Origin of the sequence: Streptomyces sp. NPDC088194 (assembly GCF_040702025.1) — a bacterium.
Classification (GTDB): domain Bacteria; phylum Actinomycetota; class Actinomycetes; order Streptomycetales; family Streptomycetaceae; genus Actinacidiphila.
The window spans coordinates 1-114,550 of the sequence record NZ_JBFBIV010000014.1 but is presented as its reverse complement, the minus strand read 5'-3'; the positions used below and the strand labels follow the sequence as shown (position 1 = coordinate 114,550).

Below are 114,550 nucleotides of genomic sequence, written 5' to 3'. Positions count from 1 at the left end.
TCGACCACGAGGAGCGTCTGCTCCGGCAGCAGCGCACCGGCCCCCTTGGCCAACGCGTGCGGCACCACGGCGAGATCCGGGACATACCAGTTGCTGCTCCCCGGCAGGTCCAGATTCCCCGACCCCGCCACACAGCCCAACTCACGCAACGCGCCGGCGATCTGCTCCCTGATGGACGAGGCCACGAACTCGTGGTCCCAGCTCGGCGCCACCGGATCGATCACGCCGTCGACGATCTGCACCCGGTCCCCCCGGATGTGCTGGATCGCGTACTTCAACGCGGTCTCAGGATCACCGACGGCATACGGCTCCGGCTCTGCGGTCAACGGTCCTCCTCACACCCCCGACGTACGACGAGACTTTCCCACCCGGTCTACCGCACCCCGCATCCCCGAACGCCCGTGCCCGCGAACTGAATCACCCGTTCGAGTGGGCGGTAGGGGGAGGCGTGCCGCAGGCGCTCCTCCCCCGTCGAACCGACCGCGCGGCCACCCGGCCCGGAGGGCTCAGCGCCTGGCCACGCCCTCCGCCCGGGCCGCCGCCGCGACCGCCGCGGTGACCGCCGGGGTCACCCGCGGGTCGAACGGGGAGGGGATGACCCGGTCCGCGGACAGTTCGCCGGCGACCACCGCGGCCAGCGCCTCCGCGGCCGCGAGCTTCATCGTCTCGGTGATGGCCGACGCCCGCACCTGGAGGGCACCCGCGAAGATGCCGGGGAAGGCGAGCACGTTGTTGATCTGGTTGGGGAAGTCGCTGCGCCCGGTGGCCACCACCGCCGCGTACTTGTGCGCCACGTCCGGGTGAACCTCGGGCGTGGGGTTGGCCATCGCGAAGACGAAGCAGCCCTCCGCCATCCGCGCCACCGCCTCCTCCGGCACGGTGCCCCCCGAGACGCCGATGAAGACGTCCGCACCGACCAGCGCGTCCTGGAGCGAACCGGTCAGCCCCGCCTTGTTCGTATACGAAGCCACCTCGCGCTTCACCGCGTTGAGGTCGTCCCGGCCGGCGTGCACCACGCCCTTGCGGTCGGTGACCGCGACATCGCCGACCCCGGCCTCCAGCAGGATCTTCGCGATCGCGACGCCGGCCGCCCCCGCGCCGGAGATCACCGCCCGCAGGTCGCCGAGCGAACGGCCGGTGAGCGTGGCCGCGTTGCGCAGCGCCGCGAGGGTGACCACCGCGGTGCCGTGCTGGTCGTCGTGGAAGACGGGGATGTCCAGCGCGTCCTTCAGCCGCCGCTCGATCTCGAAGCAGCGCGGCGCGGAGATGTCCTCCAGGTTGATCCCGCCGAAGGACGGCGCGAGCCGCACCACGGTCTCCACGATCTCGTCGACGTCGGTGCAGGCCAGCGCGATCGGCACCGCGTCCACGCCGCCGAACTGCTTGAAGAGGATCGCCTTGCCCTCCATCACCGGCAGCGACGCCTCAGGCCCGATGTCGCCCAGCCCGAGCACCGCGGTGCCGTCCGTGACCACCGCGACGACCTGCGACTTCCAGGTGTAGTCGTGCACGAGTTCCGGCCGTTCGGCGATCGCCGTGCAGACCTCGGCGACGCCGGGCGTGTAGGCGAGCGACAGGTCGTCGGCGTCGCGGACCGGGACGGTGGCGACCACCTCCATCTTGCCGCCGCGGTGCAGCGCGAACACCGGGTCGATCGGGAAGTCTTCGTCCGCTTCGGCGGTGTCCGTACCGTTTCGGGGATTGACGATCTCCGCTGCCACTGTGTGACCCCTTGGTCGAGAAGGTGAGGGTGAGTGCTCGCCCCGGTGTGGGGAGAGGTGGGCTCGGCGCCGCTGCCACCGGGTACGAGTAGCCGGGGTGACAGGGCAGCACCAGGCGCGCCGCACGCACGCCATAGGCCCCGGATGAGGGGTGAAGGACCCGTTCTACCGGAAGCAGGTTTCCGATGACGAGTGCAAAACGATCGACACGGCCCCCATCGCGGTCCGGCCTTGGTGTGCCGGCCCGATGGCAGCCCGGGGATGGCCCGTTATCCGATTTTGACACAACGAGAACCCTGCCTGGCGCTGTCCGGATGGCAAGATGCACAGATCACACTGGGTGGCGGCACTCGAAGATGCGTGCCCCTGGCGCCCAAGGACCGACCGCAGGTAACACGCTCGTTTCGTTGGAGGACACAGCGATGACCGCAGGCTCCCCTCGGTGTTCGACCCCCCTCACTCGCCTCACCGCGGTCGCCGCCCTCGCGGTCGCCGGCGCCCTGGTGCTCACCGGGTGCGGCGACCAGACCAAGAAGGACGACTCCGGTAGCTCGTCGGGAGGTTCGTCCGGTGGTGCGTCCTCGACCAGCACGTCTGCGGCGCCGTTCTTCGCGAAGCTGCCGAAGAAGTTCCAGGACGCCGGCGTGATCAAGGTCGGCACCGACGCCTCGTACGCGCCGATGGAGCAGACCTCCAACGGCAAGATCATCGGGATAGACCCCGACATCGGCGCCGCGCTGGCCAAGCAGCTGGGCGTGAAGCTCGAGTTCACCAACGGCCAGTTCGACGGTCTGATCACCTCGCTCTACACCGGCCGCGAGGACATCGTGATGTCCGCTATGAGCGACACCAAGGACCGCCAGCAGGGACTGGACGACAAGGGCAAGAAGACCGGCAAGGGCGTCGACTTCGTCGACTACTACATGTCCGGCTCCTCGCTGCTCGTGCAGAAGGGCAACCCGAAGAACATCAGCTCGCTCGCCGACGTGTGCGGCAAGACCGTCGCCGTCCAGCGCGGCACGATCTACGAGGACGCGTTCAAGAAGCAGAAGACGGCCTGCGGTTCGAAGGGCCTGAACATCCAGGCGTTCGACACCGACGCCGAGGCGCAGACCCGGGTCAAGGCCGGCGGCGCGGTCGCCGACCTCAACGACACCCCGGTGGCCGCGTACATCGCGCAGAAGTCCGGCAACGGCAAGGACTTCCAGATCGCCGGCTCGCCGGCCGACGCCGGCCCGTTCGGCATCGCGCTCGACAAGAGCAACAGCCAGCTGCGGGACGTCCTCCAGCAGGCGATGAACGCGATCATCCAGGACGGCAGTTACGCCCAGGTGCTGCACAAGTGGAACGCCGACAGCGGCGCGATCAAGACCGCCGCGATCAACGGCGGCTCCTGACATGACCGGTGCAGTGGCCGGCCCCGAACCGGCCGACACCCCGGCGAACCCCCCGTCCGACACGTCGCAGAAGACCCCGCCGCAGAAGTCCCCGCCGCAGACCCCGCCCGGCGAACCGGCCGGCGCGCCGCCGGCCGGAGTGCCGTACGAGCCGATCCGCGCCATCCCGGTGCGCCACTACGGGCGCTGGGTGGCCGGGCTGGTCGTGCTCGCCCTGCTGGGCTGGCTCGCCTACGCCTTCTCCCAGGGCGACATCCTGTGGGGCACCGTCCGCGGCCGGCTCTTCGACCACACCATCCTCCAGGGCGTGTGGCACACCATCCTCATCTCGGTGTGCTCCATGGCCATGGGCCTGGTGCTCGGCGTGCTCTTCGCGGTGATGCGGCTGTCGAAGAACCCGGTGACCGGCGCCGTCGCGTGGCTGTACATCTGGTTCTTCCGCGGCACTCCGGTGTACGTGCAGCTGCTGATGTGGTTCAACCTCGCGTTGATCTTCCACACCATCAACCTGATGCCGGTGTACAAGAACGACACCACCGCCGTGATGACCCCGTTCGTGGCCGCCCTGCTGGGCCTGGGCCTCAACGAGGGCGCGTACATGGCCGAGATCGTCCGGGCCGGCATCCAGTCGGTGGACGTGGGGCAGTCGGAGGCGTCGCAGGCGCTCGGCATGACCGGCGCGAAGACGATGCGCCGGATCATCCTGCCGCAGGCGATGCGGGTGATCATCCCGCCGTCCGGCAACGAGTTCATCAACATGCTGAAGACCTCGTCGCTGGTGTCGGTGGTGCAGTACACCGAACTGCTGCGCGCCGCCACCAACATCGGCAGCGACACCACCGCGATCATGGAGATGTACTTCGTCGCCTCGATCTGGTACCTGGTGCTGACCAGCGTCTTCAGCGTCGGCCAGTACTACATGGAGCGGCGGTACGCGCGCGGTTCGCAGCGCTCGCTGCCGCCGACCCCGTGGCAGAAGGTCATGAGCAACCTGACCACCGTGCGCCGACCGAAGGTGGCCTGAGATGAGCACCCCCAGCAAGGGCGCCGGCCTGGTGAAGTCCGGCGTCGAACCGATGGTGCGGGCCGAGGCGGTGCACAAGTCCTTCGGGGCCGCGCACATCCTCAAGGGCATCGACCTGGAGGTGGCGCCGCGCGAGGTGTTCTGCCTGATCGGGCCGTCCGGCTCGGGCAAGTCCACGTTCCTGCGGTGCGTCAACCACCTGGAGCAGATCAGCGCCGGCCGGCTGTGGGTCGACGGCGAGCTGATGGGCTACCGCGAACACGGCGGCAAGCTCTACGAGTTGCGGGACCGCGAGGTGGCCGCCAAGCGGCGCGACATCGGGATGGTCTTCCAGCGTTTCAACCTCTTCCCGCACCTCACGGCGATCGAGAACGTCATGGAGGGCCCGGTGCAGGTCCGCCGGGAGACCAGGGCGGTGGCCCGGGAGCGGGCCCAGCGCCTGCTGGACCGGGTGGGGTTGGCGGACAAGGCGGCCAGCTACCCGTCCCAGCTGTCCGGCGGGCAGCAGCAGCGGGTGGCGATCGCCCGGGCGCTCGCCATGGAGCCCAAGTTGATGCTCTTCGACGAGCCGACCTCCGCGCTCGACCCCGAACTCGTCGGCGACGTGCTCGACGTGATGCGCGGACTCGCGGAGGACGGCATGACGATGATCGTCGTCACCCACGAGATGGGCTTCGCCCGTGAGGTCGGCGACGCGCTGGTCTTCATGGACGACGGCCAGGTCGTGGAGTCCGGCCACCCCCGTGACGTGCTGGGCAACCCCCAGCACGAACGCACGAAGGCCTTCCTCTCCAAGGTGCTGTGACGCACCCCTGCGGTGCCCCCGCGCGCCCCTTGGGGGTCGCCCTCCTTCCGCGGAAGGAGGGTGCGCCCCGAAGGGCCGCTGGGGGCACTCCCCCTGGCGCCGCCGGGGGCACGCGCCGCCCCGGGGGGACCGCCCTACCGCAGCGCCAGCGTCATCGCGTCGGAGGGCGAAGCCCACACCGCACGCGCCTCCCGGAACCCGGCGGAGCGCAACGCCTCCGCGTGCCAACCCGCGGACGGCGTATCGCCGTCGGCGTGCTCCCCGTAGATGCGGAACCGCTCCGCCGTGGCCTCGGCGAGCGCCGGCTCGGCCGCGGCGAGCTCCCACCACTCGGCCCAGCCGAGCACACCCTCCGCGCGCGCCCGCTCCATGCGGGCGTGCCGCAGCGCGGACTCCGCCGCGTTGATCAGGGGCGTGCCGGGGTCGGGCATGTGATCGGCGTTGAGGAACACCCCACCGGCCCGGACCAGCCCCGCCAACTGCCCGTAGAGCACGCTCAGCTCGTCGGAGTGCAGCCAGTGCAGCGCGGTCGCGGTGAGCACCGCGTCGTAGGAGTCGTACGGGAGGGCGTCCGGCCAGTGCGGGTCCTTGAGGTCGGCGGTGACGAAGGAGGTCCGGTCGTCCTGCGCGAAGGACCCGCGGGCGATGATGAGCAGCGCCGGGTCGAGGTCGACCCCGGTGCTGCGCGCCTGCGGGAACCTCCGCAGCAGCCGGTCCGTGATACTTCCGGTACCGCAGGCGAGATCCAGCACCCTGGGCGCGTCGCCGACCGTCGCCTCGACCATGTCGAGCATCACCCGAAAGCGTTCCTCCCGGTCGGGCAGATACCACTCCTGCTGGCGATCCCAGCTCCGCTGCCAGGCGGCCCAGTCCGTGCCGTGCCGATCGCTCCTGGCGCTCTCGGATGTGATGGACACTCCGAACCCCTCCTTGCATGTAATACCCTGGTAGCCCAAGCGGCTATTACAGAGCCTAGACCGTGACCAGTAAGGACCACAAGTGGAACTGGCTTATTACTCGGACTACGCCGTGCGCCTGGTGAACACCGAGGAGCCGCGGCGCGGCACCGACACCCTGACCTCGACGGACACCGTCCGGGAACTGTGCGGGAACAGCACCCAGCTCGCCGCGCGGGTGGTGGAGAGCGACGTCGCACGGCTGCGCGCGGTGCGGACCCGGCTGCGCGGGATCTTCGAGGCGGCCGACGAGCAGGACGAGGTCCGTGCGGTGGACCTGCTCAACGCGCTGATGCTGGAGTTCCCGGTCAGCCCGCAGATCTCCGGGCACACAACCGTCAACGAGGAGACCGGCCGGCCCGACTGGCATATGCACCTGGCAGATCACGCGGTGAACACCGCGGCCGCCTACTCGGCAAGCGCCTGCATGGGGTTGGCGGTCCAGGTCACCTCGTTGGGCGTGGACCGGCTGGGAATCTGCGAAGCAGCCCCCTGCCGCAACGCATACGTCGACACATCGACAAACCGTTCGCGCCGGTACTGCTCCGACCGCTGTGCCACCCGCGCGAACGTGGCGGCTTACCGGGCCCGCAAGCGCCTGGAGAACGACCGGTCGGCGCGCAGCGGGCGCACGCACGACGCCGCCCAGGACGCGACCCCCGCCACCGAGCGCTGAAGCTCACCCGGCGGCCGGAACCGGCCTCTGGCCCGGGCCAGCACCAGCTCGTCCGGCACGGTGCCGAACTCCCGGCTGTCGTTGGCGACGAAGGCGTTGTCCCCCATCACCCACCAGCCGCTCTCGCGGCGCTCGACCGCTCGCTTGACGATGAGCAGGTCCTGCTGGAGGGGATGCCGCATCACCACGACGTCCCCCTCGCGTACCTGCTCGGCTCCGCTGCTCACCTTCTGGATCAGCAGCCAGTCGCCGTGCAGCAGTGTCGGTGCCATCGACGGACCGGTGACCTCGACGAGCTGCCATGACAGCCTCGCCCCCTGCTCCCGCATCCTCCGCCTCCAGGTTCGTTTCTTCCCCCAGGGTGACACCAGACTTTTGTCCTAAGCCACCTGGGGCAGCCGGGAAAACGACTACCCCAGGGAGTAATGTCGCACCTGAAAGACGATCACGAGGAAGGACGGCCATGTTCACTCGCCTGTTCGCGCCCAAGGTGAAGGTAAGCGCACACTGCGACCTGCCGTGCGGCGTGTACGACCCGGCTCAGGCCCGCATCGAGGCCGAGTCCGTGAAGGCGGTGCAGGAGAAGTACCAGGCCAACGAGGACGCTGACTTCCGCACCCGCGCTGTCCTGATCAAGGAGCAGCGTGCGGAACTCGCCAAGCACCACGTCTCGGTGCTGTGGAGCGACTACTTCAAGGCCCCGCACTTCGAGAAGTACCCGCAGCTTCACCAGCTCGTCAATGACACCCTGAAGGCGCTCAGCGCCGCCAAGGCGTCGAACGACCCGGCGACCGGCCAGAAGGCCCTCGACCTGATCGCCCAGATCGACAAGATCTTCTGGGAGACCAAGCAGGCCTGACCGCCCGCCGCGCCACACGCAGACGACCGACGGTCCCGTCTGTGTGACGTTCCTCACGTTTACGTGGGTGTCACACGATCGGGGCCGTCGTCGTCTGTGGCGGCGCTCAGATCTCGTCGGCCAGCTCCTGGAGCAGCCGCCGCTTCGGCCGCGCGCCCACCAGGACCTTGACCGGCTCGCCGGCCCGGAAGAGCATCAGCGTCGGCATGGACAGCACGCCGTACGCGGCCTGGGTGGCCGGATTGGCGTCCACGTCGAGCTGGACGATCCGCAGCCGCTCGGCCTCCTCGACGGCGATCTCCGCGAGCACCGGGGCGATCATGCGGCACGGCGGGCACCAGGACGCGGTGAAGTCGACCAGCACGGGCAGGTCGGCGGCGAGCACGTCGGCGGCGAAGGTCGCGTCGGTGGTGACGGGCACGCCCGGGTGCGGATGACCGGCGGTCGTGCCGGCACTCCCGGTGGCGTGCGTGCCGGCGTGCGTGCTGCCGGTGCCGTGCGTACTGCCGGTGGCGTGCGTGCTGCCGGTGGCGATGGTCATGGCGACGTGGTCCTCTCGGTCGGTGGGCCCAGCTCGCACATCGGTTCCTCGCCGGCCCCCGCGGCCAGTTCCGCCCGGGCGAGCTGCGCGGCGACCTGGTCGCGTACGGACCGCAACCGCTCGACGCACGCGTCCAGTTCGGCGAGCTTGCGCCGGTAGACCGCCAGCGAGTCCGCACAGGTGTCGCCGGACTCGTGGCCGGCCCGCAGGCACTCGACGAAGGGGCGGGTCTCCTCCAGGCCGAAGCCGAAGTCCTGGAGGGTGCGGATCTGCGCCAGCAGCCGCACGTGCTCGTCGCCGTAGGAGCGGTAGCCGTTGGCGGCCCGCCCGGCGGGCGGCAGCAGCCCGAGGGATTCGTAGTAGCGGAGGGTACGGGTCGTGGTGCCCGCCCGGTCCGCGAGTTCACCGATGCGCATGCGAACGACCGTAGACCTTGACGTATGCGTCAAGGCCAGCCCCGGCGGGCGGCGGCGCGCGGCCCGGAATCACCCGACTCGCACCGACCCGCACCCCCGGCTCTGAAGAAAACTTTCAGGATTTACGTCGAGGAGGTTGCTTACTGCCAGCCGACCTCGCCAGGCTGCGGCCCAGCACTTCTCTCCATGCACGCCCATCCGGAACGCGAGGAGCCTGGATGCACCACCCCCTCAACCTCCCCCGCAGGCGCAGAGCGGCCACGCTGGTCGCGGCGATGTCGCTGCTGGCCGGCCTGTCGGTGACCGCGGTCACCACGACCACCGCGCGCGCCGCCGACCCGCAGTCCACGCGGCAGGCCGAATTCACCGCGGCCGCCGCCGAGTTCGGCGTCCCGGCGCCGGTGCTCGAAGCGGTGTCGTTCTACGAGACCCGGTGGGAGGACCACGCCGGGCAGGAGAACGCCGAGGCGGGCTACGGCCCGATGAACCTCACCGACCTCACCGCCAAGGAACTCGACGCCGACGGCCTGACCACCCAGTCCCCGCGCTACGCCGACCTGCTCAAGGCGCCCGCCGAGCACACCGCGGCCGCCGCGGCCGCCCTGCTGGGCACCGACACCGCGACCGTGCAGAGCGACGAGACGCAGAACATCCGCGGCGGCGCCGCGCTGCTCGCCTCGTACGCCAGGAGCTACGGCCACGGCAAGCTGCCGCGGACCGTCGACGGCTGGTACGCCGCCGCGGCGCGCTACGGCCAGTCCACCGAGGACAAGGTCGCGCAGGCGTTCGCCGACGGCGCCTGGAGCGCCATGCGCACCGGCGAGACCCGGACCACCGAGGACGGCCAGCAGATCACGCTGGCCCCGGTGCGCGGGCTGCACCCGAACCGGAACGACGTGCGCAAGCTGGGCCTGAAGGACGTCACCCCGCCGGTGAGCGACCAGAAGCCCGAATGCCCCAAGTCCGTGACGTGCAACTCCATCCCGGGCGCCTACACCCTGCTGGACCCCAGCGACCTCGGGGACTACGGCAGCCACGACATCGCCGACCGCCCCAACGGCGGCCTGGACATCCGCTACATCACGCTGCACACCACCGACGAGACCTACGACGGCACCCTCGACCTGTTCCGCGACCCGACCTACGCGGCCGGCGCGAACTACGTGGTGCGCTCCTCCGACGGCCTGGTCACCCAGATGACGCCGGACAAGGACATCGCCTGGGACAGCGCCAACCGCTCCTTCTACCAGCACTCGATCGGCATCGAGCAGGAGGCGTGGGCCACCCACGGCGCCGCCTGGTTCAGCGAGGACCTCTACCGGTCGACGGCCAACCTGGTGAAGTACCTCGCGGCGAAGTACGACATCCCGCTGGACCGCGCGCACATCCTCGGCCACGACAACATCCCCGGCGGCACCGAGACCGGCATCGCCACCCAGCACTGGGACCCGGGACCGGGCTGGGACTGGGAGCACTTCTTCGACCTGCTCGGCGCGCCGATCCACGCCACCGCGAAGAAGGGCAGCGACATCGTCGCGATCAAGCCCGGCTACCAGAACAACAAGCAGACCACCACGTACTGCGACGACGTGCAGGGCTACAAGCAGTTCCCCGGCCCGTACCGCAGCTTCGACTGCCCGGTGACCTCCAGCGACACGCCGTCCAGCTTCGTGCCGCTGTACACCGCGCCGAGCACGAGCGCGCCGCTGCTCGCCGACCCCTACCTGCATCCGACCGGCGCGGGCACCAACGCGATGAACGACTGGGGCGACAAGGCGCCCGCCGGTGAGCAGTACGTGGTCGCCGAGCGCCGGCCCGGCTGGACCGCCATCTGGTACGGCGGGCAGGAGGCGTGGCTCCAGGACACCGCCCAGCACCCGACCACCGTGCCGGTGAAGGCCGAGCGGATCGTGCCCAAGGCCGGGCGCACCACGATCCCCGTCTACACCACGGCGTACCCGGAGGCGTCGGTCTACCCGGCGGACTTCGTGGCCTTCGAGGGCGGCACCGCGCCGCGCCCGCAGACCCCCGCGAAGAAGTACTCGATCGCGGCCGGCCAGTCGTACGTCGCGTCGGGCCCGGCGGTGAACACCGACTCGTACTTCGCGATCTACTACGACGGGTCCGCGCCGCACGACCGCACCGACTTCATCGGCAAGACCAAGGTGTACGAGATCGTCTACAACCACCGGATGGCGTTCGTGAGCGCGGACGACGTGGACGTGGTGCCGGCGAAGTGACGTCAGGACCGCGGTGAACCGGCGGCCGGCGGCGGCCGAGCGGCGGCGAGGCCGACGGCCGGACGTCGGTTCACCGTGACGTCACGACGTCGAAGGACCGGAACGACGGGAGCGGCCGGGTGCGCGGGAGGTCAGCGCGCCCGGTCGCTCTCCAGCGCCTGGTGGGTGATCCGCAGCGCACGGCTGGACAGGTCGAAGGTGCGCTGTGCCACGCAGACGAACAGGCAGTCCACCACCACGAGTTGGCTGATCCGGCTGGCCATCGCGCCCGGCCGGAAGGTGGTCTCCCGGCCCGCCGACACCAGGACGAAGTCGGCGAGCCGGGCGGCCGAGGACATCGGGTGGTTGGTGATCACCACGGTGGTGGCGCCCAACGCGGAGGCGCGGCGCAGCGGTTCGAGCACGTCGCGGCTCTCGCCGGAGTGCGAGACGGCCAGGAACACGTCGCCCTCGCCGAGCAGCACCGCGCTGGTGAGCGCGGACTGCGAGTCGCCGTGCGCGTGGCAGGGCCGGCCGACCCGGGCCAGCTTCTGCTGGAGGTCCTGGGCGACGAGCCCGGAGGCGCCGACCCCGGCGATGTGCAACTGCCCTCCCCCGCATACCGCCTTGACCGCGCCGGTGAGCTGCTCGGGGTCGAGCTGGGTGGCGGTCTCCAGCACCGCCTGGGACTCGGTGTGCACCAGCTTGGCGATCACCTCGCCGGCCGAGTCGTCCGGGGTGATGCCCGCCGAGAGCGTCGAGCGCGGGCTCTGCCGGGCCGCCGACGCGGCGAGCGCGAGCCGCAGTTCGGGGTAGCCGGCGAAACCGAGCGCGCGGGCGGTACGCACGATCGAGGACTCGCTGGTGCCCGCCAGCGCGCTCAACTCCGAGATGGTGCTGCGGGCCACCTGGGCGGGGTCGCGCACGATGAGCGCCGCGATCCGCGCGGCGGCCGGGGTGAGCGAGGGCAGCAGCCCGCGCACGGTCGCGGTGAGCGCGTCTCCCGCGTCACTGGCCGCAGTGGCTCCCTCCGCTGCGGACCTCACGGGTCTCGGGTCCTTTTCCGGCACGGGAGTAAGGATGCACCGTGAATCCCGCTTGTGGGAGCAGGTGCGCCAAGAAAACTCCGGTTCTTGCGACGGCTGCCGCGCGCCGTCAGGTGTCACCCATGCGGGTGACACTTCCACCTGACACTCCGGGGCGAGCACGGTGGGAGCCGCACCTGCTCGGAGGGGCGCCCGGGAGAATGGGTGGGTGAACGTATCCGTACCGCTGCCCCCGGGGCACCCTGGAGGGCGGCTGCCGACTCCGTTGGTGGAGGTCGCCGACGAGCGGCTGGCCCGGCACGGAGTGCACCTGCTGCTCAAGCGGGACGACCTGGCCCACCCCCTGCTCCCGGGCAACAAGTTCCGCAAGCTCGCCCCGAATCTGGCCGCCGCCGTCGAGGCCGGCCACGACACCCTGCTGACCTTCGGCGGCGCCTACTCCAACCACCTGCGCGCCACCGCCGCCGCAGGCAGACTGCTGGGCCTGCGCACCGTCGGCGTGGTGCGCGGCGACGAACTGGCCGGCCGCCCGCTCAACGACTCGCTCGCCGGCGCCGCCGCCGACGGCATGCGGCTGCACTTCCTCGACCGCGCCGCCTACCGCCGCAAGACCGAGCCGGACGTCCTGGCCCCGCTGCTGGAGCGGTACGGCCCCGCCCATGTGCTCCCCGAGGGCGGCTCCAACTCCCCTGCGGTGCGGGGCTGTACGGAGCTCGGCCGGGAGATCGGCGCGGCCGCCGACGTGGTGGCGGTCGCCTGCGGCACCGGCGGCACCCTGGCCGGACTGGCCGCCGGACTGCCGGCGCCGGCCCGCGCGGTCGGCGTCGCGGTGCTGCGTGGCGGCTTCCTCACCGAGGAGGTGCTGCGGCTCCAGCAGGAGGCGTTCGGCGGGCGGCGCGGCGACTGGAGCGTGGCGGACCGCTTCCACTGCGGCGGCTTCGCCCGTACCAACCCGGCGCTGGACGCCTTCGCCGCCGGCTTCGCGGCCCGGCACCGCGACGCCCTGGACGGCAGGGACCTGGAACGCGTCTACGTCGCCAAGACGCTGTACGCCGTCTTCCACCTCGCCGAGGAGGGCGCTTTCCCGCCCGGCACCCGGGTCGCCGCCGTGATCACCGGATGAGCGAACCGGACGCTCCTGCACCGCTCACACCGTACGGTCGTAATCTGGTGGCATGATCCGCGCCGCGACCCCCGAAGACGTCCCCGCCATCCAGGCGATGATCCGCGAACTGGCCGCGTACGAGCGGGCACCGCAGGAGGCGCGGGCGACCGTGGCGCAACTGCGGGACGCCCTGTTCGGCCCCGACGCGGTGGCCTCCGCGCTCATGGCGGAGCCCGACGGCGAGGGCGACGGCGGCGGACCGGCCGGGTTCGCGCTGTGGTTCCGGAACTTCTCCACCTGGACCGGGAAGCCGGGTATGTACCTGGAGGACCTGTACGTCCGCCCGGAGATGCGCGGCGGCGGCCACGGAAAGGCGCTGCTGGCCGCGCTGGCGGCGATCTGCGTCGAGCGCGACTACGAGCGCTTCGAGTGGACGGTGCTCGACTGGAACGAGCAGGCGCTCGGGGTCTACCGGTCGATCGGCGCGCTGCCGCAGGACGAGTGGACGGTCCAGCGCCTGTCAGGACCCGCCCTGCACGCGCTGGCGGCCCGGGCCGGCACGCGCGCCGAAGCGGAGATCACCGGATCAGCGATCACTGCAACCGGTGCGACCATCCCATCGTCCAATCAGACGCCGACTCATGCGCGTTGAGTCGGCAGCGCGCACTCCACGTTCCGTACCCGTACGCTTACGATCGGTGACAGAATGGGAAGGGGCCGTGCGCCGTCCGGGCGACAGCCGGGTACGGATCGCGGTAGCGTCGCTGCGAACCAGAGCAATCACTGTGTGCCACCTTGGAGGTGTGGGTGTCCCAGATCGCAGGCGAGCCCGGGTCGAAGGACTTCGTCGAGGTCCGGCTGCCCGCGGCGGGAGCGTATCTGTCGGTACTGCGGACGGCCACGGCCGGACTCGCGGCCCGGCTGGACTTCACCCTCGACGAGATCGAGGATCTGCGGATCGCCGTCGACGAGGCGTGCGCGATCCTCTTGCAACAGGCCGTCCCCGGTTCGGTGCTGAGCTGCGTGTTCCGGCTGGTCGGGGACTCGTTGTGGGTCACCGTGTCGGCGCCGACCACCGACGGCCGCGCACCGGAACGCGACACCTTCGCCTGGACGGTGCTCTCCGCGCTGGCCGGCGAGGTGGACTCCACCGTCGCGGAGGACCGGACGGTCAGCATCAGTCTGCACAAGAAGCGCGGCGCCGTACCCGGGCTGTCGTGAGGCATGTGAGGCGGCCGTCGTGAGCCCAGCAGACACCCCCGGCCCACCTGCGGAGCACGACGTGCCCGCGGCGCGCGGGCATGCCTCCGTGCCGCCCCAGCAGCCGGACCCCGTGGGCGCCGGGCCGGGTGGGCCGCCGCGGCCGTCGGCAAGACCGCACCCCGATCCCGGGGCGGCGGACCCCGACCCCGGCCTGGCCCGGGGCCGGACGGACCGTAGGGAAGTGATGGACGCGTCGGAGCAGGCGGAGCAGGCGGACCGGATGGATCAGCACGAGCACGCGGCATCGGCGGAGCAGCCCGACCAGCCGGCCCGGCCCGAGCAACCGGGACGACCGGACCAGCCGGGACAGCCCGAGCAGGCGGAGCAAGCGGACCAGCCGGAGCGGCCGGAGCAGTCCGAGCGGCCCGAACAGGAGCCCGCCGCGGGCGAGTCCGCCGAGCAGCACGACCCGCACGACCGCTCGGGGGCCCGCGCGCTCTTCGTCGAGCTGGGCAAGCTGCCCGAGGGCTCGCCGGAGCGGGCCGAGTTGCGCAACCAGCTGGTGCGGATGCACCTCCCGCTGGTCGAGCACCTCGCCCGTCGCTTCCGGAACCGCGGCGAGCCGCTGGACGACCTCACCCAGGTCGCCACGATCGGGTTGATCAAGTCCGTCGACCGGTTCGACGTCGACCGCGGGGTGGAGTTCTCCACGTACGCCACGCCCACGGTCGTCGGCGAGATCAAGCGGCACTTCCGGGACAAGGGCTGGGCGGTCCGCGTCCCGCGCCGGCTCCAGGAGCTGCGGCTGGCGCTCACCAGCGCCACCGGGGAGCTGTCCCAGCGGCATGGGCGCGCGCCCACCGTGCACGAACTCGCCGAGCACCTCAAGATCTCCGAGGAGGAGGTCCTGGAGGGGCTGGAGTCCGCGAACGCGTACAGCACGCTCTCGCTCGACGTGCCCGACACCGACGACGAGTCGCCGGCCGTCGCCGACACGCTCGGCTCCGAGGACGAGGCCCTGGAGGGGGTCGAGTACCGCGAGTCCCTCAAGCCGCTCCTGGAGCAACTCCCGCCGCGTGAAAAGACGATCCTGCTGCTGCGGTTCTTCGGGAACATGACGCAGTCGCAGATCGCGCAGGAGGTCGGCATCTCCCAGATGCACGTCAGCCGGCTCCTCGCCCGCACCCTCGCGCAGCTCCGTGACAAGCTCCTCATCGACGAGTAGCCCTTGCCGGGCGGGCCGAGCGGACCCCCCCAGGGTGGTGTGTGCCGTCGGTCCAGGGACCACCTGCCGGCGGGTGGCTGCGCGCTGGGGGTGCCCCCTTTGGGGGGAGTTCCCCGCGCCCCTGGACACGCCCGGGTCCCTCCGGGGCAAGCACGCTGGGAGCCGCGCATGCACAGGGGCGCGTGGGGGGCACCCCCACCCAGGCGAAGCTCCGGGGGAGAACCGCCCCGCGCCCCTGGATACGCCCGGGTCCCTCCGGGGCAAGCACGCTGGGAGCCGCGCATGCACAGGGGCGCGTGGGGGGCACCCCACCCAGGCGAAGCTCCGGGGGAGAACCGCGCGACAGGCCCGTCGCCGGCAGGTGGTCCCTCGGCCGACAGCACCCACCACGCCGGAGGGTCCGCTCGGCCGGGCCGGCAAGGCCCTAGGCGGCGGTCCTGTTGATTCCGAGTGCGTCGGTGGTGGCGGGGTGGACGAGGAGGACGAGGCCCGCGAGCGCGAGCACCCCGAGCACCGCGCCGGAGGCGACGAACCCGGCGCCGTCGCTGCGCACCATGTTCCAGCTGATCGGGAGCGCGACGAGCTGCACGATGAGCGCGGGCCCGCGGCTCCACCGACGGGCCCGGCGCAGCCCGTACGCCGCGAGGAGCGGAAGCGCGGCGAGGGCGAGCACGAGAAACCCGGGCAGCACGTCACTGCTGCCGCCGAAGAACATCGTCACGCCCCACGCGGCGATGGAGAGCCCTTCCAGCCCCGCCACCGCGGCCGCGGCGGTCAGCCGCAGGGGCGGCGGCCCGGTCGGCTGCCCGGCCGGCGGCACCTGTGCCGTGGGGCCGGCAGCCACGCCGTCTGCCCCGCCCGCGCCGGACTCCTTGCGCTTCGTCGTCTTCTGGCTCACACGTGCCAGCGTAGCCCGGCGTGAAAATCCGTAGGTACGCTGTCGAGCATGCGTGCTCTTCTCGTGGTCAACCCCGCCGCCACCACCACCAGCGCGCGGGTCCGCGACGTGATCAGTACCGCGCTGTCCAGCGATCTGAAGCTGGAGGTGGCCACCACCGAGTACCGCGGGCACGCGCGGGACCTGGGCCGGAGAGCCGCGGAGGGGGGCGAGGTCGAGCTCGTGGTGGCCCTCGGCGGCGACGGCACCGTCAACGAGGTGGTCAACGGCCTGCTGCACCACGGCCCCGACCCGGAGACCCTGCCGCAGCTCGCGGTGGTCCCCGGCGGCTCGACCAACGTCTTCGCCCGCGCCCTGGGCCTGCCCAACGACGCGGTGGAGGCCACCGGAGCCCTGCTGGACGCGCTGCGCGCGGGCTCCTCCCGGACCGTGGGCCTGGGCCTGGTGAGCGGCACCCGGGGCAGCGAGGACGAGGGCGTACCGCCGCGCTGGTTCACCTTCTGCGCGGGCCTGGGCTTCGACGCGGGCGTGGTCGGACGGGTCGAGCAGCAGCGGGAGTTGGGCAAACGCTCCACGCATGCGCTGTACCTGCGGCAGGTGGCCCGCCAGTTCATGGCCGACCCGCACCGCCGGCACGGCACGATCACGCTGGAGCAGCCCGACCAGGAGCCGATCGACGAGCTGTCCACCGCCATAATCTGCAACACCGCCCCGTGGACGTACCTCGGCAACAAACCGGTGTACGCCTCCCCCGGGGCGTCCTTCGACACCGCGCTCGACCTGCTGGGCGTCACCAAGATGTCCACGGTCGCGGGTGCCCGTTACGCGGCGCAATTGCTCCGTTCCACCCCGGAGCGCGGGCCCCGGGGCAAGTACGCGGTGGCGCTGCACGATCTGACGGACTTCACCTTGCATTCGCAGGCGCCGCTGCCCTTCCAGGTCGACGGTGACCACCTGGGACTGCGTACGAACGCAACCTTCACAGGCGTACGCCGTGCACTGCGTGTGATTGTGTAAGTCGAAGAGCCTAAAGTCCTTTTACTCGAACGTTTAGGCTGCCCCGCACCCCATGGAAGTACGGCTGTGACCGAGGCGACACCGAGGAATCCAAAAAAACTTCCCTGAAGGGGTTGTATCTCCAGCCGAGGTTTGCGAGTCTCTTACTGGCGATCGGGACGGCCGACAAACGGCCCCCATGAGAGCCCGAATCTCCTACCTCACACCAAGCGGGACCGCACCAGCCAGCGAAGGCTGGGTGGCGTCCCGTTCCCTGTGGGGGGATTCGTGAAAGCGTTCACATTCACAAGCAACCTGTTTGTCACACAAGGAGTTGGAGCAGCCATGGACTGGCGTCACCGCGCCGTTTGCCGCGAGGAAGACCCCGAGCTCTTCTTCCCCATCGGCAACACCGGTCCTGCGCTGCTGCAGATCGAGGAAGCCAAGGCCGTCTGCCGCCGCTGCCCTGTCATGGACCAGTGCCTTCAGTGGGCGCTGGAGAGCGGTCAGGACGCCGGTGTCTGGGGTGGCCTCAGCGAGGATGAGCGTCGTGCGATGAAGCGCCGCGCCGCCCGCAACCGGGCCCGTAACGCCAGCGCCTGAGAGACCGGACGACCCAGAAGCCTTAGCCCCGAGCCGCAGCGCGCAGCACCTGCCAATACGCGCAGCACGCAGTATCGCGAGAAGCCCCGTACCGGATGGGTACGGGGCTTCCGCGTGTTGTCCTGCCGGCCGTGCGGCGGGCCGGCGGCGCTCTCAACCGTCAGGCGTCCAACGGCAGTTCGAGGGTCACTCGGGTGCCGGGGCCGGCCGGGGCCGGGAGCATGTCGAAGGTGCCGCCCAACTCGCCCACCACCAGGGTGCGGACGATCTGGAGGCCGAGGTTGCCCGCCCGCTGGGCGTCGAACTCCGGGGGCAGGCCGCGCCCGTCGTCCTGGACGGTGACGGTGATGCGGTCCCGGCCGCGGGTCGCGGTGACCTCCACGGTGCCCGACTCCCCCGGCCCGAAGCCGTGTTCGAGGGCGTTCTGGACGAGTTCGGTCAGCACCATGGACAGCGGGGTGGCGGTCTCCGCGGTGAGGATGCCGAACTTGCCGCCGCGCCGGGTGGTGACCCGTCCGGGTGAGATCTCCGCCACCATCGCCAGCACCCGGTCGGCGATCTCGTCGAACTCCACCTTCTCGTCCAGGTTCTGCGACAGCGTCTCGTGCACGATCGCGATCGACCCGACCCGCCGCACCGCCTCGTCCAGCGCCTCACGGGCCCGCTCGGAGTCCATCCGGCGGGCCTGCAGCCGCAGGAGCGCGGCGACCGTCTGGAGGTTGTTCTTCACCCGGTGGTGGATCTCCCGGATGGTGGCGTCCTTGGTGATCAGCTCCCGCTCGCGGCGGCGCAGTTCGGTGACGTCGCGCAGCAGCACCAGCGAACCGGTGTGCACGCCCTTGGGTTTGAGCGGGATCGAGCGCAACTGGATCACCCCGTCGCCCGCCTCGACCTCGAACTCCCGGGGCGCCCAGCCGCTGGCGAGCTTCACCAGCGCCTCCTCCACCGGGCCGCGGTCCGGGGCGAGTTCGGCGGTGGCCCGGCCCAGGTGGTGGCCGACCAGGTCGGCGGCCAGGCCGAGCCGGTGGTAGGCGGACAGCGCGTTCGGGCTGGCGTACTGCACGAGGCCGTCGGCGTCCAGCCGGATCAGCCCGTCGCCGGCCCGCGGCGAGGCGTCCATGTCCACCTGCTCGGCCGGGAACGGGAAGGACCCCGCGGCGATCATCTGCGCCAGGTCGGAGGCGCTCTGCAGATAGGTCAGCTCCAGCCGGCTCGGGGTGCGCACGGTCAGCAGGTTGGTGTTGCGGGCGATCACCCCCAGCACCCGGCCGTCGCGCCGGACCGGGATCGACTCCACCCGCACCGGCACCTCCTCCCGCCACTCCGGGTCGCCCTCGCGGACGATCCGCCCCTCGTCCAGCGCCGCGTCCAGCAGCGGGCGCCGGCCGCGGGGCACCAGGTGGCCGACCATGTCGTCCTGGTAGGAGGTGGGGCCGGTGTTGGGGCGCATCTGGGCGACCGAGACGTACCGGGTGCCGTCCCGGGTGGGAACCCACAGCACCAGGTCGGCGAAGGACAGGTCGGAGAGCAACTGCCACTCCGAGACGAGCAGATGCAGCCATTCGAGATCGGATGAGTCGAGGCCGGTGTGCTCGCGGACGAGGTCGTTCATGGAGGGCACGCCTGTGAGCGTACCTCCCTGCGAAAGCTGTGAGGTTCGGCGCGTTTCACGGCGCGTCCGACCGGGAATTCACGGACGGAATCGGTGGCACACCCATGGACAAGGCCGACTGGTCTAGTCCACAATACCGATAAGTAGACCTCCGCCCTCCCCGCACAGGAGGACGGATCGAGGCCACGGCGTTCTCTGCCCTGACTACGCCTGACGCCTCACTGGTCGGCCCTATCGGGTCGGAAGGGCACCGCACACCCGTCCGACCACGGTGCCGACGGCAGCTCCGGGCTGCGGTGCTGGAGAGGTTGAGGGTCCTCTCCCGGCACCGCGGCCCGAAGTGTTCTCACGGCCAGGCGCGCAGGGCCAACTCGGCTATGGCGGACAGCTCTTCACGGGTGGCGCCGTCACGGGACTGCTGGGACATGCCCTGGATGACGGCGCCGACGTAGCGTGCGAGGGCGTTGGCGTCGGTGTCCGGGGGAAGCTCGCCGGCGTCGACGGAGGCCGCGATCCGGACCCGGATCGCCTCGACGTTGGCCTCGCGGCGGGCCCGGAGCGCGTCGCGCACCTCCGGGGTCGTGCAGTTCGCGGCCGCGCTGATCATGAGGCAGCCGCGCGGATGGGCCTCGTCCGCGTACTCGACCGCCGCCTCCCTCAGCAGGCGGGCCACGGCGGCAGCGGCGGTCGGCTCCTCCGCGAGCGCGCGTTCGCCGAAGGCTCCGTAGCGGGCGGCGTAGACGTCCACGACCTCCGCGAAGAGGGCCCGCTTGTCGCCGAACGCGGCGTAGAGGCTGGGCGCGCCGATCCCCATCACCCGGGTCAGGTCCGCGACGGACGTGGCCTCGTAGCCGTGCTCCCAGAAGGCGCGCACCGCCTGGTCGAGGGCGGCCTCTCGGTCGAAGGCGCGGGGGCGGCCGCGGGGCCGGGTGGAAACCATGCCCCACATTCTATAGCGACCGCTAGACAATGTGGTACGGTCCCATCGCGGGTCATTCTGTAGCGATCGATAGAGAAATCGGGTGCGGGCAATGACGAACACGGGTACGGCGGCGGTCACGGGCGCAGGCACGGGTACAGGCACGGGTACGGCCGTGCGCTCCGGCACAGCCACGGCGGCGGGCCCCGGACCGCTCACCGGCAGGACCGCCCTGGTCACCGGCGGCAGCCGCGGCATCGGCCGGGGCATAGCCCTGCGGCTGGCCCGCGACGGCGCCAGGGTGGGCGTGCACTACGGCACGAACAAGGCCGCCGCCGACGCCACGGTCGCCGCGATCCAGGCGGCCGGCGGCACCGCCTTCCCGCTCGGCGCGGACCTGGCCGACCCCGACGCCCCGGAAGCGCTGTGGGCAGCCTTCGACCGGGCCGCGGACGGGCTGGACATCCTCGTCAACAACGCCGGCATCGGCGTGGCGAGCCCCTACGCCCGCATCGACCGGGCCGAGTTCGACCGGGTCTTCGCGGTCAACACCCGCGCGCCCTTCTTCCTCACCCGCGGCGCGCTGTCCCGGCTGCGCGACGGCGGCCGCGTCGTCAACGTCTCCACCGGTCTGACCCACAACGCGGTGATGCCCGAACTGATGGCCTACACCATGTCCAAGGCCGCGCTCGACGTCTTCACCCGCGACCTGTCCAAGGAGCTCGGGCCGCGCGGCATCACCGTCAACGCGATCGCGCCCGGGATCATCGACACCGACAACACCGCGCCGGTCATCCGTACCTCCGACGCCGCCTGGGAACAGGCCGCCGGCTACTCCGTCTTCAAGCGGGTCGGCGCCCCCGAGGACGTCGCCGACGCCGTCGCGTTCCTCGCCTCCGACGCCGCCCGCTGGATCACCGGGCACTGGCTCGACGCGACCGGCGGCTCCCTGCTCTGACCGGCGGAACGCGCCTGCGCCGGGCGCGCGTCCACCCCCAGGCGCACGTCCACCGGGGGCCGCCCCGCTACCGGGTCTCGGTCACCTTCGCCAACGCCCGTGGCGCGTCCGGGTCCTGGCCGCGCGCGACTGCCACCTCGTAGGCGAGCCGCTGCAACGGGACGATCTCCAGCACGGGTTGGAGCGCTTCCGGCAGCCTGCCGGTGGGCAGCCCGAAGCCGCCCGTGGCGGCCTTGACCTGGACTCGGGGGCCGATCACCACGAGGTCCGCGCCCCGCCCGCGCAGCCGGTCCAGCACCGGCTGCAGCGCCTCGCCGCCCCGGCCCTCGGTGACGATCGCGATGACCGGGGAGATGTTGTCGACCATCGCCAGCGGCCCGTGCAGCAGGTCGGCGCCGGAGTAGGCGAGCGCGGGGATGTAGCTGGTCTCCATCAGCTTCAGCGCGGCCTCCTTCGCGGTCGGGTAGCCGTATCCGCGCGAGGTGATCACCATCCGCTCGGCGAAGCGGTACCGCCCGGCCAGCGCGCGCACCTCGGCGGAGCGGTCCAGCACCTCCTGCACGAGGTCGGGCAGCACGGCGGCGGCCGCCCCGTCGTCGTCGCGCAGGCCCATGACGAACAGGTAGAGCACCAGGAGTTCCGCGGTGTACGTCTTCGTCGCGGGCAGCGCCTTCTCCGGCCCGGCCAGCATGTCGAGGTGGAACTCCGCGACCTCCGCCAGCGGCGAGTCCGGGTTGTTGGTGACCGCGAGGGTGATCGCGCCGGCCCGGCGGGCGGCCCGCGTGGTGGCGACCAGGTCGGGCGAGCCGCCGGACTGGCTGACGCTGACCAGCAGCACGTCCTCCAGGTGCGGGGTGGCCCCGTACGCGGTGACGGTGGACATTGAGGTCAACCCGCAGGGCAGGCCCAGTTCCACCTCGATCAGGTACTTCGCGTACAGCGCCGCGTGGTCGGAGGTGCCGCGGGCGCTGAGCAGCACGAACCGGGGCCGCCGGGCCGCGATCCGGTGGGCGGTCCGGCGCACCTGGGGCGCGGCCTCGGCCAGGACCCGGCGCAGCACCTCCGGCTGCTCGGCGATCTCGCCGAACATGATCCAGCCCGGCTCACCCGCGCGCGGGGCCGGGGACGACGCAGAAGCCGACATCCCACCGCCTCCATCCCACCCGTCCGACCTCCACCAGTCGAACACAGGACGCCCCCCGCCGCACCACCGGAGTGGCCCAATCTGATAGATTGGTCTATACCACATGTATCCTTCTTGAGAACGGCAGGCCCAGCGTGGAAGTTGTCATCGTGCCGGACGCCGCCGCGGGCGGCGAACTCATCGCGGAGGCCATGGCCGCCCTGCTGCGCCGCAAGCCCGACGCACTGCTCGGCGTGGCGACCGGTTCCACCCCGCTGCCGGTCTACCAGGCGCTCGCCGCCAAGGTGCGCTCCGGCGCCGTGGACGCCTCCAGGGCCCGGGTCTGCCAGCTCGACGAGTACGTGGGCCTGCCGGCCGGCCACCCGGAGTCGTACCGCTCGGTGGTGCTGCGGGAGGTGGTGGACCCGCTCGGCCTGTCCTCGAAGTCGTTCATGGGTCCCGACGGCGCCGCCACCGACGTACGGGCGGCCTGCGCGGCGTACGACGAGGCGCTCGCGGCGGCCGGCGGGGTCGACCTCCAGCTGCTCGGCATCGGCACCGACGGGCACATAGGGTTCAACGAGCCCTGCTCCTCGCTCGCCTCCCGCACCCGGATCAAGACCCTCACCGAGCAGACCCGGGTGGACAACGCCCGCTTCTTCGACGGCGACATCGCGCAGGTGCCGCAGCATGTGATCACCCAGGGCATCGGCACCATCCTGGAGGCGCGGCACCTGGTGCTGCTGGCCACCGGTGAGGGCAAGGCCGAGGCCGTCGCGCAGACCGTGGAGGGCCCGGTCGCCGCCGTGGTGCCCGCCTCCGCGCTGCAGTTGCACCCGCACGCGACGGTGGTGGTCGACGAGGCCGCCGCGTCCAAGCTGAAGCTGGCGCCGTACTTCCGCGCCACCTTCGCCGCGAAGCCGGACTGGCAGGGGCTGTAACCGGCGGCACCCCGCGCCCGGCCCGGCCGCCTCGGGCCGTCCGTGACGACCGGACGCCGCGGGCTCCTTCCCGGAGCCCGCGGCGTCTGCCGTATCCGGCGCCTTCCCGGCCGCCGCCTGCCCGCGCTACGCCTCGCGGCCGACGATCGCCTCCGCCGCGGCCTCGCCGCAGACCCGGGCGGCGCCGTGCGTGGCGATGTGCAGCGAGCCGACCGGCGGGGCCTGGGGCACGCCCATCTCCACCACGATCGTGTCCGGGCGGGCGGCCAGCAGCCCGTCCAGCGCCCGCGCCATCCACGCGTGCCGGTGCGCGTCGCGGACCACGGCCACCACCCTGCGGTCGCCGGCCGCGGCGAGCAGTTCGGTGACGTCGTCGGTGCGGTAGGTGCCGGTGCGGGTGCCGGGCAGCAGCCGCTCCAGTTCCGCGGCGACTCCCCACGGGGTCACGTCGCCTACCGCGATGTTCGCCATCGGGGTGAACGCCGCCACGTAGGGCGGGTTGTCCAGCGGGGTGAAGCCCTCGGCGCGGGTGATCCGCAAGGCCCGGCGGGCCGCCTCCAGGCCGATGTCGGAGTCGGGTGCGCTCCCCTCCGCCGCACCCGACCGCTGTGCGACCGCCCAGGCGGCCAATTCCCTCACCCGGCGCGCCGCGTCGGCCAGCCGCTCGGCCGGCAGCGAGCCGTCCCGTACCGCCGCCACGATCGCGTCGCGCAGGTCCAGCGCGGTCTGCTCGTCGCACAGCCCGCCGCCCACGCAGATCGCGTCGCACCCCGCGGCCAGCGCCATCACGGTGCCGCGCTCGATCCCGTACGTGGCCGCTATCGCCTGCATCTCGATGCCGTCGGTGACCACCAGCCCGTCGTAGCCGAGGCCGCCCTCCTCGCGGGGGGCGCGCAGCAGGCCGCCCAGGACGGCCGGGCTGAGCGTGCCGGGCAGGTCCGGGTCGAGCGCGGGCACCAGGATGTGCGCGCTCATCACGACCTTGGCGCCGGCCGCGATCGCCGCCCGGAAGGGCACCAGTTCGCGGGCCCGCAGGGTGTCGAGGTCCACGTCGATCCGCGGCATCGCGTGGTGCGAGTCCACCGCGGTGTCGCCGTGGCCGGGGAAGTGCTTGACCGACGCGGCGACGCCCGCGGACTGCAGGCCCTCCACGTAGGCCGCGGTGTTGCGGGCCACCAGTTCGGGGTCGGCGCCGAAGGAGCGCACCCCGATCACCGGGTTGCCCGGGTCGGAGTTGACGTCGGCGGACGGCGCCCAGTTGAAGTTCACGCCGCAGGCAGCCAGCCGGCGGCCGAGTTCGGCGGCGACCGCGCGGGTCAGCTTCAGGTCGTCGACCGCGCCGAGCGCGAGGTTGCCGGGGAACGACGAACCGCCGCGCGCCTCCAGCCGGGTGACGTCGCCGCCCTCCTCGTCGGCGGCGACCAGCACGTCGGGGCGTACCTCCCGCAACTGCGCGGTGAGCGCGGCCACCTGCTCCGGTGACTCGACATTGCGGGCGAACAGGCCGACCGAGCCGAGCCCTTCGCCGAGCAGCCGCAGCACCCACGCGGGCGCGGTGGTGCCGGCGAAGCCGGGCTGGAGGACGGCGAGCGCGTCCGCGGTGACGGTGTCCGGGTGCGGGCCGGTGGCGCCGCCGAGGTCGTCGGTGTGGGCGATGGGGCTCATCCCTTCACCGCCCCGGCTGTCAGACCGGCGACGGCCCTGCGCTGGAGGAACAGGAAGACGATCACCACGGGGATGGTGAACAGGCTGGACGCGGCCATGGTAGCGCCCCAGTCGTCACCGAAGTTGGTCTGGAACTGGGTGATCCACAGCGGCAGGGTCTGGCCGCTCTCCTTGTTGAGGATGAGCACCAGGGGGAACTCGTTCCACGCCGTGATGAAGCCGAACAGCGAGGTGGACATCAACCCCGGCGCCAGCAGCGGCAGCACCACCCGGACGAACGCCTGGAACCGGGTGCAGCCGTCCATCAGTGCCGACTCCTCCAGTTCCTTGGGCACCGCGGCGATGAACCCGCGCAGCGTCCAGATGGAGAACGGCAGCACCATCATCATGTAGAAGAAGGTCAGCGGGACCAGGCTGTTGAGCATGTCCTGGTCGCGGACGATCAGGTAGACGGAGATCGTCATGACCTCCCACGGCGCCATCTGGGCCATCATCACGATGAGGATGAACGCCTTGCGGCCGCGGAAGCGCATCCGCGCCACCGCGAACGCCGCCGCGGTCGCCACCACCAGCGACAGCAGCACCGAACCGATGGTGACGGTGAGGCTGTTGCGCACCAGGGTCCAGAAGCCCGCCGCGTGCACGGCCTTGTCGAAGTGCGACATGGTGCCGTGGACGGGCACGAAGACCGGGGTGGTGGAGATGATGTCGAGGTCCGGCTTGAAGGCCGTCGTCAGCATCCAGTAGACGGGGAAGACGAAGAAGACGAAGAGGATGACCGCGACGACGTTGGGCCACAGCCGTCCGAACGTGGAGCGCCTCACAGCTCGTCCTCCTGCTTCAACATGATCCGGAAGTAGTAGGACATCAGCACCAGCAGGATGAGGATGGTCAGCACGGAGATCGCCGCGCCGGTCCCGTAGTGCTGGCCGCTGACGCCCTGGACGTAGGCGTAGACCGGCAGCGTCTCGGTCAGGCCCTCGGGGCCGCCGGAGTTGAGGGCGTAGACCTGGGTGAACGCCTTGAACACCCAGATGACCTCGAGGAACGCGGTGCTCAGGAAGAACGGCTTGAGCATCGGGAAGAGCACCGAGCTGAAGGAGCGCCAGGCGCCCGCGCCGTCCATCCGGGCCGCCTCGAAGATCTCCCCGGAGATGGTGGTCAGGCCCGCGTAGAGGTTGAGCGCGACGAACGGGAGCGACTGCCAGACGATCATCAGGGTGATGACCGCGAAGGTGGACAGCTGGTGGCCGAACCAGTTGTAGCCCTGCATCGAGTGCCAGCCGAGCTTGTTCAGGGACCAGTTGACCACGCCGTAGCGGGTGTCGAAGAGCCACTGGTAGACGGTGGTGCCGGCCACGATCGGCATCGCCCAGGCGAGCACCATCCCGATCGACAGCAGCAGCCGCATCCGCTTGCCGAGCCGGTACAGCAGCAGTCCGATCAGGGTGCCGCCGACCATGATCAGCGCGACGTTGGCGAGGGTGAAGAAGACCGACCGCTCGGTGGTGTGCCAGAAGTCGGCGCTGGTCAGCTGGGCCTTGTAGTTGCCGAACCCGGTCCACTGGGTGGTGTGCTGGATCAGCTGGAAGGCGTTGAGGGTCTGGAACGAGATGATCACGTTCCGCACCAGCGGGTAGCCCAGCAGCAGCACGGTGGCCGCCAGCGCGGGCAGGATCAGCAGGTACGGCACCGAGCGGCCGACGACCGCGCCCCCGACGGACCGCGTCTTGGCACGACCGGCCGGCGGCTGTCCCGCGGTGCGCGCGCCGGAGGGCCCGGGTATGGCCGCTCCCTCGTCGGGGCCCCGTACTTGCGTCCCTTTGTACTGCGCGGCCATGCTTCCCTCTTCCTCGTACCGTCCGCTGCAAGGCGCTGTGCCGGGCCCGGGCGCCCGCCGCTCAGGACGGCGGGCGCCGGGACCCGGACCGGGTGGCTACTGCTGGCTGAGCCGCTTGTCGATCTCGGTGTCCGCCTTCTTGGCGGCCGCGCTCGGGGACTGGCCCTGGAGCACGCCGGTCATGAAGAGGGTGGTGATCGGGTTGGGCGCGTTCTCGACGTTGCCCCACGCCGGGATCAGCGGGGTGGTGCCGCCGTTGGCCGCGGCGGCCGCGGAGACGGTGCCGAACTCGTTGCCGGTCAGGTTGGAGTCGAGGCTCGCCTTGTTCGGGACGACGCCGCCCTCCTTGGCCAGCTCGCCCTCGAACTGGTCGGACATCGCCATCTTCAGGAAGTCCTGGGCCAGCTCGGGGTTCTTGCTCGCCTGGGAGATCGCCAGGTTGGAGCCGCCGACGAAGACGCTGGCGGTCTTGTCCGCCGTCTTGCCCGGGAAGGCGAAGAAGCCGACCTGGTCCTTCAGCGCCGGGTTCTTGGTGATGGCGCCGGCCGCCTCCCAGCCCAGGCCGAGGAACGCGCCGACGTCGCCCTTGGCGAACACGTCGGACTGCTGCGGGGTGGCCTCGTCCTTGTCCTTCGGCGCGGTGCCGTAGGAGTTCACCTTCTTGTACAGGTTGATCGCCGCGGCGGCCTGGGGGGTGTCCAGGTTGCCGGTGTACTTGTCGCCGTCCTTCTTGACCAGGTCGGCGCCGGCGTCCAGCAGGAAGCCGTCGAAGCCGTACCAGTCCTGGCCGGGCAGGTAGAAGGCGTCCTTGGTGCCCTTGGCCTTGATCTTGTCCAGGTCGGAGAAGAGCTCGTCCTGGGTCTTCGGCGGCGTGGTGATGCCGGCCCCGGACCAGATCTTCTTGTTGTAGACGACGACCCGGCTGGCGAAGTACCACGGGGCGGCGAACTGCTTGCCGTTGTAGACCGCGGAGCCGTTCAGCGCCGGCACCCAGTCGCTGCCGCCGATGTCGGCCTTGACGCTGGTGAGGTCCTTGAGGCCGCCGGTCGCCGCGTAGTACGGGGTCTGGGTGTTGCCGACCTCGATGACGTCCGGCGGGGTGCTCTCCGACAGCGCGGTGGTGAGCTTCTGCTGGATGCCGTCCCACTGCTGGACGGTGATCTTCAGCTTCGCACCGGGGTACTGCTTCTCGAACGCGGCGGTGATGTCCTTGGTCCACCCGGGCGGGTTGGAGCCGCTCATCAGCCACACGTTGAGCGTCTTGCCCTTGAAATCGGCCGGCCCGGCCGAACTCCCCTTGCCCGAATCGGACTTGTCGCTGCTGCCACCACAGGCCGCGACTCCGGTCAGCACTGCCGCGACACCGATCGCAGCGATGAGCTTGCGCCTCATGCCACCCTCCTCAAGGATGCCCGAAACTCCCCCCACCGCCCGAAATGTCGGCTGCCGCACGCGCATTGCAGCCGCGTCCTGCTCGTGGGTCTGGGATTGGTCGTTAATGGTTTAGACCAGTACCCGGAGCTTGGCCTAGACCTTTAGGGGTGTCAAGGGTGTATAAGAACACCCGTCGGACCTGTTATCGGACCGACACCTGAAGGGCATCAGCCACCCACCGCCTCCCTCCGGCAGGGGAGCCCGTGCCACCATGTGACCGCGATCAACGGAGGAGCCGGTGACGGCAGTACGACGGCAGTCGGGAGTACACGGCATGGACAGCGACACGGGCAGCAGCGCGGAGCCCACGGGGAACGGCACCGCCGGCCGCACCGCCCGCGTGCCGAAGTACTACCGGCTCAAGCGCCATCTCCTGGACATCACCCAGACCATGCCGCCCGGCACCCCGGTGCCCCCGGAGCGCACCCTGGCCACCGAGTTCGACACCTCCCGCACCACCGTGCGGCAGGCGCTGCAGGAGCTGGTGGTCGAGGGCCGGCTGGAGCGCATCCAGGGCAAGGGCACCTTCGTGGCGAAGCCGAAGGTCTCCCAGGCGCTGCAACTCACCTCCTACACCGAGGACATGCGCGCGCAGGGCCTGGAGCCCACCTCGCAGCTGCTGGACATCGGCTACATCACCGCCGACGACCGGCTGGCCGGGCTGCTGGACATGAAGGCCGGCGGCCGGGTGCTGCGGATCGAGCGGCTGCGGCTGGCCAACAGCGAGCCGATGGCGATCGAGACCACCCACCTGTCCGCGAAGCGCTTCCCCGCGCTGCGCCGCAGCCTGGCGAAGTACACCTCGCTCTACACCGCGCTCGCCGAGGTCTACGACGTGCGGCTGGCCGAGGCCGAGGAAACCATCGAGACCTCGCTGGCCACCCCGCGCGAGGCCGGGCTGCTGAGCACCGACGTCGGGCTGCCGATGCTGATGCTCTCCCGGCACTCCGTGGACACCACGGGGGAACCGGTGGAGTGGGTGCGGTCGGTCTACCGCGGCGACCGGTACAAGTTCGTCGCGCGGCTCAACCGCCCGACGGACTGAGCCCCACCGATCCGAATGCTGTCGTACGAAGGCCCGCCGGACCCGCCGGCGGGCCGCTTCGGCGTTCCCTCGTACGGCTGATATCCGCACAGGTAGTGACGCCTGTCACTCCCCTCCCCTAGATTCCTGCGCACCACATTGATCGCTCTAGGGGACGGGAGCACCAGCTGTGCCGACCGCGCCGACACAAGTACCCCAGCCGCGCCGACCGGCGGACGGACCACGACCGGCGGTCACGCCCGCGCGGGTCGTCGCCGGAATCTGCCTGCTCATTCCGCTCGTCAGCACGCTCTGGGTCAGCTCCTATTCGCGGCTGACCCCCACCTTCATCGGCATCCCGTTCTTCTACTGGTACCAGCTCGCCTGGGTGCCGGTCTCGGCGGTGCTCACCTACTCCGCCTACGTGCTGGTCCGGCGTGACGCACGCAGCCGCAAGGGAGGTGCGGCCAAGTGAAGAACCACGTCGACGGGGTCGCGCTCGGCATCCTCATCTTCTTCTTCGTCGCCGTCACGGCGATGGGCTTCATGGCCGCGCGCTGGCGGCGCGCGGACAACGCGCTGCACCTGGACGAATGGGGGCTGGGCGGCCGAAGTTTCGGCACCTGGGTGACCTGGTTCCTGCTCGGCGGCGACCTGTACACCGCGTACACCTTCATCGCCGTGCCGGCCGCGATCTACGGCGCCGGAGCATCGGGCTTCTTCGCGGTGCCCTACACGATCATCGCCTACCCGCTGGTCTTCCTCTTCCTGCCGCGGCTGTGGTCGGTCTCGCGCAAGCACGGCTACGTGACCTCCTCGGACTTCATCCGCGGCCGGTTCGGCTCCAAGAGCCTGTCGGTGGCCGTCGCGCTCACCGGCATCGTGGCCACCATGCCGTACATCGCGCTCCAACTCGTCGGCATCCAGGCGGTGCTGGACGTGGTCGGGGTCGGCGGCAGCGACTCGACCAACTGGTTCGTCAAGGACCTGCCGCTGCTGATCGCCTTCGGCGTGCTCGCCGCGTACACCTACTCCTCCGGGCTGCGGGCACCCGCGCTGATCGCGTTCGTCAAGGACGCGCTGATCTACATCGTGATCGCAGTGGCGATCATCTACATCCCGTACAAGCTCGGCGGGTTCGGCGACATCTTCCACAAGGCGGGCGCCGCGTACGCGGTGAAGAACCCCGCCACCGGCAAGCCGCACGGCTCGCTGACCGTCGCGCCGCAGGCCCAATGGGCCTACGCCACGCTCGCGTTGGGCTCCGCGATGGCGCTGTTCCTCTACCCGCACTCGGTGACCGCGGTGCTCTCCGGCAAGAGCCGCACCGTCATCCAGCGCAACACCGCGATCCTGCCGCTGTACTCGCTGATGCTCGGGCTGCTGGCGATGCTCGGCTTCATGGCGGTCGCCGACGGCGTCGGCAAGAACGTCAAGGGCTACAACGCCCAACTCGCCATCCCCCAGCTCTTCGAGAACGTCTTCCCGAGCTGGTTCGCCGGGGTCGCCTTCGCCGCGATCGCGATCGGCGCGCTGGTACCCGCCGCGATCATGTCCATCGCCGCCGCGAACCTCTTCACCCGCAACATCTACAAGGACCTGATCCGCCCGAACGCCACGCCCGCGGAGGAGACCCGCGTCTCCAAGCTCGCCTCGCTGGTGGTGAAGGTCGGCGCGCTCGTCTTCGTGCTGTCGATGGACAAGACCGTGGCGATCAACTTCCAGCTGCTGGGCGGGATCTGGATTCTGCAGACGGTGCCCGCGATCGTCGGCGGGCTCTTCACCCGCTGGTTCCACCGCTGGGCGCTGCTGGCCGGCTGGGCCGCGGGCATGGCCTACGGCACCTGGAAGGCGTACGACCAGTCCAGCCCGAGCCAGTCGCACTTCGGCGGGAACTCCGACACGATCCCGTGGATCGGCAAGATCGGGTACATCGGGCTCACCGCGTTCGTGCTCAACGTGGTCATCGCGGTGGTGCTCACGCTGGTGTTGCGGGCGGTGAAGGCACCCGCGGGCACCGATGAGACGGTCCTGTCGGACTACACCGCCGAACCGGGCGAGCCCGGCGCTCCGGGGGTGCCCCTGACCCCCGAGCCCGCCCCGTCCGCGTAGTCGCGGTCCCCTTGTGCGGCTCCTTCCGCGGAAGGAGCCGCACATACACAGGGGCGCGGGGAACTCCCCCGGAATGGGCACCCCCAGCGACCAGCCACCCACCGGCGGACGGTCCGGCGACCTACGCCAAGGGGCTCGGTGTGCGGAAGGTGCGCCGGTACGCCTGCGGCGTCGTCCCGGTCCACCGGACGAAGTGGTGCCGCATGGTGGCCGCGTTGCCGAACCCCGCCCGGACCGCGACGGAGTCGACGGTCGCGTCGGTCCCCTCCAGCAACTCCCGGGCGAGCAGCACACGTTGCCCCAGCAACCAGCGGTACGGCGTGGTCCCGGTCTCCTGCTGGAAGCGCCTCGCGAAGGTCCGCGGTGACATGTGGGCGCGCAGCGCCAGTTCCTCGACGGTCACCTCGCGGTCGAGGTGCCGCTCCATCCAGGAGAGCACCCCGGTGACAGTGTCGCTCTGCGCCCGGGGCAGCGGCCGGTCCACGTACTGCGCCTGGCCGCCCTCGCGGTGCGGGGGGACCACCATGCGCCGGGCGATACCGTTCGCCACCGCGCTGCCCTGCTCCTTGCGGACGAGGTGCAGGCAGGCGTCGATGCCCGCCGCCGTGCCGGCCGAGGTGACCACGCCGGCGTCGTCGACGTAGAGCATGTCCGCCTCGACCTCGGCCTTCGGATGGCGCCGCGCGAGCCGTTCCGCGTGCCGCCAGTGAGCCGCGCACCGCCGCCCGTCGAGCAGCCCGGCCGCGCCGAGCACGAACACCCCCGAGCACACGCTCAGTACGGTCGCGCCGCGCTCGACCGCGCGGTTCAACGCGTCGAGCATCGGCTGCGGGAAGGTGCGGATGTTGTACGAGTCGCCGGCCGGCACCGCGATCAGGTCGGCCTCGTCCAGCCGGTCCAGGCCCTCCGCCACCACCAGTTCGAACCCGGCGTGCGTCCCCACCCGCGGCCCCTCCGCCGAGACCACCGAGAAGTCGTAGACCGGCAGCCCCTCCTCGCTGCGGTCCAGCCCGAAGACCTCGCAGACCACGCCGAGTTCAAAGGGGTGAACCCCGTCCAGGACCACGGTCGCCACGTTGCGCAACATGTCGTCCAGCCTGCCACGTGGCAGCATGTTGCGGTAGTACGGCAGTGCTGCCACTGTTCGACCGTAAGCGGCGCGAGCACGATTGACCCATGACCGTACTCCTGGACATCGCCGCTCTCCTCGGCCTTCTGCTGGCCCTCACCTTCGTCCCCGTCCTCGGTCTGCGCCACGAGGCGAAGATCACTCGCGAACTGCGGGAGGCGGACCGCAAGCGCGCCGAACTCTGAGACCCCTCCCGCGCCCGCCCGACCGGGGCCCGCCCAGGCCCTTCCGCGGCCCCGCCAGACGGCGGGGCCGCGGCCGCATGCGGCCCGACAACGCGCGCGGGCCACCATGAGATTGACAGCGCGACACAACATGTGGGGGTGCCTGCGGTGGGCGCCACTACATGTATGCTCAACCCCGTTGCCGCAGGGGAAGCCGGTGAAAATCCGGCGCTGCCCCGCAACGGTGAACGGTCGCGCGCCCAGCGCCCCGTACAGCCCGATCGCCTGCCGGCCGACACGCTCCCGCGTGCCTTGTGCGCGGGGGTGCCTCCCGAGCCGCCGGGCTCAACGGGAGGAATCCGTCCGGGCCTCGTGGACTGGGTCGACGGGCGCACGGCGGCGTGCCGGAAAACGGCCCCGCCATGCCTCTCGTCGCTCTCCGCGCGGCCGCCGCCGCGTATGAGGGAGAGCACCACCGTGACCACCGCGCCCACCGCCCCCGCGCCCACCGCCGCCACCTCCTCGGCGGCCCCCGCCACCGCTCCCCCCGGCCGGCCGCGGGTGCCGGAGCCCGCGGACGGCGCCGGCGCCGAACTCCTTCGCATGCTCGTCGAACTGACCGCCGACCTGCCCGACGCCGACCCGGGCCGGGTCACCGCCGCCGCCCTGCGCGGCCGCAGCACCGGCGCCGACCGCGCCGAACTGCGCACCCTCGCCATCGACGCAGCCGCCGGTCTGATCTCCGACGACCCGGTGTACTCCCGGCTCGCCGCCCGCCTGCTGAGCGAGGCGATCACCGAGGAGGCGGCCGGCCAGGGCGCGGTCTCCTTCACCACCTCCATCGCGGTCGGCCACCGCGAGGGCCTGGTCGGCGACCGCACCGCCGCCTTCGTCGCCGCCCACGCGGCCCGGCTGGACGCGCTGGTCGACCAGGCGCTCGCCGACCGCGCCGACGACCGCTTCGGCTACTTCGGCCTGCGCACCCTGCACAGCCGCTACCTGCTGCGGCACCCGATCACCCGCCAGGTGATCGAGACCCCGCAGCACTTCATGCTGCGGGTCGCCGCGGGCCTCGCCGAGGACGACGGCGTCACCGCGCCCGGCGGCCCGGCCACGGCAGGCGGCGGGCCCGAGGTGGGCGGCGGCCGCGCGCTGGAGGAAGTCGCCGACCTGTACCGGCTGATGAGCGCGCTGGACTACCTGCCCAGCTCCCCCACCCTCTTCAACTCCGGCACCCGCCACCCGCAGATGTCCTCCTGCTACCTGCTGGACTCCCCGCTCGACCAGCTGGACTCGATCTACGGCCGCTACCACGAGGTGGCCCGCCTGTCGAAGCACGCCGGCGGCATCGGCATCCCCTACTCCCGGGTGCGCGCCCGCGGTTCGCTGATCCGCGGCACCAACGGCCACTCCAACGGCATCGTGCCGTTCCTGAAGACCCTCGACGCCTCGGTGGCCGCGGTGAACCAGGGCGGCCGCCGCAAGGGAGCCGCCGCGGTCTACCTGGAGACCTGGCACGCCGACATCGAGGAGTTCCTCGAACTGCGGGACAACACCGGCGAGGACGCCCGCCGCACCCACAACCTCAACCTCGCGCACTGGGTCCCGGACGAGTTCATGCGCCGGGTCGACGCCGACGCGGACTGGTCGCTCTTCTCCCCCGTCGACGTCCCCGAGCTGGTCGACCTGTGGGGCGCCGACTTCGACGCCGCCTACCGCCGCGCCGAGGCGGCCGGCCTGGCCCGCCGTACCCTCCCGGCCCGCGAGCTGTACGGGCGGATGATGCGCACCCTCGCGCAGACCGGCAACGGCTGGATGACGTTCAAGGACGCCGCCAACCGCACCGCGAACCAGACCGCCCGCCCCGGCCGGACCGTGCACTCCTCGAACCTGTGCACGGAGATCCTGGAGGTCTCGGACGACTCCGAGACGGCCGTGTGCAACCTGGGTTCGGTGAACCTGGGCGCGTTCGTGATCGCACCGCGGGACGGTACCGCGGGCGGCGCGGACGGCATCGACGACGCGATCGACTGGGAGCGGCTGGACCGTACCGTGCACACCGCGGTCACCTTCCTGGACCGGGTGGTCGACATCAACTACTACCCGACCGAGCAGGCCGGGCGCTCCAACTCCCGCTGGCGGCCGGTGGGTCTGGGCATCATGGGGCTGCAGGACGTCTTCTTCCGGCTCCGGCTGCCCTTCGGCTCCGAGGCGGCCCGCGCGCTGTCCACGAAGATCTCCGAGCGGATCATGCTCGCCGCCTACGAGGCGTCCTGCGACCTCGCCGAGCGCAACGGCCCGCTGCCCGCGTGGGACCAGACCCGTACCTCCGACGGCGTGCTGCACCCCGACCACTTCGGCGCCGCCCCGCACTGGCCGGAGCGCTGGACCGCGCTGCGCGCCCGTATCGCCACCACCGGCCTGCGCAACTCGCTGCTGCTCGCGATCGCCCCCACCGCGACGATCGCCTCCATCGCCGGCGTCTACGAGTGCATCGAGCCGCAGGTGTCCAACCTCTTCAAGCGCGAGACGCTCTCCGGCGAGTTCCTCCAGGTCAACTCCTACCTGGTGGCCGACCTCAAGCGGCTGGGCCTGTGGGACCCGCGGACCCGGGAGGCGCTGCGGGAGGCCAACGGCTCGGTCCAGGGCTTCGACTGGATTCCGGCGGAGGTGCGGGAGCTGTACCGCACCGCCTGGGAGCTGCCGCAGCGCGCGCTGATCGACCTGGCCGCGGACCGTACGCCGTACCTCGACCAGAGCCAGTCGCTGAACCTGTTCCTGGAGACGCCGACGATCGGGAAGCTCAGCTCGATGTACGCGTACGCGTGGAAGCGGGGGCTGAAGACCACGTACTACCTGCGGTCGCGGCCGGCCACCCGGATCGCCCGCGCGGCTTCTTCCGCGGCTTCCGGGGCTTCCGGGGCTTCCGCTTCTTCCGCGGCTTCCGCTTCTTCCGCCGCGTCCGCGTCCGTCCCCGCGCCCGCCGCCGTACCCGTGATCGCCGACGCCGACGCGATCGCCTGCTCCCTTGAGAACCCCGAGTCCTGCGAGGCATGCCAGTAATGACCACCGACACCACCGCGAACGGGACCACGAGCGGAACCACGAGCGGGACCGTGGACGGGACCTCCCCCGCCGTGAAGAACCTGCTCGACCCGGGCTTCGAACTGACCCTGCGCCCGATGCGCTACCCCGACTTCTACGAGCGCTACCGCGACGCCATCAAGAACACCTGGACCGTCGAGGAGGTCGACCTCCACTCCGACGTCACCGACCTCGCCAAGCTCTCCCCGGCCGAACAGCACCTGATCGGACGGCTCGTGGCGTTCTTCGCCACCGGGGACTCCATCGTCTCCAACAACCTCGTGCTCACCCTCTACCGGCACATCAACTCCCCCGAGGCGCGGCTGTACCTGTCCCGCCAGCTCTTCGAGGAAGCCGTCCACGTCCAGTTCTATCTGACCCTGCTGGACACCTACCTGCCCGACCCCGACGACCGCGCCGCCGCGTTCGCCGCCGTCGAGAACATCCCGTCCATCCGTGAGAAGGCGCAGTTCTGCTTCCGCTGGATGGACTCCGTGGAGACCGTCGACCGCCTCGACAACCGCGACGACCGCCGCCGTTTCCTGCTCAACCTGATCTGCTTCGCGGCCTGCATCGAGGGCCTGTTCTTCTACGGCGCCTTCGCCTACGTCTACTGGTTCCGCTCCCGCGGCCTCCTGCACGGCCTGGCCACCGGCACCAACTGGGTGTTCCGTGACGAGACCATGCACATGTCCTTCGCGTTCGACGTCGTCGACACCGTACGCAAGGAGGAGCCCGAACTCTTCGACGCCCAACTGCGCGACCAGGTCACCGACATGATGCGTGAGGCGGTCGAGGCGGAACTCCTCTTCGCGCACGACCTGTGCGGTGACGGACTGCCCGGCATGAACACCGCCTCCATGCGCGAGTACCTCCAGTGCGTCGCCGACCAGCGCCTGTCCCGCCTCGGCTTCCCCCCGGTCTACGGCTCGGAGAACCCCTTCTCCTTCATGGAGCTCCAGGGGGTCCAGGAACTCACCAACTTCTTCGAACGCCGCCCCTCCGCCTACCAGGTCGCCGTCGAGGGCACCGTCTCCCTGGACGAGGACTTCTGACCCCGCACCTGCCGTGACGGCCCCGCCCTGCTGGGCGGGGCCGTCGTCCTGGGCGGGGCCGTCGTCCTGGGCGGGGCGTCCTCCTTTCTCCTCCCATCACCCGTCCCATCGCCTCCCATCAGCCACCTTGGACACTCTCCGTACCCGTGTTCTAACCTCCTGCGTACGAGACCGAACAATGGCAACCAATGGCAACCCGGGGGGGCTCGCCATGTCACGGCGCGCAGACGACGGCAGCACGTTCAGCGGAATCGATCCGAAGCAACTGCACACGTTCATCACCACGATCAACAGCCACACCGGCCACGACGGCACCACGAGCGCCCAACCCGTGGTGCGCGACTGGATGAGCCGGGCCACCTACCTCGGACTGGACACCTCCACCCTCGCCGCGGTGACCAGGCACCTGTCGTGGGCGCAGGACCAACTCCCCATGCTGCGGCAGCGGCTCTTCCTGGCCCAGCAGACGGAACAGCCGTATCCCGGCTCGAAGCACATGGTCGAAATCGACGACGGCATGGTGGACACCTCCTCGCCCGCTCAGGTGCGCCGCGACTCCGCGCAGGCCGTCAAGCTCGCCAAACTCGCCACATCCGACCCGAGCAAGCTCAGCAACGCACAGTTGGAGCAGCTCGACGACCTCCTGGCACTGCACGAGAACAACCCTGACTTCGCCGAGCGGTTCGCCACCGGACTCGGCCCGGCCGGCACCCTGAGGTTCTACGCGGCCGTCACCGACCCACGGCAGTTCACGACCAACCCGCGGAGCAACGTCGGCCTGTCGGCCGACCAGAAGGAGCGGGAAAAGCTCCTGGGCGGCCTGGAGAAGTCGATGGGCACCACCCTGGCCACCGCGACCCGCAACGACGACGCGGCCATGCGGCAGTGGAAGAAGACCATGATCTCCCTCGGCGGCACGGACGTCGGTGACGGACCGGACCAGCACGTCTACGGCTTCCAGGTGATGAGCGACCTGATGCGCAACGGCACCTACGACACGACGTTCCTCGACAGCTACGGGACGTCCTTGATCGCCTTCGAGAAGGCGAACACCAGCGATGTCACCAGCGGCCTGCAAAAGCAGGTCCTCGAGAAGGACGTCCTTCCCTGGGACCAGCCGGACATGATCTACGACCGGATGCACTACGGCGCCGCCAACGACGGCGGCACGGACCCCATGACGGGATTCATGGAAGCGCTCGGCCACAACCCCGCGGCCTCCACCACCTTCTTCGAGAACAGCAAGAACTTCGACTACCTCACCGAGACCCGCAACTGGCCCGGTGACTCCACCACCAGCCACTCCGCGAAGACCATCGCCGGTTACAAGTCCCTCGGCCACGCACTGGAGTCGGCGACCATGGGCTCCTCCTATGACGCCAACCCACCCCAACTCCACCGCACCAAGGACACCGCCAAGGTGATGACCGAAGTCGTCAACCGCTACGGCCAGCAGGCGACCGGCACGGACAAGGTCAAGACGCGTGACAGCGGCGCCGACCTCCTCGCCCGCCAGTCCGGCATCGGCCCGAGCCTCGGCCGCATCACGGCGGCGTACATCGACGACGTGGACTGGGGACTGGACGACGACAACGACCTTTCGGTCTACAGCGGAACGAGCAGCGGCAGGCCGCCGAAGGACCGGGCGCACTTCGACGGAGCCCACCTGGAGACGTTCCTGGGGACTCTCGCCCACGACGACGACGCCTACACCTCGGTGACCAACGCTCAGCAGGCGTACACCACCTCGGTGCTGAACGCCCACCCTCCCGTCATCGACAAGAACGGCCAGGTGCAAAGCACCGACAGCCAGAACGCCATCCGCATAGGCGCCCAACTCCAAGGCATCATGGACCGCGGCTGGATCGACGAGTACAAGGCCAAGGGCGACAAGCAGGACGCCGACTTCAACGAGAGCGTCGACAAGCGCTCCGAGCGACAGCAGATGGTCGCGGGCCTCATCACCGGCGGCGTCTTCGCCTTCGCACCCGAACCCGAGTCCGGCATCGGCGCCACGATCGTCCCGCTCGTCACCGACGACGTCCACGACCAGATCGACGACCAGATCAGCAAGAACATCGGCGACTACTCGGACTCCCAGCACCGCAACCTGGCCGATGTGCGGCAGGGCAAGGCAGCCGGCGTCTACAACGCCGGCAGACGGGGGTCCTGGGTTCCCGCCAAGAACCTCGTCGACAACAGCCCACAGGGATGGAGCCGCGCTCAGGTGAAAGCGTTGAACGACGCGCTGACTCAGGCACAGCAAGTCGGCTACAACACGGGCAGCCTCGACCAGGAGCAGGGCGGCAACCTGCCCGTGACCGGAACATGAGACAGGAGCCGACGATGATCGGTACCCGCACATCCCGCCGCCACAGTGTCCTTGCTGCGGCAGCCCTCGGTGCGCTCGGCGTTTCCCTGCTGTCCGGATGCAGCTCCAAAAAGCCCGCGCCGACCAACTCCTACGGGTCTCCGATCAGCATCCAGAGTGCGTGTGACCGCTCCTTCGACACGCAAGGCGCCGCGGCGTTGCGAGAAATCACCGGCAAGAACCAGCTGTACGCCGCGCTCGCCGCAGAGCAGCACACCGCACAGCAAGTGGCGAACGCACTCCGCGCGGATCTGGACGACACCGACAACATGAACGAACACGACCTATGCTTCCTCGGCGTGGTCGGCGGACTGATGACGTCGGGACTGGAAATCCAGTTCCAGTGGTCGTCGCGCAAGCCGAGCGACAAGGACTTGAAGAGCGGAGACGACTTCACCGCATTTGGCATCGCCTACGGCGCCCTATCGTTCGACAACGGAACCTATCTGGATTTCACCTGCTCTCTCCCCGGAGCATTGGCCGGTGAAAGCCGGACCCGGTACGTCGAGGCATACGCAAACACCAGCGGCCTCAGCGCCGTCGGCAGCGCCGAAAAGCGCGAGGCCGGCGTCCGCCTGCTGTACTCCCCCGCGGTGAAGGTCGCCGCCGCGCTGGGCTGCCAGGGCAGCGATCTCCCGCCCACGCTGGGCACCTTGAAACCCCTCCCGATGAAGAAGAAGTGACCGAGAGCGGACGGACGAACTCCATGAGCGACAAGGTCCCCAGCCCCATGTGGCAAGCCCTCAACACCCTCTACACGGTCGTGGAACGCGACCTCGACTCCGTGGCGAACGCCCTGCACGCGGCCGACCAGCAGATGGCCGGCGGCAAGGGCGACGTGTGGGTCGGTGCCGCCGCCGTCACCTGGGCCACCGACCTCTCCGGCAACGCCCGTGGCACCAGCACGAAGACGCGGGCCTTCGCCGCATACGTCAAGAAGGAACGCGACGGCCACCCCAAGGAGGTCACCCAGGCCGAGGCCGACGCGGAACGGCGTCAACTCGCCCTGCCGGCCTGACCGTCGTGGACGCACTACGTGACGACAGCTAACGTAGGGCACCGAACGTTGCAGAATGTGGCCACCGTGAAGGGGGGCCGGCCCGGGGGGGCTCTGCACACACCAACTCCTCGGCGCGGCCACGCCCGTCACTCCCGTCACGTCTGCGCACACTGACCACGGGAGACTGGCAACACAATGGCACCCCGAACCAAGTTCAGCGCGGCCGCGGGCACCCTCACGGCAGCAGCCCTCCTCCTCACGGCGTGCGGCGGCGGCCACGACAAGAAGATCGCGTCGAGCCCGACCCCCAGTGATACGACTGCGTCGCAGACCACGGCCCCACCGACGACGCCCGCGGCGGACCCCAGCGCGCCGACGTTCGACTTCCCGAGCGATTTCAAGATCGTAGTGGCCCCGGACAAGACCGGTGACCCGACCAAAGACGCGGTGCTACGGGACCAGGGGTACGCGGTGCAAGCGATCTACCTCGCAATCACCAAGCTCGACAAAACGCTTCCGGTCTTCACGAAGTACGTCACCCAGGATGCCTCCGAGGGCTGGAGCGCTTCCATCGATGCGGGCAAGAAGGATGACCGCTCGATCACCGGCACGCTCCAGATCTACAACCGCAAGGTAACGGTGAGTAGTTCCACCGTTGCCGCGGTGAGTTTCTGTGAGGACCAGTCCGCCGCCTACGACAAGAATCTCAAAACCGGGAAGGCTGTGATGACCACTCCGAGCATCACCGACTTCGTCTTCCACACCTCGCGCATGCTCAAGGGAACGGATGGCATCTGGCACACCACGACATACAACAACCAGAAGGGGGCGACACAGTGCAAGCGCTGAGCAAGCGAGCGCTTCGGGCAGCGACCGTAGTGCTCTCCGCCGCCTGCGGAGTTGTGCTGCTCGGGGCGCCAAGTCAGGCAGGCACTGGGTGGTCGTCGGACCCACCTCCGAAGTCGGACGATCCGAAGCCGCCTTCGGCACCCACCACGATCCAGTCCAAGGTCAGCTACAAGAAGAGCTACCACGGAGCCGGCGTACCGATGACCGCGCCCGCCACCTCCAACTGGTCCCCCCCGCCGTGCTGGTACGAGCCCGAGTTCACTCCGAAGCAGTTCTCGGACTACATCAACAGCCACTACACGTCGGCGCAATCAGCCTGGGCGCAGATGGCGAGCGACTACGGCGCGAACGACTACCACAAGGGTGACAAGGGCGGCTGGTATCAACTGGTCACTCCCGACATCTCAAAGGCCGACGCCTGCGCCGCCCTCGACCCGTGGAAGTGGATCGCCCCCGACCAGCCGTCCACGCCGGACATTCCGACCGTCGACCCCAAGACGCTTGCCGGGCTCGCGTTCAATCGGACGATTCTGCCGAAGCCGGATATCACGCTGCGACCCATCGCCCAGAACCAACTCGTGAACCTGGATACGGAGATCGCGTTCGACAAGGCGCTGCCGAAGGTGTGGGTGACCGCGAGTCTGGACAACCCGGCCTTCGGTATTCACGTGGCGGCGACCACCACGGCCGTGCCCGTGCGGCTGACGGTGGACGCGGGGACGCAGTACGCGGACCCGCAGAGCTGCACGTACGACCTGAAGGCGTCGGGCGGGAAGTACAGCGTGAACACCAAGGACGCGGGGTGCAACGTCACCTACGACAAGGCGTCGCCGAACGGCGGTTACCCGTTGAAGGCGAGCGTCGTGTGGGAGGTCACCTGGACCCCGTCCGCCGATCCCGACGGCCCGCCGAGCGCCCCGGGGCTGCCCAACGGCCAGTCCAGCAAGCAGTTCCAGGTCACCGTGCGCGAAGACCAGACCGTCAACCGCTGACGCGAGGAGGACGCGAAGGGGCCACGGGGGGCGGGTCAGTCGTTGGGGACCGTCTCGAACTTCGGGGTGGCCTCGGCCATTTGGCGCATGACGTCCTTGCGGTCGCGCTTGGAGAGGCGGTCGATGTAGAGGCGGCCGTAGAGGTGGTCGGTCTCGTGCTGGAGGCAGCGCGCGAAGTAGCCGGTGCCCTGGAGGACGACCGGGTTGCCCTGGAGGTCCTGGCCGCGGACGACGGCGTAGTCGGGGCGGGCGAGTTCCATGTAGGCGCCGGGGACGGACAGGCAGCCCTCGTTGGAGTCGTCGAGGCGGCGCCGGTCCGCGGGGAGTTCGACCAGGACGGGGTTGCAGAGCGCACCGACGTGGCGGACGTCGTCGTCATCGGCGCAGTCGTAGACGAAGACTTTGAGGTCGACGCCGATCTGGTTGGCGGCGAGGCCGACCCCCTCGGCGGCGCGCTGCGAGGCGAACATGTCGTCCACGAGGGCGAGGAGGCTGTCGTCGAAGGCGGTGACGTCCTTGCACTCGCGGTGCAGCACCGGGTTGCCGACCACCGTGATGGGACGAGCGGTGCCGCGCTCGCGGTGGGCCGACTCGCGGTCCGCCGCGTCGGTCACGTCGTCGACGAAGTCGACTTGCTGCTCGGTGTGCTGCTGGGACATCTCCGCCGTACGCCTTCCCGGAACCTGTAAGTGATCCTTCCCAGGGTACGGGACCGCGCAAGGGCGCGATGCCGCCGTCGTGATGCTCGGCACACCACTTCGACGCCCACCGCTTCGACGGTCAGCACACCTCTTCGAGGTCCCGCCAGTCCCGGGTGTCGGGGCTGTCGGCCACCCACCCTTCGAGCAGCCCGCGGACCAGGCCGGCCGGCGCGGCGATGCCGCACTCCCGCTCGGGCGTCCAGCCCGGCTCCTCCCCGGCGGGGCTGAGGTGGCTGAGGTGACCGGGATGCCCGGGCTCGCCGTGGTCGTGCGGGTCACGCGTCGCGGAGGAGCCGTCGTCGGTGGGCATCCGGCTCTCGGAACAGGTGCGGCACAGCAGCCGGACCGAGGACGACCAGTCCTCGGCGGCGTATCCGGCCTCGGCGGCCAGCCGCTCCAGGGCGTCGCGGTCCGCCTGGGTGCCGGCTTCGAGCAGCACCAGCCAGGTCGGCACGGGCGAAGGCGCCCACAGCTCGATCTCGTCGAAGACCGGGTAGACCGAGGAGCCGGAGCCGCGCTCGGTGGCACGCTCGCCGTGCGGCACGCCGTCGTGGAGCACCACCTCGCCCCACCGGCGGCCGGAGGACGGCAGCGGGATGGAGAGCACCTCGATCCGGGCCGGGTCGAGCCGGCGGCCCCAGACCACCTCGGCCTCGCCCTCCGGGGACAGCCGCACCGCGGCGCTGCCGAGCGGCAGCCGCACGGACTCCTCGCCGGTGCGCTCGGCGGTCCCGGCCGGCATCCGCAGCCCGTACGCCTGCCAGGCGCGGCGGGCCAGCGGCCAGTCCTGGAGCGCGGTGGCGGCGATGCCGAGGTTCCACCAGTCCGGGGCGCCGACCGGGCGGTCCAGCAGCGCGACCGCGCGCAGCCCGGCGATCCGGGCCTGCGCCCAGTCGTGCCGGAACTTGTGCAGCAGCGCGAGGTTGTACCAGGACTCGGAGAGCCAGGGCTCCAGATCGGCGGCACGGGTGAGCAGCGCGCCGGCGTCCTCGTAGCGACCGTCGTCGATCAGCGTGAACGCCCGGTCGGTGGCCTGGCGCCACGTGGGCGACGGCCGGTGCCGCACTCTTCCGAAGATCTTCAACGTCGTATCCCGCCTGCCCGCTCAGCCGGTCGGCCCGATGCGGCCCGTACCACCCTGTACGACACCAACCTTGCACATTCTGGCCGTTGTCTCAGCCCGAGCCCGCCGCTTGCGGAACGCGGGCCTCACCCGACTCCCTTGCCCTTCGCACCGGCATCCAACCATGCCCAGGTCGGAGGGTGCGCGGGCACCCTGGCCAGCAGGGGTCCCTCGACCGCCGCGGTCGCCCCGCACAGCGCCGGCAGCGGCCGGAGCCGGGCCGGTGCGTCTGGTTCGACCGGTGCGGCTGGTGCGGTCGGTTCGGCCGGTGCACCGGATACGCCGGATACGTCGCGCCCGTCGCGTACGGCCACCGGGTCGGGAACGACGGGCGCCGCCGGCACCGCGGGCACCGCGAACCGCGGCCGCGCCGCCAGCGCACCCGCCAGCGCCTCCACCATCATCGGGTCGAACTGCGTGCCGGCGCACCGCCGCAACTCGGCCATCGCGGGCGCGTGCGGCCGGGCCGAACGGTAGGTGCGCGTGGACGTCATCGCGTCGAACGCGTCGGCCACCGCCACGATCCTGGCCGCCTCCGGAATCCGCCCGTCCGCGAGGCCGTACGGGTACCCGGTGCCGTCGATCCGCTCGTGGTGGTGCAGAACCGCGGGGCGGGCCTCTCCGAGCACGGAGATGCCGCGCAGCACCCCGTCGCCGTCGACCGGGTGGAGTTGGACCACGCGTCGCTCCTCGTCCGTCAGCGGACCGTTTTTGCGCAGCAGCCCGGTGGGCACCGCGAGCTTGCCGATGTCGTGCAGGGTGCCGCCGAGCCGGACCGCCTCCACCCGGGCCGCGGGCGCGCCGAGTTCGCGGGCGATGAGCGCGGCCAGCCTGCCGACCCGCTCGCTGTGGCCCCTGGTGTAGGGGTCCTTGAGTTCCAGGGCCTGCAGCAGGGCCTGTACGGTCGCCTGCTGCGCCTCCTGCCGGACCCGGCGGGAACAGGCGGAACCCCAGCAGACCGCGGGCGGCTGCGAGCGGCGGTGCGCGGGTGACACGGCGACAGCCTCCTGTCCGTACGAAGATGTACGAGACTCAGGAGGATAGGGCCGTAGCGGGCGGCTATGAGGGTTTTGCCGCCATTACGCCGGAAGGGGGGACCACCGCTCACCCGTAGGAGTGATGTACGGCCGAGCGGCTTGACGGCGTCCAGGCGGTCGCGTGGTAGGGCGTAAAGCCCTCAGGCGGCCGCGAGTTCGGGCGGTGGCGGCAGGTTCGGGGCGGGTGCGGAGCGGTGCGCGGGCCGGGCTGCCAGACCGGCCCGGCGGTCACGCGGAGGGTGCCTCGGTCGTGGTGATCTCGGCGCTGAGCGCGTCCTGTTCGGGCACGGCCTCGCCGCGCCGGACCAGCTCGATCCGCATCATCACCTTGGAGCGCAGGTCGCTCGGTACGTCGTCGGAGCCGCAGCAGCGCTTCACCAGCTTCTTGACCGCGACTTCCAGGCCGTACTTCTCCAGGCACGGGTGGCACTCGTCGAAGTGCTCCCGGAACTTGGTGCAGGCATCGTCGGACATCTCCTCGTCGAGGTACTCGTAGAGGTGGTCGAGCACCTCGGAGCAGTCCGTCTCATGTGCGTCTCCGCAGCTCATGAATCCGCGCCCTTCTCATCTGCCACGCCCGCGGGGACGAGTCCGCGGTCCCGGGCGTAGTCCTCCAGCAGTTCGCGAAGCTGGCGACGCCCGCGGTGCAGCCGCGACATCACGGTGCCGATGGGAGTACCCATGATGTCCGCGATCTCCTTGTAGGCAAAGCCCTCGACATCGGCGAGGTACACCGCGATGCGGAACTCCTCGGGGATGGTCTGGAGCGCCGTCTTCACGTCGGAGTCCGGCAGATGGTCCAGCGCCTGGGACTCCGCGGAGCGCAGGCCGGTCGACATGTGCGACTCGGCGCGCGCCAACTGCCAGTCCTCGATCTCCTCCGAGCCGCTGCGCAGCGGCTCGCGCTGCTTCTTGCGGTAGGAGTTGATGAAGCTGTTGGTGAGGATGCGGTACAGCCACGCCTTGAGGTTGGTGCCCTCGCGGAACTGGTGGAAGGACGCGTACGCCTTCGCGTAGGTCTCCTGCACCAGGTCCTCAGCGTCGGCCGGATTGCGGGTCATCCGCAGTGCGGCCGAGTACATCTGGTCGAGGAACTCCAGCGCGTCCCGCTCGAAACGCCGGCTGCGCTGCGCTTCGGTCTCCTGTGCCGCCCCCGTGGCCGTAGGCACGGGTGGCACCCCCGAACCGGACGCACCCGCGGTGCTCGCCGTGCTGTCGTCGGTGCCGGTGACCGGACCCACCTCCTCGATAACGCCGGCGCGCCCAGAAGTGGACCCGCCCGCTTGGGAGGATATTGCACGGGTGGTGGACGTGCTGGTCGTGCCCTTGCCTCGGTCCTGCTCCGGCCACCGGGTCCAGTCCAGGTACGGCGCGGCGGCGGCCTGACCGGCGCTGAGTGGCGCGGACTGCGCGCTCACCTGTGCGGCGGCCTCCTCGCGTGACCGGCATGCGGCTGAAACCATGCGGCTGCCTCTCTCACCCTGTGTGGTACCGCCGGCGCGGTCCCTGTCGACACGCACAACAGCGCGCGCGCTGTCGTCATTCCCGGGAAGGAGAACTGCGCCCGCACGGCCTACCACGCCGGGTGGAGAGCGTTCACGCCGGGGCGGCGAACCCCAGCCCGGTGAGCCATTCCGCGACGGTTCCGGTCAGCAGGGCGAGTGCCGCCTCCTGGGTGACCGGCGCCCGCTTGGGCACCACGAAGCCGTGGTCGCCGTAGGGCACCTCCACCGGCCGGCGGTCCGCCGGGAACTCCTCGGGCCGCCCGAACGTGTCCGCGCCGCCCTGCACCCCGAGCAGCGGCAGTACGGCGGCGGCGCCGGCCAGCTCCTCGTAGCGGGACTTCTCCGGCTTGCCCGGCGGGTGCAGCGGGTACGCCAGCGCGAGGACGGCGGCCGCGCCCAGCGGGTGGGCGGTGCGGCAGGCCACCCGGGCCCCCGCGCTGCGCCCGCCGGCCACCACCGGCAGCCCGGGCGCGGCCAGCCGCGGCCACACCGCGGTCCATCCGACGTCCAGGGTCCTGGGCGCCGGGGCGATCTTCTTCCCGGCGACCCTCCAGGGTTGCTCGACCAGCGCGACGTTCACCTCGCGCTCGGGCAGCGCGGCGGCCAGCGCGGCCAGGTCGCGGGCCGTGATGCCGCCGCCCGCGCCGTGCCCGAGGGCCAGCACGCAGCGCGCCCGGCCCTCGGGGCGGTGCCAGGTGATCCGGGCCGGGCCCGCTGGGGTGTCGACGAGTTCGGCGTCAGGGGTGTCCACCCGCCAAGCCTGCCAGAGCCCCGGGGCGGTGCGGGGGAGCGGCGCCCGCCCCGGCCGGGAGCGGCGCGGACCAGACCCGGAGCGCCGCCGATCAGAAGAGCATCTCCTCCTCCGGCGCCGGCAGTTCCACCACCAACTCCGGTCCGTTGTTCCGCACGTTGCTGACGGCGGTGCCGACCGGGTGGGCCCGCAGCAGCCCGGCGGGCGGGGCGGAGAGCAGGTCCTGCAGCACGTCGGGGTCGGTGGTGCCCGGGTCCAGCCAGGCGTTCCAGCGGTCCGGGGTCATCATCAGCGGCATCCGCGGGTGGATGTCGTGGAGCGCGCGCGGACCGGTGCCGTCGTATCCCGCCAGGTCGGTGCTCTCGGCCTCGGTGGTGAGCACGGTGCACGTGGCCCACCAGGCGCGCGGGTGGCCGTCGGGCAGGGTGCCGTCGCGCCAGAACTCGTAGAGCCCGGCCATCGCGAAGACCGAGCCGTCGGCGGGGGTGACGAAGTACGGCTGCTTGCGGGAGCGCTTCTTGCGGCCCTCCTCCTCCAGCTGCCGCTCCTGGACGCCGGTCACCCACTCGAAGTACCCGTCGGCGGGTACCAGGCAGCGGCGGGCGGCGAGCGCGCGGCGGAAGGACGGCTTCTCGGCGGCGGTCTCGGCGCGGGCGTTGATGAGCCGCACCCCGACATCGGGGGTCTTCGCCCAGGACGGCACCAGGCCCCAGCGCAGCGGCCGTAGCTGTCGTACCGGATCGGGGGAACCGGAGTCCCGCACAGGTCGGTCGAGTATGACGTAGACGTCCTTGGTCGGAGCGACGTTCCAGTCGGGCGCGAGGCTCTCGGTGGGGTCCCACCGCTGGACCTCGAAGAGGTCGACGAGATCTTCGGGTTTCCGGCTCGCCGCATATCGACCGCACATGACTGCCACACTGCCACGACCGCGGGCCCGACTGACAGCCCGGCCGCACGATCCGGCCGGGACGATCCCGCCGACGACCCGACCGACCGTCCGACCCGACCACCCGACCGGCGACCCGACCCCCAACCCGGCCCGACCGCCCGGCCCTTACCGAACCGGCACCGCCGGGGCCGCGGGAGAAGCGAGAGGAACGAGCACCGCATGAACGTCGCGAGCATCACCGAGATGTGGGACCGGCTGACCGGTACGCAGCCCGACCCCTCGCACTGGCTGGTGGGGGCGACCGCGCTGATCGCGCTCGCCGCCGTGGTGGTGCGCGGCGCCTGGCACGTCACCCGCAACGCGGTGACGATCGCGCACGAGGGCGGCCACGGCCTGATCGCGCTGCTGACCGGCCGCCGGCTACAGGGCATACGCCTGCACTCCGACACCTCGGGCCTGACCGTCTCCAAGGGCAAGCCGCACGGCCCGGGCATGGTGCTGACCGCCGCCGCCGGGTACACCGCTCCCCCGCTGCTCGGCCTGGCCGGGGCGGGGCTGCTGACCGCCGGGCACATCACCGCGCTGCTGTGGGGGGCGACCGCGCTGCTCCTGGTGATGCTGGTGATGATCCGCAACGCGTACGGGGTGCTGACCGTCGTCGTCACCGGCGCGCTGTTCCTGCTGGTGTCCTGGCTGACCGACGCGCAGGTGCAGGCCGCGTTCGCGTACCTGGTGGTGTGGTTCCTGCTGCTGGGCGGGGCGCGGCCGGTCGCTGAGCTCCAGGGCTCCCGGCGCAGGGACCGCAGCGGCTCCTCCGACGCCGACCAGCTCGCCCGGCTGACGCACACCCCGGCGGCCCTGTGGCTGCTGCTGTTCTACGTCGTCGCGCTGTGCTCGCTGTTCGCGGGCGGCCGCTGGCTGCTGATCCGGTAGGAACGGGTCCGGGCCGGGCCGGCGCGGGCCGGGCCGATCCGACGGTGGCCGCTGATCAGGTCATCAGCCCGGGGCCGTATCCGGGACCGTCCCGGGCGCCGGTGCCCGGATCGGCGGTCCCGGGGCGCGCCTCCTCACCGCGGGCCACATGGCGGAGACCAGGCGGGGCCGAGGGTAGCCGCACCCTGTTTCCAGCGGATTTCGCCGCTTTCGCCGACTTATCTCCCCGTACCCGAGCCACTAGGCTTGCTGCCCATGACCGACAGCACCGCGCAGACCGACCTGTGGCCGGCCCCGACCGCGCCCGCTGCCGTGGACGCGACCGTCCAGGTACCGGGCTCGAAGTCGGTGACCAATCGCGCCCTGGTGCTCGCCGCGCTGTCCGCGGAACCCGGATGGCTGCGCCGCCCACTGCGCAGCCGCGACACCATGCTGATGGCTGACGCGCTGCGGGCCATGGGCGTGCAGATCGACGAAACGGTCAACCCCGACGGCGGCGAGGCGTGGCGGATCATCCCGGCCGGGCTGCACGGCCCGGCCACCGTCGACGTCGGCAACGCCGGCACCGTGATGCGCTTCCTGCCCCCGGTGGCCGCGCTCGTCGACGGCCCGGTCCGCTTCCAGGGCGACGCGCGGTCGTACGAGCGCCCGCTGCACGGCGTCATCGACGCCCTGCGCGCGCTCGGCGCCCGGGTCGACGACGAGGGCCGCGGCTCGCTGCCGCTGACCGTGCACGGCGTCGGGTCGCTGTCCGGCGGCGCGGTGGACGTCGACGCGTCGTCGTCCTCCCAGTTCGTCAGCGCCCTGCTGCTGTCGGGCCCGCGCTTCAACAAGGGCCTGGAGCTGCGGCACACCGGCCACCGGCTGCCGTCGCTGCCGCACATCCGGATGACCGTCGACATGCTGCGCAAGGCCGGCGCCAAGGTCGACGCCCCGCAGGACGGCGGCACCGCCAACGTGTGGCGGGTCGCCGCGGGCGCGCTGCTGGGCCGCGACCTGACCGTGGAGCCCGACCTGTCGAACGCGGCGCCGTTCCTGGCCGCGGCCCTGGTCACCGGCGGCCGGGTCACCGTGCCCGGCTGGCCGCGCCTGACCTCGCAGGCCGGCGACGCGCTGCGCGACATCTTCACCCGGATGGGCGGCTCCTGCGAGCTGACCGACCACGGCCTGACCTTCGCCGGCAGCGGCCGGCTGCGCCCGCTCGTCGCCGACCTGAGCGACGTCGGCGAGCTGACTCCGGTGATCGCGGCGGTCGCCGCGCTCGCCGACGGCGACTCGGAGCTGTCCGGCATCGCCCACCTGCGGCTGCACGAGACGGACCGGCTGGCCGCGCTCGCCACCGAGCTCAACGGCCTCGGCGGCGACGTCACCGAGACCGAGGACGGCCTGCTGATCCGCCCCCGCCCGCTGCACGGCGGGGTCTTCCGCACCTACGACGACCACCGGCTGGCCACGGCGGCCGCGGTGCTCGGTCTGGCGGTGCCCGGCATCGAGGTGGAGAACATCGCGACGACCGCGAAGACGCTGCCGGACTTCGCCGAACTGTGGACGGGCATGCTGGCCCGGCCCGGGGCCGCGCCCGGGCCCGCCGGCACCGGGCCGGGGCGGGGCTGACGGCCGCCATGCGCCGCTACGGCAAGAACCCCGACGAGGACGACATCCGGGTCCGCCCCAACAGCAGGGGCACCCGCCCGCGCACCTCGATCCGCCCCAAGCACAAGGACGCCGCCGAGGGCATGGTGCTCACCGTCGACCGCGGACGGCTCACCGTCCTGGTCGACGACCGCGAGGTCACCGCGATGAAGGCGCGCGAGCTGGGCCGCAAGTCCGCGGTGGTCGGCGACCGGGTGGCCGTGGTGGGCGACCTGTCGGGCGTCAAGGACACCCTGGCCCGGATAGTGCGGGTGGAGAAGCGCACCTCGGTGCTGCGCCGCACCGCCGACGACACCGACCCGTACGAACGGGTGGTGGTCGCCAACGCCGACCAGCTCGCCATCGTCACCGCGCTCGCCGACCCCGAGCCGCGCCCCCGGATGATCGACCGCTGCCTGGTCGCGGCCTACGACGCGGGGCTGACCCCGCTGCTGGTGCTCACCAAGTCCGACCTCGCGCCGGCCGAGCCGCTGCTGGAGACGTACGGCGCGCTCGACGTGCCGTACGTGGTCACCAACCGGGAGGACTTCCTGAGCGGCGGGGTGGACCAGATCCGCCGGCGGCTGGCCGGACATGTCACCGCGCTCGTCGGACACAGCGGCGTCGGCAAGACCACGCTCGTCAACGCGCTGGTGGAGCGGCAGCGGACCACCGGCGTGGTCAACGCGGTCACCGGCCGCGGCCGGCACACCACCACCTCGGCGCTCGCGCTGCCGCTGCCGGGCGACTCCGGTTGGGTGATCGACACTCCCGGGGTGCGTTCCTTCGGCCTGGCGCACATCGATCCGTCCCGGGTGGTGCTGGCCTTCCCCGACCTGGTGCCGGGCACGGAGGGCTGCCCGCGCGGCTGTTCGCACGACGAGCCGGACTGCGCGCTGGACGCGTGGGTAGCCGCAGGTCATGCCGAGCCCGCCCGACTGGACTCGCTGCGGCGGTTGCTGGCGACACGTGAGCCGCACGAAGGAGACTGACGGTACCCCCATCGGTTCCCCGGCCCGGCTGTGTGATGATCGGCTGCGAACACAGGCGTGCGACGCACGGCGGAACGACGGATACGGATACGGAGGCACACCCGATGCCCTGGCTTCTCGTGGTGGTCGCGGGGCTCTTCGAGACAGGATTCGCGGTGAGTCTGAAGCTGTCCCACGGCTTCAGCAGGTTGTGGCCGACGGTGGCCTTCTGCCTGTTCGCCCTCGGCTCGTTCGGCCTGCTGACCCTCTCCCTGAAGAAGCTCGACGTCGGACCGGCGTACGCGGTGTGGACCGGCATCGGCGCGGCCGGCACCGCGATCTACGGCATGGCTTTCCTCGGTGACCTGGTCTCCGCGCTGAAGCTCGTGTCGATCTCGCTGGTGATCCTCGGGGTGATCGGCCTGCAGATCTCCGGCTCCTCCCACTGACCTCGCGCCTGCCGCCGACCTCGCTCCTGCCACTGCTCCGGCGCCGCCCGCGACTCCGGAGCCACCCGCGCACGGCGCCCGGCCGAACCGCTGCCGCGCGCACCTGACGTCACGTCAACGGCCGGTCCCAGGCTTGGCGTCCCGCCAAGGTCCGCCGTCAGCACGTCTCCTGACGTCCCGTCACCTGCGGTGCCGGGCCAGCAGGCTGCGGACCAGCTGGGCGATCCGCACGCAGGCGTCCTCGTCGCTCGGGGCGGGGGCGACGACGTAGGAGACGGTGAGGCGGATGGCGGCGTCGCAGGCCCAGGCGATGTCGTCGGCGGGCAGCCGGGGGAAGGCGCGGGTCAGGGAGAGGGCGGCGCGGGCGCGCAGCGCGTCGGCGAGGTCGGGCAGCGGCGGGTGCGAGGTGCGGTCGCCGGCGAGGGCCGCGCGGACCAGCGGGCTGCGGCGGGCGTGGCGCAGCGTCCAGCCGGCCGCGGCGGCGAACCGTTCGCCGGCGTCGCCGCCGTCCCGCTCGGCGCGGGCGAGCGCCTCGTCGACGCCGGCGAGGTAGGTGTCGGTCTCCCGCCGGGCCAGTGCGCGGGCCAGCCCGTCCTTGCTGTGGAACTCGTTGTAGAGGGTCTGCCGGGAGACTCCTGCCGCCGCGGCGACCTCGACCATCCGGACCTCGGTCCACGACCGGTCGGCGAGCGCGGTGAACGCCGCTTCGAGGAGCGATTCGCGCACGGTAGGCATCGTTGCCTCCCCAATACCGCAAGCGTCGTGGGCCGCGGGCAGCGGGCGTGCCGAAAGAATTGACGCGGGCCGACGCGCTGTCAAGGCTCCGCGACGGTCTGTGTCGGGCCGGGCCCGGCGGTCCCGCCCGCGGGCCCGCGCAGGCGCCGTGGACGTGATGGCCGCGGACCTGGCCGAATCGATACTGTTCGGCACATGCCCGATTACAACGACGACCTGCGGCTGGCCCATGTGCTCGCCGACGCCGCCGACGCCACGACCATGGAGCGGTTCAAGGCGATCGACCTCAAGGTGGAGACGAAGCCGGACCTGACCCCGGTGACCGAGGCCGACCGGGCCGCGGAGGAGCTGATCCGGAGCCAGTTGGGCCGGGCCCGGCCACGGGACGCGGTGCTCGGCGAGGAGTACGGCAGCGAGGGCGGCGGCGCCCGGCGGTGGATCATCGACCCGATCGACGGCACCAAGAACTACGTGCGCGGCGTGCCGGTGTGGGCGACGCTGATCTCGCTCGCGGTGCGCGGCGAGGGCGGCGACGAGGTGGTGGTCGGCGTGGTGTCCGCGCCCGCGCTGGGCCGGCGCTGGTGGGCGGCGAAGGGCGGCGGCGCGTACACCGGGCGCAGCCTGACCTCGGCGACCCGGCTGCACGTCTCACGGGTCGGCCGGCTGGAGGACGCCTCGTTCGCGTACTCCTCGCTGCACGGCTGGGAGGAGGCGGGCCGGATGGAGGGCTTCCTGCACCTGACCCGGAACTGCTGGCGGACCCGCGGTTACGGCGACTTCTGGCCGTACATGATGGTCGCCGAGGGCTCGGTGGACATCTGCGCCGAACCGGAGCTGAGCGTCTGGGACATGGCGGCGAACGACGTGATCGTGCGGGAGGCGGGCGGCCGGTTCACCTCGCTGGAGGGCGAGTCGGGGCCGTTCGGCGGCAACGCGGCAGCGTCGAACGGGCTGTTGCACGAGGAGCTGCTGGGGTACTTGGGACGCTCCTGACCCTTGCCTCACGCGGAACAGCATGTGAACATGAGAATACCCCCGCTTGTGAATATGTGAAACCGTTCACGGAAGGCCACGGCAGGCTTGCGCGGACGGCTCACCCCCTTTCTGGAGGTGCCCCCACATGCTGGTCCGCGACGCGATGAGCACGGTGGTCCTGACCATCGGCCCCGCCCACACCCTCCGCCAGGCCGCCCGCCTGATGTCCGCCCGCCGAGTCGGCGCGGCCATCGTCCTCGACACCGACACCTGCGGCCTCGGCATCCTCACCGAGCGCGACATCCTCGACGCGGTCGGCGCCGGCCTCGATCCCGACGACGAGCACGCCCACGCCCACACCACGACCGACGTCGTCTTCGCCGCACCGGCGTGGACCCTGGAGGAGGCCGCCGCCGCGATGGTGCACGGCGGCTTCCGGCACCTGATCGTGCTGGACGGCCGCGAGCCGGTGGGCGTGGTCTCGGTCCGCGACATCATCCGCCTGTGGGCGCCGGCCCGGTCCGCGGTGCCGGCGTAGGGCCCGAAGGACGCATGGCGCCTGTCGGGCTCGTGGCAGGCGGATACTCCGGAGGGGGCCGGAGCCCCGTGGCGTCCGGCCCCCTCCGGTTTTACGGTCAAGCGCTGGTTCAGCCGCGAAGGGCCTGGACCGCGGCGTCCAGCCGCTTGCCGTAGTCAGCGTCCGCCTGGCGGAAGTTGGCGATCGCCCGCTCGACGATGTCCTCGCGCGAGACCTGGGCGAGGGCGCCCGCGAGGTTGCCGATCAGGCGCGTCCTGGCGTCCTCGTCGAGCAGCCGGTAGAGGTCGCCGGCCTGCACGAAGTCGTTGTCCTCGGCGTGCGAGGGCGCGGCGCCGTACAGGGTGGCGCCGGCGACGGCGGTGGACTCCCACAGCGGGCGGCCGGTCTCGACGGGGCCGCCGAAGCTGTTCGGCTCGTAGTTCTTGGCGCCCTTGTGCCGGCCGTCGTACAGGTGGCCGTCACGGGCGTGGGTGCGTGCCTCGGTGGCGTGCGGGCGGTTCACCGGCAGGTGGTCGGCGTTGGCGCCGACCCGGTAGCGGTGCGCGTCGCCGTAGGCGAACAGCCGGCCCTGGAGCATCTTGTCCGGGGAGGGGCCGATGCCGGGCACGAAGTGCGCCGGGCTGAAGACGGACTGCTCGACCTCGGCGAAGACGTTCTCCGGGTTGCGGTTCAGCTCCAGCCGGCCGATCTCGATCGGCGGGTAGTCCGCGTGCGGCCACACCTTGGTGAGATCGAACGGGTTGAAGCGGTAACCCGGCGCGTCGGCCGCCGGCATCACCTGGACCTGCACGGTCCAGCTCGGGAAGTCGCCGCGCTCGATGGCCTCGCGCAGGTCGCGCTGGTGGGAGTCCGGGTCGGTGCCGGCCAGCCGCGCGGCGTCCTCGGCGCTGAGGTTCCTGATGCCCTGGTCGGTCTTGAAGTGGTACTTCACCCAGAAGACCTCGCCCGCCTCGTTGCTCCACTGGTAGGTGTGCGAGCCGTACCCGTTGAGGTGGCGGTAGGAGGCGGGGATGCCGCGGTCGCTGAAGAGCCAGGTCACCTGGTGGGTGGCCTCCGGGCTCAGCCCCCAGAAGTCCCAGACGTTGTCCGGCTCCTGGGAGCCGGTGTACGGGTCGCGCTTCTGGGTGTGGATGAAGTCGGGGAACTTGAGGGCGTCCTTGATGAAGAACACCGGCGTGTTGTTGCCGACGAGGTCGTAGTTGCCCTCCTCGGTGTAGAACTTCAGCGCGAAGCCGCGCGGGTCGCGTACCGCGTCCGCCGCCCCGAGGTTGCCCGCCACGGTGGAGAAGCGCAGGAACGTCTCGGTCTGCTTGCCCACCTCGGAGAGGAACTTCGCGCGCGTCCACTGCGACACGTCGCGGGTCAGCGTGAAGGTGCCGTACGCCCCCGCGCCGCGGGCGTGCACCACGCGCTCCGGGATGCGCTCGCGGTTGAAGTGGGCGAGCTTCTCCAGCAGGTGCTGGCTCTGCACGAGCACCGGACCGCCGAGGCCGGCCGTCTCGCTGTTCTGGTTGTCCGCAACGGGCGCGCCGGACTCCGTGGTCAGCGGAGCCGTCTCCTGAGCAGTCACGTCATGTCTCCCTGGTGTCGGGCTGTCCCTCGGCCGCCGCCGGGCCTCTCAGCCGGTGTCAGACTCGATCCTACGATAGACATTGTCCAAGTCAAGACGAGAGTCATCTGTGGACCATGTCCTCTTCAGGACCCCGACTGTTAGGCTGGGACACATGAGCGACCTGTTGGAACGACTACGCGAACGCGGCTGGCGGATGACCTCCCAGCGGCGCGTCGTGGCCGAGGTGCTCGACGGCGACCACGTGCACCTCACCGCCGACGAGGTGCACGCCCGCGCCATCGCCCGCCTGCCCGAGATCTCGCGGGCGACGGTCTACAACACGCTCGGCGAGATGGTGAGCATCGGCGAGATCATCGAGGTCACCACCGACGGCCGCGCCAAGCGGTACGACCCGAACGCGCACCACCCGCACCAGCACCTGGTGTGCGCCGACTGCGGCACCGTGCGCGACGTCCACCCCACCGGCGACCCGCTCGCCGCCCTCCCCGTCGACGAGCGCTTCGGCTTCACCGTCTCCGCCGCCGAGGTCACCTACCGCGGGCTCTGCCCGGACTGCGCATAGCCGTACGCCCACCCCGTACGCCGATCCGCTCGGCCAGCCGGCGCACCGCCGGCTCGGTCCGGGTCCGGCCGATCCACAGCGTCTCCGGCGGCACGTCGTGCGGCACCCGCGCCAGCCCTCCGAACACCTCCCTGGCCACGCCCGGGTCCGGGTCGTTGGCCAACGGGGCGAGCAGCGGCACCAGTTCGTACGGCTTGGCCAGCCGTCCCACCGCGCGCGCCGCCGCCCTGCGCACCGCCGCACGCGGGTCGGGCAGCAGCCGGGCCAGCGCCCCCACGTCCGCGGCGTCGCCGCACTCCCCCAGGCCCGCGGCGAGCCCGGCCAGCAGCCCCGGCGCGGCGTCCGCCGCCTTCACCGCCTTCCGCAACTGCTTGCGGTAGACCTCCGCGGGCGGCTCACCGCGCTGGTAGAGCTTCCAACGGGCCTGCGCCCGCACCATCCTGGCCCGATCCGCCAGCGGCGCCACCAGCCGCGTGGCCGGCACGTCCGCGGGCAGCACCGAGACCGCCAGCTCGCGCACTCCCGCGCCACTCGCCCATAACAGCCGCCCGGCCTGCTCCGGGTCCAGCTCCAGCAGCCGCTGCGCGCACAGCCGCCGGCACACCTGGTCGCTGTCGTGCAGCGCGGTGCGCAGCAGGTCGCCGCGGACGTATTCCCCCAGGTCCAGGGCGAGTTCGACACCGAAACGGCGCACCGGCGGATCGGCGTGCCCGGCCAGCACCCGCACCGCCCGGCGCTGCGCCGGCTCGCCCAGCACCGACCGGTACCCGGCGAGCAGGCCCTGCGCCCGCCGCCTCTCCCCGACCCTCAGCAGCACGCCCACCACTGCGGGCGCCTCGTCCGGGGCGGTACGCGCCAGCAGCGCACCGCGCGCCCCCGCCGCGACCTGCGGCACCCAGTCCACCGCCCGCACCGCCAGCGCCGCCGCGGGCAGCGGCCCCCCGAACGCGGCCAGCGCCTCCACCGCCGCCTGCCGCACCCGCCCGTCCGCCTCCAGCGACGCAACGAGCCCGCCGAGCAGATCGGATGACGGTACGACAGCCTCCGCCGCGGCCGGCACCGTACGCACCCGCTCCGGGCACCGCGCGTGCCGGTCCAGCAACGTCAACAGCCCTGCGGGCGCCCGCCCCAGCGCCTCCACGGCCGCACTCCGCGTCTGCGGGGTTCCCCGCTCCACGGCCCCGCGCAGCCGCGCCAGCAGCGCCCTCACGTCCTCGGGGCGCCGCCCCTCCTCCACCCGCCCGCACCACGCGGCCCACCGCGCCGCCTCCGCGGCCCGCTCCGCGGATACGTCAACCGCCTCTGCCCGACGCCGCCTGCGCAGCAACCCGCCTCCCGGCCTTGCGCGACTCTCCACCCCCATCGTCCCGCCCCACCCGGCCCCCACCAAGCAGCTTCACCCGGACTTTGCCCGAACAACACGTAAGCCCGAAAGCAGTTGCTTTCGGGCTTACGTCCTACGTGGTAGCGGGGACAGGATTTGAACCTGCGACCTCTGGGTTATGAGCCCAGCGAGCTACCGAGCTGCTCCACCCCGCGTCGTTGTTCCCTCACCATACCCCGCCCCACCGACCCCACCAAATCCCTCCCCCAATCCCCCTCATTCCGCCCCCACCAAAAGGCAACCCCCAGGGGCACCCACCCAGGGGCGCGAGGAACTGCGCGACCAGCCCCCCACCCACCGCACACCAACAACCCCACCGCAAGGCAACCCACAACCCCCAGGGGCACCCACCCAGGGGCGCGAGGAACTGCGCGACCAGCCCCCCACCCACCGCACGCCAACAACCCCACCCCAACAGGCACCCACCCAAGGGCACGGGAAGCCACCTCCCAAGCGAAGCCCTGGAAAAGAACCGACCACCCCCCACCAAAAGGCAACCCCCAGGGGCAACACCCCAGGGGCGCGGGGAACTGCGCGACCAGCCCCCACCGGCAGGTGGTCCGGGAGCCGACAGCACCAGCCACCCCGGGCGGACCGCCCCAGCGATCACGCAGTGAGTTCGTGGGAAACCGCCGCAGTGAGCCGCGCCGCCCGCTCCGCCACCTCCGGGGGCCCGCAGTCGATCGCACGAGCACACCACGACTGCGCGGCCGGCAGGTCCCCACGCCGCGCCGAAAGCAGCGCCATCCGCAAAGCCGCCCGCCCGTGCCCCGCCTCCGCCGCACGGGTCCACCAGAGCGCGGCCTCCGGCTCGCTCCCCTCCCGCGCGAACAGCAACCCGAGGTTGAACGCCCCGTTGCGCGACCCCGCTTCAGCCGCGAGCCGGTACCAGTGCGCGGCCTCGACCACGTCACCCCGCTTGGCCGCGCCCATGCCGAGCCGCACCTGCGCGCGGCGGTGCCCCTGGCGCGCCGCGCGCTCGTGCCACTCCTCCGCCTCCTCGGCGACCTCCGTACGCCCCTCCTCATGACCGTCGAGGAGCGTGCCGAGGCGGAAGGCCGCCTCGGGGCTGCCGCCGCCGGCCGCGCAGCGCAGATGCCGCTCGGCGGCGTGCTGGTCGCCCTCGCGCTGGAGGGCGATCGCGACCTGGAGCGCGGCCTCGGCGTGTCCGGCCGCGGCGGCGTGCTCGTACCAGCGCCGCGCGGTGGCGTCCTCACCGCGGGAGGCGTGCAGGATGCCGAGGTTGAAGGCCGCGTCGATGCTGCCAGACTCCGCGGCCTTGGAGAACCACGGCTCCGCGCCGGCCGCGTCCCCGCGCTGGAGCAGCAGCACGGCGACCGCGTTGGCGGCCTCGCGGTGCCCGGCGTACGCGGCCTTGCGGTACCACTGCTCGGCTTGCGCGGCCCGGCCGTTGCCCGCGCAGAGCAGACCGAGGTTGTACGCGCCGTTGACGTCGCCCGCCTCCATGGCGGTGCGGTACCAGCGCTCGGCGGTCTGCGTCTCGCCCTCCTGGGCGTGCAGGGCGCCCAGCGCGTTCGCCGCGTTGCCGTCGCCGGCCTGGGCGGCACGCCGCCACCAGGTCGCGGCCAGGTCGATGTCGCCGGCGTCGCGCAGCAGGAAGCCCAGCGCGCACGCGGCGCGGGCCTCGCCGTCACGGGCGGCCGTCAGGTACCAGCGCTCGGCCTCCTTGGTCTCGCCGCGCTCCTCCAGGAGCGTGCCGAGCCGCAGCGCGGCACGGCGGTGCCGCTTGGCGGCGGCCTGGCGGTACCACTGCTCGGCCTCGCGCTCCTGGCCGCGGACCGCGCAGATCCGGGCCAGCCGGTAGGCGGCCTCGCGGTGGCCCTGCTCGGCGGCGCTGCGGAACCAGCGCTCGGCGGCGACGTCCCGCTGGTGGTCGAGCAGGTCGGCGAGGGCGTACGCGCCCAGGGCGTGGCCGGCCTCGGCGGACTGGCGCAGCCAGTACTCGGCGCCGGGCTCGTCGCCACGCTCGCGCAGGTGGCGGCCGAGGGCGTGCGCGGCGGGCGCGGAGCCGGCGACGGCGGCGATCCGCCACCAGCCGGCGGCCTCCTCGGCGCAGCCGCGCTGGTGCAGCAGCAGGGCGAGGTTGTTGGCGGCGGCACGGTCGCCGTCCTGGACGGCGCCCCGCAGGTAGGGCTCCGCGCCGTCGAGGTCGCCACGGCGCAGCAGCAGGGTGCCGAGCGCGCTCATCGCGCCGGGGTCGCCCGCGTCGGCGGCCACCCGGTGCCGGGCCTCGATCTCGGCCTCCTCGCGCATCGCGAGGGTGTCCTCGTCGGGCAGGTCGCCGAGCAGGGCCGGCGCCATGGTCGAGGCGTCGTCGGGGGCGCCCGCGGACTCCTGCGCGGGCTCGGCGCTACGGGGCGCGGGCAGCAACTCGGCCACGGTCACGGCCTTCCGGCCCGTCGGCTCCCGCTCCTCACGGTTCTGACGAGTGTTCAGCAGTCCTGCACCGTCCCCCATAAGCCCCATGGTCGCACCACCTGTCAGCGGCGTACACCTGGTATACCGCACCCCGCTTGGTCACTTCGGCGTTTTATCGACTTCCCGACAAGGCGTCAGGCCAAACACCGTAAACGTGATGTCACACGAACAAGTGAAGTGACCCGAACTCCCTTGACGGTAAGTCTGGTTCTCACCTAAACGGAGCGGCGTCCCGCGACCTGGCGGCGGGCGCGAAAAAACGGCCCGGGGTCCCTTGAGACCCCGAGCCGTCGTGGTAGCGGGGACAGGATTTGAACCTGCGACCTCTGGGTTATGAGCCCAGCGAGCTACCGAGCTGCTCCACCCCGCGTCGTTGTGTGCCAACCGTACCACGGCGCGGGATGTCACCTGATCAGCCCGCGTTCGAAGGCTTGGCGGCCTTCGCCGGGTTGACGGCCTTCGCCGCCTTCTCGGCCCGCTCGGCCTCCCGCAGCGCCTTGCCGAGCCGCCGCTGCGCCTCGCCGTACGCCGTCCAGTCGTTCTTCCGCATGGCCGTCTGCGCGTCGTCGTACGCCTTCTGGGCCTTCGTCAGGGCCGCCTCGACCTGGGGGTCGGCGGAGCTGCCCGGCGGCGAGGCGGTCGGCCCGCCCGGGCTCGCGGGACCGGTCGGGCCGGTGGGGCTCGTCGGGCCGGTGGACGTGCCGCCGCTGCTGCCGAAGAGGGAGTCCAGCGCCTGGTCGAGGGTGTCGTCGAACGCGTTGCGCCCGTTGAAGCTGACGAACACCTTCTTCAGCAGGGGGTAGTCGACGTTCGCGCCGCGCAGGTAGACCGGCTCCACGTACAGCAGCCCGCCGTCCAGCGGGAGGGTGAGCAGGTTGCCGTACTCGATGGTGGAGTCCTTGCCGCGCAGCCGGGAGATCTGCTGGGCGTAGGCGGAGTCGGAGTTGAACTTGCTCTGCACCAGCCGCGGCCCGTCCACGGGGTCGTCGGTGGGCGTCTCCAGCAGGCGTATCTTCCCGTAGTCCGGGCTGGTCGCGTCGGAGTCCACCGCGACGAACGCCGCCAGGTTGCCGCGCCCGTCAGGCGTGAAGGTGGAGGTGAGCGAGAACCTCTGCGCGCTCTGGCCGGGCATCTTCAGGCTCAGGTAGTACGGCGGCACCGCCTTGCCGGACTTGGACGCGGGGTCGTTCGGGACCTGCCAGACCTGGCTGCCGGTGTAGAACTGCGCGGCCTTGGTGACGTGGTACTGGGTGAGCAGCTGGCGCTGCACCTTGAACAGGTCCTCCGGGTAGCGCAGATGCGCCATCAGCGCGGCCGGGATCGCGCTCTTGGGCCGTACCGTGTGCGGGAACGCCTTCATCCAGGTCTTGAGCACCGGGTCCTTGGCGTCCCACTGGTAGAGCGTCACGGCGCCGGTGTAGGAGTCCACGGTGGCCTTCACCGAGTTGCGGATGTAGTTGACCCGGTTCTGCCGGGCCACCACCGACCGCTGGTTGTCGGTGAGGGAGTCCGCGGTGGTGTTGCCCAGCGTCGTACGCGAGGCGTACGGGTAGTTGTCGCTCGTCGTGTAGGCGTCGACTATCCACACCACGTGCTTGCCGACGACGGCCGGATACGGGTCGCCGTCGATCGTCAGCCAGGGCGCGACCGCCTCGACGCGCTGCTTGGGGGTGCGGTGGTACAGGATCTGCGAACCGTGCCCGATGGCCCCCGAGTAGAGGATCTTCGGCTCGCCGAGCGTCACCGCGTACGCGGCCCGGGTGACCGGGTTGTCGAGGCTGACCCCGCCGTTGCCCCGGTAGGTGGTGGTCACCTCGCGCTTCTTCTCCGCGTAGTCCAGCTCCTTGGTGGGGCCGCCCACGATCGAGTACTGCTTGGTCTGCTCGCCGAAGTAGATCTGCTGCGTGTACGGGCCGAGGGCGCCGGCGGTGGGCAGGCCCTGCTCGGTGTAGACCGGCTGGCCGGTGTGGTCGGAGTCGCTCGACGCGCCGGAGCCGGTGTCAGTGCCGTTGCCGGAGCCGGAGCCGGTGCCCGAACCGGCGGTCGAGCCGACCCCGTTGCCGGTCACGGTGGTGCCCTTGGCCGCGACCATCCCGTAGCCGTGGGTGTACTTGAAGTGGTCGTTGATCCAGTTGTTCTCCGGGATGCCCTTCACGTTCAGCTCCCGGACGCCGACCACGGTGTCCTGCTCCTTGCCGTCGACCGTGTAGCGGTCGACGTCCAGGGTGGAGGGGAAGGAGTAGTAGCTCCCGGACTGCTGGGTCTGCTGGAAGGTCGGTGAGACCACGTTGGGGTCGAGCACCCGGATCGAGGCCGCGCTGCCCGCGTCGGCGCGCAGCTTGGCGTTCGACGCCTTGCTGGTGCCCTTGTAGTCGGACTCCACGGTGTCGTCGATGCCGTACGCGGCGCGGGTGGCGTCGATGTTCCGCTGGATGTACGGCGCCTCCTTGGCGGCCTCGTTCGGCTGGACTTGGAACTTCTGCACGATCGCCGGGTACAGGCCGCCGATCAGGATCGCGGACAGCACCATCAGGCCGAAGCCGACGGTCGGCAGCGTCCAGGTGCGGCGCCACAGGGTGGCGAAGAACAGCAGCGCGCAGATCACCGCGATCGAGAACAGGATGGTCTTGGCCGGCAGGTACGCGTTGGCGTCGACGTAGCGCAGGCCGGTCCAGTTGTCGGTGGCCTTGATCCCGCTGGACTTCACCGCGAGCGAGTAGCGGTCCAGCCAGTAGGCGACCGCCTTCAGGGAGACGAACAGGCCGAGCAGCACCGACAGGTGCCCGGTGGCGGCCGTGGTGGCGCGGGCGCCGGGCGAGGTGATGCGCAGCCCCCCGTACAGGTAGTGCACCAGGACGGCGGCCAGCAGGGACAGCAGCACGACGGCGAAGCAGAAGGCCAGCAGGAAGCGGTACCAGGGCAGGTCGAAGGTGTAGAACGACACGTCCTTGTGGAACTGCGGGTCCTTGGTGTGGAACGGCGTCGCGTTGACGAACAGCAGCCACAACCGCCACTGACCGGTGGCCGATCCGCCGGCGACCAGCCCGACCACGGTGCTGACCGCGAGCAGCACCCACTTCTTGTACGGCGCGATGCCCATCCGGTACCGGTCGAGGTTCTGCTGCTCGGGCGACATCGCGCTCAGCGGCGGGCGCAGCCGGTGCGCCAGGAACATGTTCGCGCCGACCGCCAGCCCCATCAGCAGCCCGAAGGCGCAGAACAGCGCGATCTTCGTCCACAACACCGTGCCGAACACCGAGGAGTAGTGCACCGACCGGTACCACAGCAGGTCCGTCCAGAAGCCGGCGAAGATCACGAACGCGATCATCAGCAGGGCCAGCACGGCCACGGTGACGAGCAGCGTACGGGCGCTGCGCGACGGGCGGCCGACGGTGAAGCGAGGTGCGGGCGCCCCTCCGTCTCCGTCGCGTTCCGGCATCTCGAATACCACGGTGCGCACCTCGAAGTGGTCGGCGATCTCGGGGTGCCCCGAGTCGGACTCCCACAGGTGCAACTTATCGACGCATTGGCCGGTTCCCGATTCCGGTCGGAGAAGGGGGAGGATACTGACATGTCCAACACTGCGACCGAAGGTTCGCCGCTCGCGGCGAACCCCCTGACCCGCGCCGTCCTCGAGATCGACACCTATGCGTCGGGCCTCGGCTGGGACCGGCCCGCCCGGCTCTTCGCCCTCGTCGACACCGCGCACCTGCGCACCCGGGAGCCCGCGCTCGCCGACCAACTCGGGCTGGACGCCGCCGACTCGGCGGCCGAGGGCCTGACCCCCATCGAGCAGGACGAGTTGCCGGCCGGCCAGGCGCTCGACGAGTTCCTGGCCACCATCGCCTGGCCCGAGGTGATCGCCGGGTGCGCGCTCACCGTGGAGCGGCTGATGCTGCCGCCGTCCGCCGAGGCGGCCATCCCCGACGACCTGGACGACAAGGCGCTGGCCGCCTGGGTCGCCGCGCACCCGGAACGGCAGGAGGTGCGGATGACGGTCGGCGTGCTGCGCGACGGGACGCGGGAGTCGGCGGTGCGGCTGCGCGCGAAGGACTCGGAGACGGAGGTGCTGACCGGCAAGGACCTGGTGCCGGGGCTGGCGGACGCGCTGAGCGCGACCTTCGAGGAGTGAGGGAGGGCGGCTGAGCGCCTAGGTTGCCGGGGCCGCGGGAAGCGGGACGGGCCGGGCGCGGGAGGGCCGCCCCGGCGGTCAGCTCTTGCAGCTCGGCAGCTTCGAGACGTCGCCGTCGCGGATGTCCTTCAGGGCCGCCATGGCGTCGTCCAGGGTCTTCACCTTGACCAGGGTGAGGCCGCCGGGGATGTCCTTGGCGGCCTCCTCGCAGTTGTCGGCCGGGGTGAGGAAGTACTTCGCGCCCTTGTCGCGCGCACCGATCGTCTTGAGGCTGATACCGCCGATCGGGCCGACGTTGCCGTTGTCGTCGATGGTGCCGGTGCCGGCCACGAACGCGCCGCCGGTGAGGTCCCCCGGGCTGAGCTTGTCGATGATGCCGAGCGCGAACATCATGCCGGCGCTGGGGCCGCCGACGTCCGCGAGCCGGATGTCGATGGTGAACGGGAACAGGTGCTCCACGCCGGCCTGGATGCCGACGACCGCGCGCTTGGCGCCCTCGTCGTCGGAGGTGCGGGTGGTGATCGTCACCTGCTGGGTGGGCGGCGCCTTCTTCTTCACGTCGGCCGCCCTGACCACGGTGAACACGGTCTTCTCACCCGGGGTGTGCTTGGTGACGAAGGTCGCCACCTGGTCGGCCGCGGTGACCTGGTGGCCGTCCACCGCCTTGATCACGTCACCGGCGTGCAGCAGGCCCTCGGCGGCGCCGCCCTTGACCACGGCGGCGACGATCACCCGGGACTGCACGGGGATCTTCAGCTCCTCCAGGGCGGCGACCTTGGCGCTGTCCTGTGACTGGCTGAACTCCTCGGCGTTCTCCTGGTCGGCCTGCTCGGCGGTCTGGCCCTTGGGATAGAGGGTGTCGTGCTCGACGACCTTGTCGTCGTGCCGGGCCCAGCCGAGCACCGCCTCGACCAGGTTCATCCGGTAGTCGGCACCAGTGACGCGAACCGTCGTCATGTTCAGGTTGCCGGTGGTGGGATACGTCTTGTGGCCCGAGATGTCGATGACCTTCTCGCCGCCGTAGCTGCCCAGGGTGTTCACGGTCGGCCCGGGCGACATCTCCGCGTAAGGAGTCGGTGTCACCAGCGCCACGCACAGCAGCGCTATCAGCGTCAGAGTCGAGGCGAGCAGCGTCGCGGTGCGGCGTGACATGCCCTGACCCTACGGGACCGGTCCGACAACCGGCCCGCGGGGTGAATCCTCCTCGTCCTCCGACGGGATGTCCCCGTCGACGGCGGAAACCGGGGGGCCGCCGGCCGCCGCCGGGGTGACCGAGGACGTCTGCATGGCCTGCCGGAACCGCTCGTAACCGGCGAGCGAGGCGCCGTCGCCGAGGCTGCGCCGGCGGGCGACCCAGCGGGCCCAGATGGCGGCGGCGACCGCGGCGGCCACCGGAATGAGCAACCAAGTGAGTGCTCCCACTGCGAACTCCCCGATCCCCTATGACCCAAACGAGATTAATCAGACCTATGAGCAGATTAACCACTCGGTGAGTCAACGTTCGGCCGGGGCGCGGGGTTACGCAACCCGAAGTACCACTAACGGAGGGTGTTCGGCGCCGGCTCGCCGCCTCGCCGAGGGCCGCCCTTCGGCGAGGAAAGCTACGCGCCGACCCAGTCCTGCTCGCCGTCCGCGAAGGTCTGGTGCTTCCAGATCGGCACCTCGCGCTTGAGGTCGTCGATCAGGCGGCGGCTGGCGGCGAACGCCTCGCCGCGGTGCGGGCAGGCCACCGCGACGACCACCGCGATGTCGCCCACCCGCAGGTCACCGACCCGGTGGACGGCGGCGAGCGCCTGTACGGGAAAGTCCGCGGCGACCTTCTCGGCGACCCGGCGCAGCTCGGCCTCGGCGGTGGGGTGCGCGGAGTACGACAGCCCGGTCACCTGGGCGTCGGGGCGGCCGTCGTGGTCGCGGACCGTGCCCACGAACAGCGCGGTGCCACCGGCGGCGTCGTCGCCGACCGCGGCGAAGACCTCGTCCACCGACAGGGGCGTGTCGCGGATCGCGAGCAGGCGGACGACCGGTCCGTCGTCGGCCGCGCCCCCGAAGGACGCGGGCTCACCGGGTGCGCCGGATACGGATGCCATGCCTTCCATCCTGCCTCACTCCCCCGCTCATACCGCGATGCGGAAACAGTATTCCATTACCGTCGATCGTTGGGGGCCGTCAGGGCTCACCAGCCGTCAGAGGTCACAGGCCGCGGCGTCTGCGGGCGCTGCGCACCACGGCCGCCGCGCCGATCAGGGCGACGGTCGCCCCCGCGGCACCCAGCGTGGTGGCGTCCTTGCGTCCCAGGCGGCGCCCGGCGACGGAGTTCCGGCCCTCGACCTCGGCGAGCAGTTCGGCGAGCACCTGCTCGTTGGACCACTGGGGCCGCCAGCCCGCCTCGTACAGCTTGCGCCCGCTGACCACCCAGGGGTGCATGGTGTACGCGAGGTCGCCGGCCGGCGACGGGGTCAGGCCCAGCCGGTGCAGCCGGGAGGCCGCGCCGAAGGCGACCGCGGCCGGAAGCTCCATCCGGCGGACGCCGGACAGCTCCTCGACCTCCTCCTGCTCCAGCCAGCCGTCGCAGCCGACCGCCATCTCGCCGTCGACCTTCTCCAGCACCGCGAACTCCAGCGCCGACACCAGGTCCTCGACATGGCAGAACTGCCAGCACGGCCGGCTGCCCGCCACCACCAGCAGCCGCGGCGACTCGAAGTACCGGGTCAGCGCGGTGTCGGTGTCGCCCACCAGGACCGCGGGCCGCAGGATCGTCACGTTCAGGCCGGGGTGGGCGCGCGGGGCACGGCGGCCGAGCCGCTCGATCTCCAGCAGGTCGTCCACGAAGCTCGCCTCGGACGTCGCCCGCAGTGGCGCGTCCTCGGCGAGCGGCACGTCGTTGTCGGCCTGGGCGCCGTAGACCATCGCCGAGGTGCACAGCACCACGCGGTGCACGCCGGCCGCGGCGGCCGCGGTCAGTACGGTCTGGGTGCCGCGCACGTTGAACGCCGAGCGGGCCTTCGCGTCGGACTCCAGGTCGAGGTCGAGCGCGAGGTGCACCACGACCGACGCGCCGCGCAGCTTCTCGGCGATCGCCGGGTCGCGCACGTCCAGCACCCGCCAGGTCGCCCCGGGCACGTCGCCGCGCCGCTCGTCGATCGCCACGACCTTCCTGACCTGGTCGGACTCGGCGAGCCGCATGGCCAGCGCGCGCCCCACCCCGGAAGCCGCGCCAGTGATCGCGACCACCGGCCCGGCCCCGGCCCGACCGGGGCTCCGCTCTGGGCGAACGTGTGCTTCTGGGGAACTCACCGGGTGTCTCCCACGGTTGTCTCAGATACGTACAGCGCCATCCTGCCGGACGGGTGTCTACGCTGGAGGTAGAGCCCATCACACCGGGCCGGGCCAGCAAGACCTCCCGACAACCGCCGCACCACCGGCAGCCAGAGTTCCAGCCCACCACGAACCGGCCCCCGACACAGCCCATCACGACACAGATCCGAGGAATCCCGTGAGTGACATCCCATTCGGATTCGGCGTCCCTCCCGAGGAGCCCGAGGACGGGGACGAGGGCAAGCAGCCCAAGGGCGGCCAGCCGAACCCGTTCGGGTTCGGCGGCGACAACCCCTTCGGCCCGGGCGGCGGCGACAACCCGCTCGCGGCGATGTTCGGCTCCCTGAACCCCGGTGACCTGGGCGCGGCCTTCCAGCAGCTCGGCCAGATGCTCTCCTACGACGGCGGTCCCGTGAACTGGGACATGGCCAAGGACATCGCCCGCCAGACCGTCGCCCAGGGCACCCCGGACGGCGTGAAGGACGCGAGCGTCGGCCGCGCCGACCGCGACTGGGTCCAGGAGGCGGTCCGCCTCGCCGACCTGTGGCTCGACGGCGCCACGTCCCTGCCGTCCGGCGCGAACACCGCCGTGGCCTGGAGCCGCGCCGAATGGGTCGAGGCGACCCTGCCGGTGTGGAAGGACCTGGTCGACCCGGTCGCCGAGCGGGTGGCCGGCGCCATGGGCGACGTCCTGCCCGAGGAGATGCAGGCCATGACCGGCCCGCTGCTCGGCATGATGCGCTCCATGGGCGGCGCGATGTTCGGCTCCCAGATCGGGCAGGCGCTCGGCACCCTGGCCGGCGAGGTGGTCGGCTCCACCGACGTCGGGCTGCCGCTCGGCCCGGCCGGCAAGGCCGCCCTGCTGCCGGCCAACGTGGCCGCGTTCGGCGAGGGCCTGGGCATCCCCCAGGAGGAGGTGCGGCTGTACCTCGCCCTGCGCGAAGCGGCCCACCAGCGGCTCTTCGCCCACGTGCCCTGGCTGCGAGCCCACCTGTTCGGCGCCGTCGAGGGATACGCGCGCGGCATCAAGGTCGACACCGCACGCCTGGAAGAGGCCGTCGGTCAGCTCGACCCCACGCAGCCCGAGCAGCTTCAGGAAGCGTTGCAGCAGGGCATGTTCCAGCCCGAGGACACCCCGGCGCAGAAGTCCTCGCTGGCCCGGCTGGAGACCGCCCTCGCGCTGGTCGAGGGATGGGTGGACGCGGTCGTGCACGCGGCCGCCGCCCCGCACCTGCCGTCCGCGGGCGCGCTGCGCGAGACGCTGCGCCGCCGCCGGGCGACCGGCGGCCCGGCCGAGCAGACCTTCGCCACCCTCATCGGGCTGGAGCTGCGGCCGCGCCGGCTGCGCGACGCCTCCCGGCTGTGGGCCTCGCTCACCGACGCCCGTGGCGTCGAGGGGCGCGACGGGCTGTGGGCGCACCCCGACATGCTGCCGACCGCGGCGGACCTCGACGACCCGGACGGCTTCGTGCACCGCGACGTCATCGACTTCTCCGAACTCGACAAGCTGCTCGGCGAGGCGGCCGGCGGCACCGGCAGCGGCCCCGAGACGAGCCTGGACAAGGGCGCCAAGGGCACCGCAGGCGGTAGCGCGGCCGATACACCCGCCGGGCCGGAGAAGCCCGCAGAAGCCGAGGACGGCGGTTCGGCCAAGGACGCGAGCGCGGACGCCGAGAGCACGGACACCGAGCGCCCCGACGACAAGGACGGCGACACCGGCAAGTGAGCACCCTGCACAAGGACGCGGTGGGCGTCCTGGAGAGCTGGCACGCCCCCGACGCCGGTCAGGACGAGCTGCGCCGGGAGTACCTGGCGCACCTGGTCGCCCACCCGGACGGCATGGAGAAGCTCTGCAAGGCCGGGCACCTCACCGGCAGCGTGCTCATCCTGGACGCCGAGCGGCAGCACGTCCTGCTCACCCTGCACGCCAAGCTCAAGCTGTGGTTGCAGACGGGCGGCCACTGCGAGCCCGCCGACACCTCACTGTCGGGTGCCGCGCTGCGCGAGGGCACCGAGGAGTCCGGCATCCAGGGGCTCGATCTCCTGGTGCCCGGACCCGTCAACCTCGACCGCCACCTGGTGCCGTGTGCCTGGCACCTCGACGTCCAGTACGCCGCGGTGGCTCCCCCGGGTGCCGTCGAGTCCATCAGCGACGAGTCGCTGGCGCTGCGCTGGTTCACCTTCGACGAGGTCGCCGAGCTGCCGGACCGGTCGGTCCGCACCCTCGTGGCACGCACCAGGGCGCTGCTCTGAGGAGCGCGGTCCGGCCGGACGGGTAGAGCGCCACGGCCGCCTGGACACGGACCGACCGGCGGGAGACCGGCGATCGGAGACCGGTAAGGGGCGCCGACCCTGGGTCGGCGCCCCTTACCGCGCAGTTCCTCAGGGGCTCAGCGACCGCCCCACACGTTCCCCTGGTTGGCGCCCTGCGCGCCCTGCGCCCCGACGCCGTACTGCGCCCGCAGGCCGTGCAGTTCCACGTTCTGCGGCGGCATCATCTCGCTGGGCTGCACCAGGACGTAGCCCTGGCCGACGAAGTTCAGCTCCCAGCCCTCGCCGGTGTTACCGCGCCGCCGGAACACCGACGAACTGCTGGTCTGCGCCTGCATCTGGACCCGCAGCGAGGTCGACCAGGCGACGACCGCGTCCGCGTCGCAGGACACGTACGTGTTCGGGGTGACCGGGAGCATCAGCGGCTTGCCCGACGTCATGAGGGCGACCTTGCCCTGCCCGGCGATGGCGACGTTGTACTGCCCGGTGCCGGCCAGGCCGTACTGGCTGTCGACCGCGATGACATCCCAGTGCAGGCCGGAGTCGAGCGCCAGCACGTAAGCACTGTCGACGGTGAGACCGTCATGGTCGACATCCAGGATGTGGATCTGCTGGGCGAGGTTCGCCAGGTACACCGTGCCCTGGCCGGAGCAGCGCATCAGGTCCAGGCCCTCGCCGGTCGCGCGGGCCGCGCTGCGCTGGAAGTGCGACTGGTACTCCCCGTCGAACTCGATCATGCCCTGGTAGGCGACCATCGCGCCCTTGCGGGCGAGGCAGTCCGGGCCGGTGTCACCGTCCAGCCGGACCCGCAGCAGATAGGAGTTCTGCAGGCTGTAGTGGTCCTGGTTCTGGACCTCGGTGAAGGCGAAAAGCGGGCTCTGCATGATATGTCGCTCCCCCTCAGCCCCGGGCCCGGAGCCGGTCGGTACTGTCCTCGCTGGGCTGGACGACCACGAAGCCCTGGCCGGAGAACGCGATCTGGAACGCCTCGCCGCTGCCGCGCCCGATCAGCGACGACGCCTTGAAGCTGCGCTTGGCCTTCATCTTCAGCCCCGACGACCAGGCCACTAGGGCGTCAGGGTCGACATACGTCTCGTCGGCGCCGGACCCGCAGTCCACCACGATCGGAGTGCCGCGAGAGGTGATGGCGACCCAACCGGTGCCGGACACCGCGACGTTGAACAGGCCCTGGCCGGCGAACTTCGCCAGGCCCTTGACCCGCTCGACGCCCCATTGCAGGTGCGCGTCGAAGGCCAGCAGGTTGGTGCCGTTGACCGACACCGACTCGTTGTCCAGGTTGACGCAGACCACGTCGGCGCCGTAGTCGGCCAGGTAGAGCAGGCCGTCGCCGGTGCACTTCATCACCGGCGCGCTCTCACCGGTCAGCCACGACGCGGCCATCTGCCGTACCGCCGGCGGGTTCGGCTCGTACTGGATGAAGCCCTCGTAGGCGATCATCGAGCCGGTGCGGGCGTAGAGGTCCTGGCCGGTGGCCATGGCGACCTTGAGCATGGAGGAGCCGTGGTTCTCCATCCGGGCGGCGACCGGCTTGGGGGCGTAACCCGCGATCATCTGCTGGTCCATGGCGGGTCACACCTCGTAGGGCTGGACGACGATGAAGTTGCCGGGCGCGCCGCGGAACTGGAGGTTCACGGTCTCGCCGCTGTGGCCGGGGTAGACGCTTCTGCGCAGCCGCACCTGGCTGGAGACGATCACCTGGGAACCCGCCGACCAGGCGACGATCGCGTTGCTGTCGGCGTAGGTGGTCGGGGTGACCGGGAGGACCACGGGGGTGCCGTGGGTCTTGACGATCACGGTGCCGGTGCCCTGGAACTGCATGGTGAACAGGGCGCCGCCGGGGATGCCGTGGCCCTCGATCCTGCGCACCTCGTACTGGAGCCCCTCGTCGAAGGCGAGCACGTTCTCCGCGGAGACGCAGATCGCGTCGCCCTGCAGCTCGACGGGGTGCAGGTAGGCGGCGTTCTCGGCGAAGAAGACCTGGCCGCCGCCGGTGCAGCGCATGAGCTGCATCTCCTGGCCGGTCATGTTGCCGACGACGCGGCCCCTGAAACCCGCGCCCTTGTAGGCGAAGTCGACCTTGCCCTGGTAGAGCACCATGGCGCCCTGACGGGCCAGCACCGGCTGTCCGGTGCCCTGGCCGAGGTCGGCGCGCATCATCTTCGGGTTCTGCTGCGTCCAGCGCTGACCGGTGGGCTGCTCGCGGTACTTCTGCATGGAGACGGTGAGGCCCGCGCCCAGGGCGGGCGTCGGCGGCACGGCGTATCCGCTCTGGCCGCCCATCGGGGGTCCTGGCGGGCCGGGTCGGCCGAACTGGGCCGGCTGCCCGGGCTGCTGCGGGAAGGGCGGCGGAGCGGCCTGCCCGGGGAAGGGGGGCGGCGGCGCGGGCGGCGGGACCTGGCCGAAGGGCGGCGCCTGGGCGGGCGGAGTGCTCAACGGCCCGACCATGGTGGGCGCCTGGTGGATCGAGAGGCCGCCGGCTCCGGGCAGCGGCGGAGGGGTGGGGGCGGCCGGCGGGGTGGGGCCGACCGGCGGCGCGCCGAACGCGGGTGCCGGCGGTGGGACTTGGACCGGGGGCGGCGGCGGGGCGGGCACGGCGGCCGGCGCCGGGAGCGGCGGCGGGGTGCCCGCGGCGGGCCCTGGCGGCGGCGCGAAACCGGGTGCGGGGGCCGCCGCGCCGGCGGGCGGGGCGAACCCCGGGGCGCCCTGCGGCTGTTGGGCGGCGGGCTCCTCCTCGGCGACCTCGCCGCCGAAGTTCCGCAGCAGCGCGTCGAGTCCGCCGTCGAAGCCCTGCCCGACCGCGGCGAAGCGCCACACGTCCTTGAGGTAGACGTCGGCGAGCATCACCGCGCGCTCGGTGCTGAACTCCGCACCGGTGAAGGCGTACCGCGCCACCTCCTCGCCGCCCGCGACCAGCCGGATGTAGCCGGGCGAGATCTGCGACATCTGCCCGTCGCCGTCGATGGTGGCGGTGAAGGACAGCTTCCGCACCGCGTCCGGAATCCGGTCGAGGGTGACCCGGAAGGACTCGGTGTCGCCGGCCTGCGCGCCGAGGAGCTGGATCGACTCCTCGGGCGACTTCGGCTGGTTGAAGAACACGAAGTACCGGTCGTCCGAGAGCTGTTCGGCGGCGTCGAGCCCGAAGCAACTGATGTCGAACGTGAGGCCGGGAGCAGTGATCTGCACGCCGACATAGAGATCCCTGCCGGCGGTCAGATCAGTGATCTTGGCCTTGTGGCCACGTTGGAACTCCCTGGCCATGCGCGACCTTCCCCCATTCCGCTTGTCGTCCGGCTCGTCGCGCCGCTTCGTACGCGCCCGTCGTCCTTGTGCGTTGCGTCAGGCTAACGGCTCGCATCGGAACCGGCCATCACCAGCTTGTACCGGTAAGGCGCCGGGCTTGTCCCGACGGGGTGACGGAGTGACGGGGGTGCGCGCGGCCGCGGGGCCGGGGCCGGTCAGTCCTCGCGCGGAGCGGGCGCGTGCGGCAGGCGGTCGACGGCGACGACGCCTTCCAGGAACCCGCGGGCGCGCTCGGTGCGCGGGTAGCTCTCCAGCAGCTTCCAGAACTGCGGGCCGTGACCTGGCACCAGCAGATGCGCGAGTTCGTGCAGCAGCACGTAGTCGATGACGTACTCGGGCATGCCCTGAAGGCGGTGGGACAGCCGGATGCTGCCTTCGGCCGGGGTGCACGACCCCCACCGGGAGTTCTGGTTGGTGACCCAGCGTACGGTGTCGGGTACGGCCCGGGCGTTCAGATACTGCTCGGAAAGACGCTCGGCGCGGGCGGCCAGTTCGTCGTCACCGGGCATCCGGCGGCTCTCCTGAGCGGCGAGCTTCTCCAGCATCACCGTCACCCAGCGCTGCTCCTCGGCCGCGGACATCCGAGCCGGCAGGAGAACGATCGTACGGTCGCCGTCCCGATAGGCGGACACCGTACGGCGGCGACGGGCACTGCGGCGCACCTCCACCGGGCCTGTCATGCCTGGGCCACCCGCTCCGCCCGGCTCGCCCGCCCGGGTGCCGCGGGCGGGCTGGTCTGCGATGTCATGGGCAGGATCGGCGGACACATCTCGACGTTACCCGCTGTACGTGGGGGAAGTCCCGCCCCCGGGCCGGTTGCCGCGGGAATCACCTCGCTTTGTACGCATCTTGAACGACTATCCCTCACAGCCTGTGGATAACTTCTCCGGCCTGGTGAGTTTTTCGGGCATGGTGGAGATATCGGTCACTGAGAGTGATTGGGCGATTCGGTGGCGGTATGTCCGAGCGGGCTTTGGCGCGGGCGCGGTGGCGCGCCCGGGGCGTGCTCGGACGCGCCCGGCAGGCGAGGAGGGCCGAGCCATGCGGTTGATGTTGAAGAGCGCGCTGCGCAGGAGCTGGCGGGACCGGGAGTGCGTGCAGTTCGGGGTGGACCCGGAGCGGGCGGTGGTGCTGGAGCCGGTGGACGGACCGTCGGCCGGATTCCTGTCGCTGCTGGACGGCACGCGGAGCGCGGACGTGCTGGCCCGCGAGGCGGAGGCGCTGGGCCTGGGGCCCGACCGGGTCCGGCACCTGCTGGGCCTGCTGGCGGAGGGCGGCGTGCTGGACGACGCCTCGGCGCACTCCGACCTGTCCGGGGCGCTGCGGCACCGCACGGACATGCTGGACCGGCTGCGCCCGGACCTCGCGGCCCTGTCGGTGGTACACCCCGGCCCGGGCGCGGGCGCGCTGCGGATACGGCACCGGCGCGCGTCGCGGGTGCGGGTGCTGGGGGCCGGCCGGGTGGGCGCCGCGGTGGCGTCCGTGCTGTCGGCCGCAGGGGTGGGGGCGGTGGACGTCGTCGACGTGGGGCGGGTCGAGCCGTGGGACATCGGCCCGGCGGGCTTCCCCGCCGAGCAGGTGGGTGAGCGGCGCGATGCCGCGGGAAGGGGTGCGGTCCGCCGCGCCGCGCCCGGGGTGACCCGCGGGCACGGCCGAGCCGGACCGGGTGGCGCCTCGCGGGCGCCGGGAGCGGTCGGAGAAAGCGGTGCCGGGGCGGCGGGCGGCGGCGCGCTCACCGTGGTCGCCCCTCGGGACGGACTGCTCGCCTACGCACCCGACGCGGCCCAGGCGCGCCGCCTGGTGGCTTCGGGAGTGCCACACCTCTACGCGGGGGTGCTGGAGGGCACCGGCCTGGTCGGGCCGCTGGTGCTGCCCGGGCGGAGCGGCTGCGGGGAGTGCCAGCTACTGGCGCTGGCCGACCGCGATCCGGCCCTGCCCCGGGTGCTGGCCCAGTTGCGCTCCGGACGCCCGTCCGCGGTCCCGGCCTGCGACATCGCGCTGGCCACGGCGGTGGCGGGGTTGGCGGCGGCGCATGTGCTGGCCCACCTGGACGGGCGGGTGCCGCCGAGCGCGGGCGCCCGGGTGGAGGTGTCCCTGTCCCGCTTGTCCACCCGGGTGCGGGCGCTGACCGCGGACGGCCGCTGCGGGTGCGGGGCGGCGGCGCGGCGGCGGACCGTCGGCGCGCCGGGGGCGCGAGGAGCGATCACCGCCGACGCGCCGACGGCGAGCGTCGGAGGTGGTGGCGCCGTGAGTCGGGAGGCCGGAAGCGGGGGCGGCGGCAGCCAGAGCGCCGGAAGCGGGGGCGGCACCGCGGAAACCCACCGTGCCGAGGTCCACGCGGCCGGGCCCGCCGCACCCGCCGGGGCGTGGACGGGGACCGGCGTACGGCCACGGCTCGGGGCAGGGACCGGCCCGGGGACACGGGCGACGGCGGGGCGCGCATGCGGGACCGCTGCTGCGGGTGGGGAGGGCCCCGGCAGCGGGGCCGCGGGGTCCCGGGAGCGCTCGCCACAGGCGATAAGTCGAGATCGTCACGGCCGGGCGGCGGCGGAGGGAGGCACAATGGCCATGTGACCGACGGGAAATGAGGGGGCGCATGTCTGATCTTCCACGCAAGGCGGTGACTCGCACCGCGAAGCTGGCCGCGCTTCCTCTGGGCTTCGCCGGGCGGGCCACGCTCGGGCTGGGCAAGCGGCTGGGCGGCCGGCCGGCCGACGAGGTCGCCACCGAGTTGCAGGAGCGCACCGCCGAACAGCTCTTCAAGGTGCTCGGGGAGCTGAAGGGCGGCGCGATGAAGTTCGGGCAGGCCCTGTCGGTGTTCGAGTCGGCACTTCCGGAGGACGTCGCCGGGCCGTACCGCGCGGCGCTCACCAAGCTCCAGGAGGCCGCTCCGCCGATGCCGGCCCGCACCGTGCACCGGGTGCTGTCCGAGCAGCTCGGCAAGGACTGGCGCTCGATGTTCACGTCGTTCGAGGACATCCCGGCCGCGGCCGCGTCGATCGGGCAGGTGCACCGGGCGGTGTGGAGTGACGGCCGCAAGGTCGCGGTGAAGGTCCAGTATCCGGGGGCCGGGGACGCGCTGCTGTCCGACCTGTCGCAACTGGGCCGGGTGGCGCGGCTGTTCGGCCCGCTGGTGCCGGGAATGGACGTGAAGCCGCTGCTCGCGGAGTTGCGGGCCCGGGTCGCGGAGGAGCTGGACTACGAACTGGAGGCCGCGGCCCAGCACGCACACGCGGAGGAGTTCGCCGGGGACCCCGATGTCGAGGTACCGGATGTGGTGCACCAGGCGGACCAGGTGCTGGTCACCGAGTGGATGGACGGGGTGCCGCTGTCGGAGGTGATCTCGGGCGGAAGCCGGGAGATGCGGGACCGGGCCGGACAGTTGCTGGCGCACTTCCTGTTCGCCGGCCCGGCCAGGACCGGGCTGCTGCACGCCGATCCGCACCCGGGCAACTTCCGCCTGCTCGTCGACGACGGCCCGGCGGAGGGCTGGCGGCTGGGGGTGCTGGACTTCGGCACGGTGGACCGGCTGCCGGAGGGCCTGCCGCTGCCGATCGGCACCGCGCTGCGGCTGGCGCTGGCCGACGACGCGGAGGAGGTATACCGCATGCTGCGCGCGGAGGGCTTCGTCAAGCCGACGATCACCCTCGACGCGGAAGCGGTACTGGACTATCTGCGGCCGATCATCGAGCCGGCCGGGCGGGAGGAGTTCCGGTTCGACCGGGCGTGGATGCGGGCGCAGGCGGCCCGGATCGCCGATCCTCGGTCGCCGGCGCATCAGTTGGGCAAGCAGTTGAACCTGCCGCCGTCGTATCTGCTGATCCACCGGGTGACGTTGAGCACGGTCGGGGTGCTGTGCCAGCTCGGCGCCGAGGTGCGGCTGCGTGCGGAGTTGCAGCAGTGGCTGCCGGGGTTCGACCCGGAGGGCACCGCGGCGTCGGCGTGAGCTACCACCAGGCGGAGTCGAGGCGCCCCTCGATGCTGCGCAGGTGTTCGCGGGCGCAGGTGTCGCAGAAGTAGACGCGGCGCCCGTTCTCGACGGAGCAGGTCCAGGTCAGCGGAAGGCCCTCGGCAGTGGCGCCGCAGCGACCGCAGGCCGTCCCGGACGTGCGCGGTGTGCTGGACGGTGTGCCCGTCGTCGTGGCCTGAGAGGGTTTCTGATCCACTGGGTGACGATACCTCCGCGGACGCCTGTTTTGTCGTGATAACGCACTGCGGGACCGGTCCTGGTCGGACCGGTCCCGCGGGATCGTACGTGGTCAGCGTTGCTTCGAGGTTTCCGGTGTGCCGTTACGGCATCCCGGTCACGTCGCGAGGGCTGTCGCGTGCGCCGGCTACTGCATGACCGCCATGGCCAGCGCGCGCCGGGCGCGCATCGAGGCGCGTTCGGCACGGCGCTGGAGCCGGCGGGCGGTGAGCAGGCGCTGCGACCTACGTTGCTGTTCGGCCTCGCGCAGTCGCTGTTGCATATGGGCACGAGCCAGGGCTTCTGGCATGAGTTGCATCTCGAGGTTCCTGTTCTGGGTCGACGCGAAGGCGTCGGAAGTACGTGCGAGCTGATCGGTGCGGGAAGTCGTCATCGGGGCCTGATTCTTGGAGTTGCGGTGCTTCGGGTCATGCGTCAAGGGCCGGTCGATCGTGCCGGGCCGGGTGCGGAACATGGCGCGAGTGCTCATGCCGCGACGGCGTTCTTACGCGGACGGCCACGCGGCCGCTTGCGGGGAACCACGACGCCCTGGATGAACAGCTCGCCGCCCCAGACACCCCAGGGCTCGCGGCGGTCCTTGGCGCCGGCGAGGCACGCCTCGCGGACCGGACAGGTCTGGCAGAGGGACTTGGCGTACTCCACGTCCGCCGGCGACTCCGCGAAGAAGACCTCGGGGTCGTAGGTGCGGCAGGGGACGGGCACGCCGAGTCGCTCGATCTCGTCGTCGAGCTCGGTGAGGGGCAGCAAGGTGTTCTCCGGAGGGTCTGCGCTGGGGTCCCCGACGGCAGTGCCGAGGGGAGGGTGGTCGGTGAGGTCGCCGGTGGGCGTCCCGGTCAGGTCGGGCTGAAGTCCGGACGTGTCGTGCGGGGCGGAATGCACGGTGTTCGTTCCTCGTCTGTCGGTCCGGCCGGTGGGCCGGTCTTCGGTTGTGTCTGTCTGCGTAGACAGCGATCTCCGGGTGGAGAAAACAGAAGGGCCGCGGTTCCCGGTGTGGGATTCCGCGGCCCTGAGGGTGCCGACCTGACTCGATGTCAGGTTGGATCACTCCAGGGTTCAGGCCCGCGGAAGGCCCACATACCGTGCTGCGTCTTCTTTTGCTGCTGTCCGATCACCAGTCCGGCGGCAATGGCGCCCTTGACACCATTGGCACCGCCCTTGGCAGCCTTCGCGCTCGTCGCGCCGGCGCCGGCAGCCGCAGAGGTAAAGGCATAGGCGGTCGCCTGTGCCTTCGCCGCCGCTACCGCGGGCGCCCCGGTCGGTCGCTCACTGTGCTCACGCACCGGCAGGACCGGCAGCAGAGCAGAGGCGAGGGACCGGCGGCTGCCATGCAGCGAGACCACGGAGACGTCGAGCGAGCAGGCGGCTGCCATGACCGGACGATCGGTCATTTTGGTGATGGTGATGTTGCTGCTCACTGTGCTCGCCTCCTCTCGGCGTCTCGTAAGGGCAGTGGACCGGACTTGCCTAGTACATCACAGTCTTGGCGGCTCTTGGAAGACCCGTTCTCGACCGTGCTCACGCAGGCTATGAGGACTCCCGCGCGATGCGCAAACTATTTTTCGGCTTCTTCCGAAGAAGATTCCGCGCCCTCCTGCGAGTTGGCCGGAAGGGCCTCTTCCGGTACTTCGTCCGGAGCGTCGTATTCCGCGCTGTCCTGGGCTTCGTCGGCTTCGTCCAGGGGAACTCCGGTGCACAGCGCCAGCACGTCGGCGCCGAACTTGTCGAGTTTGCGGGCGCCCACGCCGGGGATCGCGGAGAGCCCCTGCTCGTCGGACGGCCTGACCTCGGCGATGGCCAGCAGCGTCTTGTCGGTGAAGACGCAGTAGGCGGGCTGGCCGAGCGCCTTGGCCTGTTCCATCCGCCAGCCGCGCAACCGGTCGTACAGCGCCTCGTCGAGGTCGGAGGGGCAGTCCTCGCAGCGCATCAGCTTGATCTCGCCGGCTTCGGACAGGGTGCGCCCGCACACCCGGCACAGCACCGGGCCGCGGCGCCTGCTGCGGCCGCCCGAGCCGCGCTCGGCGCCGCCCTGGCCGCCGGCACCGCCCCGGGCGCCGCGCGGCGCGGACCCCGGCCGCAGTCCGTCCATGAAGCGGGAGGGCCGCCGACCGCCGCGCCCGCCGGGCGAGCGCGACAGCGCCCACGACAGCGAGAGGTGCAGACGGGCGCGGGTCACCCCGACGTAGAGCAGCCGGCGCTCCTCCTCGATCTGCTCGTCGGTCTTGGCGTGGGTGATCGGCAAGGTGCCCTCGGTCAGGCCGACGAGGAACACCGCGTCCCACTCCAGGCCCTTCGCGGCGTGCAGCGAGGCGAGGGTGACGCCCTCCACCGTGGGGGCGTGCTGGGCGTTGGCCCGCTCGTCAAGCTCCGTGACGAAGTCGGACAGCTCCGCGGCGGGCCGGGCCGCGGTGAAGTCCTCCGACAGCCGCACCAGCGCCGCCAGCGACTCCCAGCGGTCGCGCACCGCACCGGAGCCCGCGGGCGGCTCCGAGGCCCAGCCGCGCGAGCTGAGCACCGCCCGCACCTGCTGCGGGATGGTCTCCCGCTCCTCGCCCGGGTCGGCGGCCGCGCGCGCCGCGCCGCGCAGCAGCATGCCTGCCTCGCGCACCTCGGGGCGCTCGAAGAACCGCTCGGCGCCGCGCAGCTGGTAGGGCACCCCGGCGTCGGCGAGGGCCTGTTCGTACACCTCGGACTGGGCGTTGATCCGGTAGAGCACGGCGATCTCGCTGGGGCGCACCCCGGAGTCGATCAGGTCCTTGATCCGGCGGGCGGCGCCCTCGGCCTCGGCCGGCTCGTCCGGATACTCCGTGTAGACCGGGTCGGGGCCCGGCTCGCGCTGCGAGATCAGTTCGAGCCGGTGGGCGGCGGCGTGGCCGCGGGCCTGGCCGAGCAGGCCGTTGGCCAGGCCGACGACCTGGGGGGTGGAGCGGTAGTCCCGGACGAGCTTGACCACGGTGGCGTCCGGGTGGCGGGTGCGGAAGCCGAGCAGGAAGTCCGGGGTGGCGCCGGTGAACGAGTAGATCGTCTGCGAGGCGTCGCCGACCACGCACAGATTCCCCCGGCCGCCGAGCCACAGCTCCAGCAGGCGTTGCTGGAGGGGGCTGACGTCCTGGTACTCGTCCACCACGAAGTGCTGGTACTGCGAGCGGACGGTGTCCGCCACGTCCGGCCGGTCCTGGAGGACACCGACGGTCAGCAGCAGCACGTCCTCGAAGTCGATCAGGCCGCGGTCGCGCTTCAACTGCTCGTACGTCGCGTAGATCCGCGCGACCTCGGCCGGGTCGCGCGGCACGTCGCGCGAGGTCTTGGCGGCGACGGCCGGATACTCCTCCGGCACCGTCTGGGTGACCTTGCACCACTCGATCTCGCCGGTCACGTCCCGCAGCTCGCTGCGGTCCAGCCTGATCCGGGAGCGGGCGCCCGCCTCCGCGACGAGCTGCACCTTGCGGTCCATGATGCGCGGCATCTCGCCGCCGATCGCCCGCGGCCAGAAGTACTGCAACTGCCGCAGGGCGGCGGAGTGGAACGTCCGCGCCTGCACCCCGCCCGCGCCCAGCTGCCGCAGCCGCCCGCGCATCTCCCCCGCCGCGCGCGCGGTGAACGTCACCGCGAGCACCGTCGAGGGCTGGAGGATGCCCGACCGCACTCCGTACGCGATCCGGTGGGTGATCGCACGGGTCTTGCCGGTGCCGGCACCGGCCAGCACGCACACCGGGCCGTGCAGTGCCGTGGCGACGGCGCGCTGCTCGGGGTCGAGTCCGTCGAGCACCGCGTCCGCGGAGTCGGGCATCGCGGGGAAGAGCGAGTCGTGGGTTGTCGCAGTCACACCGCCACTGTGCCAGGTTCCGGCGACACCCCGGCGAAGTTATCCACAGGCTTGCCCGTCCGGTGTACGGTCCGCGGCGCGGCGGCGGCATCGAAGCGGCGCCGGAGCAGGGGCCGTAGCGGGGCCGTAGCGGGACCGGAGAGGGCGGAATGCACGCGGCGCCCCGGACGTTCGGAGGAATGATGACACCTCGTCCGGCGTTGCCGGATGGAGGACCCCGAGGACCCCTGGACGAGGAGCGGATCACCACATGTCCGGCACCGTGACCATGTACAGCACTTCCTGGTGCGGCTACTGCCGCCGGCTCAAGAGCCAGCTCGACCGGGAGGGCATCGCCTACACCGAGATCAACATCGAGCAGGACCCGGAGTCGGCGAAGTTCGTGGAGGAGGCCAACGGCGGCAACCAGACGGTGCCGACCGTTCTGGTCGTGGCGCCCAGCGGCAAGAAGTCCACGATGACCAACCCGAGCCTCGCCCAGGTCTCCCAGGCGCTCAGCGCCTGACGTTCAGCGCCTGACGTACGGCACGCCCCCAGGCGCCCCGCCGCGCCCGGGGGCGCCTGACCGCCCGCTCCCAGGAGACCGGCCGGGACCCTCCGTGGCCGCCCCGCGCCGGTGCTACCTTCGGGATCATGGACGACGCCGCCGGGTTCCAGGACATACCGCCGACCACGCTCGCCGACCTCCTCGGCCGGGAGCAGGTCATGGACATCGGCATCCGGCCGCTGTGGCCGTCGATGCCGCGGGTGGCCGGTCCGGCCTTCACCGTGCGGTGCCCGGCCGGTGACAACCTCATGCTGCACGCCGCCATCCACCGCGCCCCGGCCGGCTCCGTCATCGTCGTCGAGGCCGGAGACGTGGACTACGCGGTCGCCGGCGGCAACGTCTGCGCGGTCGCCCAGCGGAACGGGATCGCGGCCTTCGTGATCGACGGCGTGATCCGCGACCTCGGCGAGATCCGCGACATGCGCTTCCCCGTCTTCGCGCGCGGCGTGCTCCCCATCCCGGGCGGCAAGGCCGCCGTCGAGCCCCTCAACGCCCAGGTCACCTGCGGCGGTGTCCAGGTGAACGCCGGCGACATCGTGGTGGCCGACGAGGAGGGCGTCGTGGTCGCGCCCCGGGACCGGGGTGCCCGTCTGCTCGCCGACGCCCGCGCGAAGCTGGCGAAGGAGTCCGCCGAGACCCTCGACATGTGGGAGGCGGCGCACCGCTCCCGCATCGACCAGATCCTCGCCGCCCAGGGCTACCAGGACTGACCCGGCCGCACCCACCCCGGCCGTCCACCGCCCACCGTCAACCGGCCTCCCGCCGTACCCGGCCCGCACCGGCACCCGCGGGGCGCGGACGTGGGACGGTGGGGGAATGCGGGGAAGTCGGGAGGGCGTGGTGCGCGGCGTGGCCCGCACCGCGACAGGCGAGCCGCTCGGTTCCTTCTTCGTCGCCGTGACACCGGACGAGCCCAGGATGCTCCGCTTGGCGGCCCCCTTCACCAGCCCGACCGGCTTCTTCGCGCTGTCGCTGCCCGCGGGCGGGTACACGATCCGCGCCGGAGTGCCCCGCCACGACGGGCGGCCGGCACAGGGCGGCGCGCGAGCCGACGTGGTGGCGGGCGAGGTCACGTACGTCGAGGTGGTGGGCGCCTCGGGCGAACCCGGGGGAACGGACCTCGCGCACCTGGCCCTGCTGAGGGAGTACGAAGGCGGGGCGCTGTCGGCGCGGCAGCGGACCCCCGCGGTCGAGGTGGTGGAGTACGACCCGCGGTGGCCGCGCCGGTTCGCCGCCGAGCGCGACCTGCTCGCGGACGCCCTGCCCGGCGCACGGGCGATCGAGCACGTGGGGTCGACCAGCGTGCCCGGGCTGTGCGCGAAGCCGACCATCGACGTGATGGCGGTTCTCGACGATCTGGCAGCAGTGGCCGCTCGGGTGGAGCCGCTGGCACGGATCGGGTACGAGTACCGCCCCGGGTCGTTCGCGGCCGACGAGGGGCACATGTTCCTCCGCAAGATGGCGGACGGAAAGCGGACGCACCACCTGCACGCCGTGACCGCCGGCTCCCCGCTCGCCGACGGGTACCGCCTCTTCCGGGACTTCCTGATCGCGAACCCGGAGGCCGCGCGCCGGTACGGGGTGATCAAGCGGACCCTCGCCGCCCAGTTCGCGTACGAGTGGCAGGGATACGTCGAGGAGAAGGAGCGCCTGGTCACCGTGTTGATGGCCGGTGCGCGGGAGTGGCGGCGAACAGGTCACGCGTGGAGCCCCCGCTAGCCTCGGACCTCCGTCGCTCTCCGGTACGGCGGCGGCGCCACCCGCAGGCACGCGTCATCGGCACTCTCGGCAATTTCGACAGCCAACTGTGCAGTTGGCTGAAGAGAATGCTAGCCTGCAGAACATGGACGATCAGCGTGCGCCGGAGCGTGCACCGGAACCGGAGCGGGAGCCGTCGTCGGCGTCTGACCCGGCGGCCCTCGCCGGTGAGCTGCGCGTCGTTCTCGGGCAGCTCACCCGCAGGCTCCGCGAGCAGGGACACGGCAGCGACCTCACCCGGTCCCAGTCGTCGGTCCTGCTCAGGATCGAGCGCGACGGAGCGGCGACGGCGACCGTACTGGCGCGCGCCGAGGGCATCCGCCCGCAGTCGATGGCGAAGATCGTCGGCGTCCTGGAGGACGCCGGGCTGATCAGCGGTTCGCCGGACCCGAGGGACGGCCGGAAGACCGTACTGAGCCTCACCGAGACCGCGCGCGAGAAGTTCCGTACCGGGCGGCTGGCGAAGGAGGACTGGCTGACGCAGGCGATCGGGGCCGGGTTCTCCGCCGAGGAGGTCGCGCGGCTCGCCTCCTGTACCGACCTGCTCCGACGGCTCGCCCAGTCGCCCTGACCCGTCCAACTCCCGCCTCCCCGGCAGCGCTCCACCTCCGCCGTCCCGCTCCCGCCTCCCCGGCACCGCTCCGCCGCTCCACCTCTGCCGTCCCGGCCCCACCGCCGCTCCGGCGTGCCCTCACCCGGCTTGTCGGCACCTCACCACCCCGCCACTCCGAAGGACTTCGCATGCCCATCACCACCCTCGACCCGAAGACCGCGCTCATCGTCGTGGACCTCCAGGCCGGCATCGTCACCCTGCCGCTCGCGCACCCCGTCACCGGGATCGTCGACCGCTCGGCGGACCTGCTGCGGGTGTTCCGCGACCGCGGCCTCCCCGTCGTCCTCGTCAACGTGGCGGGGGCACCGTCGGGCCGGACCGACCAGGGCCGCCCCGGCACCCGTTCGTTCCCCGAGGGCTGGACCGACCTCATCCCGGAACTGGACCGGCAGCCCGAGGACATCCTCGTGACCAAGCACGCGCGCAGCGCCTTCACCGGTACCGGCCTGGCCGACCGGCTGCGGGCACTCGACGTCACTCAGGTGGTCGTCACGGGCATCGCCACCGGCAGCGGCGTGGAGTCCACCGCCCGGGACGCGCACGAGCAGGGCTTCCATGTGACGCTGCCCGTCGACGCCATGACCGACCGGGACCTGTCCACGCACGAGCACAGCGTGGCGAACGTCTTCCCGCGCATCGCCGAGGTCGGCAGCACCCAGGATGTCCTGGACGTCCTCGCCAAGTGACGGTGTCCGGACCTCGGACCGAGGGCCGCGCCCATGGCGGCGACCGGGGCGCGTTCCCCCGGCGCCCCCCCCGGGGCGCGGCCCTCGTCGCTTTAGTGCCTGACGGCAGGTCAAACCTTCCCCTAGCCTGAATCCATGCTGAGCGAACTGGTCTACCTGTCCGACGCGAAGTTACGGCAGTTCGTCCCGTTGGCCCGGCGCCGCTTCAGTGGCCGGCTCAAGATGGCGCTGAAGGTCTCCACGCCCCTGGTCGGCGTGGACGTGTCCCCCGCCGCCACGAGCGACGAGCGGGAGCGCCTCGACCATCTGCGGCGGGTGACCGAGCAGATCGAGAGCCACGCGCGCTGGTTCACCGATGCCGAGCACCGCCCGGGTCAGTGGATCTGGTTCGAGGCCCCGCTCAACGACATGCTGCTGGACGACCCGTTCAGCCACATGGTGGTCTTCCTCGACCCCGCCGACCCGGTCGAGGGCTACGACCCGCTGGACGCCTCCGGCCGCAAGGTCCGCCTGCTGATGCACGGTTCCGCCGAGCACCTGCTGCTGCCGGCCCCGCCGCCACGGCAGGAGCCGCCGCCCGCCGCGAGGATCGTCACGGAGTACGCCACCGGCGGCACGGCATGGACGTCCGGCGCCGCCTCCCGCCCCCCTGCCTACAGCGAGGTCACCAGGAGCCGGGCGTGGTTCAGGCGCGAAGGCGGCCAGGCCCACGACACGCTCGACACCCTCGGCCACCAGGACCTGCCGGTCCTCCAGGCGGACTCCCCACCCACACAGCTGTCCAGGCTGGGCCACCTCCACCAGGGCACCGCCGAACTCGTCGACTGGCTCGACCGCCGCGCCTCCGCACCCACCGCCGCCTGGACGCGGGGATACGCGCGCGTCACCGCCGACCTCGCCTACCCGCCCGGCGACGGCGACACCGCCGCCGCCTTCAGCAGAGTGGTGATCGCCAGCCCGCTGTACGTGGAGTACGCGCACGACCTGCCGGAGCGCGCCGGCCAGTGACACACCCGCCGACCCGCCAGGCTCGCAGGACGCACACCCGCGGCTACCGCACCGCCGCGGCTCCCCCCTGCTTCGGCAGCGGCTTGCCGTACCACAGCTCGATCAGCCGGGCCGCGATCGAGATGCCGAACGGGGGCAGCACCTCGCCGGACTCGAAGGCGGCGCGCAGGTCCTCGCGGGAGAACCAGCGGGCCTCGTGGATCTCCTCGCCGTCGACGTGGATCTCGGAGGAGGTGGCCTGCGCCATGAACCCGAGCATGAGGCTGGACGGGAACGGCCAGGGCTGGCTGGCGACGTAGGAGACGTCGCCGACGGTGACGCCGGCCTCCTCGAAGACCTCGCGGCGCACCGACTGCTCGATGGACTCGCCGGGTTCCACGAAGCCCGCGAGGGTGGAGAAGCGGCCCTCGGGCCAGTGCACCTGGCGGCCGAGCAGGGCGCGGTCCTCGTCGTCGGTGACGAGCATGATCACGGCGGGGTCGGTGCGCGGGTAGTGCTCGGCGCCGCAGGCGGGGCAGCGGCGGATGTGGCCGGCGGCGGCGATGACGGTGCGCTCGCCGCACCGGGAGCAGAAGCGGTGCATGCGCTGCCAGTTCTCCAGCGCGACGGCGTGCACCATCAGCCCGGCCTCGATCGGGGCGAGCAGCCCGCCCACCTCGCGCAGTCCGGCCGGGCGGGCCGCCTCGTCCATCCGCCCGGGCAGGGTGTCCTTCTGCAGGGCGAAGTAGCGCACGCCCTCCTCGTCGATGCCGAGGAAGTAGCGGTGCTGCTCGGTCTCGGGGGCGTCGAACGCCGGGGTCATGACGAGTTCGGCGCCGCCGTCGGGGGTGTCCTCGACCAGCACCTGGCCGCCGGAGACGACGAAGACGCGGGTGGTGGGGTGGCTCCAGGCAGCCGCGAGCCATGCCTCGTCGAGCCGATGGTGGGCCGCGCGGTCCACCCCGGTGTAGGTGAGGCTCAGCGGCTTCGATGTCGCGTCGAGTTCGGTCAAGGCGTCTTCCCAACTCCCCTTTGCGGTGCCTGCGGTGCCTGCGATGCCTGCGGTACGAGCCGTACGAGCGGTGCCGGCCGTACGGGCGGTACGGGTTCCACGCGAGCGGGCGCGAGGTGCCCGTTGCGCCGTCGGCCCGCGCCGCTCACCGGCTGCTCGGCCACGGTTCGGCCGCCCAGTCCGCGGCGAGCTCCGTCCACAGGTGCGCCGCGGTCTCGACGCCCTTGAACAGCAGGTCGAGATCCACTTTCTCGTCCACGGAGTGCCAACCGTCGGACGGCACGGAAATTCCCAGGAACAGTACGGGAACACCCAGTACGTCCTGGAGGTCGGCGGCCGGCCCGGACCCGCCCTCGCGGGTGTACCTGATCTCCTGGCCGAAGGCGCGGCCCATCGCGCGGACCAGCGAGCGCAGCGCGGGGTGGTCCAGCGGGGTCAGGCACGGGCGGGTGCCGTCGCCCCAGAAGCGGATCTCGTGCCTGATGCCGTCGGGCAGCCGGGCCGCCACCCAGTCCGTGACCAGTTGCCGCACCCGGGCGGTGTCCTGCCCCGCGACCAGCCGGAAGGAGAACTTGATCTCCGCGGTGGACGGCACGATGGTCTTGCCGCCGGGGCCGCCGTAACCGGCGTGGATGCCGTTGACCTCGGCGGTCGGCCGAGCCCAGATCCGCTCCAGGGTGGTGTGGCCGTGCTCGCCGAGCGCCGCGTGCGACTTGGCCGTACGCAGCCAGCCCGCCTCGTCGAACGGCAGCTCCGCCAGCAGCGCCCGCTCCCGGTCGGTGAGTTCCACCACACCGTCGTAGAAACCGGGGATCGACACCCGCCGGTCCTCGTCGTGCAGCGCGGCGACCAGCCGGGCCGCCTCCGTGGCGGGGTTGGGCACCGCGCCGCCGAACGAGCCCGAGTGGATGTCCTGGTCCGGCCCGTACAGGTCGATCTGGCCGTCCACCAGGCCGCGCATGCCGGTGCACACCGTCGGGGTGTCCTCGGCCCACATGCCGGTGTCCGAGACGATCACGGTGTCGCAGGCGAGCCGGTCGGCGTGCTTCCTGATCAACGGCCCGAAGTGCGGCGACCCGGACTCCTCCTCGCCCTCGACCAGCAGTTTCAGGTTCACCGCCGGAGCGGTGCGGCCGGTCGCCGCCAGGTGCGCGCGCAGGCCCAGGGTGTGCAGGAAGACCTGGCCCTTGTCGTCCGCGGCGCCGCGTGCCCGCAGCCGCCCGTCCTGCTCGACCGGCTCGAACGGGTCGGTCGCCCAGCCGTCCTCGCGCGCGGCGGGTTGCACGTCGTGGTGCCCGTAGACGAGCACGGTGGGCGCGTCGGCCTCGCCGCTCGGCCACTCGGCGAAGACCGCCGGGCCACCGCCCTCGGTCTCCCACACCTCCGCCACCGGGAAGCCGGTGTCGGTCAGCGCCGCCGCGAGCCACTCGGCGCTGCGGCGTACGTCGGGGGCGTGGTCCGGGTTCGCGGAGACGGACGGGATACGGAGCCAGTCCCCCAGCGCGGCGAGGAACGCGGCGCTGTGTTCGGCGATGTACGGGGCCGGGTCGGCGGGGTGCGGGTGGACGGCGTTGTCCGGGGTCGTACGCATGGCTTTCAGCGTACCGGCCGCGTCGTCGGCCCTGCTCCGCCGCCTGCCGCCGACCCCGCCGACGCACCCCGCCGACGCACTCCGCCGACGCACCCCCGCGCCCCGCGCCCGCCCGCTGTCAGTGCGGCGGTTCCTCGGCCCGGTCCGGCGGATCGGGGCTGAGCAGCCGCTCCAGCGCGGCCCGGTCGGGCAGGTCCGGGGGGCGCAGGAGCGTGCCGGTGCGGATGTGCAGGAACGCCGCCCGCACCCGCTCCAGCGGCACGCCCTGCTGCTCGGCCCAGGCCAGCCGGTAGATCGCGAGCTGCAGCGGGTCCGCGGCGTCGGGCCGGTGCCCGGTCTTCCAGTCGACGATCTCGTACGTGTACGGGTCCGCGTCGTGGCCGGACGGCTCGGCGGAACCGGTGTCGGCGGCCACGGCATCCGCGCGCACGGCGTCCGTACGTTCCCGGTACACCGCGTCGATGCGGCCGCGGACGAGGCGGCCGGCGAGGGTGAGGGTGAAGGCGGCCTCGACGCGGTAGGGGGTGCGCTCGGCGTACGGGGTGCGCAGGAAGGCGTCCTTGAGGGCGGCGAGGTCCTGCTCGTCGGCGATGTCGTCGCCGGGTTCGATGCCGGGCAGGTCCTCCGGGGCGAAGAGCGGGCGGGCCTCGAAGCGGGACTCGACCCAGGCGTGGAAGCGGGTGCCGCGGCGGGCTGCGGGGGCCGGTGGGCGCGGCAGGGGGCGGGCCAGGTCGCGGGCGAGGCCGTCCGGGTCGGCGGCCAGCCGCATGAGCTGGGTGGCGGTGAGGGTGCGCGGGAGGGGGACGTCGTGGACGGTGGCGCGGGCGCGGCGGAGTTCGCCGGTGAGGGCGGTGAGGTCGCGGTCCCAGGCGGAGACGAGGCGGGAGTCGTCGGGAGGGAGCGGGGGATCGGCGGGGTGGGGGGCGCCGGTGGGGTCGGGGGTCGGGTGGCCTTTCCCCCGGGTGGGTTGCGGGGGGAGGGAGGGGCGGGGGGATGTGGCGCGGGTGGGTTGCGGGAGGAGGGGGGTGTCGGAGGCGTCCGGGCGGGTGGCGTCGATCTGGGCGCGGACGGTCTTCGCGGCATGGCGGCGCCGTTCGAAGGCGGCCGGGTCGAGGGGCAGCGGCCAGGGGGGTTCGGTGGCGGAGGCGAGGGCCGGGTTGTCGGCGTCCTCGGCCGGGGGCTCGGCCCACACCTCGATCTCGCCGTGCCCGGCCTCGCAGTGCGCGCGCAGGGCGTCGAGGAACGCGGACGGACCGAACGGCTTGGACTGGGTCGGCCCCCACCAGTGCCCGGAGCCGAGCAGGAGGGAGCGCGGCCGGGTGAAGGTGACGTACCCGAGCCGCAGTTCCTCGACGCGCTGGTGCTCCTTCATCGCGGCGCGGAAACCGTCGAGCCCGGCCCGGGTCCACGCCTCCACGTCGGGGAGGGTGGCGGCGTCGCCGCGCAGACCGTGCGGCAGCACCTTCGCGTTCAGCGGCCACAGCTCCCGTCCGCGTTCGCTGGGAAAGCCCTTGGCGACCAGCCCGGGCACCACGACCACGTCCCACTCCAGCCCCTTGGCCTTGTGGGCGGTGAGCACCTTCACCGTGTCGTCGCCGCCGGGCAGCGAACTGTCGAGGCCCTTCTCGTACTGCGCCGCGGTGTGCAGGAACCCGAGGAAGGCCAGCAGCGTCGCCTCCCCGTCCAGCCCGGCGAAGGACGCGGCCACGTCGAGGAACGCGTTGAGGGTCTCCTGGCGGCGGGCGGCCAGCGCGTGCGGGGACGCGGCCAGCTCCACTTCGAGCCCGGTGACGGCCAGCACCCGGTGCAGCACGTCCATCAGCGGGTCGGCGAGCGCCCGGCGCAACTCCCTTATCTCGGCGGCCAGCCGCGCGAACCGCACCCGCGCCTCGGCGGAGAACGGCAGCTCGTCGCCGGGTTCGGCGTCGAGGAACGTCTCCAGCGCGTCGGTCAGCGACACCACCTCGGCCGGATCGACCCCTTCCACGGCCGCCGCGAGCCGGTCCGGCCCCTCGCCGTCCGCACCGGCGCCGGGCCCGGGACCGTACCGCACCAGCAGCCGGGCCCGGCGGCCGAGGAGCGCCAGGTCGCGCGGGCCGATCCGCCAGCGCGGTCCGGTCAGCAGCCGTACCAGGGCCGCGTTGGCGGTCGGGTCGTGCAGCACCTCGCAGGTGGCGACGAGATCGGCCACCTCGGGCAGGTGCAGCAGCCCCGACAGCCCGACCACCTCGACCGGCACGTCCCTGGCCACCAGCGCCGCGTGGATGTCGGCGAAGTGCGCGGCCGTACGGCACAGCACCGCGATCTCGCCGGGCGGGGTGCCGGTGCGCACCAGGTGGGCGACGGAGTCGGCGAGCCACGTCGTCTCCTCGGCCTGCGTGGGCAGCAGCGCGCAGCGTACGACGCCGTCGCGCTCGGCGCCGGGGGCCGGGCGCAGCGCCTCCACGCCTTCGTGCCGGGCCCGCAGTTCGACGGCGAGGGTGTTGGCGAGGTCCAGCAGCCGGCCGCCGGAGCGGCGGTTCTCGCTGAGCGAGTAGCGGTCGGCGGGCCGCCCGTCGGCGTACGGGAAGTGCCGGGGGAAGTCGTCGAGGTTCGCCACGGACGCGCCGCGCCAGCCGTAGATCGCCTGGCAGGGGTCGCCGACCGCGGTCACCGGATGACCGGTGCCGCCCCCGAACAGCCCGGCGAGCAGCAGCCGCTGCGCCACCGAGGTGTCCTGGTACTCGTCCAGCAGCACCACCCGGTACTGGTCCCGCAGCAGCGCGCCGACCTCCGGGCGGCCCTGCGCCAGCTCGGCGGACAGCGCGATCTGGTCGCCGAAGTCCAGCAGGTCGCGGCCCTTCTTCTCCTGTCGGTAGGCGGCGGCCAGTTCGGCCAGGTCGCGGCGGGCGGCGGTGGCGTGCGCCACCTCCTTCACCCAGGCGTAGCCGCGCGTGCCCGGGTCCAGCTCGCCGAGCCGCGCGGCGAGCCGCGTGTCGTGGGCGCGCAGCCGCTCGGCGGGCACCAGGTGCTCCGACAGCTCGCCGGACAGTGCGAGCAGGTCGCCGATGAGCGTGGGCAGCCCCTTGGTCAGCGCCGGGTACGGGCCGGGCGCGGCCCGCAGCACCTTCGCCGCCAGCTGGAAGCGGGTGGCGTCGGCGAGCAGGCGCGCGGTCGGCTCCAACCCGATCCGCATGCCGTGGTCCTTCAGCAACTGCCCGGCGAACGCGTGGTACGTCGAGATCTGCGGGTCCCCCGGCACCTGGTCCGGGTCCAGGGCCGGGTCGGGCGGGCCGTCCGCCTCGCCCGGGGTGATGCCCGCCCGCACCAGCGCCCGCCGCACCCGCTCGGAGAGCTCCGCGGCCGCCTTGTTGGTGAAGGTCAGCCCCAGCACCTGGTCCGGCGCGACCTGTCCGGTGCCGACCAGCCACACCACCCGCGCGGCCATCACCGTGGTCTTCCCCGAGCCCGCCCCGGCCACGATCACCCCGGGAGCGGGCGGCGCGGTGATGCACGCCATCTGCTCGGGGGTGAACGGGATACCCAGCAGCTCCTTGAGCTGATCAGGGTGGTGGAGAGGGTTTGCCACCCAGCGAGGCTATCCGGCCGGGCCGACACGCTTCACCGGCCGGCCCGTCCGTTCGGGGGCAGGTCAGACCGAGTCAGACCGACAGGTGCGGAGCGTCGCTGCCCACCGAGGAGAGGTCGACGGTGTCCTTGGCCGGCGGCGCGGATATCCGCGGCGCCTTGCCGAAGTCGCTGAAGCGGAGGCTCCCCCCGCCGTCGGTGCTGACCAGGCCGAGGATGTACGGCGTGCCGTCGGCGGCGACGTACACCGTGTTGGTGGTGCCGTCGTCGTCGCGCTCGTGGAGCGGGACCACGGCCCGGCCGTAGCGGCTGGCCGGGGCGTCCTTGCCGGTCACCTCGTCGCCCTCCTCGACCGAGGCGAGCAGGGAGTCCAGCTTGCAGAACTGGTCGAGGTCGTCCGCCTCCTGCTCCTGCGCGGGCAGCCTGACCCACTTCCCGGCGAAGGCCCGGGCCAGTACGTCGCCGTGGCTGTCGTCCTGGTCCTCCCAGTAGGAGGCGTCGGCCTTCAGGTAGTACGCGTCGTGGATGCCGATGACCTGGACCGGGTCCTCCCCGTCGTTCTCGAGGGAGGCCGCGCACTTTCCGGAGGCGGTGAGCGCGGCGGTGATGTGCGCGTCACCCTCGTCGTCGGAGAGGACGACGTCGACGGTCACGGCCGTCACGGAGTCCATCGCCTCCTCGGCCTTCGAGAAGATCCGGTCGGCGCTCTCCCCCGCGAACGCCCCGGTCTCGGCGGTGGTGGCCGCCGGTACGACGATCGGCGCGCCGCCCGCGTCCGTGTCCCCGCCGCAGCCGGTCAGCACCGCCACGGCCACCGCGGTGCCGAGCACCGCCGCGCAGAAGTTACGTGTGGCCGCCACGGCCGCCCCCTTGCATCCCCCCAGGGGCCCGCGCTGGTGGCGGCGGGCACCCGGAATCCCCTTGCTCCGTACACAGACCATAGCGTCCGGCTGCGACAGCGTGCTGTGGGTTATCCACAGGCCGTCACACCCACCCCTGGCGTTCACTCCACGACGTGCCGGCCCTCCGGCCGGGCGGTGCAGGCCGAGCGGAAGGCGCAGTGCGCGCAGTGCTGGCCGGCCGCGGGTGTGAAGCGCTCGTCCAGCACCCGCCCGGCCGCCTCGGCGAGGAGGTCCTGGGCCCACTCCCCCTCGATGGGCTCCTGCCGCTGCACCGCCGGGAGCGCGTCGCCGCCCTCCTTGCGGGTGGCGCCGAGCCGGAGCTGCACGAGTTCGGCGCCGCCGGGGTGCGGACGGGCCCCGCCGAAGAGCGGGTCGACTGCCCCCTCGCGGACGGCGAGCTGGTAGACCGCGAGTTGGGGGTGCCGGGCGACCTCCTTCGCGGTGGGCTTGGCCCGCCCGGTCTTGAAGTCCACGACGTACGCCTGCCCTTCGGCGTCCGTCTCCACCCGGTCCATGCTGCCGCGGATGCGCACCTGCGCGTCGCCCGCCTCCAGCGTCACGTCGAACGCGTGCTCCCCGGCGACCGCCTCGCGGCCCCGCTCCATGACGTGCCAGCGCAGGAAGCGCTCCAGCGCGGCGCGGGCGTTCTCCCGCTCCTGCCGGGACTTCCAGGGCGCGTCGAACGCGAGCGCGTCCCATACGGAGTCCAGCCGCGCCATCAGCACGTCGAGGTCGGCGGGGGCCCGGCCGGAGGCGACCTCGTCGGCCAGGACGTGCACCACGTTCCCGAAGCCCTGCGCGGCCGTCGACGGCGGCTCGGCCTTGACCTCGCGCCCCAGGAACCACTGCAGCGCGCACGTGTTGGCGAGCTGGTCGAGCGCGCTGCCGGACAGCACGACCGGCTGGTCCCGGTCGCGGACCGGCACGGCCGACCGGGTCGGCTCGTACACGCCCCACCAGCGCTCGGGGTCCGCGGCGGGCACCAGCGCGTGGCCGTCGTCGGTGAGCGAGGCCATCCGGGCCAGCCGTCGGGCGGCGGCGTCACGCAGTTCGGGTGACACGGCCGGGTCCACGGTGGTCGCGCGCAACTCCGCGACGAGCGCGGCCACCGCGAGCGGGCGGCGCGGCCGGTGGCCCACGTGCACCGGTTCCACGCCGAGTTCGGCGAGGAACCGGGAAGGCTGGTCGCCGTCGTCCGCCGCGGACTTCACCGCCGTCACCAGCAGCCGGTCCCGCGCGCGGGTCACCGCGACGTAGAACAGCCGACGCTCCTCGGCCAGCAGCGCGCCCGGGGTGAGCGGCGGCGCGAGGCCGTCACCACCGATCCGGTCCGCCTCCAGCAGGGAGCCGCGGCGGCGCAGGTCCGGCCACACGCCCTCCTGCACGCCCGCCACCACCACGAGCGGCCACTCCAGGCCCTTCGCGCGGTGCGCGGTCATCAGGCGTACGGCCTCGGGCCGGACCGCGCGACCGCCGAGCGTGTCGGCCACGATGTCGAACGACGACAGCTCGTCGATCAGGTTCAGCGCGCCGCGGCCCCCGGTGCGCTCCTCCGCCCGGGCCACCGTCTCGAACAGCGCGCACACCGCGTCCAGGTCGCGGTCGGCGTTCCGTCCGGCCGGACCGCCGCGCAGCGCCGCCCGCTCCAGCCGGCCCGGCCACGCCGAACCGTTCCACAGCGCCCACAGCGCGTCCTCCACGGTGCCGCCCGCCGCGAGCCCCGCGCGTGCCGCGGCCAGTTGCGCCCCGATCCGCCGCGCGCCGCGCGCGTACGAGGCGTCGTGCGTCGCCAGCCGCTCCGGCCGCGCGACCGCCTCCGCGATGAGCAGGTCCGAGGGACGCGGCACCGCCACACCCGCCGCCCGCTCCTCCTCGCGCAGCGCGCGCCCCAGCTTCCGCAGGTCCGCCGAGTCCATGCCGCCCAGCGGCGACGTGAGCAGCGTCAGGGCGTCCTCGACGGAGAGCCCGAGAGCGTCCCCTTCCGAGCCGTCGTCCCCGCTCCCGTCCTCGCTCCCGTCCGCCGAAACGGATACGGCTACGGGCTCGGGCCCGTCCGCGTCCCCGGTCCCGGCCTCCTCCGCGGCATCGCCTTCCTCCACGGCCTCCTCCACGGCCTCCGTCCCGGCCTCCCCCACGGCCTCCGTCCCGGCCATGCCCCCGCGCGCCGCCGCGGGCGCCGCCGCTTCCGCCGCCACCCGCAGCGCCAGCAGCAGCGGTGCGACGGCCGGGTCGGCGTGCAGCGGGGTCGCGGACGGGGCGAGGTCGATCGGGACACCGGCCGAGGCGAGCGCGCGGCGCAGCGTGGGCAGCGCGGAGGTGGTGCGGGTGAGGACCGCCATGTCCGACCACGGGATGCCGTCTTCGAGATGGGCGCGGCGCAGGGCGTCGGCGATGGCGTCGAGTTCGGCCCCGGGCGTCGGGTGGGTGCGCACCGCGAGGGCGCCGCCGGGGCGGTGGGCGGTGGGCGCGCGATGGGCGCGGGCCGCCGCGGCGGGCAGGCGGGGCAGCGCCATCCGGCCGGCCAGCCGCCCGGTGGCGGCGAGCAGCGCGGCGCCGGCCCGGCGGTTGCCGGTGAGCACGCGCACCGGGGCGGGGCGGCCGGCCCGGTCGGGGAAGGCGGCGGGGAAGTCGAGGATGCCGTTCACGTCGGCACCCCGGAACGCGTAGATCGACTGGTCGGGGTCGCCGAAGGCGACGAGGGTACGGCCCTGCCCGGCGATCGCGTGCAGCAGCCGGACCTGCGCGGCGTCGGTGTCCTGGTACTCGTCGACGAAGACCGCGTCGTAGCGCCCGGCGAGCTCGGTGTGCACCTCGGGCCGCCGGACCAGCCGGACCGCGCGGTGCACGAGTTCGGTGTAGTCGATGACGCCCTGGAGGTCGGCGACGTCCAGGTACTCCTGGAGGAAGGCGGCCGCGGCGAGCCAGTCGGGCCGGCCGATCCGGCGGGCGAAGTCGGCGAGCGCGCGGGGGGCGAGGCCGAGTTCGCGGGTACGGGCGAGCACCGCGCGCACCTCGTCGGCGAAGCCGCGGGTGGTGAGCGCGGCCCGCAGGTCGTCGGGCCAGCTCACCTTGGCGCGGCCCTCGCGGGCGAGCCGGGCCTGTCCGGCGAGCAGTTCGCGGACCATCAGGTCCTGCTCGGGCCCGGACATCAGCCGCACCGGCTCGGCGAACAGGTCCGGGTCCTGGTGGGCGCGCAGCAGCCCGTAGCAGAACGAGTGGAAGGTGGTGGCCTGCGGCGCGGCGGTGGCGCTGCCGGTCACGGCCTGCGCGCGGGCGGCCATCCGGTCGCGCAACTCGACGGCGGCGGCGCGGCCGTAGGTCAGGACGAGCACCCGGTCGGCGGGGGTGCCGGCCCGCACCCGGGCCAGCACGGCCTCCACCAGCGTGGTGGTCTTCCCCGTGCCGGGGCCGGCGAGCACCAGGAGAGGTCCCTGCCCGTGCTCAACCACAGCGCGCTGGGATGCGTCCAGCACTGGAGGCGCGGCGGACACCGCCGGCGCGCGCACCAGCCGGTAGCCTCCGACGCCCGGGCGGGTCGCACGGGCGTCGGCGGTCCGGTCCTCCCAGCCGGGCGCCGCGGGGGCGCCGTCAGGGGAAACGCGAGGAAGTGGGGAAGAGGGGTTCACGTGGTTCGCCGGTTTCGTGGTGGTCAGGCAATGTACTCCGTACGGGCTGGTCGCGGCATGTGTTGCCTCCGCATGGCGGAAGCTGGATGACATGACCCTCCGGCCGTCATCCGCCGCTCGCGCCACCCGCAGACCCGGGCGCGCCCTCGGGGCCGGCGCCGGGCGCCCGCCCGGGGCCGTCCGGCGTGCGCGTGCCGTCCGGCGAGAGCCCGTCCCAGCGGGCCGCGCGCATGTCCAGGCGCGGTATGTGGCCCTGGGCGGCGGGGCCGACCGTCCGCAGCGGGGTGCCCTCCGCGCGGTACGCGGCCAGGGCGCGCTGCTCGTGCCCGGCGAGCAGCACCCCGTCGGAGCGCACCACCCGCCACCACGGCACCACCGCCCCGTACTCCGCCATCACCCGGCCGACCTGACGCGGCCCGCCCTCCCCCAGCCACTCCGCCACGTCGCCGTACGTCATGACCCGGCCCGGCGGAATCAGGTCCACCGCGTCCAGCACCTTCTCCGCGTACGGGCCCAGCTCGCCCGCCCCGGTCGCACCGCTCTCCTCGCTCACCCGGCCAATCCTGCCGCACACCGCCGACACCGGGGGGCTACGGCTCCGTACGTGCACAGCGCATGCCACCATCGTCCGGGCGGTGACTGGTGATACGAGACCAAGAAGAGACAACAGGGGACAAGCAGGGCGCCGGCGAGGCCGTGGAGGCCGCCGGCGCTCCTGGAGCGCTGTCCCCGTCCGCCCCTGAGCCGCGGGTCGCGGTGAGCGAGGACAGCGACCAGGGCGCGAAGGCGGTGGCCGGCGGCTCGGGTCGCTCAGGTGACTCCGGCGGCTCAGGTGACTCCGGCAGCTCGGACGGCTCGGGCGGCAACGGCAGCTCGGACGGCTCCGGCGACTCCGGCAACTCCGGCACGGACGGGTCGGGCAGCTCGGACGGCGCTGACGACCCGGGCGACCTGGGCTACCCGGGCGACCTGGGCGGCACCGGGTCCACGCGCGGCGCCCCCGACCACCCCGCCGGCCCCGACCACCCCGCGCAGCCGCCCGCCCCCCAACCGCACGGCTCGCACCTGGCACCGGAAGAACCGTTTTGGTCCGCACCGGACCCCGAGGACCCGTCCGGCGGCGACCTGCCCGCCGACGGCGCGCCGCTCGAACCGGCCGGCGCGACCCGGCAGGCCGTGTCCGTGGACGAGCCGCTGCTCGCCGCCCGGGTGCACCGCCCCGCCGACCTGGTGCGCTTCTTCATGGGCCTGCTGGGCATCGGGGTGGTGCTCGCCATCGCGGGCTTCGCCCACGCCACCACCAACGGCCTGGAGACCGACATCACCAAGGGCGCCATGCGGGCGCCCGACTTCTTCTCCTCGTTCACCGGCACCACCGCGAGCGTGGCGGTGCTCATCGTGCCGGTGGCGTTCGCCGTGGAGCGGCTGGTCAGACGCGACGGGCTGCGGATCGCCGACGGCGTGCTCGCGGCCGTACTGGCGCACGGCGCCGCGCTCGCCACCGACCTGTGGGTCACCAACGCCGCCCCCGGCTCGATCCGCGAGGCGCTCTCGCACGGCGCGCCGACCGGTCTGGGCATGACCGACCCGGTGCAGGGCTACCTCGCCCCGGTGATCGCCTACGTCACCGCCTCCGGCATGGCCAGACGCCCGCGCTGGCGGGTCGCGCTGTGGTTCGTCCTGCTGCTGGACGCGTTCGCGGTGCTGGCCGGCGGCTACACCACGCCGTTCTCCATCGCGCTGACCCTGCTGATCGGCTGGGCCGTCGCCAACGGCACGATCTACGCGGTCGGCTCGCCGAACGTCCGCCCCACCGGCCAGAACCTGCTCGCGGGCCTGCGCCGGGTCGGGTTCGCCCCGCTGACCGCGCGCCGGGTGGTGGAGACCGGCCCGGAGAGCGCGGACTCCGACCGCGGCCGCGCCTACCTGGTCACCCTGGAGGACGGTCCGCCGCTGGACGTGACCGTGGTGGACCGCGAGCAGCAGGCACACGGCTTCTTCTACCGGGCCTGGCGGCGGATGTCGCTGGTCGGCGGGATCACCCAGCGCCGCAGCCTGCTGTCCCTGCGGCAGGCGCTGGAGCAGGAGGCGCTGCTGGCCTACGCGGCGATCGCGGCCGGCGCCAACGCGCCGAAGCTGATCGCCACCTCGGAGCTGGGCCCCGACGCGGTGATGCTCGTCTACGAGCACATCGGCGGCCGCCGCCTGGACGCGCTGGACGACGACGAGATCACCGACGCCCTGATGCGCGAGGCGTGGAAGCAGGTGCGCGCCCTTCAGTCGCGGCGGATCGCGCACCGGCGGCTGGTCGGCGAGTCCCTGCTGGTGGACCGGAGCGGCACGGTCTTCCTCACCGACCTGCGCGGCGGCGAGATCGCCACCGGCGACATCCTGCTGCGGATGGACATCGCGCAGTTGCTGACCACCATGGCGCTGCGGGTCGGCCCGGCGCGGGCGGTGGGCGCGGCGCTGTCGGTGCTCGGTCCGGACGCGGTCGCCGCGTCGCTGCCGCTGTTGCAGCCGATCGCGCTGAGCCGTTCCACCCGCGGCGAGCTGAAGATGCTCAACCGGGCCCGCGCGGTGCGGGAGCGCGAAGCGGTGCTCGCCGCGCTGGCCGCGGACAAGGAGGCCAGGGAGCGCGGCAGGGCGCACCCCGCTCGCGAGCCGGCGCCGAGCACCGCCACGGTGGCCGCCGAGCCGGACGGCTCGGCGGCCAAGACACCGTCGAAGGCGGAGCGGAAGGCCGAGACCAAGGCGGAGAAGCGCGCCATGGAGGACGCGCTGGAGGAGATCCGCGAGGAGGACCTGCTGTCGCGGATCAGGCAGCAGGTGCTGCTGATCCGCCCGCAGGCGCCCGTCGAGCCGGTGCGGCTGGAGCGGATCAAGCCGCGCACCCTCATCACGGTCATCGCGGGCGCCTTCGCCGCGTACTTCCTGCTCTCCCAGCTCTCGTCGGTGCCGATCGGCCACGCCATCGTGCACGCGGACTGGAAGTGGGCGCTGGTCGCCGTGGTCGGTTCCGCGGCGAGCTACGTCGCCGCGGCCGGCGCGCTGTCCGGTTTCGTGCCGGAGCGGCTGTCGTGGCCGCGGACGGTGATGGCGCAGGTCGCCGGGTCGTTCGTGAAGCTGGTGGCGCCGGCCGCGGTGGGCGGGGTGGCGCTGAACACCCGCTACCTGCAGAAGGCGGGGGTACGGCCCGGGCTCGCGGTGGCCAGTGTGGGCGCCTCGCAGCTCGTCGGGCTCGGTTCGCACATCGTGCTGCTGATGGCGTTCGGCTTCATCACCGGCACCGAGAAGACGCCGTCGCTGTCGCCGTCCAGGACCGTCATGGCGGGGCTGCTGACCGCAGGTGTGCTGGTGCTGGTGGTCACCGCGGTGCCCGCGCTGCGGAAGTTCGTCTCGACCCGGGTCCGCGCGCTGTTCGCGGGCGTCGTGCCGCGCATGCTGGACGTGCTCCAGCGCCCGGCGAAGCTGCTCACCGGCATCGGCGGCACCCTGATGGTCACGGTGACCTTCGTGCTGTGCCTGGACGGCTGCGTACGGGCCTTCGACGGCAACCTCAGCTACGCGACGATCGCGGTGGTCTACCTCGCGGGCAACGCGCTGGGGTCCGCGGCGCCGACACCGGGTGGCGTCGGCGCGGTCGAACTGGCGCTGACCGGCGGCCTGATCGCGGCGGGGCTGCCGAAGGAGGTGGCCACCCCGGCGGTGCTGTTCTTCCGGCTGCTGACCTTCTGGCTGCCGGTGCTGCCGGGCTGGCTCGCCTTCACGCACCTCAGCCGCAAGGGCGAGTTGTAGGACCGGAACGGGGACCGGTTAACGGGGACCGGGACGGTGGCCGTCCTGCCGGCCGGCGGGACGACCCGGTCGGCAGGATCGGCGGCTCACTGGTCCTCGATGTCCGAGATCTGCTTCGTCGCGAGGTCGGACTGGACCTTCAGGTACGTGTAGTACGGGCTGCTCGGGTTGCCCCAGGTGAGGCGGACGGTGCTGAAGGCGTGGCCGGCGCCGCCGCCGTCGGCCGTGACCTGCCAGCCGATCGGGTTGTCCTGGGCGCGCAGCACACCGTCGGCGTGCTGCGCGGCCTCCCACGCGGCCAGCTTCGTCCGGAAACCGCTGGTCAGGTAGTGCTCGCGCAGTCCGTTGCGCAGGTCGTCGTTGCGCGCGTCCCACACCACGTCGATGTAGGCGCCGTAGAAGTCCGCGACGCGGTCGACGGTCGACTGCGGGTCGCCCGAGCGGACCGACCCGGCGGCCTGCGGCACCTCGGCGCCGGTGGTGTGGTCGCCGTGCACGCTGCCCGCGGACTGGGTGGGCGCGGCCGGGTGCGTGCCGTGGGTGGTGCTCGCCTGGGCGGCTGCCGCGGGCGCGGCGACGGCGAGACCGAGCGCGACGGCGGTGAGGGCGAGCCGGCGGACCGAGCTCCGGGTACGGGTACGCGCGAGTTGCATGGCTGCCTGACCTTTCGTGAGATGTGTGGTGATAGACCACTCTTATCCAATAAGCGATCTGACACCCCGTAAGACCGTCTGTGTCCTGGAAGGGTTGTCCTTCGTCCGGGGAAATCCCGTGAACTCCGTGCATGCGGCGGCTGCTGACGGCGTGACACGTCCGTGACCCAATAGGCACTGCACCGCCCTCGAACAGGCTGTTCCGCTTCGATACGGTGAAAGCCTGGATACGGGGACCAGACTCGGGTGTACGTCATTGCCGCGGACCCGGTGGCTCCCTTTGCGACGACCGATCGGGAGCTCTCCACGATGCGCGCACGCACCGCAGTGACCGCCACCGCACTCGCGGCGGCCACCGCCCTCACCCTGACCGCCTGCGGCGGCGGCTCGGGCGGCGGTGGCGACAAGATCTCGACGTCACCGAGCACTTCGGCATCGCCCTCGGCGTCCACCGCCGCACCGAGCGAGGCGAACGGGGCGTCCCTGCGGATCGACCCCACGTTGAAGCTCCCGGCCGACCTGAAGGCCCAGTTCCAGTGGGCGACACCGAAGAACGCCGACCAGGCCGCCGCGCTCTCGGGCGCCGCCAACTACATCCAGGCGATCGACCACGCGGTCACCAAGCAGAACAAGAGCGACCCGGGCCTGCTCGGGTACTCCGCCGACAGCGCCCTCACCTACGCCCAGGGCTACGTCCAGCAGAACGTCGACCAGAAGCTGACGATGACCGGCACCGACCGCTACTACGGGCCCACCTTCACGATGGGCAGCGGCGGCGCCTCCGTCGAGGTCAAGCTCTGCAACGACCAGTCGAAGCTGTACAGCAAGGAAGTCGTCGGCGGAAAGGTGCACGTGACCGGGGCGAGCGACCGGAACTACGTGTCCTGGGACATCGTCATGGTCAAACTCCCCACCGCGAAGGCGGTCTGGCAGGCGCGCGAAGTCACCGTGAAGGAGAAGGCACTCCAATGCAAGCAGTGAACGCCAAGAGAACGGCGCGGCGCGGCCTGGTGCTCGCCGGAGTGGTCGTCCTCGCCGCAGCCGGACCCGGCTACGCCTACACCGGCACGTCCAAGGACACCCCGACGAGCCATACGTCGGGCGACAGCAAGAACGGCACCCTCACCGCCGGTGCCGGAGCCGTCAGCGTCACGTACCCCGCCGGCTCCCCCGGCGGGAACTCGCACCCCCTCACGTCCGTCGACGTGCACTGGACGCCGCCGCCCTGCTGGATCGGCCCGATAGCCGACCCGGTGACGTTCAAGAAGAACGTCCTGGACGGGGTGAAGGCCACCAACGTGCCGGGGCAGGCGAACTACGCCCTCGAAGCCATGGACCAGTACAAGAAGCACTACGACAGCAACTACACCTGGGACGGCAGCGGCAAGGGCTACAAGGACTTCAACATCGACCAGCAGGGCAAGGGCATGTTCTGGGGGCCGGTGGAGAACCCGGACGCCCCGAACAGCCTGGACAAGTTCGCCTGCAACTCCACGATCCCCTTCTTCGTGCCCAACGGGCAGCGCCCGCCCGCCGGCACGCCGAACGTGATCACGTCCGAGATGCTGTCGAAGATCGCGTACGCGCACACGCAGGTGCCCGGCGTGACGATCAAGACCAACCCGGTGAACACCCAGACCGTCAACCTGCCCACCTGGGTGCGGCTGGACGAGAAGTACACGCCGGTGAAGGTGCGGGCGTCGGTGGACCTCGGCGGCGGGCAGCAGATCTGGGCGGAGACCACCGCGAGCCCGACGAGCGTGCACATCGACCCGGGAACGTCGGACGCGACGGTGTACCCGGCATCAGGCGACTGCCCGATCGCGGGGGACGGGACAGTCGGCGCGGACTACAACGGGAACCCGAAGGCCGATCCGCCGTGCGGTGTGACCTACCTCAGGTCCACCCAGGCGACCGGGCCGTTCGACCTCGACGTCACCGCCACCTGGAGCGTCAGCTGGACCGGCTCGGACGGCGGCGGCGCGGCCCTGCCCGACGGCCGTATCCAGCAGCCCAGGCAGGTCACCGTGCAGGAGATCCAGTCCATCAACCGCTGAACCACCCGCGGGCACGGCATGGGTGAAACAGCATGAGCGGCACGGCATGAGTAAGGGGCGGCACCCCAGGGTGCCGCCCCTTACTGTCTGGACCGTCCGGCCTAGTAGACCGGCTTGTCCGGCTCGATCGTGTTCACCCAGCCGATGACGCCGCCGCCGACGTGCACCGCGTCGGAGAAGCCCGCGGACTTCAGCACCGCCAGCACCTCCGCGCTGCGCACGCCCGTCTTGCAGTGCAGCACGATCCGCTTGTCCTGCGGGAGGTGTTCGAGGGCCGAGCCCATCAGGAACTCGTTCTTCGGGATGAGCTTCGCGCCGGGGATCGACACGATCTCGTACTCGTTCGGCTCCCGGACGTCGATGATCTCGATGTTCTCGCCGTCGTCGATCCACTCCTTGAGCTGCTTGGGAGTGATCGTGGAGCCGAGCGCGGCCTCCTGGGCCTCCTCGGAGACGACGCCGCAGAACGCCTCGTAGTCGATCAGTTCGGTGACGGTCGGGTGCTCGCCGCACACCGCGCAGTTCGGGTCCTTGCGGACCTTGACCTGGCGGTAGGTCATCTCCAGGGCGTCGTAGATCATCAGCCGGCCGACCAGCGGGTCGCCGACGCCGGCCAGCACCTTGATCGCCTCGGTGACCTGGATGGAGCCGATCGAGGCGCACAGCACGCCGAGGACGCCGCCCTCGGCGCAGGAGGGCACCATGCCGGGGGGCGGGGGCTCCGGGTACAGGCAGCGGTAGCAGGGGCCGTACTCGGACCAGAAGACCGACGCCTGGCCGTCGAAGCGGTAGATCGAACCCCAGACGTACGGCTTGTTGAGCAGCACGCAGGCGTCGTTGACCAGGTAGCGGGTGGCGAAGTTGTCCGTGCCGTCGACGATCAGGTCGTACTGCGCGAAGATCTCCATCACGTTCTCGGCTTCGAGCCGCTCTTCGTGCAGGATCACGTTCACGTACGGGTTGATGCCCTTGACGGTGTCCCGGGCGGACTCGGCCTTGGAACGGCCGATGTCGGCCTGGCTGTGGATGATCTGGCGTTGCAGGTTCGACTCGTCGACCTCGTCGAACTCGACGATGCCCAGCGTGCCGACGCCCGCCGCCGCCAGGTACATCAGCGCGGGCGAACCGAGGCCGCCGGCCCCGACACACAGCACCTTCGCGTTCTTCAGCCGCTTCTGCCCGTCCATCCCGACGTCCGGGATGATCAGGTGGCGCGAATACCTGCGGACCTCGTCAACGGTGAGTTCGGTGGCCGGCTCGACCAGGGGTGGCAGCGACACAGGGACCTCAGCAATACGGTTGGGTAGGTCATCGGACAGTAGGTACGGGCGGCCGCCCGCACGTCCTGGCCCTGTAACACTGCCACGCCCTTCTTCATTCCAAGACACCCGGTCCGAAAGCCGAGACGAAACCTGGTCACATGCTGGGCGGCGGCTCCTCGCGCACCCTGCGCACCGCTTCGTTCCAGTACCCGGGCAGGCCCGCCCAGGGGTCCGCGCCGTCCCGGTCGGTGCGGTCGGTCATGTACACGGTGCCCGCGCCCTGCCAGCGGGCGACCCGCAGCGCGGCGTCCAGGTGCGTGGCGGGCAGGCCGTGCACCAGGTGCGCGAACCGCCCCGGCGGGTACTCCGCCGTCCACGCGGGCACCTCCGACCAGCGGTAGCGCGTCCACGGCCCGGCGAAGACCACCAGCTGGTCGGCGAACTCGGCATACCCGGGGTAGGGGTGCGCGCCGGGCGCGAGCACCACCCGGCCGCCCTCCGGCAGCAGCGCCCGCAGGGTCGCGGTGGCCCGGCGGCACTGCGCCACCTCGGCGCGGAGCGTGGGCGCCCGGTCCACGTAGAAGCCGTCCACCTGGTACCAGTCCCGGTAGCGCGAGGCGTCCGCGACCAGCTCGCCGTACGGCCTGGTGCCGTACACCGCGTCCAGCCGTCCGAGGAGTGGTACGGCGTTCTCACGGACGCGGGTGAGGGCCTCGGCGCAGAGGGCGTCCGCGCGGCTGCCGGGGCCGGACGACACGTCGAAGGCGGCCCAGTCCACCGGCGCGCCCGGCCGGGCCAGTTCGGCCCACTCCGCGGGCGCGACCAGCGGGTGCGCGAAGAGCGGCACCCCGAAGCCGGTTCTGGCTCCGGGTACGGCCGGGGCCGGGCCGTCCGGCGCGGCACCGGACCGCCCGCCCCTGACCGAGTGGAACCTTGACGGGTCGGCCCGGGGCGCCCCGGCCCCGGACAGGTCGGAGACGGGCGGATCGGACATCGAAGGGCCTGACGTCGAGGCGCCGGACGCGGCCAGCCGGGCTGGCCGGGCCGACGACGACAGGTCCGATCGGCCGCGCGAAGCGGCCAGGGGGTCGCCGCGGGTCGACGGATCACTGCGCGGGAACGGGTTCAGACGCGGCATGCCGCCTCCATCCACACATCGGCCAGCGACTCCTCCAGGCCGATCCGTGGCCGCCAGCCGAGCCGGTCGCGGGCCGTACGCACGTCGGCCTGCTGCCAGGACCCGCAGCCGTCCGGATACGGCGCGGCGTTCGGCGGGTCGTCCAGCTCGCGCAGCGCACCGTCGTACCCGGCGACGTGGGCGAGGGCCGCGGCCATGTCCCGCATCCGCACCGCGCGCCCGCTGCCGATGTTCACCACGCCCTGCGCCGCCGACAGCGAAGCGGCGTGCACGGCCCTGGCCACGTCGCGCACGTCCACGAAGTCGCGCTGCGCGCTCAGCCCGCCGAGCTTCAGCTCGCCGTCGCCGTTCTGCATCGCCCGGCGCAGCGCCTCCGCGACCCGGCCCAGCGGCGCCCCCGTCGGCGTGCCCGGCCCGACCGGGCTGAACACCCGCAGCACCACGGCGTCCAGGCCCGACCCGAGCACCAGCTCGGTGGCGGCGAGCTTGCTCACGCCGTACGGGCCGCCCGGCCGCGGCGACGCGTCCTCGCCGGTGGACGAGCCGACCGGCGAGGGGCCGTACTCCGACCCGCAGCCGACCTGCACCAGCCGGGCCGCGACCGAGCTGCGGCGCAGCGCCTCGCAGACGGTCGCCACGGCCACGATGTTCTGCCGGGTCAGGTCGCGGGCGTTGCCCCGGGTGGAGCCGGCGCAGTTGACCACCACCCCCGGGTGGACCGCGTCCACGAACCGCGACAGCACCCCGGGCGCGCCCGAGGCGAGGTCGAACCGCACGTCCGCGTCGTCGCTGCGGCCCAGCGCGGTCAGTTGGCAGGCGGGGTCGGCCAGCAGGCGTTCCGCGACGTGGCGGCCGATGAAACCGTCGGCCCCGAGCAGCAGCACCCTCATCGCACACCCCGCCGGGTCCGGCGCCCCGCGACCGTACGGCTGCCCGCAGGCGCGGGCCGCACCGGGGGCGGCGGGACGGGGATCGCGAACGGGCCGACCGGCACGGCCCCCCAGGTCGGCGCCGCCGGTGGGCGGCCGTACAGGTACGGGGTCCCGGGGAATTCCGGGGTGATCGCTTCCGGAGTGGTCCGGGCGGACGGGTGGTGCGTGCTCACGAGGGTTCTCCTGGTTGGTGATACAGCAGGTCAGATGCGGTGGGCCGAGGCGCGCGGGACGAGGTGGAGGGAGTGCGCGGCCAGCACCAGGGCGGCGGCGCCGCAGGCGACGGCCTCGGCGGGGCCCGCCGGGAGCAGGGTCGGCAGCAGGGCCTGGGCGGCCACGGCGACGGCGAGGCCCGCGGCGGCGGTCCGCGGCGCGCCGTGCACGGCGAGCAGGCGGGCCGCGAACAGCAGCGCGCCGACGGCCGAGCCGCGGAGCGAGCCGAGGACGGCGAGCAGGACGAGCAGGGTCGCGGCGTATCCGGCCAGGGCCGCGATCAGCCGTGGGCGGACCGCGTCGGCGAAGTCGGCGAGGCCGTGGCTGGGGGCGAGTTGGGCGCGGGCGCTCGACGCGAACCAGCGGGCCAGGGCTGCCGCCGGGAGCAGGGTCAGCGCGAGTACGGCGAGGGTCCCGGTGCCGACCGGGTCCGGGCCGCAGCGGGCCAGGGCGAGCAGCGCGACGGCGCACAGTGCCGCAGGCACGCGGGTCGCCGCGCGGCCGGGGACGCGTAACGGTCCCCGGCTCAGCGCCGGCCACGCGGTGCCGGCGAGCACCGCGACCGCGACGGCGCCCGGGGCGTGCAGGGCCGCGGCGAGGGTGCAGGCCGCGGCCGGCAGCAGGTGCAGGGCGAGGTCGCGGGGGCGCGGCCGCACGAAGGTGCGGGTCGCGGGGTTGGGGGCGCTCCGCGGGGGTGTGCGGGGGACCCGGGCGAACAGTTCCTCTGCGAGGCCGAAGACGTCGCGGTGGCGCAGGCGCCGTGCGTCCACGTCCGTGACGCCCCGGGCCTCCAGGCCCGCGGCCACCTCCCACGGGTCGGCTGCGCCCGCGATCATCGCGTGGTGGTGGTGCATCACCCCGCGGACCGGGTCCGCGGGGCCCCTGCGCCGCGGCGCCCCCTTCCCCTCCGGCCGCCCTACGCCCGCGGCGCGGCTGGCCGCCGGCGGCCGGACGCTCTCGCCGTCACGGCCCGCGCCCGCCGCGCGACCACCCGCCGGTGGGACGACGCTGTCGCCATCCCGGCCCGCAGCCGCAGCGCGACCACCCGCCGGCGGGACGACGCTCTCGCCGTCACGGCCCACGGCCGCCGTGCGATCACCTGCCGGTGGCCGGACGCTCTCGCCGTCACGGCCCGCGCCGGCCGTGCGATCACCCGCCGGTGGCCGGTTGCTCGCGCAGTTCCCCGCGCCCCCTAGGGAACCCCCCACCGACAAGGCACCCACGCCCACACCCTCACGGGGCACGACCGCAGCGCGACCACCCGCCGGCGGGACGACGCTCTCGCCGTCACCGCCCACGGCCGCCATGCGACCACCCGCCGGTGGCCGGACGCTCTCGCCATCACCGCCCACGGCCGCCGTGCGATCACCCGCCGGTGGCCGGTTGCTCGCGCAGTTCCCCGCGCCCCCTGACGTACCCCCCACCGACAAGGCACCCACCGCCGCAGCCTCGTGGGGCACGAGCGGAGTGCGACTGGCCGGGGGGAGGGGGCGGGGGGTGGGGAGTTGATAAATCGATTCGCCTGGGGATTGCAGAAGCGATTCGTCTCGGGGTGGCATGGGGGCTCCTAGCGGCACGGGGTGAGGGCTTCCGCGGGGGCGACGAAGGGTCGGGGGGCGCCGGTGGCGTCGTGGAGGGGCTCGCGGGGGACGGGGTGGCGGGCGACGACGGAGAGGTAGGCGTCGCGGAAGGCGTGCACGCAGGTGGTCACCGTGAAGAGCGCGAGCGCGCGCTCGCGTGCGGCGGCGCCGAGGCGGGTGGCCCGCTCGGGTCCGCGGAGGAGTTCGAGCGCGGCGTCGGCGAGCGCGCGCGGGTTCCGCGGGGGCACGATCAGCCCGGTGCCGCCGATCACCTCGCGCACGGCGCCGACATCCGTGGAGACCGTCGGGCGGCCGCAGAACATCGCCTCGACCAGGTTGAGCGGGAAACCCTCCGCGCTGCTGCTGAGCAGCACCACGTCGCCCGCCGCGTAGGCGTCCGCGGGTTCGGGCGCGCCAGGAGACCCGATCTCCTCGAAGGCGACCGGGCTCTCGCCGACGGCGTGCGGGTGGACCGCCTCGTCGGGGAAGAGCTGCGCGGCCAGGCTCCGGCAGTGCCCGAGGTACCCGGCGCAGCGCTCGTCGGTGACGGGGGCGTGGAAGACCCGCAGCCGGGCCCGCGGCTCCTCCGCGCGTATCGCGTGGAAGGCGTGCAGCAGCGCGATCAGGTCCTTCGCGGGGTCGGCCCGCCCCACCCAGACGACCGTGGGTTCGGCCCGCGCGGCGGGCCGCCGCGCCTCCTCCTCGGACTCCTCCCCCGCCCGGGCGAAGCGCCCCGCGTCGATGCCCGGGTGGACGGTGCGGATACGGTCGGTGGGCGCGCCGCACCGCTCCTGCCAGCGGCGCACATGGGTCGAGCCGGGGGTGACGAGCGCGGCCTGCCGGTAGGACTCGCCGGCCAGCAGCCGGTGGTAGTCCCCGAGCAGGACCCGTACCGCGGGGGTCAGCCCGGCCGCGCGGTGGGCCAGCAGCGCCTCCCGCACCCGCACGGTGTACTCGGTGACGATCAGCGGCGTACCGCAGAAGCGTTTGGCCAGCAGCCCGGGCAGTGTGGCGGGGCCACCGGAGACGGCGTGGCACACGTCGGCGGAGCCCAGCTCGCCGGGGCCGTACCAGGGCAGCGACAGCGGCCGCAGCTGGTGCTCCAGCAGCGCGGCCACCGCGAGGAGTTCGGTGACGCCGATGTCCCCGAGCAGGGGGCGTACGCCGGGTGCGTGGCAGGCCGCCTCCAGGGCGGCCAGGGCGTCCTCGCTCCGTATCAGCTCGGGCAGTCCGCCGTGCTCGGCGGCCAGTTCGGCGAGGCCGTACAGCCCCGCGGCGAACCGGTCGGCGCGGTCGCGGCCGCGCGCCGGACGGCCCCGGCCGGCACTGTCCGCGGCACCCGCGAGCGCGGCGGCCAGGTCCCCGAAGTGCCAGCGGAACGCGGCCCGCCTGGCCTTCCGTTCGGCCCGGCCACCGCCCCGCACCGGGGCCGGCGGCTCGCCCCACAGCCGCTCGGCCCTGACCCGCTTGACCGGCGGGGGCGGGTCCACTTGGCCCCCGGCCTCGGTCCGCGGCGATCTGCTGAGCGCGTACACATCGAATTCGTGGTGCGCGAGACCGCGCACCAGGCGGTCGCACCACGCACCTCCTTCACCTCGCGCATACGGGTAACCACCCTCGGTGAGTAGTGCGATGCGCACGAGTGCGCCCCCTCTCGGCGTGCCGGATGTACGGTCGCTGCCGGGTCGGGGTGCTGCGCGGTTCGATGATGCGGTGGCTGTGCCCGTCCGGCGCGAAGCACGCTATGCCGGGACAACGGTGCTTCGGTGGACGGTTGTCCGCGCTGCCACCAAAAGGGGTGAAGGGGCGTAACTTCCGCGCGCGGCCGCCGTTTACCCGGCTTGCGCGGCGCCGGACGGGGCCGCGGCCAGGGGAACGGCTACGGGAACGGCCAGGGGTTGGGGGTGCAGGTCGGGCCGCCGTCCAGGGACAGGAACTTGGTCTGCTGCATCATCACCGGGGCGGGGGCGCCCTCGCGGGGGCAGCCGACGTGGTTGTGGCCGAGGCGGTGGCCGACCTCGTGGTTGACCAGCATCTGCCGGTAGGCGTGCATGCGGTCCGGGCCGTACGTCGCGGCGCCCCGGGCCCAGCGGTACGCGTTGATCATGGTGCGCGGGGTGGACGCGGCGTCGCAGGAAACGTTGTCGACCGTGGTGTCGAGGCCGGACTTGGCGCACCACTTGGCGGTGGTGCCGGGGCTGGCGAGGGTGACGACGATGTCGGCGGGGCCGGAGGAGACCCGTTCGAACGTCATCGTGCCGCCGTGACCCCAACTGCGCGCGTCGTTCAGGGTGGTGAAGACGGCGTCGGAGAAGAGCCGGGGGTCGAGGTCGAGCCCCTTCTCGACGTCGACCCGGAAGCGCATCACCTTGCCCTTGCCGGGGGCGGCCTGGTGGCCGGGCACGGTGGTGAAGGCGCCGGAGAGGCTGAGGTGCGGGTCGAGCGGATACTGCCTGGCCATCTGCTCGTCGTACGACGCCGGGCTCGCGGTCGCGGGCGCCGCGGACGGGGTGGACGGCGCGGCGGAGGTCTCCTCCGCCGAGGGGCCGGAGTCGCCGCTGGGAGCGGCGTCCTCCTCGGTGCGGTGGCCGCGGTGCAGTTGGGTGCCGGCCAGCACCGCGATCGCGGCCAGCGCGGTGGCGGCGGCGACGGCGGTGAGCGCGCGGGTCCTGCCGCGGCCCGCGGCGCCGGACGCGGCGGGCGCCGCGGAGTCGTCCGTGCCGCTGCCGCCCTCGTCGCCCGAGGCGGCTGAGCCGGCGGTGCCGGGCGGCGGGTGCGACACGAGGCGCGGCGACGGCTGGTCGAAGGCGTCCACGAACTCCTGCCGGGGCCGCGGCATCACGCGCCCCACCTGGCCGTGCCGGGGAAGGGAGCCGTGGGCGGCGGGCGAGCTGAGCGCGGACGCGGTGTCGTACGGCGCCCAGTCCTCGGCCCACTCCTCGACCGGGTCGAACGGCAGGTCGCGGCGGCCGGACCGGGCGGCCGACCAGGCACCGGGGGTGCCCCAGGCGTTGTGCTCGGGATGCTCGGGGCGGTCGGGCCGATCGGGGTGGCCGGGGCGGGAGCCGGACGAGTCGTCCGGGTCGTACGGCAGCGGCGGTTCGGCCGGGTCGCGCGGGCTCCGCGGTTCGTCCGGGCCTTCCGGGCCGTCCAGGCCGTACGGGCTCAGCGGCGCGAAGTAGTCGCTGTCGTCGGCGGGGCCGCGGCGGCGGCGTCCGGTGCCGGGGGTGGCAGGGGGGATCGGGCCGCCGCTGACGAAACCGCCGGAGTCGGGTATCCGCTGCTCCCAGCGGTCCTGCTCCCAGCGGTCCTGTTCCCAGCGGTCCTGGCTGTCCCGGTCGTCCTGTCCGTCTGTCGCGCTGTGCTTCCCCACGCCCTCGATCAGCTCCTGGTCGCCGCGTCGGTACTCGGACCCCTGCCCACGCCCGCACCCGCCAGGCCGCCGAGCTGCCGCGGGCCGCCGGCGTCGCGCCGGCGCGCGGCCACGTCGGACAGCAGGTCACGGAAGGCCCGGTCGACCAGCCCCGGGTACTCCATCATCGCCACGTGCCCGCTGCCGGGGATGAGCAGCAGCCGCCGGTCGCGGAAGGCGCGGGCCGCGTGGCGGGCGGACCTCATCGACACCAGCTTGTCCCGCCCGCCGTAGACCAGCAGGGTCGGCGCGAGCACCCGCTCGGCCTGGCGCCACGGCGCGTGCTGCCCGCCGAGGGTGTAGGCGTCGGCGAGCCCGCGGATGGAGCGGACCATCGCGTCCCGGAAGTACGGCAGGTTCAACCGCCGTTCGTACTCGGCCGCGGCGTCCTCGCGGGCCTGCGCGTCGACCACGCCCGGGTCGCCGTAGCAGAGCGCCAGCAGGCCGGCGGTGCGGCGCTCCGGGCTCCAGTCCCGGGTCAGCCGGGTGAAGAGCCGGAGCACGCCGGGGACCGCGGTGAGCGTGGTGGGCCAGGCGGTGAGCTGCGGCGGGACCTCGGGGAGCGCGGGCGAGATGAGGGTGAGGGTGCGCACCAGGTCCGGGCGGGCCGCGGCGACCTTGACGGCGACCGCGCCGCCCATGGAGTTGCCGAACAGGTGGACCGGCCCGCGCCCGTCCGCTTCCAGCAGCCGGATCACGGCCCTGGCGTGCCCGGGGATCGAGTAGTTGCCGTCGTCCGGCGGCGGGGAATGGCCGAATCCCGGCAGGTCCGGGGCCTCCGCGCTGACCACGTCGGAGAGCCGGGCCATCAGCGCGGACCAGTTCTGCGAGGAGCCGCCGAGGCCGTGCACGCACAGCGCGGGCTCCGGTCCGCCGTCGGTACGTGACCGCACCACCAGGCTGAGCCCGGGCAGCCCCACGGTCCGCACCGTCTCGCCTGCCGCCAGACGCGGCCCCTCCGGTGGTACGGACGCCGGTGCTACGGCCGCGCGGGGAAGATCGGTCGAGGGCATACGGCAATATTACGAGACGATCACGTCAACGGCCGAGTGTTCGCGGCCACATGCGGCCGGAAACGACAGGCGAGCGGCGGAAAGCCGCCGTCCCGCACTGCGCGGGCGCGCACCTGCTCCTAGGCTCGAACGTGGCGGTATCGCGCGTTCCGGCACGAGGAGGGGCAATGTCCGACCAGACCGGCAGCACCAGTGGCAGCCCTGAGGGCGGCGCCGGGGGGCCGGCCGCCCGCGGCAGGCTCGCCGCACCGGACGAGTCCGACCGCGCGGACGAGCGGGACGAGCGGGACGGGATCGGCGAGATGGACGAGGCGGAGGCCGCGGAAGCCGCCGAGGCCGCGCAGGAGGCGGCCGACCTCGGCCTGGAGGAACCCGAGGCGGACACCGCGGAGCAGCGCGCCGAACTGCTCCAGCAGCGCGACGACCGGATCACCGCCCGCCCCGCCGACCAGGCCACCGAGGCCGACCCGGCGGACGCCGCCGAGCAGCGCCGTACGGTCCCCCACGACGAGGACGACTACCGCTGACGGTGCCCCCGCGCCCCGCGCCGGTGCACCGCCGCGGCGCGGCCGGGACCGGAGGGACCCGTCGGGACTTCCGCCCGCAGGTCCCAGGAAGTGAGAATGTCCGTCCGCACGGCGCACAGGGTCGTTACTGAAAAGTACGATGGCCATCGCGGTGTTCATTCGTACCTTCACCACCAGAACTGGGAGGCGGCGTGACAGCCATCGAGCAGACTCAGGCGGCACGGCCGCGTGGCACCCGCCTGCCCCGCAGGGCTCGGCGCGAGCAGCTGCTGGGCGCGGCCCAGGAGGTGTTCGTCGCACAGGGTTACCACTCCGCGGCCATGGACGACATCGCCGAGCGGGCCGGGGTCAGCAAGCCGGTGCTCTACCAGCACTTCCCCGGCAAACTCGAGCTCTACCTCGCGCTGCTCGACCAGCACTGCGAGTCGCTGCTGCACTCGGTGCGCACGGCGCTGGCGTCCACCACGGACAACAAGAAGCGCGTCGAAGCGACGATGGACGCGTACTTCGCCTACGTCGAGGGCGAGGGCGGCGCCTTCCGGCTGGTCTTCGAGTCCGACCTGACCAACGAACCCGCGGTGCGGGAGCGGGTCGACAAGGTCGCGCTCCAGTGCGCGGAGGCGATCAGCGAGGTCATCGCCGAGGACACCGGGCTGCCCACCGAGCAGTCCATGCTGCTCGCGGTCGGCCTCGGCGGCGTCTCCCAGGTGGTGGCCCGCTACTGGCTGGCCAGCGGCAGCGACGTGCCCCGCGACACCGCGGTCCAGTTGCTGACCTCGCTCGCCTGGCGCGGCATCGCCGGGTTCCCGCTGCACGGGGCCGAGGGCGAGCACCGGCCCGAGCAGGGCTCCGAGGACGCGCGCTGAACCCTGTTCCACCACGTGCGGGGCCGGACCTTCGGGTCCGGCCCCGCAGTGCTCGTCGGGTACCGCCGCGGGCCTGTTCGCTCACGGCGTTTCCGCCGTGCCGGTACCGCCGGTCGGGCGGGGCTAGTCTTTGCTGCGTACGGCGCGATTCGACCGCGCACACCGCCCGACCATCGGAGGTATCCAAGCCGTGGAGGTCAAGATCGGCGTGCAGCACGCGCCGCGCGAGATCAACATCGAGAGCGCGCAGTCGGCGGCTGAGGTGGAAGCCGCCGTCGCCGAGGCGCTGTCCGGCACCAGCAAGCTGCTGAGCCTGGTGGACGAGCACGGACGCAAGGTCCTGATCCCCGCCGAGCGCCTTGCCTACGTGGAGATCGGCGAGCCCGCCACCCGCCGCGTCGGCTTCGGCGCCGCGCTCTGACCGCGCCTCACCGCAGGCCCTGAAGCCGCGCCCCCACCGGGGGGCGCGGCTTCTTCGGCAGGTGGGCGGCCAAGTGGTGCTTCGGCAGGACGAAGTCCGCGGTGCATCGGGGGGCCACTCGCCGCTGAAGGCGGAATCGGAAGCCGAGTCGGTGCAGGGAA

103 protein-coding genes, 2 tRNA genes, 1 pseudogene and 1 riboswitch (1 of these 107 cut by a window edge) are annotated in these 114,550 nt (G+C 72.4%); of the genes and pseudogenes, 49 read left to right on the top strand and 57 right to left on the bottom strand.

The features are described from left to right. On the bottom strand, positions 1-326 hold the 5' portion of the coding sequence (locus AB0399_RS10590; RefSeq protein WP_366410982.1) for a Uma2 family endonuclease. Its footprint begins 229 nt before the window's first position; 326 of the gene's 555 nt are visible here — the first part of the coding sequence; the start codon lies at positions 324-326; the stop codon falls past the left edge of the window. Between the two features lie 180 nt (positions 327-506). Next, the gene (locus AB0399_RS10585) at positions 507-1,721 is read right to left on the bottom strand and encodes an NADP-dependent malic enzyme (protein WP_366410981.1); all 1,215 of its coding nucleotides are present in this window, start codon (positions 1,719-1,721) and stop codon (positions 507-509) included. A gap of 422 nt (positions 1,722-2,143) precedes the next feature. Between AB0399_RS10585 and AB0399_RS10580 the strand changes: the two genes are divergently transcribed. From AB0399_RS10580 to AB0399_RS10570, 3 genes are read left to right on the top strand one after another with little or no spacing between them, the layout of a single operon-like run. Next, positions 2,144-3,118, top strand: coding sequence for an ABC transporter substrate-binding protein (locus AB0399_RS10580; protein ID WP_329364920.1), 975 nt, complete (start codon positions 2,144-2,146; stop codon positions 3,116-3,118). 1 nt (position 3,119) lies between these two features. Beyond that, the gene (locus AB0399_RS10575) at positions 3,120-4,142 is read left to right on the top strand and encodes an amino acid ABC transporter permease (protein WP_329364922.1); all 1,023 of its coding nucleotides are present in this window, start codon (positions 3,120-3,122) and stop codon (positions 4,140-4,142) included. 52 nt (positions 4,143-4,194) lie between these two features. After that, positions 4,195-4,947 carry an amino acid ABC transporter ATP-binding protein gene (locus AB0399_RS10570; RefSeq protein WP_329373917.1) on the top strand — a complete coding sequence of 251 codons (753 nt, stop codon included), beginning with the start codon at positions 4,195-4,197 and terminating at the stop codon, positions 4,945-4,947. Positions 4,948-5,081: 134 nt separating this feature from the next. On the opposite strand, the gene AB0399_RS10565 is transcribed toward AB0399_RS10570, so the two are convergent. Continuing rightward, entirely contained in the window at positions 5,082-5,864 is a 783-nt protein-coding gene (locus tag AB0399_RS10565; RefSeq protein WP_329364924.1) for a class I SAM-dependent methyltransferase, read from the bottom strand. 82 nt (positions 5,865-5,946) lie between these two features. On the opposite strand from AB0399_RS10565, the gene AB0399_RS10560 reads away from it, so the two are divergent. Continuing rightward, positions 5,947-6,579 (top strand): CGNR zinc finger domain-containing protein, encoded by a 633-nt coding sequence (locus AB0399_RS10560; protein ID WP_328469132.1) that lies wholly within the window; start codon positions 5,947-5,949, stop codon positions 6,577-6,579. Here the strand turns inward: AB0399_RS10560 and sodX are convergent. After that, positions 6,483-6,908, bottom strand: coding sequence for a nickel-type superoxide dismutase maturation protease (sodX, locus tag AB0399_RS10555; protein ID WP_328469130.1), 426 nt, complete (start codon positions 6,906-6,908; stop codon positions 6,483-6,485). The two genes, AB0399_RS10560 and sodX, sit on opposite strands and share 97 nt — an antisense overlap. Positions 6,909-7,042: 134 nt before the next feature. Here sodX and sodN point away from each other — a divergent pair, with 134 nt between their 5' ends. Further along, positions 7,043-7,438: a superoxide dismutase, Ni gene (sodN, locus tag AB0399_RS10550; RefSeq protein WP_103884447.1), complete on the top strand. Its 396-nt coding sequence runs from the start codon at positions 7,043-7,045 to the stop codon at positions 7,436-7,438. A gap of 106 nt (positions 7,439-7,544) precedes the next feature. Here sodN and trxA read toward each other — a convergent pair whose 3' ends face one another. After that, a complete protein-coding gene (gene trxA, locus AB0399_RS10545; RefSeq protein WP_366410999.1) occupies positions 7,545-7,859 on the bottom strand; it encodes a thioredoxin in 315 nt (104 codons plus the stop codon). Between the two features lie 116 nt (positions 7,860-7,975). Then, entirely contained in the window at positions 7,976-8,395 is a 420-nt protein-coding gene (locus tag AB0399_RS10540; RefSeq protein WP_328469124.1) for a MerR family transcriptional regulator, read from the bottom strand. Positions 8,396-8,613: 218 nt separating this feature from the next. On the opposite strand from AB0399_RS10540, the gene AB0399_RS10535 reads away from it, so the two are divergent. After that, a complete protein-coding gene (locus AB0399_RS10535; protein ID WP_366410980.1) occupies positions 8,614-10,635 on the top strand; it encodes an N-acetylmuramoyl-L-alanine amidase in 2,022 nt (673 codons plus the stop codon). Between the two features lie 131 nt (positions 10,636-10,766). Here AB0399_RS10535 and AB0399_RS10530 read toward each other — a convergent pair whose 3' ends face one another. Then, the gene (locus AB0399_RS10530) at positions 10,767-11,660 is read right to left on the bottom strand and encodes a MurR/RpiR family transcriptional regulator (RefSeq protein ID WP_366410979.1); all 894 of its coding nucleotides are present in this window, start codon (positions 11,658-11,660) and stop codon (positions 10,767-10,769) included. Between the two features lie 208 nt (positions 11,661-11,868). Here AB0399_RS10530 and AB0399_RS10525 point away from each other — a divergent pair, with 208 nt between their 5' ends. The 4 genes from AB0399_RS10525 to AB0399_RS10510 all read left to right on the top strand — a co-directional run bounded on the left by AB0399_RS10525 (position 11,869) and on the right by AB0399_RS10510 (position 15,193). Next, a complete protein-coding gene (locus AB0399_RS10525; protein WP_366410978.1) occupies positions 11,869-12,783 on the top strand; it encodes a pyridoxal-phosphate dependent enzyme in 915 nt (304 codons plus the stop codon). A 52-nt stretch (positions 12,784-12,835) separates the two neighbouring features. Beyond that, entirely contained in the window at positions 12,836-13,417 is a 582-nt protein-coding gene (locus tag AB0399_RS10520; protein ID WP_329364945.1) for a GNAT family N-acetyltransferase, read from the top strand. A 155-nt stretch (positions 13,418-13,572) separates the two neighbouring features. Further along, positions 13,573-13,986, top strand: a complete 414-nt coding sequence (locus AB0399_RS10515; protein WP_093740726.1) for an anti-sigma regulatory factor — start codon at positions 13,573-13,575, stop codon at positions 13,984-13,986. A 262-nt stretch (positions 13,987-14,248) separates the two neighbouring features. Further along, positions 14,249-15,193: a SigB/SigF/SigG family RNA polymerase sigma factor gene (locus AB0399_RS10510; RefSeq protein WP_366410998.1), complete on the top strand. Its 945-nt coding sequence runs from the start codon at positions 14,249-14,251 to the stop codon at positions 15,191-15,193. Between the two features lie 424 nt (positions 15,194-15,617). Here AB0399_RS10510 and AB0399_RS10505 read toward each other — a convergent pair whose 3' ends face one another. Beyond that, positions 15,618-16,091, bottom strand: a complete 474-nt coding sequence (locus AB0399_RS10505) for a hypothetical protein (protein ID WP_366410977.1) — start codon at positions 16,089-16,091, stop codon at positions 15,618-15,620. Positions 16,092-16,139: 48 nt separating this feature from the next. Between AB0399_RS10505 and AB0399_RS10500 the strand changes: the two genes are divergently transcribed. Both AB0399_RS10500 and AB0399_RS10495 read left to right on the top strand, forming a co-directional pair. Then, on the top strand, positions 16,140-17,108 hold the full coding sequence (locus AB0399_RS10500; RefSeq protein WP_329364949.1) for a diacylglycerol kinase family protein: 969 nt from the start codon (positions 16,140-16,142) through the stop codon (positions 17,106-17,108). A gap of 324 nt (positions 17,109-17,432) precedes the next feature. Beyond that, the gene (locus AB0399_RS10495) at positions 17,433-17,690 is read left to right on the top strand and encodes a WhiB family transcriptional regulator (protein ID WP_037913060.1); all 258 of its coding nucleotides are present in this window, start codon (positions 17,433-17,435) and stop codon (positions 17,688-17,690) included. Between the two features lie 160 nt (positions 17,691-17,850). Here AB0399_RS10495 and AB0399_RS10490 read toward each other — a convergent pair whose 3' ends face one another. Further along, a complete protein-coding gene (locus tag AB0399_RS10490; protein WP_329373922.1) occupies positions 17,851-19,302 on the bottom strand; it encodes a histidine kinase N-terminal domain-containing protein in 1,452 nt (483 codons plus the stop codon). Positions 19,303-19,648: 346 nt separating this feature from the next. Next, the gene (locus tag AB0399_RS10485) at positions 19,649-20,242 is read right to left on the bottom strand and encodes a TetR/AcrR family transcriptional regulator (RefSeq protein ID WP_329364952.1); all 594 of its coding nucleotides are present in this window, start codon (positions 20,240-20,242) and stop codon (positions 19,649-19,651) included. A 154-nt stretch (positions 20,243-20,396) separates the two neighbouring features. Here AB0399_RS10485 and AB0399_RS10480 point away from each other — a divergent pair, with 154 nt between their 5' ends. After that, entirely contained in the window at positions 20,397-21,179 is a 783-nt protein-coding gene (locus tag AB0399_RS10480) for an SDR family oxidoreductase (protein ID WP_366410976.1), read from the top strand. Positions 21,180-21,246: 67 nt separating this feature from the next. On the opposite strand, the gene AB0399_RS10475 is transcribed toward AB0399_RS10480, so the two are convergent. Continuing rightward, positions 21,247-22,323 (bottom strand): SIS domain-containing protein, encoded by a 1,077-nt coding sequence (locus tag AB0399_RS10475; protein WP_329364956.1) that lies wholly within the window; start codon positions 22,321-22,323, stop codon positions 21,247-21,249. 134 nt (positions 22,324-22,457) lie between these two features. Here AB0399_RS10475 and nagB point away from each other — a divergent pair, with 134 nt between their 5' ends. Next, complete coding sequence (gene nagB / locus AB0399_RS10470) at positions 22,458-23,243, top strand: glucosamine-6-phosphate deaminase (RefSeq protein ID WP_329364958.1); 786 nt, start codon at positions 22,458-22,460, stop codon at positions 23,241-23,243. A 126-nt stretch (positions 23,244-23,369) separates the two neighbouring features. Here the strand turns inward: nagB and AB0399_RS10465 are convergent, their stop codons facing one another. The 4 genes from AB0399_RS10465 to AB0399_RS10450 all read right to left on the bottom strand — a co-directional run bounded on the left by AB0399_RS10465 (position 23,370) and on the right by AB0399_RS10450 (position 28,140). Continuing rightward, positions 23,370-24,908, bottom strand: coding sequence for a glycoside hydrolase family 3 protein (locus tag AB0399_RS10465; RefSeq protein WP_329364960.1), 1,539 nt, complete (start codon positions 24,906-24,908; stop codon positions 23,370-23,372). Then, entirely contained in the window at positions 24,905-25,732 is an 828-nt protein-coding gene (locus AB0399_RS10460; protein ID WP_329364962.1) for a carbohydrate ABC transporter permease, read from the bottom strand. Before AB0399_RS10460 ends, AB0399_RS10465 begins: the two co-directional genes overlap by 4 nt. After that, a complete protein-coding gene (locus AB0399_RS10455) occupies positions 25,729-26,748 on the bottom strand; it encodes a sugar ABC transporter permease (protein ID WP_366410975.1) in 1,020 nt (339 codons plus the stop codon). Before AB0399_RS10455 ends, AB0399_RS10460 begins: the two co-directional genes overlap by 4 nt. Before the next feature lie 96 nt (positions 26,749-26,844). Continuing rightward, positions 26,845-28,140 (bottom strand): extracellular solute-binding protein, encoded by a 1,296-nt coding sequence (locus AB0399_RS10450; protein WP_329364967.1) that lies wholly within the window; start codon positions 28,138-28,140, stop codon positions 26,845-26,847. A 316-nt stretch (positions 28,141-28,456) separates the two neighbouring features. Between AB0399_RS10450 and AB0399_RS10445 the strand changes: the two genes are divergently transcribed. The 3 genes from AB0399_RS10445 (at position 28,457) to mctP (ending at position 31,318) form a co-directional block, all read left to right on the top strand. Continuing rightward, on the top strand, positions 28,457-29,227 hold the full coding sequence (locus AB0399_RS10445) for a GntR family transcriptional regulator (protein WP_329364969.1): 771 nt from the start codon (positions 28,457-28,459) through the stop codon (positions 29,225-29,227). 259 nt (positions 29,228-29,486) lie between these two features. After that, positions 29,487-29,681 (top strand): DUF3311 domain-containing protein, encoded by a 195-nt coding sequence (locus tag AB0399_RS10440; RefSeq protein WP_329373924.1) that lies wholly within the window; start codon positions 29,487-29,489, stop codon positions 29,679-29,681. Next, entirely contained in the window at positions 29,678-31,318 is a 1,641-nt protein-coding gene (gene mctP, locus AB0399_RS10435; protein WP_329364971.1) for a monocarboxylate uptake permease MctP, read from the top strand. Before AB0399_RS10440 ends, mctP begins: the two co-directional genes overlap by 4 nt. A 121-nt stretch (positions 31,319-31,439) precedes the next feature. Here mctP and AB0399_RS10430 read toward each other — a convergent pair whose 3' ends face one another. Then, positions 31,440-32,405, bottom strand: a complete 966-nt coding sequence (locus AB0399_RS10430) for a helix-turn-helix domain-containing protein (protein WP_329373926.1) — start codon at positions 32,403-32,405, stop codon at positions 31,440-31,442. An 89-nt stretch (positions 32,406-32,494) separates the two neighbouring features. Here AB0399_RS10430 and AB0399_RS10425 point away from each other — a divergent pair, with 89 nt between their 5' ends. The 8 genes from AB0399_RS10425 (at position 32,495) to AB0399_RS10390 (ending at position 41,962) form a co-directional block, all read left to right on the top strand. Continuing rightward, on the top strand, positions 32,495-32,632 hold the full coding sequence (locus tag AB0399_RS10425) for a hypothetical protein (protein ID WP_328469078.1): 138 nt from the start codon (positions 32,495-32,497) through the stop codon (positions 32,630-32,632). Between the two features lie 158 nt (positions 32,633-32,790). Further along, a riboswitch (cobalamin riboswitch) is annotated at positions 32,791-32,919 on the top strand. A 253-nt stretch (positions 32,920-33,172) separates the two neighbouring features. Beyond that, positions 33,173-35,674 carry a ribonucleoside-diphosphate reductase subunit alpha gene (locus AB0399_RS10420; protein WP_366410997.1) on the top strand — a complete coding sequence of 834 codons (2,502 nt, stop codon included), beginning with the start codon at positions 33,173-33,175 and terminating at the stop codon, positions 35,672-35,674. A 119-nt stretch (positions 35,675-35,793) separates the two neighbouring features. Next, entirely contained in the window at positions 35,794-36,750 is a 957-nt protein-coding gene (locus AB0399_RS10415; RefSeq protein ID WP_366410996.1) for a ribonucleotide-diphosphate reductase subunit beta, read from the top strand. A gap of 211 nt (positions 36,751-36,961) precedes the next feature. Further along, positions 36,962-39,082, top strand: a complete 2,121-nt coding sequence (locus AB0399_RS10410; RefSeq protein ID WP_366410974.1) for a hypothetical protein — start codon at positions 36,962-36,964, stop codon at positions 39,080-39,082. 14 nt (positions 39,083-39,096) lie between these two features. Further along, positions 39,097-39,804: a hypothetical protein gene (locus AB0399_RS10405; RefSeq protein ID WP_366410973.1), complete on the top strand. Its 708-nt coding sequence runs from the start codon at positions 39,097-39,099 to the stop codon at positions 39,802-39,804. Positions 39,805-39,827: 23 nt separating this feature from the next. Further along, the gene (locus AB0399_RS10400; RefSeq protein WP_328469070.1) at positions 39,828-40,139 is read left to right on the top strand and encodes a hypothetical protein; all 312 of its coding nucleotides are present in this window, start codon (positions 39,828-39,830) and stop codon (positions 40,137-40,139) included. A gap of 177 nt (positions 40,140-40,316) precedes the next feature. Continuing rightward, a complete protein-coding gene (locus tag AB0399_RS10395; protein WP_329364982.1) occupies positions 40,317-40,970 on the top strand; it encodes a hypothetical protein in 654 nt (217 codons plus the stop codon). Between the two features lie 200 nt (positions 40,971-41,170). Next, a complete protein-coding gene (locus AB0399_RS10390; protein WP_366410972.1) occupies positions 41,171-41,962 on the top strand; it encodes a hypothetical protein in 792 nt (263 codons plus the stop codon). A gap of 35 nt (positions 41,963-41,997) precedes the next feature. Here the strand turns inward: AB0399_RS10390 and def are convergent, their stop codons facing one another. From def to AB0399_RS10355, 7 genes and pseudogenes are all read right to left on the bottom strand, one after another. After that, the gene (gene def, locus AB0399_RS10385; RefSeq protein WP_329364984.1) at positions 41,998-42,621 is read right to left on the bottom strand and encodes a peptide deformylase; all 624 of its coding nucleotides are present in this window, start codon (positions 42,619-42,621) and stop codon (positions 41,998-42,000) included. 121 nt (positions 42,622-42,742) lie between these two features. After that, positions 42,743-43,747 (bottom strand): hypothetical protein, encoded by a 1,005-nt coding sequence (locus AB0399_RS10380; protein WP_328469062.1) that lies wholly within the window; start codon positions 43,745-43,747, stop codon positions 42,743-42,745. A gap of 413 nt (positions 43,748-44,160) precedes the next feature. Continuing rightward, positions 44,161-44,709, bottom strand: a pseudogene (locus AB0399_RS10375) (HD-GYP domain-containing protein); the annotation flags it as partial. Between the two features lie 342 nt (positions 44,710-45,051). Next, on the bottom strand, positions 45,052-45,372 hold the full coding sequence (gene rsrA, locus AB0399_RS10370) for a mycothiol system anti-sigma-R factor (RefSeq protein ID WP_329364986.1): 321 nt from the start codon (positions 45,370-45,372) through the stop codon (positions 45,052-45,054). Next, positions 45,369-46,001 carry a sigma-70 family RNA polymerase sigma factor gene (locus tag AB0399_RS10365; RefSeq protein WP_328474474.1) on the bottom strand — a complete coding sequence of 211 codons (633 nt, stop codon included), beginning with the start codon at positions 45,999-46,001 and terminating at the stop codon, positions 45,369-45,371. Before AB0399_RS10365 ends, rsrA begins: the two co-directional genes overlap by 4 nt. A 418-nt stretch (positions 46,002-46,419) precedes the next feature. Further along, complete coding sequence (locus AB0399_RS10360; protein WP_329364988.1) at positions 46,420-47,079, bottom strand: alpha/beta family hydrolase; 660 nt, start codon at positions 47,077-47,079, stop codon at positions 46,420-46,422. A 91-nt stretch (positions 47,080-47,170) separates the two neighbouring features. Then, the gene (locus AB0399_RS10355; RefSeq protein ID WP_329364989.1) at positions 47,171-47,986 is read right to left on the bottom strand and encodes an SOS response-associated peptidase; all 816 of its coding nucleotides are present in this window, start codon (positions 47,984-47,986) and stop codon (positions 47,171-47,173) included. Positions 47,987-48,187: 201 nt separating this feature from the next. On the opposite strand from AB0399_RS10355, the gene AB0399_RS10350 reads away from it, so the two are divergent. The 4 genes from AB0399_RS10350 to AB0399_RS10335 all read left to right on the top strand — a co-directional run bounded on the left by AB0399_RS10350 (position 48,188) and on the right by AB0399_RS10335 (position 51,953). Beyond that, entirely contained in the window at positions 48,188-48,901 is a 714-nt protein-coding gene (locus tag AB0399_RS10350; RefSeq protein WP_329364991.1) for a M50 family metallopeptidase, read from the top strand. A gap of 255 nt (positions 48,902-49,156) precedes the next feature. Then, positions 49,157-50,515 carry a 3-phosphoshikimate 1-carboxyvinyltransferase gene (aroA, locus tag AB0399_RS10345; protein WP_329364993.1) on the top strand — a complete coding sequence of 453 codons (1,359 nt, stop codon included), beginning with the start codon at positions 49,157-49,159 and terminating at the stop codon, positions 50,513-50,515. An 8-nt stretch (positions 50,516-50,523) separates the two neighbouring features. Beyond that, positions 50,524-51,525 (top strand): ribosome small subunit-dependent GTPase A, encoded by a 1,002-nt coding sequence (rsgA, locus tag AB0399_RS10340; RefSeq protein ID WP_366410971.1) that lies wholly within the window; start codon positions 50,524-50,526, stop codon positions 51,523-51,525. Positions 51,526-51,629: 104 nt separating this feature from the next. Then, positions 51,630-51,953 (top strand): multidrug efflux SMR transporter, encoded by a 324-nt coding sequence (locus AB0399_RS10335; protein ID WP_328469047.1) that lies wholly within the window; start codon positions 51,630-51,632, stop codon positions 51,951-51,953. A 180-nt stretch (positions 51,954-52,133) separates the two neighbouring features. On the opposite strand, the gene AB0399_RS10330 is transcribed toward AB0399_RS10335, so the two are convergent. After that, positions 52,134-52,688 carry a TetR/AcrR family transcriptional regulator gene (locus AB0399_RS10330; RefSeq protein WP_329364997.1) on the bottom strand — a complete coding sequence of 185 codons (555 nt, stop codon included), beginning with the start codon at positions 52,686-52,688 and terminating at the stop codon, positions 52,134-52,136. Positions 52,689-52,883: 195 nt separating this feature from the next. On the opposite strand from AB0399_RS10330, the gene hisN reads away from it, so the two are divergent. Both hisN and AB0399_RS10320 read left to right on the top strand, forming a co-directional pair. Next, entirely contained in the window at positions 52,884-53,681 is a 798-nt protein-coding gene (gene hisN / locus AB0399_RS10325; protein WP_329364998.1) for a histidinol-phosphatase, read from the top strand. 127 nt (positions 53,682-53,808) lie between these two features. Next, positions 53,809-54,201, top strand: a complete 393-nt coding sequence (locus tag AB0399_RS10320) for a CBS domain-containing protein (protein WP_328469041.1) — start codon at positions 53,809-53,811, stop codon at positions 54,199-54,201. Between the two features lie 109 nt (positions 54,202-54,310). Here the strand turns inward: AB0399_RS10320 and AB0399_RS10315 are convergent, their stop codons facing one another. Beyond that, positions 54,311-55,771, bottom strand: a complete 1,461-nt coding sequence (locus AB0399_RS10315) for a catalase (protein ID WP_366410970.1) — start codon at positions 55,769-55,771, stop codon at positions 54,311-54,313. Positions 55,772-55,925: 154 nt separating this feature from the next. Here AB0399_RS10315 and AB0399_RS10310 point away from each other — a divergent pair, with 154 nt between their 5' ends. Continuing rightward, complete coding sequence (locus tag AB0399_RS10310; RefSeq protein ID WP_329365002.1) at positions 55,926-56,336, top strand: Fur family transcriptional regulator; 411 nt, start codon at positions 55,926-55,928, stop codon at positions 56,334-56,336. On the opposite strand, the gene AB0399_RS10305 is transcribed toward AB0399_RS10310, so the two are convergent. The 5 genes from AB0399_RS10305 to AB0399_RS10285 form a co-directional block, all read right to left on the bottom strand. After that, on the bottom strand, positions 56,302-57,573 hold the full coding sequence (locus AB0399_RS10305; RefSeq protein ID WP_366410969.1) for a HEAT repeat domain-containing protein: 1,272 nt from the start codon (positions 57,571-57,573) through the stop codon (positions 56,302-56,304). The genes AB0399_RS10310 and AB0399_RS10305 overlap by 35 nt on opposite strands. Before the next feature lie 225 nt (positions 57,574-57,798). Beyond that, positions 57,799-57,875, bottom strand: a tRNA-Met gene (locus AB0399_RS10300). Between the two features lie 451 nt (positions 57,876-58,326). After that, positions 58,327-60,042 carry a tetratricopeptide repeat protein gene (locus AB0399_RS10295; protein WP_366410995.1) on the bottom strand — a complete coding sequence of 572 codons (1,716 nt, stop codon included), beginning with the start codon at positions 60,040-60,042 and terminating at the stop codon, positions 58,327-58,329. 410 nt (positions 60,043-60,452) lie between these two features. Continuing rightward, positions 60,453-60,529, bottom strand: a tRNA-Met gene (locus AB0399_RS10290). A gap of 42 nt (positions 60,530-60,571) precedes the next feature. Further along, a complete protein-coding gene (locus AB0399_RS10285) occupies positions 60,572-63,598 on the bottom strand; it encodes a UPF0182 family protein (protein ID WP_366410994.1) in 3,027 nt (1,008 codons plus the stop codon). Between the two features lie 132 nt (positions 63,599-63,730). On the opposite strand from AB0399_RS10285, the gene AB0399_RS10280 reads away from it, so the two are divergent. Continuing rightward, positions 63,731-64,291, top strand: coding sequence for a PPA1309 family protein (locus AB0399_RS10280; RefSeq protein ID WP_328469033.1), 561 nt, complete (start codon positions 63,731-63,733; stop codon positions 64,289-64,291). Between the two features lie 78 nt (positions 64,292-64,369). On the opposite strand, the gene AB0399_RS10275 is transcribed toward AB0399_RS10280, so the two are convergent. The 4 genes from AB0399_RS10275 to AB0399_RS10260 form a co-directional block, all read right to left on the bottom strand. Next, the gene (locus AB0399_RS10275) at positions 64,370-65,443 is read right to left on the bottom strand and encodes a PDZ domain-containing protein (protein WP_366410968.1); all 1,074 of its coding nucleotides are present in this window, start codon (positions 65,441-65,443) and stop codon (positions 64,370-64,372) included. A 9-nt stretch (positions 65,444-65,452) separates the two neighbouring features. After that, complete coding sequence (locus tag AB0399_RS10270; RefSeq protein WP_366410967.1) at positions 65,453-65,713, bottom strand: hypothetical protein; 261 nt, start codon at positions 65,711-65,713, stop codon at positions 65,453-65,455. 179 nt (positions 65,714-65,892) lie between these two features. Continuing rightward, the gene (locus AB0399_RS10265) at positions 65,893-66,378 is read right to left on the bottom strand and encodes a molybdenum cofactor biosynthesis protein MoaE (RefSeq protein ID WP_366410966.1); all 486 of its coding nucleotides are present in this window, start codon (positions 66,376-66,378) and stop codon (positions 65,893-65,895) included. Between the two features lie 103 nt (positions 66,379-66,481). Continuing rightward, the gene (locus tag AB0399_RS10260; RefSeq protein ID WP_366410965.1) at positions 66,482-67,585 is read right to left on the bottom strand and encodes an SDR family oxidoreductase; all 1,104 of its coding nucleotides are present in this window, start codon (positions 67,583-67,585) and stop codon (positions 66,482-66,484) included. Positions 67,586-67,784: 199 nt separating this feature from the next. Here AB0399_RS10260 and AB0399_RS10255 point away from each other — a divergent pair, with 199 nt between their 5' ends. Together AB0399_RS10255 and AB0399_RS10250 are read left to right on the top strand one after the other, a co-directional pair. After that, entirely contained in the window at positions 67,785-69,332 is a 1,548-nt protein-coding gene (locus AB0399_RS10255) for a zinc-dependent metalloprotease (RefSeq protein WP_366410964.1), read from the top strand. Next, complete coding sequence (locus AB0399_RS10250; protein ID WP_366410963.1) at positions 69,329-69,859, top strand: NUDIX hydrolase; 531 nt, start codon at positions 69,329-69,331, stop codon at positions 69,857-69,859. Before AB0399_RS10255 ends, AB0399_RS10250 begins: the two co-directional genes overlap by 4 nt. A gap of 137 nt (positions 69,860-69,996) precedes the next feature. Here AB0399_RS10250 and AB0399_RS10245 read toward each other — a convergent pair whose 3' ends face one another. The 4 genes from AB0399_RS10245 to AB0399_RS10230 form a co-directional block, all read right to left on the bottom strand. Further along, positions 69,997-70,761: an AIM24 family protein gene (locus AB0399_RS10245; RefSeq protein ID WP_329365018.1), complete on the bottom strand. Its 765-nt coding sequence runs from the start codon at positions 70,759-70,761 to the stop codon at positions 69,997-69,999. Positions 70,762-70,777: 16 nt separating this feature from the next. Next, entirely contained in the window at positions 70,778-71,461 is a 684-nt protein-coding gene (locus AB0399_RS10240) for an AIM24 family protein (RefSeq protein WP_328469016.1), read from the bottom strand. A 6-nt stretch (positions 71,462-71,467) separates the two neighbouring features. Next, positions 71,468-73,156: a TerD family protein gene (locus tag AB0399_RS10235; RefSeq protein WP_366410962.1), complete on the bottom strand. Its 1,689-nt coding sequence runs from the start codon at positions 73,154-73,156 to the stop codon at positions 71,468-71,470. A 197-nt stretch (positions 73,157-73,353) separates the two neighbouring features. Next, positions 73,354-73,878 (bottom strand): M48 family metallopeptidase, encoded by a 525-nt coding sequence (locus tag AB0399_RS10230; RefSeq protein WP_329365022.1) that lies wholly within the window; start codon positions 73,876-73,878, stop codon positions 73,354-73,356. 361 nt (positions 73,879-74,239) lie between these two features. On the opposite strand from AB0399_RS10230, the gene AB0399_RS10225 reads away from it, so the two are divergent. Both AB0399_RS10225 and AB0399_RS10220 read left to right on the top strand, forming a co-directional pair. After that, the gene (locus AB0399_RS10225) at positions 74,240-75,772 is read left to right on the top strand and encodes a ThiF family adenylyltransferase (RefSeq protein WP_366410961.1); all 1,533 of its coding nucleotides are present in this window, start codon (positions 74,240-74,242) and stop codon (positions 75,770-75,772) included. Between the two features lie 22 nt (positions 75,773-75,794). Then, a complete protein-coding gene (locus AB0399_RS10220; RefSeq protein ID WP_329365026.1) occupies positions 75,795-77,144 on the top strand; it encodes an AarF/ABC1/UbiB kinase family protein in 1,350 nt (449 codons plus the stop codon). Between the two features lies 1 nt (position 77,145). On the opposite strand, the gene AB0399_RS10215 is transcribed toward AB0399_RS10220, so the two are convergent. From AB0399_RS10215 to AB0399_RS10195, 5 genes are all read right to left on the bottom strand, one after another. Continuing rightward, positions 77,146-77,364, bottom strand: coding sequence for a hypothetical protein (locus tag AB0399_RS10215; protein ID WP_329365027.1), 219 nt, complete (start codon positions 77,362-77,364; stop codon positions 77,146-77,148). A 168-nt stretch (positions 77,365-77,532) separates the two neighbouring features. Next, a complete protein-coding gene (locus AB0399_RS10210) occupies positions 77,533-77,874 on the bottom strand; it encodes a hypothetical protein (protein ID WP_329365029.1) in 342 nt (113 codons plus the stop codon). After that, a complete protein-coding gene (locus tag AB0399_RS10205; protein ID WP_328469001.1) occupies positions 77,871-78,284 on the bottom strand; it encodes a WhiB family transcriptional regulator in 414 nt (137 codons plus the stop codon). The genes AB0399_RS10210 and AB0399_RS10205 overlap by 4 nt, the downstream gene beginning before the upstream one ends. A 152-nt stretch (positions 78,285-78,436) precedes the next feature. Next, the gene (locus AB0399_RS10200) at positions 78,437-78,793 is read right to left on the bottom strand and encodes a hypothetical protein (RefSeq protein ID WP_329373936.1); all 357 of its coding nucleotides are present in this window, start codon (positions 78,791-78,793) and stop codon (positions 78,437-78,439) included. A 164-nt stretch (positions 78,794-78,957) separates the two neighbouring features. Then, complete coding sequence (locus AB0399_RS10195) at positions 78,958-81,192, bottom strand: ATP-dependent DNA helicase UvrD2 (protein ID WP_329373938.1); 2,235 nt, start codon at positions 81,190-81,192, stop codon at positions 78,958-78,960. A gap of 286 nt (positions 81,193-81,478) precedes the next feature. Between AB0399_RS10195 and AB0399_RS10190 the strand changes: the two genes are divergently transcribed. The 6 genes from AB0399_RS10190 (at position 81,479) to AB0399_RS10165 (ending at position 85,840) form a co-directional block, all read left to right on the top strand. Then, positions 81,479-81,733 (top strand): mycoredoxin, encoded by a 255-nt coding sequence (locus tag AB0399_RS10190; protein WP_329365030.1) that lies wholly within the window; start codon positions 81,479-81,481, stop codon positions 81,731-81,733. Between the two features lie 128 nt (positions 81,734-81,861). Next, positions 81,862-82,485 carry an RraA family protein gene (locus AB0399_RS10185; protein WP_329365032.1) on the top strand — a complete coding sequence of 208 codons (624 nt, stop codon included), beginning with the start codon at positions 81,862-81,864 and terminating at the stop codon, positions 82,483-82,485. Between the two features lie 106 nt (positions 82,486-82,591). After that, on the top strand, positions 82,592-83,494 hold the full coding sequence (locus tag AB0399_RS10180) for a GrpB family protein (RefSeq protein WP_366410960.1): 903 nt from the start codon (positions 82,592-82,594) through the stop codon (positions 83,492-83,494). Positions 83,495-83,618: 124 nt separating this feature from the next. After that, positions 83,619-84,104, top strand: coding sequence for a MarR family transcriptional regulator (locus AB0399_RS10175; protein ID WP_329365036.1), 486 nt, complete (start codon positions 83,619-83,621; stop codon positions 84,102-84,104). Between the two features lie 170 nt (positions 84,105-84,274). After that, positions 84,275-84,832 carry an isochorismatase family cysteine hydrolase gene (locus tag AB0399_RS10170; RefSeq protein WP_366410959.1) on the top strand — a complete coding sequence of 186 codons (558 nt, stop codon included), beginning with the start codon at positions 84,275-84,277 and terminating at the stop codon, positions 84,830-84,832. Positions 84,833-84,967: 135 nt separating this feature from the next. Next, the gene (locus tag AB0399_RS10165; protein ID WP_366410958.1) at positions 84,968-85,840 is read left to right on the top strand and encodes an SAVMC3_10250 family protein; all 873 of its coding nucleotides are present in this window, start codon (positions 84,968-84,970) and stop codon (positions 85,838-85,840) included. 43 nt (positions 85,841-85,883) lie between these two features. Here AB0399_RS10165 and nudC read toward each other — a convergent pair whose 3' ends face one another. The 6 genes from nudC to AB0399_RS10135 all read right to left on the bottom strand — a co-directional run bounded on the left by nudC (position 85,884) and on the right by AB0399_RS10135 (position 97,070). Next, positions 85,884-86,831 carry an NAD(+) diphosphatase gene (nudC, locus tag AB0399_RS10160; protein ID WP_329365042.1) on the bottom strand — a complete coding sequence of 316 codons (948 nt, stop codon included), beginning with the start codon at positions 86,829-86,831 and terminating at the stop codon, positions 85,884-85,886. Positions 86,832-86,976: 145 nt separating this feature from the next. After that, the gene (locus AB0399_RS10155) at positions 86,977-88,422 is read right to left on the bottom strand and encodes a M20/M25/M40 family metallo-hydrolase (RefSeq protein WP_329365044.1); all 1,446 of its coding nucleotides are present in this window, start codon (positions 88,420-88,422) and stop codon (positions 86,977-86,979) included. Positions 88,423-88,540: 118 nt separating this feature from the next. Then, complete coding sequence (locus AB0399_RS10150; protein ID WP_366410957.1) at positions 88,541-91,990, bottom strand: ATP-dependent DNA helicase; 3,450 nt, start codon at positions 91,988-91,990, stop codon at positions 88,541-88,543. Between the two features lie 73 nt (positions 91,991-92,063). Next, complete coding sequence (locus tag AB0399_RS10145) at positions 92,064-92,849, bottom strand: hypothetical protein (RefSeq protein ID WP_366410956.1); 786 nt, start codon at positions 92,847-92,849, stop codon at positions 92,064-92,066. A 143-nt stretch (positions 92,850-92,992) separates the two neighbouring features. Further along, positions 92,993-96,397 carry an ATP-dependent DNA helicase gene (locus AB0399_RS10140; RefSeq protein ID WP_366410955.1) on the bottom strand — a complete coding sequence of 1,135 codons (3,405 nt, stop codon included), beginning with the start codon at positions 96,395-96,397 and terminating at the stop codon, positions 92,993-92,995. Positions 96,398-96,623: 226 nt separating this feature from the next. Continuing rightward, complete coding sequence (locus tag AB0399_RS10135; RefSeq protein ID WP_329365052.1) at positions 96,624-97,070, bottom strand: MGMT family protein; 447 nt, start codon at positions 97,068-97,070, stop codon at positions 96,624-96,626. 572 nt (positions 97,071-97,642) lie between these two features. Between AB0399_RS10135 and AB0399_RS10130 the strand changes: the two genes are divergently transcribed. Continuing rightward, complete coding sequence (locus AB0399_RS10130; RefSeq protein ID WP_329373940.1) at positions 97,643-100,315, top strand: lysylphosphatidylglycerol synthase domain-containing protein; 2,673 nt, start codon at positions 97,643-97,645, stop codon at positions 100,313-100,315. An 86-nt stretch (positions 100,316-100,401) separates the two neighbouring features. Here AB0399_RS10130 and AB0399_RS10125 read toward each other — a convergent pair whose 3' ends face one another. Further along, positions 100,402-100,968 (bottom strand): hypothetical protein, encoded by a 567-nt coding sequence (locus tag AB0399_RS10125; protein WP_366410954.1) that lies wholly within the window; start codon positions 100,966-100,968, stop codon positions 100,402-100,404. Positions 100,969-101,277: 309 nt separating this feature from the next. Between AB0399_RS10125 and AB0399_RS10120 the strand changes: the two genes are divergently transcribed. Next, positions 101,278-101,949, top strand: a complete 672-nt coding sequence (locus AB0399_RS10120) for a hypothetical protein (protein WP_329365056.1) — start codon at positions 101,278-101,280, stop codon at positions 101,947-101,949. Further along, positions 101,937-103,025 (top strand): hypothetical protein, encoded by a 1,089-nt coding sequence (locus AB0399_RS10115; protein WP_366410953.1) that lies wholly within the window; start codon positions 101,937-101,939, stop codon positions 103,023-103,025. The genes AB0399_RS10120 and AB0399_RS10115 overlap by 13 nt, the downstream gene beginning before the upstream one ends. A gap of 101 nt (positions 103,026-103,126) precedes the next feature. Here AB0399_RS10115 and moeZ read toward each other — a convergent pair whose 3' ends face one another. The 7 genes from moeZ to AB0399_RS10080 all read right to left on the bottom strand — a co-directional run bounded on the left by moeZ (position 103,127) and on the right by AB0399_RS10080 (position 112,575). Next, positions 103,127-104,305: an adenylyltransferase/sulfurtransferase MoeZ gene (moeZ, locus tag AB0399_RS10110; RefSeq protein ID WP_103884379.1), complete on the bottom strand. Its 1,179-nt coding sequence runs from the start codon at positions 104,303-104,305 to the stop codon at positions 103,127-103,129. Positions 104,306-104,441: 136 nt separating this feature from the next. Continuing rightward, a complete protein-coding gene (locus tag AB0399_RS10105) occupies positions 104,442-105,281 on the bottom strand; it encodes a spherulation-specific family 4 protein (protein ID WP_366410952.1) in 840 nt (279 codons plus the stop codon). 131 nt (positions 105,282-105,412) lie between these two features. Then, the gene (locus AB0399_RS10100) at positions 105,413-106,315 is read right to left on the bottom strand and encodes an NAD(P)-dependent oxidoreductase (protein WP_328468965.1); all 903 of its coding nucleotides are present in this window, start codon (positions 106,313-106,315) and stop codon (positions 105,413-105,415) included. Positions 106,316-106,560: 245 nt separating this feature from the next. Beyond that, positions 106,561-107,406 (bottom strand): hypothetical protein, encoded by an 846-nt coding sequence (locus AB0399_RS10095; protein WP_366410951.1) that lies wholly within the window; start codon positions 107,404-107,406, stop codon positions 106,561-106,563. 731 nt (positions 107,407-108,137) lie between these two features. After that, entirely contained in the window at positions 108,138-109,790 is a 1,653-nt protein-coding gene (locus AB0399_RS10090) for a DUF3492 domain-containing protein (protein ID WP_366410950.1), read from the bottom strand. 239 nt (positions 109,791-110,029) lie between these two features. Beyond that, positions 110,030-111,523 (bottom strand): DUF3152 domain-containing protein, encoded by a 1,494-nt coding sequence (locus AB0399_RS10085; protein ID WP_366410949.1) that lies wholly within the window; start codon positions 111,521-111,523, stop codon positions 110,030-110,032. 8 nt (positions 111,524-111,531) lie between these two features. Further along, on the bottom strand, positions 111,532-112,575 hold the full coding sequence (locus AB0399_RS10080) for an alpha/beta fold hydrolase (protein ID WP_366410948.1): 1,044 nt from the start codon (positions 112,573-112,575) through the stop codon (positions 111,532-111,534). Between the two features lie 167 nt (positions 112,576-112,742). Between AB0399_RS10080 and AB0399_RS10075 the strand changes: the two genes are divergently transcribed. The 3 genes from AB0399_RS10075 (at position 112,743) to AB0399_RS10065 (ending at position 114,389) form a co-directional block, all read left to right on the top strand. After that, positions 112,743-113,102, top strand: coding sequence for a hypothetical protein (locus AB0399_RS10075; protein WP_366410947.1), 360 nt, complete (start codon positions 112,743-112,745; stop codon positions 113,100-113,102). A gap of 191 nt (positions 113,103-113,293) precedes the next feature. Beyond that, positions 113,294-113,968, top strand: coding sequence for a TetR/AcrR family transcriptional regulator (locus tag AB0399_RS10070; protein ID WP_328468953.1), 675 nt, complete (start codon positions 113,294-113,296; stop codon positions 113,966-113,968). 190 nt (positions 113,969-114,158) lie between these two features. Next, positions 114,159-114,389 carry a DUF3107 domain-containing protein gene (locus tag AB0399_RS10065; RefSeq protein ID WP_329365075.1) on the top strand — a complete coding sequence of 77 codons (231 nt, stop codon included), beginning with the start codon at positions 114,159-114,161 and terminating at the stop codon, positions 114,387-114,389. The last annotated feature ends 161 nt before the right edge of the window (positions 114,390-114,550 follow it).

Coding starts and splice junctions, on each gene's coding strand:
- AB0399_RS10580 (WP_329364920.1), top strand. CDS start 2,144: ATGACCGCAGGCTCCCCTCGGTGTTCGACCCCCCTCACTCGCCTCACC.
- AB0399_RS10575 (WP_329364922.1), top strand. CDS start 3,120: ATGACCGGTGCAGTGGCCGGCCCCGAACCGGCCGACACCCCGGCGAAC.
- AB0399_RS10570 (WP_329373917.1), top strand. CDS start 4,195: ATGGTGCGGGCCGAGGCGGTGCACAAGTCCTTCGGGGCCGCGCACATC.
- sodX (WP_328469130.1), bottom strand. CDS start 6,908: ATGCGGGAGCAGGGGGCGAGGCTGTCATGGCAGCTCGTCGAGGTCACC.
- sodN (WP_103884447.1), top strand. CDS start 7,043: ATGTTCACTCGCCTGTTCGCGCCCAAGGTGAAGGTAAGCGCACACTGC.
- AB0399_RS10540 (WP_328469124.1), bottom strand. CDS start 8,395: ATGCGCATCGGTGAACTCGCGGACCGGGCGGGCACCACGACCCGTACC.
- AB0399_RS10535 (WP_366410980.1), top strand. CDS start 8,614: ATGCACCACCCCCTCAACCTCCCCCGCAGGCGCAGAGCGGCCACGCTG.
- AB0399_RS10520 (WP_329364945.1), top strand. CDS start 12,836: ATGATCCGCGCCGCGACCCCCGAAGACGTCCCCGCCATCCAGGCGATG.
- AB0399_RS10510 (WP_366410998.1), top strand. CDS start 14,249: ATGGATCAGCACGAGCACGCGGCATCGGCGGAGCAGCCCGACCAGCCG.
- AB0399_RS10500 (WP_329364949.1), top strand. CDS start 16,140: ATGCGTGCTCTTCTCGTGGTCAACCCCGCCGCCACCACCACCAGCGCG.
- AB0399_RS10495 (WP_037913060.1), top strand. CDS start 17,433: ATGGACTGGCGTCACCGCGCCGTTTGCCGCGAGGAAGACCCCGAGCTC.
- AB0399_RS10490 (WP_329373922.1), bottom strand. CDS start 19,302: ATGAACGACCTCGTCCGCGAGCACACCGGCCTCGACTCATCCGATCTC.
- AB0399_RS10485 (WP_329364952.1), bottom strand. CDS start 20,242: ATGGTTTCCACCCGGCCCCGCGGCCGCCCCCGCGCCTTCGACCGAGAG.
- AB0399_RS10475 (WP_329364956.1), bottom strand. CDS start 22,323: ATGTCGGCTTCTGCGTCGTCCCCGGCCCCGCGCGCGGGTGAGCCGGGC.
- AB0399_RS10465 (WP_329364960.1), bottom strand. CDS start 24,908: ATGAGCCCCATCGCCCACACCGACGACCTCGGCGGCGCCACCGGCCCG.
- AB0399_RS10455 (WP_366410975.1), bottom strand. CDS start 26,748: ATGGCCGCGCAGTACAAAGGGACGCAAGTACGGGGCCCCGACGAGGGA.
- AB0399_RS10450 (WP_329364967.1), bottom strand. CDS start 28,140: ATGAGGCGCAAGCTCATCGCTGCGATCGGTGTCGCGGCAGTGCTGACC.
- AB0399_RS10445 (WP_329364969.1), top strand. CDS start 28,457: ATGGACAGCGACACGGGCAGCAGCGCGGAGCCCACGGGGAACGGCACC.
- AB0399_RS10430 (WP_329373926.1), bottom strand. CDS start 32,405: ATGTTGCGCAACGTGGCGACCGTGGTCCTGGACGGGGTTCACCCCTTT.
- AB0399_RS10425 (WP_328469078.1), top strand. CDS start 32,495: ATGACCGTACTCCTGGACATCGCCGCTCTCCTCGGCCTTCTGCTGGCC.
- AB0399_RS10415 (WP_366410996.1), top strand. CDS start 35,794: ATGCGCTACCCCGACTTCTACGAGCGCTACCGCGACGCCATCAAGAAC.
- AB0399_RS10410 (WP_366410974.1), top strand. CDS start 36,962: ATGTCACGGCGCGCAGACGACGGCAGCACGTTCAGCGGAATCGATCCG.
- AB0399_RS10405 (WP_366410973.1), top strand. CDS start 39,097: ATGATCGGTACCCGCACATCCCGCCGCCACAGTGTCCTTGCTGCGGCA.
- AB0399_RS10400 (WP_328469070.1), top strand. CDS start 39,828: ATGAGCGACAAGGTCCCCAGCCCCATGTGGCAAGCCCTCAACACCCTC.
- AB0399_RS10395 (WP_329364982.1), top strand. CDS start 40,317: ATGGCACCCCGAACCAAGTTCAGCGCGGCCGCGGGCACCCTCACGGCA.
- AB0399_RS10390 (WP_366410972.1), top strand. CDS start 41,171: ATGACCGCGCCCGCCACCTCCAACTGGTCCCCCCCGCCGTGCTGGTAC.
- def (WP_329364984.1), bottom strand. CDS start 42,621: ATGTCCCAGCAGCACACCGAGCAGCAAGTCGACTTCGTCGACGACGTG.
- rsrA (WP_329364986.1), bottom strand. CDS start 45,372: ATGAGCTGCGGAGACGCACATGAGACGGACTGCTCCGAGGTGCTCGAC.
- AB0399_RS10355 (WP_329364989.1), bottom strand. CDS start 47,986: ATGTGCGGTCGATATGCGGCGAGCCGGAAACCCGAAGATCTCGTCGAC.
- AB0399_RS10350 (WP_329364991.1), top strand. CDS start 48,188: ATGAACGTCGCGAGCATCACCGAGATGTGGGACCGGCTGACCGGTACG.
- aroA (WP_329364993.1), top strand. CDS start 49,157: ATGACCGACAGCACCGCGCAGACCGACCTGTGGCCGGCCCCGACCGCG.
- rsgA (WP_366410971.1), top strand. CDS start 50,524: ATGCGCCGCTACGGCAAGAACCCCGACGAGGACGACATCCGGGTCCGC.
- AB0399_RS10335 (WP_328469047.1), top strand. CDS start 51,630: ATGCCCTGGCTTCTCGTGGTGGTCGCGGGGCTCTTCGAGACAGGATTC.
- AB0399_RS10330 (WP_329364997.1), bottom strand. CDS start 52,688: ATGCCTACCGTGCGCGAATCGCTCCTCGAAGCGGCGTTCACCGCGCTC.
- hisN (WP_329364998.1), top strand. CDS start 52,884: ATGCCCGATTACAACGACGACCTGCGGCTGGCCCATGTGCTCGCCGAC.
- AB0399_RS10320 (WP_328469041.1), top strand. CDS start 53,809: ATGCTGGTCCGCGACGCGATGAGCACGGTGGTCCTGACCATCGGCCCC.
- AB0399_RS10310 (WP_329365002.1), top strand. CDS start 55,926: ATGAGCGACCTGTTGGAACGACTACGCGAACGCGGCTGGCGGATGACC.
- AB0399_RS10295 (WP_366410995.1), bottom strand. CDS start 60,042: ATGGCGCCGGCCCTGCTCGGCGACCTGCCCGACGAGGACACCCTCGCG.
- AB0399_RS10285 (WP_366410994.1), bottom strand. CDS start 63,598: ATGCCGGAACGCGACGGAGACGGAGGGGCGCCCGCACCTCGCTTCACC.
- AB0399_RS10280 (WP_328469033.1), top strand. CDS start 63,731: ATGTCCAACACTGCGACCGAAGGTTCGCCGCTCGCGGCGAACCCCCTG.
- AB0399_RS10275 (WP_366410968.1), bottom strand. CDS start 65,443: ATGTCACGCCGCACCGCGACGCTGCTCGCCTCGACTCTGACGCTGATA.
- AB0399_RS10265 (WP_366410966.1), bottom strand. CDS start 66,378: ATGGCATCCGTATCCGGCGCACCCGGTGAGCCCGCGTCCTTCGGGGGC.
- AB0399_RS10245 (WP_329365018.1), bottom strand. CDS start 70,761: ATGCAGAGCCCGCTTTTCGCCTTCACCGAGGTCCAGAACCAGGACCAC.
- AB0399_RS10240 (WP_328469016.1), bottom strand. CDS start 71,461: ATGGACCAGCAGATGATCGCGGGTTACGCCCCCAAGCCGGTCGCCGCC.
- AB0399_RS10235 (WP_366410962.1), bottom strand. CDS start 73,156: ATGGCCAGGGAGTTCCAACGTGGCCACAAGGCCAAGATCACTGATCTG.
- AB0399_RS10230 (WP_329365022.1), bottom strand. CDS start 73,878: ATGACAGGCCCGGTGGAGGTGCGCCGCAGTGCCCGTCGCCGCCGTACG.
- AB0399_RS10225 (WP_366410961.1), top strand. CDS start 74,240: ATGCGGTTGATGTTGAAGAGCGCGCTGCGCAGGAGCTGGCGGGACCGG.
- AB0399_RS10220 (WP_329365026.1), top strand. CDS start 75,795: ATGTCTGATCTTCCACGCAAGGCGGTGACTCGCACCGCGAAGCTGGCC.
- AB0399_RS10210 (WP_329365029.1), bottom strand. CDS start 77,874: ATGAGCACTCGCGCCATGTTCCGCACCCGGCCCGGCACGATCGACCGG.
- AB0399_RS10200 (WP_329373936.1), bottom strand. CDS start 78,793: ATGACCGATCGTCCGGTCATGGCAGCCGCCTGCTCGCTCGACGTCTCC.
- AB0399_RS10195 (WP_329373938.1), bottom strand. CDS start 81,192: ATGCCCGACTCCGCGGACGCGGTGCTCGACGGACTCGACCCCGAGCAG.
- AB0399_RS10190 (WP_329365030.1), top strand. CDS start 81,479: ATGTCCGGCACCGTGACCATGTACAGCACTTCCTGGTGCGGCTACTGC.
- AB0399_RS10185 (WP_329365032.1), top strand. CDS start 81,862: ATGGACGACGCCGCCGGGTTCCAGGACATACCGCCGACCACGCTCGCC.
- AB0399_RS10180 (WP_366410960.1), top strand. CDS start 82,592: ATGCGGGGAAGTCGGGAGGGCGTGGTGCGCGGCGTGGCCCGCACCGCG.
- AB0399_RS10175 (WP_329365036.1), top strand. CDS start 83,619: ATGGACGATCAGCGTGCGCCGGAGCGTGCACCGGAACCGGAGCGGGAG.
- AB0399_RS10170 (WP_366410959.1), top strand. CDS start 84,275: ATGCCCATCACCACCCTCGACCCGAAGACCGCGCTCATCGTCGTGGAC.
- AB0399_RS10165 (WP_366410958.1), top strand. CDS start 84,968: ATGCTGAGCGAACTGGTCTACCTGTCCGACGCGAAGTTACGGCAGTTC.
- AB0399_RS10155 (WP_329365044.1), bottom strand. CDS start 88,422: ATGCGTACGACCCCGGACAACGCCGTCCACCCGCACCCCGCCGACCCG.
- AB0399_RS10125 (WP_366410954.1), bottom strand. CDS start 100,968: ATGCAACTCGCGCGTACCCGTACCCGGAGCTCGGTCCGCCGGCTCGCC.
- AB0399_RS10120 (WP_329365056.1), top strand. CDS start 101,278: ATGCGCGCACGCACCGCAGTGACCGCCACCGCACTCGCGGCGGCCACC.
- AB0399_RS10115 (WP_366410953.1), top strand. CDS start 101,937: ATGCAAGCAGTGAACGCCAAGAGAACGGCGCGGCGCGGCCTGGTGCTC.
- AB0399_RS10105 (WP_366410952.1), bottom strand. CDS start 105,281: ATGTCCGATCCGCCCGTCTCCGACCTGTCCGGGGCCGGGGCGCCCCGG.
- AB0399_RS10100 (WP_328468965.1), bottom strand. CDS start 106,315: ATGAGGGTGCTGCTGCTCGGGGCCGACGGTTTCATCGGCCGCCACGTC.
- AB0399_RS10095 (WP_366410951.1), bottom strand. CDS start 107,406: ATGATCGCGGGCGCAGCCGACCCGTGGGAGGTGGCCGCGGGCCTGGAG.
- AB0399_RS10080 (WP_366410948.1), bottom strand. CDS start 112,575: ATGCCCTCGACCGATCTTCCCCGCGCGGCCGTAGCACCGGCGTCCGTA.
- AB0399_RS10075 (WP_366410947.1), top strand. CDS start 112,743: ATGTCCGACCAGACCGGCAGCACCAGTGGCAGCCCTGAGGGCGGCGCC.